This window comes from Streptomyces sp. NPDC100445 (assembly GCF_044759735.1).
Classification (GTDB): Bacteria; Actinomycetota; Actinomycetes; order Streptomycetales; family Streptomycetaceae; genus Streptomyces.
Genome location: NZ_JBIVZV010000008.1, coordinates 245,448 through 357,801 on the forward strand (window position 1 = coordinate 245,448; position 112,354 = coordinate 357,801).

General features: G+C 73.1%; 103 protein-coding genes, 1 tRNA gene and 3 pseudogenes (2 of these 107 only partly in view). 68 read left to right on the forward strand and 39 right to left on the reverse strand.

Features of this window, described 5'->3' with window-relative positions; genetic code table 11:
- Together ACIQVT_RS20785 and ACIQVT_RS20790 are read right to left on the reverse strand one after the other, a co-directional pair.
- Positions 1-346: the 5' portion of a hypothetical protein gene (locus ACIQVT_RS20785; protein WP_403755512.1), read on the reverse strand. 320 nt of this gene lie to the left of the window's left edge; the window shows 346 of its 666 coding nt (coding positions 1-346); its start codon is at positions 344-346; its stop codon lies beyond the left edge, outside the window.
- Positions 347-540: 194 nt separating this feature from the next.
- Positions 541-1,605: a biotin/lipoate A/B protein ligase family protein gene (locus tag ACIQVT_RS20790; RefSeq protein WP_403755515.1), complete on the reverse strand. Its 1,065-nt coding sequence runs from the start codon at positions 1,603-1,605 to the stop codon at positions 541-543.
- A 148-nt stretch (positions 1,606-1,753) separates the two neighbouring features.
- Here ACIQVT_RS20790 and ACIQVT_RS20795 point away from each other — a divergent pair, with 148 nt between their 5' ends.
- From ACIQVT_RS20795 to ACIQVT_RS20845, 11 genes are all read left to right on the forward strand, one after another.
- Positions 1,754-3,613, forward strand: a complete 1,860-nt coding sequence (locus ACIQVT_RS20795; RefSeq protein ID WP_403755518.1) for a gamma-glutamyltransferase family protein — start codon at positions 1,754-1,756, stop codon at positions 3,611-3,613.
- A gap of 104 nt (positions 3,614-3,717) precedes the next feature.
- Complete coding sequence (locus ACIQVT_RS20800; RefSeq protein ID WP_403755521.1) at positions 3,718-4,563, forward strand: inositol monophosphatase family protein; 846 nt, start codon at positions 3,718-3,720, stop codon at positions 4,561-4,563.
- Between the two features lie 95 nt (positions 4,564-4,658).
- Positions 4,659-6,068 carry a phytoene desaturase family protein gene (locus ACIQVT_RS20805; RefSeq protein WP_403755524.1) on the forward strand — a complete coding sequence of 470 codons (1,410 nt, stop codon included), beginning with the start codon at positions 4,659-4,661 and terminating at the stop codon, positions 6,066-6,068.
- Positions 6,065-6,577 carry an O-acetyl-ADP-ribose deacetylase gene (locus ACIQVT_RS20810; RefSeq protein ID WP_403755529.1) on the forward strand — a complete coding sequence of 171 codons (513 nt, stop codon included), beginning with the start codon at positions 6,065-6,067 and terminating at the stop codon, positions 6,575-6,577. Before ACIQVT_RS20805 ends, ACIQVT_RS20810 begins: the two co-directional genes overlap by 4 nt.
- An 80-nt stretch (positions 6,578-6,657) precedes the next feature.
- Positions 6,658-7,104 (forward strand): hypothetical protein, encoded by a 447-nt coding sequence (locus tag ACIQVT_RS20815; protein WP_403755532.1) that lies wholly within the window; start codon positions 6,658-6,660, stop codon positions 7,102-7,104.
- 144 nt (positions 7,105-7,248) lie between these two features.
- Entirely contained in the window at positions 7,249-7,419 is a 171-nt protein-coding gene (locus ACIQVT_RS20820) for a hydrophobic protein (protein WP_366009704.1), read from the forward strand.
- Positions 7,420-7,654: 235 nt separating this feature from the next.
- The gene (locus ACIQVT_RS20825; protein WP_403755536.1) at positions 7,655-8,260 is read left to right on the forward strand and encodes a lytic polysaccharide monooxygenase; all 606 of its coding nucleotides are present in this window, start codon (positions 7,655-7,657) and stop codon (positions 8,258-8,260) included.
- Between the two features lie 142 nt (positions 8,261-8,402).
- A complete protein-coding gene (locus tag ACIQVT_RS20830) occupies positions 8,403-8,858 on the forward strand; it encodes a hypothetical protein (RefSeq protein WP_403755539.1) in 456 nt (151 codons plus the stop codon).
- A 191-nt stretch (positions 8,859-9,049) separates the two neighbouring features.
- Complete coding sequence (locus ACIQVT_RS20835; protein WP_403755874.1) at positions 9,050-9,856, forward strand: methylenetetrahydrofolate reductase; 807 nt, start codon at positions 9,050-9,052, stop codon at positions 9,854-9,856.
- Between the two features lie 161 nt (positions 9,857-10,017).
- The gene (locus ACIQVT_RS20840; protein WP_403755542.1) at positions 10,018-11,496 is read left to right on the forward strand and encodes an AlkA N-terminal domain-containing protein; all 1,479 of its coding nucleotides are present in this window, start codon (positions 10,018-10,020) and stop codon (positions 11,494-11,496) included.
- Between the two features lie 9 nt (positions 11,497-11,505).
- Positions 11,506-11,997 carry a methylated-DNA--[protein]-cysteine S-methyltransferase gene (locus tag ACIQVT_RS20845; RefSeq protein WP_403755545.1) on the forward strand — a complete coding sequence of 164 codons (492 nt, stop codon included), beginning with the start codon at positions 11,506-11,508 and terminating at the stop codon, positions 11,995-11,997.
- A gap of 34 nt (positions 11,998-12,031) precedes the next feature.
- On the opposite strand, the gene ACIQVT_RS20850 is transcribed toward ACIQVT_RS20845, so the two are convergent.
- Positions 12,032-12,526 (reverse strand): NUDIX domain-containing protein, encoded by a 495-nt coding sequence (locus ACIQVT_RS20850; RefSeq protein ID WP_403755548.1) that lies wholly within the window; start codon positions 12,524-12,526, stop codon positions 12,032-12,034.
- A 28-nt stretch (positions 12,527-12,554) separates the two neighbouring features.
- Positions 12,555-12,716, reverse strand: a pseudogene (locus tag ACIQVT_RS20855) (ADP-ribosylglycohydrolase family protein); the annotation flags it as partial.
- Between the two features lie 232 nt (positions 12,717-12,948).
- Here ACIQVT_RS20855 and ACIQVT_RS20860 point away from each other — a divergent pair.
- Positions 12,949-14,067 (forward strand): glycerate kinase, encoded by a 1,119-nt coding sequence (locus ACIQVT_RS20860; protein WP_403755877.1) that lies wholly within the window; start codon positions 12,949-12,951, stop codon positions 14,065-14,067.
- Positions 14,068-14,159: 92 nt separating this feature from the next.
- Here ACIQVT_RS20860 and pssA read toward each other — a convergent pair whose 3' ends face one another.
- The 9 genes from pssA to ACIQVT_RS20905 all read right to left on the reverse strand — a co-directional run bounded on the left by pssA (position 14,160) and on the right by ACIQVT_RS20905 (position 25,148).
- Positions 14,160-14,978: a CDP-diacylglycerol--serine O-phosphatidyltransferase gene (pssA, locus tag ACIQVT_RS20865; RefSeq protein WP_373908241.1), complete on the reverse strand. Its 819-nt coding sequence runs from the start codon at positions 14,976-14,978 to the stop codon at positions 14,160-14,162.
- A gap of 22 nt (positions 14,979-15,000) precedes the next feature.
- Positions 15,001-15,657 (reverse strand): phosphatidylserine decarboxylase, encoded by a 657-nt coding sequence (locus ACIQVT_RS20870; protein WP_403755551.1) that lies wholly within the window; start codon positions 15,655-15,657, stop codon positions 15,001-15,003.
- A 170-nt stretch (positions 15,658-15,827) separates the two neighbouring features.
- Positions 15,828-17,033 carry an acyl-CoA dehydrogenase family protein gene (locus ACIQVT_RS20875; protein WP_403755554.1) on the reverse strand — a complete coding sequence of 402 codons (1,206 nt, stop codon included), beginning with the start codon at positions 17,031-17,033 and terminating at the stop codon, positions 15,828-15,830.
- 3 nt (positions 17,034-17,036) lie between these two features.
- Complete coding sequence (locus ACIQVT_RS20880) at positions 17,037-17,549, reverse strand: MaoC family dehydratase (protein ID WP_403755557.1); 513 nt, start codon at positions 17,547-17,549, stop codon at positions 17,037-17,039.
- Positions 17,550-17,554: 5 nt separating this feature from the next.
- On the reverse strand, positions 17,555-18,514 hold the full coding sequence (locus ACIQVT_RS20885; protein WP_403755560.1) for an HpcH/HpaI aldolase/citrate lyase family protein: 960 nt from the start codon (positions 18,512-18,514) through the stop codon (positions 17,555-17,557).
- A complete protein-coding gene (locus tag ACIQVT_RS20890) occupies positions 18,511-20,538 on the reverse strand; it encodes a protein meaA (RefSeq protein WP_403755563.1) in 2,028 nt (675 codons plus the stop codon). The genes ACIQVT_RS20885 and ACIQVT_RS20890 overlap by 4 nt, the downstream gene beginning before the upstream one ends.
- A gap of 9 nt (positions 20,539-20,547) precedes the next feature.
- Positions 20,548-21,885 (reverse strand): crotonyl-CoA carboxylase/reductase, encoded by a 1,338-nt coding sequence (gene ccrA / locus ACIQVT_RS20895; protein ID WP_403755881.1) that lies wholly within the window; start codon positions 21,883-21,885, stop codon positions 20,548-20,550.
- A gap of 433 nt (positions 21,886-22,318) precedes the next feature.
- Positions 22,319-23,149 (reverse strand): TetR family transcriptional regulator, encoded by an 831-nt coding sequence (locus tag ACIQVT_RS20900; protein WP_403755566.1) that lies wholly within the window; start codon positions 23,147-23,149, stop codon positions 22,319-22,321.
- A gap of 184 nt (positions 23,150-23,333) precedes the next feature.
- Positions 23,334-25,148, reverse strand: coding sequence for a 3-hydroxyacyl-CoA dehydrogenase family protein (locus ACIQVT_RS20905; protein WP_403755569.1), 1,815 nt, complete (start codon positions 25,146-25,148; stop codon positions 23,334-23,336).
- 384 nt (positions 25,149-25,532) lie between these two features.
- On the opposite strand from ACIQVT_RS20905, the gene ACIQVT_RS20910 reads away from it, so the two are divergent.
- Entirely contained in the window at positions 25,533-26,114 is a 582-nt protein-coding gene (locus tag ACIQVT_RS20910; RefSeq protein WP_403755572.1) for an adenylosuccinate lyase, read from the forward strand.
- A 15-nt stretch (positions 26,115-26,129) separates the two neighbouring features.
- Here the strand turns inward: ACIQVT_RS20910 and ACIQVT_RS20915 are convergent, their stop codons facing one another.
- From ACIQVT_RS20915 to ACIQVT_RS20925, 3 genes are all read right to left on the reverse strand, one after another.
- Entirely contained in the window at positions 26,130-26,699 is a 570-nt protein-coding gene (locus tag ACIQVT_RS20915; RefSeq protein ID WP_403755575.1) for a GNAT family N-acetyltransferase, read from the reverse strand.
- Between the two features lie 54 nt (positions 26,700-26,753).
- Positions 26,754-28,316 carry an alpha/beta hydrolase gene (locus ACIQVT_RS20920; protein WP_403755578.1) on the reverse strand — a complete coding sequence of 521 codons (1,563 nt, stop codon included), beginning with the start codon at positions 28,314-28,316 and terminating at the stop codon, positions 26,754-26,756.
- A 147-nt stretch (positions 28,317-28,463) separates the two neighbouring features.
- Positions 28,464-29,522, reverse strand: coding sequence for an Rv2578c family radical SAM protein (locus tag ACIQVT_RS20925; RefSeq protein ID WP_403755581.1), 1,059 nt, complete (start codon positions 29,520-29,522; stop codon positions 28,464-28,466).
- 134 nt (positions 29,523-29,656) lie between these two features.
- On the opposite strand from ACIQVT_RS20925, the gene ACIQVT_RS20930 reads away from it, so the two are divergent.
- The 10 genes from ACIQVT_RS20930 to ACIQVT_RS20975 all read left to right on the forward strand — a co-directional run bounded on the left by ACIQVT_RS20930 (position 29,657) and on the right by ACIQVT_RS20975 (position 42,544).
- Complete coding sequence (locus ACIQVT_RS20930; RefSeq protein WP_403755584.1) at positions 29,657-30,100, forward strand: SRPBCC family protein; 444 nt, start codon at positions 29,657-29,659, stop codon at positions 30,098-30,100.
- Between the two features lie 151 nt (positions 30,101-30,251).
- Positions 30,252-32,729 (forward strand): MFS transporter, encoded by a 2,478-nt coding sequence (locus ACIQVT_RS20935; RefSeq protein WP_403755587.1) that lies wholly within the window; start codon positions 30,252-30,254, stop codon positions 32,727-32,729.
- Between the two features lie 151 nt (positions 32,730-32,880).
- The gene (locus ACIQVT_RS20940) at positions 32,881-35,376 is read left to right on the forward strand and encodes a SpoIIE family protein phosphatase (protein ID WP_403755590.1); all 2,496 of its coding nucleotides are present in this window, start codon (positions 32,881-32,883) and stop codon (positions 35,374-35,376) included.
- Between the two features lie 140 nt (positions 35,377-35,516).
- Positions 35,517-36,236, forward strand: coding sequence for a class I SAM-dependent methyltransferase (locus ACIQVT_RS20945; RefSeq protein WP_403755594.1), 720 nt, complete (start codon positions 35,517-35,519; stop codon positions 36,234-36,236).
- Positions 36,237-36,320: 84 nt separating this feature from the next.
- The gene (locus ACIQVT_RS20950; protein WP_403755597.1) at positions 36,321-37,154 is read left to right on the forward strand and encodes a M55 family metallopeptidase; all 834 of its coding nucleotides are present in this window, start codon (positions 36,321-36,323) and stop codon (positions 37,152-37,154) included.
- Positions 37,147-38,451 carry a M20/M25/M40 family metallo-hydrolase gene (locus ACIQVT_RS20955; RefSeq protein WP_403755600.1) on the forward strand — a complete coding sequence of 435 codons (1,305 nt, stop codon included), beginning with the start codon at positions 37,147-37,149 and terminating at the stop codon, positions 38,449-38,451. The genes ACIQVT_RS20950 and ACIQVT_RS20955 overlap by 8 nt, the downstream gene beginning before the upstream one ends.
- 3 nt (positions 38,452-38,454) lie before the next feature.
- Entirely contained in the window at positions 38,455-40,422 is a 1,968-nt protein-coding gene (locus ACIQVT_RS20960; RefSeq protein ID WP_403755603.1) for a prolyl oligopeptidase family serine peptidase, read from the forward strand.
- Positions 40,419-41,342 carry an LD-carboxypeptidase gene (locus ACIQVT_RS20965; RefSeq protein ID WP_403755606.1) on the forward strand — a complete coding sequence of 308 codons (924 nt, stop codon included), beginning with the start codon at positions 40,419-40,421 and terminating at the stop codon, positions 41,340-41,342. Before ACIQVT_RS20960 ends, ACIQVT_RS20965 begins: the two co-directional genes overlap by 4 nt.
- A 161-nt stretch (positions 41,343-41,503) precedes the next feature.
- On the forward strand, positions 41,504-42,052 hold the full coding sequence (locus tag ACIQVT_RS20970; RefSeq protein WP_403755610.1) for a GNAT family N-acetyltransferase: 549 nt from the start codon (positions 41,504-41,506) through the stop codon (positions 42,050-42,052).
- A 48-nt stretch (positions 42,053-42,100) separates the two neighbouring features.
- The gene (locus tag ACIQVT_RS20975) at positions 42,101-42,544 is read left to right on the forward strand and encodes a phage holin family protein (RefSeq protein ID WP_403755613.1); all 444 of its coding nucleotides are present in this window, start codon (positions 42,101-42,103) and stop codon (positions 42,542-42,544) included.
- Between the two features lie 71 nt (positions 42,545-42,615).
- Here the strand turns inward: ACIQVT_RS20975 and ACIQVT_RS20980 are convergent, their stop codons facing one another.
- Complete coding sequence (locus tag ACIQVT_RS20980) at positions 42,616-43,575, reverse strand: LLM class F420-dependent oxidoreductase (RefSeq protein ID WP_403755616.1); 960 nt, start codon at positions 43,573-43,575, stop codon at positions 42,616-42,618.
- Between the two features lie 353 nt (positions 43,576-43,928).
- Here ACIQVT_RS20980 and ACIQVT_RS20985 point away from each other — a divergent pair, with 353 nt between their 5' ends.
- From ACIQVT_RS20985 to ACIQVT_RS21045, 13 genes are all read left to right on the forward strand, one after another.
- Positions 43,929-44,162, forward strand: a complete 234-nt coding sequence (locus ACIQVT_RS20985) for a hypothetical protein (protein WP_403755619.1) — start codon at positions 43,929-43,931, stop codon at positions 44,160-44,162.
- Complete coding sequence (locus ACIQVT_RS20990; protein ID WP_403755884.1) at positions 44,159-46,072, forward strand: transketolase; 1,914 nt, start codon at positions 44,159-44,161, stop codon at positions 46,070-46,072. Before ACIQVT_RS20985 ends, ACIQVT_RS20990 begins: the two co-directional genes overlap by 4 nt.
- Entirely contained in the window at positions 46,069-47,004 is a 936-nt protein-coding gene (gene ligD / locus ACIQVT_RS20995) for a non-homologous end-joining DNA ligase (RefSeq protein ID WP_403755622.1), read from the forward strand. Before ACIQVT_RS20990 ends, ligD begins: the two co-directional genes overlap by 4 nt.
- A gap of 104 nt (positions 47,005-47,108) precedes the next feature.
- Positions 47,109-47,483 (forward strand): gas vesicle protein, encoded by a 375-nt coding sequence (locus tag ACIQVT_RS21000; protein ID WP_403755625.1) that lies wholly within the window; start codon positions 47,109-47,111, stop codon positions 47,481-47,483.
- A gap of 76 nt (positions 47,484-47,559) precedes the next feature.
- Complete coding sequence (locus tag ACIQVT_RS21005; RefSeq protein WP_356825053.1) at positions 47,560-47,982, forward strand: gas vesicle structural protein GvpA; 423 nt, start codon at positions 47,560-47,562, stop codon at positions 47,980-47,982.
- On the forward strand, positions 47,979-48,749 hold the full coding sequence (locus ACIQVT_RS21010) for a GvpL/GvpF family gas vesicle protein (RefSeq protein WP_403755631.1): 771 nt from the start codon (positions 47,979-47,981) through the stop codon (positions 48,747-48,749). The genes ACIQVT_RS21005 and ACIQVT_RS21010 overlap by 4 nt, the downstream gene beginning before the upstream one ends.
- 31 nt (positions 48,750-48,780) lie before the next feature.
- Positions 48,781-49,038, forward strand: a complete 258-nt coding sequence (locus ACIQVT_RS21015; RefSeq protein ID WP_403755635.1) for a gas vesicle protein GvpG — start codon at positions 48,781-48,783, stop codon at positions 49,036-49,038.
- 1 nt (position 49,039) lies between these two features.
- Complete coding sequence (locus ACIQVT_RS21020) at positions 49,040-50,035, forward strand: DNA primase (RefSeq protein WP_403755640.1); 996 nt, start codon at positions 49,040-49,042, stop codon at positions 50,033-50,035.
- Positions 50,032-51,174, forward strand: a complete 1,143-nt coding sequence (locus tag ACIQVT_RS21025) for an SRPBCC family protein (protein ID WP_403755643.1) — start codon at positions 50,032-50,034, stop codon at positions 51,172-51,174. Before ACIQVT_RS21020 ends, ACIQVT_RS21025 begins: the two co-directional genes overlap by 4 nt.
- Positions 51,171-51,509 carry a gas vesicle protein gene (locus tag ACIQVT_RS21030; RefSeq protein ID WP_403755646.1) on the forward strand — a complete coding sequence of 113 codons (339 nt, stop codon included), beginning with the start codon at positions 51,171-51,173 and terminating at the stop codon, positions 51,507-51,509. Before ACIQVT_RS21025 ends, ACIQVT_RS21030 begins: the two co-directional genes overlap by 4 nt.
- Positions 51,506-52,303, forward strand: a complete 798-nt coding sequence (locus tag ACIQVT_RS21035; RefSeq protein ID WP_403755649.1) for a GvpL/GvpF family gas vesicle protein — start codon at positions 51,506-51,508, stop codon at positions 52,301-52,303. Before ACIQVT_RS21030 ends, ACIQVT_RS21035 begins: the two co-directional genes overlap by 4 nt.
- Entirely contained in the window at positions 52,300-52,488 is a 189-nt protein-coding gene (locus ACIQVT_RS21040) for a gas vesicle protein (RefSeq protein WP_403755652.1), read from the forward strand. Before ACIQVT_RS21035 ends, ACIQVT_RS21040 begins: the two co-directional genes overlap by 4 nt.
- On the forward strand, positions 52,485-52,835 hold the full coding sequence (locus ACIQVT_RS21045; RefSeq protein WP_403755655.1) for a gas vesicle protein K: 351 nt from the start codon (positions 52,485-52,487) through the stop codon (positions 52,833-52,835). Before ACIQVT_RS21040 ends, ACIQVT_RS21045 begins: the two co-directional genes overlap by 4 nt.
- Positions 52,836-52,999: 164 nt before the next feature.
- Here ACIQVT_RS21045 and ACIQVT_RS21050 read toward each other — a convergent pair whose 3' ends face one another.
- Together ACIQVT_RS21050 and ACIQVT_RS21055 are read right to left on the reverse strand one after the other, a co-directional pair.
- Complete coding sequence (locus tag ACIQVT_RS21050) at positions 53,000-53,821, reverse strand: class I SAM-dependent methyltransferase (protein ID WP_403755658.1); 822 nt, start codon at positions 53,819-53,821, stop codon at positions 53,000-53,002.
- Between the two features lie 126 nt (positions 53,822-53,947).
- On the reverse strand, positions 53,948-55,444 hold the full coding sequence (locus ACIQVT_RS21055) for a bifunctional phosphatase PAP2/diacylglycerol kinase family protein (protein ID WP_403755661.1): 1,497 nt from the start codon (positions 55,442-55,444) through the stop codon (positions 53,948-53,950).
- A 106-nt stretch (positions 55,445-55,550) separates the two neighbouring features.
- Here ACIQVT_RS21055 and ACIQVT_RS21060 point away from each other — a divergent pair, with 106 nt between their 5' ends.
- Positions 55,551-57,170, forward strand: a complete 1,620-nt coding sequence (locus ACIQVT_RS21060; RefSeq protein ID WP_403755664.1) for an ATP-binding cassette domain-containing protein — start codon at positions 55,551-55,553, stop codon at positions 57,168-57,170.
- Positions 57,171-57,225: 55 nt separating this feature from the next.
- Complete coding sequence (locus ACIQVT_RS21065; RefSeq protein ID WP_403755666.1) at positions 57,226-57,513, forward strand: DUF6158 family protein; 288 nt, start codon at positions 57,226-57,228, stop codon at positions 57,511-57,513.
- Positions 57,514-57,616: 103 nt separating this feature from the next.
- Here the strand turns inward: ACIQVT_RS21065 and ACIQVT_RS21070 are convergent, their stop codons facing one another.
- Both ACIQVT_RS21070 and ACIQVT_RS21075 read right to left on the reverse strand, forming a co-directional pair.
- Positions 57,617-58,162 carry a type 1 glutamine amidotransferase domain-containing protein gene (locus ACIQVT_RS21070; protein ID WP_403755670.1) on the reverse strand — a complete coding sequence of 182 codons (546 nt, stop codon included), beginning with the start codon at positions 58,160-58,162 and terminating at the stop codon, positions 57,617-57,619.
- Between the two features lie 79 nt (positions 58,163-58,241).
- Complete coding sequence (locus ACIQVT_RS21075; RefSeq protein WP_403755673.1) at positions 58,242-58,619, reverse strand: DUF2795 domain-containing protein; 378 nt, start codon at positions 58,617-58,619, stop codon at positions 58,242-58,244.
- A 215-nt stretch (positions 58,620-58,834) separates the two neighbouring features.
- Between ACIQVT_RS21075 and ACIQVT_RS21080 the strand changes: the two genes are divergently transcribed.
- The 4 genes from ACIQVT_RS21080 (at position 58,835) to ACIQVT_RS21095 (ending at position 62,979) form a co-directional block, all read left to right on the forward strand.
- Positions 58,835-59,353 carry a DUF3761 domain-containing protein gene (locus tag ACIQVT_RS21080; protein ID WP_403755676.1) on the forward strand — a complete coding sequence of 173 codons (519 nt, stop codon included), beginning with the start codon at positions 58,835-58,837 and terminating at the stop codon, positions 59,351-59,353.
- 274 nt (positions 59,354-59,627) lie between these two features.
- Positions 59,628-60,419, forward strand: coding sequence for a hypothetical protein (locus ACIQVT_RS21085; protein WP_403755679.1), 792 nt, complete (start codon positions 59,628-59,630; stop codon positions 60,417-60,419).
- A 215-nt stretch (positions 60,420-60,634) separates the two neighbouring features.
- A complete protein-coding gene (locus ACIQVT_RS21090; protein WP_403755682.1) occupies positions 60,635-61,894 on the forward strand; it encodes an aminotransferase class I/II-fold pyridoxal phosphate-dependent enzyme in 1,260 nt (419 codons plus the stop codon).
- Positions 61,891-62,979 (forward strand): MBL fold metallo-hydrolase, encoded by a 1,089-nt coding sequence (locus tag ACIQVT_RS21095; RefSeq protein WP_403755686.1) that lies wholly within the window; start codon positions 61,891-61,893, stop codon positions 62,977-62,979. Before ACIQVT_RS21090 ends, ACIQVT_RS21095 begins: the two co-directional genes overlap by 4 nt.
- A 50-nt stretch (positions 62,980-63,029) precedes the next feature.
- Here the strand turns inward: ACIQVT_RS21095 and ACIQVT_RS21100 are convergent, their stop codons facing one another.
- Positions 63,030-63,656, reverse strand: a complete 627-nt coding sequence (locus tag ACIQVT_RS21100) for a DedA family protein (RefSeq protein ID WP_403755887.1) — start codon at positions 63,654-63,656, stop codon at positions 63,030-63,032.
- Positions 63,656-64,429 carry an MBL fold metallo-hydrolase gene (locus ACIQVT_RS21105; RefSeq protein WP_403755890.1) on the reverse strand — a complete coding sequence of 258 codons (774 nt, stop codon included), beginning with the start codon at positions 64,427-64,429 and terminating at the stop codon, positions 63,656-63,658. The genes ACIQVT_RS21100 and ACIQVT_RS21105 overlap by 1 nt, the downstream gene beginning before the upstream one ends.
- A gap of 84 nt (positions 64,430-64,513) precedes the next feature.
- Here ACIQVT_RS21105 and ACIQVT_RS21110 point away from each other — a divergent pair, with 84 nt between their 5' ends.
- The 4 genes from ACIQVT_RS21110 to ACIQVT_RS21125 all read left to right on the forward strand — a co-directional run bounded on the left by ACIQVT_RS21110 (position 64,514) and on the right by ACIQVT_RS21125 (position 68,663).
- The gene (locus ACIQVT_RS21110; protein WP_403755689.1) at positions 64,514-64,945 is read left to right on the forward strand and encodes a hypothetical protein; all 432 of its coding nucleotides are present in this window, start codon (positions 64,514-64,516) and stop codon (positions 64,943-64,945) included.
- Between the two features lie 37 nt (positions 64,946-64,982).
- A protein-coding gene (locus ACIQVT_RS21115) for an IS5 family transposase (protein WP_403755692.1) occupies positions 64,983-65,842 on the forward strand; the annotation gives its coding sequence in 2 pieces (ribosomal slippage) (positions 64,983-65,325 and positions 65,325-65,842; 861 coding nt in all).
- A 136-nt stretch (positions 65,843-65,978) separates the two neighbouring features.
- Positions 65,979-68,105 carry a phage holin family protein gene (locus tag ACIQVT_RS21120; RefSeq protein ID WP_403755697.1) on the forward strand — a complete coding sequence of 709 codons (2,127 nt, stop codon included), beginning with the start codon at positions 65,979-65,981 and terminating at the stop codon, positions 68,103-68,105.
- Between the two features lie 132 nt (positions 68,106-68,237).
- Positions 68,238-68,663, forward strand: a complete 426-nt coding sequence (locus ACIQVT_RS21125; protein WP_121786023.1) for an OsmC family protein — start codon at positions 68,238-68,240, stop codon at positions 68,661-68,663.
- A gap of 66 nt (positions 68,664-68,729) precedes the next feature.
- Here the strand turns inward: ACIQVT_RS21125 and ACIQVT_RS21130 are convergent, their stop codons facing one another.
- From ACIQVT_RS21130 to ACIQVT_RS21140, 3 genes are all read right to left on the reverse strand, one after another.
- Positions 68,730-69,206, reverse strand: a complete 477-nt coding sequence (locus ACIQVT_RS21130) for a nitrate reductase molybdenum cofactor assembly chaperone (protein WP_403755701.1) — start codon at positions 69,204-69,206, stop codon at positions 68,730-68,732.
- 190 nt (positions 69,207-69,396) lie between these two features.
- The gene (locus ACIQVT_RS21135; RefSeq protein WP_403755705.1) at positions 69,397-70,260 is read right to left on the reverse strand and encodes a helix-turn-helix domain-containing protein; all 864 of its coding nucleotides are present in this window, start codon (positions 70,258-70,260) and stop codon (positions 69,397-69,399) included.
- A 99-nt stretch (positions 70,261-70,359) separates the two neighbouring features.
- The gene (locus tag ACIQVT_RS21140) at positions 70,360-71,184 is read right to left on the reverse strand and encodes a helix-turn-helix domain-containing protein (RefSeq protein WP_403755708.1); all 825 of its coding nucleotides are present in this window, start codon (positions 71,182-71,184) and stop codon (positions 70,360-70,362) included.
- A gap of 181 nt (positions 71,185-71,365) precedes the next feature.
- Between ACIQVT_RS21140 and ACIQVT_RS21145 the strand changes: the two genes are divergently transcribed.
- Together ACIQVT_RS21145 and ACIQVT_RS21150 are read left to right on the forward strand one after the other, a co-directional pair.
- Positions 71,366-71,671, forward strand: a complete 306-nt coding sequence (locus ACIQVT_RS21145) for a 4a-hydroxytetrahydrobiopterin dehydratase (protein WP_403755711.1) — start codon at positions 71,366-71,368, stop codon at positions 71,669-71,671.
- A gap of 5 nt (positions 71,672-71,676) precedes the next feature.
- Positions 71,677-72,453: a class I SAM-dependent methyltransferase gene (locus ACIQVT_RS21150; protein WP_403755714.1), complete on the forward strand. Its 777-nt coding sequence runs from the start codon at positions 71,677-71,679 to the stop codon at positions 72,451-72,453.
- 146 nt (positions 72,454-72,599) lie between these two features.
- Here ACIQVT_RS21150 and ACIQVT_RS21155 read toward each other — a convergent pair whose 3' ends face one another.
- Positions 72,600-75,515 carry a glycoside hydrolase family 48 protein gene (locus ACIQVT_RS21155; protein ID WP_403755717.1) on the reverse strand — a complete coding sequence of 972 codons (2,916 nt, stop codon included), beginning with the start codon at positions 75,513-75,515 and terminating at the stop codon, positions 72,600-72,602.
- Between the two features lie 260 nt (positions 75,516-75,775).
- On the opposite strand from ACIQVT_RS21155, the gene ACIQVT_RS21160 reads away from it, so the two are divergent.
- The 3 genes from ACIQVT_RS21160 (at position 75,776) to ACIQVT_RS21170 (ending at position 80,218) form a co-directional block, all read left to right on the forward strand.
- Positions 75,776-77,266, forward strand: a complete 1,491-nt coding sequence (locus ACIQVT_RS21160) for a cellulose binding domain-containing protein (RefSeq protein ID WP_403755721.1) — start codon at positions 75,776-75,778, stop codon at positions 77,264-77,266.
- 45 nt (positions 77,267-77,311) lie between these two features.
- Positions 77,312-79,153 (forward strand): glycoside hydrolase family 6 protein, encoded by a 1,842-nt coding sequence (locus ACIQVT_RS21165; protein WP_403755724.1) that lies wholly within the window; start codon positions 77,312-77,314, stop codon positions 79,151-79,153.
- A 159-nt stretch (positions 79,154-79,312) separates the two neighbouring features.
- A complete protein-coding gene (locus ACIQVT_RS21170) occupies positions 79,313-80,218 on the forward strand; it encodes a class I SAM-dependent methyltransferase (RefSeq protein ID WP_403755727.1) in 906 nt (301 codons plus the stop codon).
- 22 nt (positions 80,219-80,240) lie between these two features.
- Here the strand turns inward: ACIQVT_RS21170 and ACIQVT_RS21175 are convergent, their stop codons facing one another.
- Positions 80,241-80,936, reverse strand: coding sequence for a glycoside hydrolase family 75 protein (locus tag ACIQVT_RS21175; protein WP_403755730.1), 696 nt, complete (start codon positions 80,934-80,936; stop codon positions 80,241-80,243).
- A gap of 203 nt (positions 80,937-81,139) precedes the next feature.
- On the opposite strand from ACIQVT_RS21175, the gene ACIQVT_RS21180 reads away from it, so the two are divergent.
- The gene (locus ACIQVT_RS21180) at positions 81,140-81,751 is read left to right on the forward strand and encodes a hypothetical protein (protein WP_403755733.1); all 612 of its coding nucleotides are present in this window, start codon (positions 81,140-81,142) and stop codon (positions 81,749-81,751) included.
- A 91-nt stretch (positions 81,752-81,842) separates the two neighbouring features.
- Here the strand turns inward: ACIQVT_RS21180 and ACIQVT_RS21185 are convergent, their stop codons facing one another.
- The 3 genes from ACIQVT_RS21185 to ACIQVT_RS21195 all read right to left on the reverse strand — a co-directional run bounded on the left by ACIQVT_RS21185 (position 81,843) and on the right by ACIQVT_RS21195 (position 85,803).
- Positions 81,843-82,679: an aldo/keto reductase gene (locus ACIQVT_RS21185; protein ID WP_403755737.1), complete on the reverse strand. Its 837-nt coding sequence runs from the start codon at positions 82,677-82,679 to the stop codon at positions 81,843-81,845.
- A 126-nt stretch (positions 82,680-82,805) separates the two neighbouring features.
- Positions 82,806-84,632 carry an AMP-dependent synthetase/ligase gene (locus ACIQVT_RS21190; protein WP_403755741.1) on the reverse strand — a complete coding sequence of 609 codons (1,827 nt, stop codon included), beginning with the start codon at positions 84,630-84,632 and terminating at the stop codon, positions 82,806-82,808.
- 301 nt (positions 84,633-84,933) lie between these two features.
- Positions 84,934-85,803 (reverse strand): LysR substrate-binding domain-containing protein, encoded by an 870-nt coding sequence (locus tag ACIQVT_RS21195; RefSeq protein ID WP_403755744.1) that lies wholly within the window; start codon positions 85,801-85,803, stop codon positions 84,934-84,936.
- Positions 85,804-85,949: 146 nt separating this feature from the next.
- On the opposite strand from ACIQVT_RS21195, the gene ACIQVT_RS21200 reads away from it, so the two are divergent.
- The gene (locus ACIQVT_RS21200) at positions 85,950-86,990 is read left to right on the forward strand and encodes a bile acid:sodium symporter family protein (protein WP_403755749.1); all 1,041 of its coding nucleotides are present in this window, start codon (positions 85,950-85,952) and stop codon (positions 86,988-86,990) included.
- On the opposite strand, the gene ACIQVT_RS21205 is transcribed toward ACIQVT_RS21200, so the two are convergent.
- Positions 86,940-88,832, reverse strand: coding sequence for an exo-alpha-sialidase (locus tag ACIQVT_RS21205; RefSeq protein WP_403755894.1), 1,893 nt, complete (start codon positions 88,830-88,832; stop codon positions 86,940-86,942). The genes ACIQVT_RS21200 and ACIQVT_RS21205 overlap by 51 nt on opposite strands.
- Before the next feature lie 274 nt (positions 88,833-89,106).
- Positions 89,107-90,024: a zinc-binding alcohol dehydrogenase family protein gene (locus tag ACIQVT_RS21210; protein WP_403755752.1), complete on the reverse strand. Its 918-nt coding sequence runs from the start codon at positions 90,022-90,024 to the stop codon at positions 89,107-89,109.
- 121 nt (positions 90,025-90,145) lie between these two features.
- Here ACIQVT_RS21210 and ACIQVT_RS21215 point away from each other — a divergent pair, with 121 nt between their 5' ends.
- On the forward strand, positions 90,146-90,583 hold the full coding sequence (locus ACIQVT_RS21215) for a MarR family winged helix-turn-helix transcriptional regulator (protein WP_403755755.1): 438 nt from the start codon (positions 90,146-90,148) through the stop codon (positions 90,581-90,583).
- A 67-nt stretch (positions 90,584-90,650) separates the two neighbouring features.
- Here ACIQVT_RS21215 and fdhD read toward each other — a convergent pair whose 3' ends face one another.
- A complete protein-coding gene (gene fdhD / locus ACIQVT_RS21220) occupies positions 90,651-91,508 on the reverse strand; it encodes a formate dehydrogenase accessory sulfurtransferase FdhD (protein ID WP_403755757.1) in 858 nt (285 codons plus the stop codon).
- Positions 91,509-91,842: 334 nt separating this feature from the next.
- On the opposite strand from fdhD, the gene ACIQVT_RS21225 reads away from it, so the two are divergent.
- On the forward strand, positions 91,843-92,790 hold the full coding sequence (locus tag ACIQVT_RS21225; protein WP_403755760.1) for a beta-ketoacyl-ACP synthase III: 948 nt from the start codon (positions 91,843-91,845) through the stop codon (positions 92,788-92,790).
- Between the two features lie 203 nt (positions 92,791-92,993).
- Positions 92,994-93,081 (forward strand) — tRNA-Leu (locus ACIQVT_RS21230).
- A 488-nt stretch (positions 93,082-93,569) separates the two neighbouring features.
- On the opposite strand, the gene ACIQVT_RS21235 is transcribed toward ACIQVT_RS21230, so the two are convergent.
- Positions 93,570-94,031: a pyridoxamine 5'-phosphate oxidase family protein gene (locus ACIQVT_RS21235; protein ID WP_403755763.1), complete on the reverse strand. Its 462-nt coding sequence runs from the start codon at positions 94,029-94,031 to the stop codon at positions 93,570-93,572.
- Between the two features lie 185 nt (positions 94,032-94,216).
- Entirely contained in the window at positions 94,217-94,642 is a 426-nt protein-coding gene (locus ACIQVT_RS21240) for a hypothetical protein (protein WP_403755766.1), read from the reverse strand.
- A 116-nt stretch (positions 94,643-94,758) separates the two neighbouring features.
- Between ACIQVT_RS21240 and ACIQVT_RS21245 the strand changes: the two genes are divergently transcribed.
- Both ACIQVT_RS21245 and ACIQVT_RS21250 read left to right on the forward strand, forming a co-directional pair.
- A complete protein-coding gene (locus tag ACIQVT_RS21245) occupies positions 94,759-95,634 on the forward strand; it encodes a class I SAM-dependent methyltransferase (RefSeq protein ID WP_403755768.1) in 876 nt (291 codons plus the stop codon).
- A gap of 158 nt (positions 95,635-95,792) precedes the next feature.
- Entirely contained in the window at positions 95,793-97,106 is a 1,314-nt protein-coding gene (locus tag ACIQVT_RS21250; RefSeq protein ID WP_403755771.1) for an MFS transporter, read from the forward strand.
- A gap of 22 nt (positions 97,107-97,128) precedes the next feature.
- Here ACIQVT_RS21250 and ACIQVT_RS21255 read toward each other — a convergent pair whose 3' ends face one another.
- The gene (locus ACIQVT_RS21255) at positions 97,129-98,418 is read right to left on the reverse strand and encodes an ROK family protein (protein WP_403755774.1); all 1,290 of its coding nucleotides are present in this window, start codon (positions 98,416-98,418) and stop codon (positions 97,129-97,131) included.
- 191 nt (positions 98,419-98,609) lie between these two features.
- Here ACIQVT_RS21255 and ACIQVT_RS21260 point away from each other — a divergent pair, with 191 nt between their 5' ends.
- The 7 genes from ACIQVT_RS21260 to ACIQVT_RS21290 all read left to right on the forward strand — a co-directional run bounded on the left by ACIQVT_RS21260 (position 98,610) and on the right by ACIQVT_RS21290 (position 109,654).
- On the forward strand, positions 98,610-99,926 hold the full coding sequence (locus tag ACIQVT_RS21260; protein ID WP_403755777.1) for an ABC transporter substrate-binding protein: 1,317 nt from the start codon (positions 98,610-98,612) through the stop codon (positions 99,924-99,926).
- A 5-nt stretch (positions 99,927-99,931) separates the two neighbouring features.
- Positions 99,932-100,924 carry a carbohydrate ABC transporter permease gene (locus ACIQVT_RS21265; RefSeq protein ID WP_403755780.1) on the forward strand — a complete coding sequence of 331 codons (993 nt, stop codon included), beginning with the start codon at positions 99,932-99,934 and terminating at the stop codon, positions 100,922-100,924.
- A gap of 13 nt (positions 100,925-100,937) precedes the next feature.
- Positions 100,938-101,777 (forward strand): carbohydrate ABC transporter permease, encoded by an 840-nt coding sequence (locus ACIQVT_RS21270; RefSeq protein ID WP_403755897.1) that lies wholly within the window; start codon positions 100,938-100,940, stop codon positions 101,775-101,777.
- A gap of 29 nt (positions 101,778-101,806) precedes the next feature.
- Positions 101,807-103,171, forward strand: coding sequence for a GH1 family beta-glucosidase (locus tag ACIQVT_RS21275; RefSeq protein ID WP_403755783.1), 1,365 nt, complete (start codon positions 101,807-101,809; stop codon positions 103,169-103,171).
- 114 nt (positions 103,172-103,285) lie between these two features.
- Complete coding sequence (locus ACIQVT_RS21280; protein WP_403755785.1) at positions 103,286-105,154, forward strand: discoidin domain-containing protein; 1,869 nt, start codon at positions 103,286-103,288, stop codon at positions 105,152-105,154.
- A 297-nt stretch (positions 105,155-105,451) separates the two neighbouring features.
- Positions 105,452-107,341, forward strand: coding sequence for a DNA/RNA helicase domain-containing protein (locus ACIQVT_RS21285; protein WP_403755788.1), 1,890 nt, complete (start codon positions 105,452-105,454; stop codon positions 107,339-107,341).
- Between the two features lie 198 nt (positions 107,342-107,539).
- Positions 107,540-109,654 (forward strand): DUF2075 domain-containing protein, encoded by a 2,115-nt coding sequence (locus ACIQVT_RS21290; RefSeq protein WP_403755900.1) that lies wholly within the window; start codon positions 107,540-107,542, stop codon positions 109,652-109,654.
- A gap of 56 nt (positions 109,655-109,710) precedes the next feature.
- On the opposite strand, the gene ACIQVT_RS21295 is transcribed toward ACIQVT_RS21290, so the two are convergent.
- Positions 109,711-109,839, reverse strand: a complete 129-nt coding sequence (locus tag ACIQVT_RS21295) for a DUF6408 family protein (RefSeq protein ID WP_403755791.1) — start codon at positions 109,837-109,839, stop codon at positions 109,711-109,713.
- A gap of 320 nt (positions 109,840-110,159) precedes the next feature.
- Here ACIQVT_RS21295 and ACIQVT_RS21300 point away from each other — a divergent pair.
- Both ACIQVT_RS21300 and ACIQVT_RS21305 read left to right on the forward strand, forming a co-directional pair.
- Positions 110,160-110,575, forward strand: a pseudogene (locus tag ACIQVT_RS21300) (BREX system ATP-binding domain-containing protein); the annotation flags it as partial.
- Positions 110,576-110,742: 167 nt separating this feature from the next.
- A pseudogene (locus ACIQVT_RS21305) lies at positions 110,743-111,081 on the forward strand (ATP-dependent helicase); the annotation flags it as partial.
- A gap of 104 nt (positions 111,082-111,185) precedes the next feature.
- Here ACIQVT_RS21305 and ACIQVT_RS21310 read toward each other — a convergent pair.
- Positions 111,186-112,118, reverse strand: coding sequence for a DUF3320 domain-containing protein (locus ACIQVT_RS21310; protein ID WP_403755794.1), 933 nt, complete (start codon positions 112,116-112,118; stop codon positions 111,186-111,188).
- Here ACIQVT_RS21310 and ACIQVT_RS21315 point away from each other — a divergent pair.
- On the forward strand, positions 112,117-112,354 hold the 5' portion of the coding sequence (locus ACIQVT_RS21315; RefSeq protein ID WP_403755796.1) for a hypothetical protein. 11 nt of this gene lie beyond the right edge of the window; only the first 238 of its 249 coding nucleotides appear in the window; its start codon is at positions 112,117-112,119; its stop codon lies beyond the right edge, outside the window. The two genes, ACIQVT_RS21310 and ACIQVT_RS21315, sit on opposite strands and share 2 nt — an antisense overlap.

A 112,354-nucleotide genomic window follows, 5' to 3' on the forward strand; every position in this document is an offset into this window, starting at 1 on the left:
GCCAGCGGTAGTCGTAGCCCTTGAGCGCGTTCCACGAACAGGTGCGGCGCAGGTCGGCGTCGGTCGACGGGATCTCCCGGCCGGCCGGCTTCGCCCCCGGCACCAGGGACGCGACGGTGGCCGCGGGCACGCCGGCGCAGGGGGCGGGCGCGGCGGTGTACTTCTTCGGCGCCGCCGTGGCGGAGGGCGCCGCGGAGGAGGCGCCGACGGGCACCTTCTGGGCCGCCGGGTGCCCGGCCGCGGGCGGCGTGACCGGACCGGACGTCAGTGCCCAGCCGGCGCAGGCGAGTACCGCGACCGGCGACAGGCGCGCGGTGAGGGCGAGCGGCAGAGGAAGGGAACGCACGGCGCACTTCTCGTGGGGGAGGCGGTACGGGAAGGTCCACGGGTGGACGGGGGACGACAGTGTCACATGACTGCCTGTGACGCGGAAGTGCCGAAGCACTCCGTACCCACCCGCTCACGCCACCCGCCCCCCGGAATACCCCTATGTCCCCTTTCCGGCGCTCCTCCACGTCCCGTCCCGTGCGGCTCCCGGGCTCACGGCACCCTCGCCGTCCACCCCGATGACAGGAACTTGGTGCGGGCGAGCTCCTCGGCGCGGGCCAGTTCCCCGGCGGTGGCCGCGCCCGGCGCCAGGCCGTAGCGTCCGCGGAACGACTCGATCATCCGGTCGATGACCGCCTCGCGCGCCAGCCCCGTCTGGCGTCGCAGCGGATCGACTCTCTTGCGGGCGCTGCGCGTCCCCTTGTCGGACAGCTTCTCCCGCCCGATCCGCAGGACCTCCACCATCTTGTCCGCGTCGATGTCGTAGGACATCGTCACGTGGTGCAGCACGGCCCCCGGTCCGCCGCAGGGGCCGACGATCCGCTTCTGCGCCGCGCCCGCGATCTTGCCCTGGTCGGTCGCGATGTCGTTCAGCGGCTGGTACCAGGCGCGGATGCCCATGTCGCCGAGGGCGCCCAGCACCCAGTCGTCCAGATAGGCGTAGCTGTCCTGGAAGGACAGGCCCTGGACGAGGGACTCGGGGACCGAGAGGGAGTAGGTGATGGTGTTGCCGGGTTCCACGAACATCGCGCCGCCGCCGGAGATCCGCCGCACCACCTCGACGCCGTGGCGGGCGGCGCCCTCCGCGTCGACCTCGTTGCGCAGCGACTGGAAGCTGCCGATGATCACCGCCGGGGCGCCCCACTCCCACACGCGCAGGGTCGGCGGGCGCCGGCCCGCGGCCACCTCGGCGGTCAGCACCTCGTCCAGCGCCATGTGCAGGGCCGGCGGCTGCGGGCCCTCGTGGATCAGCTGCCAGTCGTAGTCCGTCCAGTCCGTGGCGTGCGCGAGCGCCCGGCGCACCGCGACCGCCACGCCCTCCGCCGTCAGGCCGTACATCACCGTCCCGGCGGGCAGGGCCGCCTCGATCCGGGCCGCGAGCCCCGCCGCGTCGGTGTCCGCCGACGCGCCCTCCAGCGCGCCGTTCACCGCGTCCAGCGCCTCGTCCGGCTCCAGGAAGAAGTCCCCGGCCACGCGCACGTCCCGCAGCATGCCGTCCCGGGCCTCCACGTCCACGACGACGAGCTTGCCGCCGGGCACCTTGTACTCACCATGCACGTGCCACACCTTCCGTTCCGCACGGGACCAACGTCCGGGCGGGCCGGGGTGTTCCCCGGCGGTGGCGTGGTCCGTAGCATCGCGGGCGGAGCCGTGGGCGGTCAGCCGCGCCGGCGGCCGTGCGGCGCCCGAGCGAAGGAGCACGTCCGTGTTCACCACCCGGCCCACCCTCCAAGGCACGTTCGGCATGGTGTCGTCCACCCACTGGCTGGCCTCGCAGTCGGCGATGTCGGTGCTGGAGGCCGGCGGCAACGCCTTCGACGCGGCCGTGGCCGGCGCGTTCGTGCTGCACGTCGTGGAACCACACCTGAACGGACCGGCCGGCGAGGTGCCGGCCCTGTTCGCGCCGGCGGGCGGCACGGTGCGGGTGCTGTGCGGGCAGGGCGTGGCCCCGGCGGGTGCCACCGTCGCCCACTACCGCGGCCTGGGGCTGGACCTGGTCCCGGGCACCGGCCCGCTCGCCGCCGCGGTGCCCGGCGCCTTCGACGCCTGGCTGCTGCTCCTGCGCGACCACGGCACCCGGTCCCTCGAGGACGTGCTGACGTACGCCATCGGGTACGCCGAGCACGGGCACCCTCCCGTGGAGAACGTCGGCGCCACCGTCGAGAGCGTACGGCGGCTGTTCGAGACCGAGTGGACCTCGTCCGCTGCCGTCTACCTGCCGGGCGGACGGGCGCCGCGCCCCGGCACGCTGCTGCGCAACCCCGCGCTCGCCGCCACCTGGAAGCGGCTGCTGGCCGAGACCGCCCGCGCGGGCGGCCGGGAGGCGCGGATCGACGCCGCGCGCGAGGTGTGGCGCTCGGGGTTCGTCGCCCAGGCTCTGGTACGGCAGGCGGGGCGGCCCACGCTGGACACCAGCGGCGAGCGTCGCACCGGCACCCTCACCGAGGCCGACCTCGCCGGCTGGTCGGCGTCGTACGAGGCACCGGTGACGTACGACTGGAACGGCTGGACCGTGTGCAAGGCCGGCCCCTGGAGCCAGGGTCCGGTCCTGCTCCAGCAACTGGCCCTGCTGCCTTTGCAACTGCCCGCCCACGGCTCCGCCGACCACGTCCACCTGCTGGTCGAGGGCTGCAAGCTCGCCATGGCCGACCGGGAGGCCTGGTACGGGGACGCCGCCGCGGTGCCCGTGGCCGACCTGCTGTCGCGGGAGTACAACGCGGCCCGGCGCGCGCTGGTCGGCGAGCGGGCCAACCACGACCTGCGGCCCGGCAGCCCCGGGGGACGCCTCCCGCGGCTGCCCGTGTTCGTGGCGACGGGCGCGGACGCGCGCCGGCCCGCGCGCGTGCCGGACACCGACGGCCCCGGCCTCGCCGCGCCGGGCGCGGGCGAGCCGACGGTCGCGCGGTTCCCCGCCGGGGGACGGCCGTCCGGTGAACCGTGGGTCGGCGCGGACGGCGCGACCCGTGGCGACACCTGCCACATCGATGTCGTCGACCGCTGGGGCAACATGATCGCGGCCACGCCCAGCGGGGGCTGGCTCCAGTCCAACCCGGTCGTCCCCGAACTGGGCTTCCCGCTCGGCACCCGCCTCCAGATGGCCTGGCTGGAGGAGGGCCTGCCCAACTCGCTCACCCCGGGCCGGCGTCCACGCACCACGCTCACCCCGTCGCTGGCGCTGCGCGACGGCGTGCCGGTCCTCGCGTTCGGCACCCCCGGCGGCGACCAGCAGGACCAGTGGCAGCTGCATTTCCTCCTCGCCGCCGCCCTGCGCGCCCCCGTCCGCGGCGGCCTCGACCTCCAGGGCGCCGTCGACGCCCCGAACTGGCACACCGACAGCTTCCCCAGCTCCTTCCACCCGCGGGGCCGGCACCCCGGCGGTGTGACCGTCGAGTCCCGCACCGATCCCGGGGTCGTCGAGGAGCTGCGGCGGCGCGGCCACGACGTCACCGTGGGCCCCGCCTGGTCCGAGGGGCGGCTGTGCGCGGTGGCCCGGGACCCGGCGACCGGCATCCTGTCGGCGGCGGCGAACCCGCGCGGCATGCAGGGGTACGCCGTGGGCCGCTGACGCCGTCCCGTCCCCGCGCGCCCCGACCGTGTCCTTCATCCCGATTCCACCCGGAGTGCACCCGGGGGGCGGGGGCTGTCAGTGGGACGTGCTCTCATGGAGGCATGATCGAAGAGACGGAAACCATCGAGGAGTTTCTCGCCCGCTGTTCGGCCGACGTGGAGGAGGCGGTCCGCAAGGCCGCCGCGGCCGAGATCCTGCCCCGCTTCCGGCGGCTGGCCGAGCACGAGGTGGACCGCAAAACCGGCCCGCACGACCTGGTGACCGACGCCGACCGGCTCGCCGAGCTGCGGCTCACCGACGACCTCGGCGCGCTGCTGCCCGGCTCGCTGGTGGTCGGCGAGGAGGCGGTGCACGCCGACCCCGCGGTGTACGAGGCGCTCCAGGGCGACGCGCCGGTCTGGATCGTCGACCCGGTCGACGGCACCCGTCAGTTCGTGCACGGCGACGACGGCTTCTGCACGCTGGTCGCCCTCGCCCACCGCGGCACGGTGCTCGCCTCGTGGACGTACGCGGCGGCGCGTGACCAGTTCGCCACCGCCGTCCGGGGCCGGGGCGCCTTCCTCGACGGGGAGCGGCTGTTCGCGGGGCCGCCGGCGCCCGGCCGGGACCTCGCCGTGGCCGTCTCCCACCCGGACTTCACCACCGACGACCAGAAGCGGGCCCTGAAGGCCCTGTGGACCGACGGTCTCGCGCCGCGCCCCTGCGGATCCGCGGGCCTCGAGTACCTGGCGGTCGCCCGGGGCGAGCTGGACGCGGTGGTGTTCTCCTGGGAGGCCGCCTGGGACCACGCGGCGGGGCTGCTGCTGGTCGAGGAGGCGGGGGGCACGCACGTCACGCCGACCGGCGAGCCGTTCCGGATCACCGGCGGGAACGTCCTGCCGTTCACCGCGGCCCGCGACGCCGCCACCGCCCGCCGACTGGCCGGTCTGCTGGGCGCGGCGTCCTGAGGTCAGGGGCCACCCGGCCCGGGGGAGGGCCGGCTCCCGGCTTATCCTGCTCGCGAATGGCCGTCGGCTGACGAAGGGGTCCGAAGGTGTCGTCGATGCTCGATGCGGTCGTGGTGGGTGCGGGGCCGAACGGACTGACCGCAGCCGTGGAGCTGGCCCGTCGGGGTTTCTCCGTGGCCCTGTTCGAGGCGCGGCCCACGGTGGGCGGCGGCGCCCGCACCGAGGAGCTGACGCTGCCCGGCTTCCGGCACGACCCGTGCTCGGCGGCCCACCCCCTCGGCATCAACTCCCCGGCGTTCCGCGCCCTGCCGCTCGACCGGTACGGCCTGGAGTGGCTGCACGCCCCGCTGCCCATGGCCCATCCCTTCCCGGACGGTGGCGCGGCCGTGCTGTCCCGGTCGGTGGCCGAGACCGCCGCCTCCTTCGGGCCGCGCGACGCGGGGCCGTACCGCAGGCTGATCGAGCCGCTGCTCGCCCATTGGGACACGCTGGTGCGGGACTTCATGTCCCTGCCGTCGACCGCGCTCCCGCGTGACCCGGTCACGCTGGCCCGGTTCGGCCTGGTCGGACTGGCGCCCTCCACCTGGCTGATGCGCCGCTTCCGGGACGAACGGGTCAAGGCCCTCTTCTCCGGGCTGGTCGCCCATGTGATGGCCCCGCTCGGCGGACCGGCCACCAGCGCCATCGGGCTGGTGTTCGCCCTCGCCGCCCACGCGCGCGGCTGGCCGGTGCCCCGCGGCGGCTCCCAGGCCATCTCGGACGCGCTCGCCGCCTATCTGACCGACCTCGGCGGCGAGGTGCACACCGACTACGAGGTCAAGCGCCTGGACGACCTGCCGCCGGCGAGGGCGTACGTCTTCGACACCTCGCCCACCGCCCTGGCCCGCATCGCCGGCTTCGGCGACCACTACGCGAAGTACCGCTACGGCCCCGGCGTCTTCAAGATCGACTACGCCCTGGACGGCCCGGTGCCCTGGACCGCGCCCGAGGCCCGCGTCGCCGGCACGGTCCAGATCGGCGCCAGCCAGGCCGAGATCGGCACCGCCCTGCGCGCCGTGTCCCGCGAGGGCCGGGCCCCCGACAGACCCTTCATGATCACCGTGCAGCCCAGTGTCGTCGACCCGACCCGCGCCCCCGAGGGCAAGCACGTCTTCTGGGCGTACGGCCACGTGCCCAACGGCTGGTCCGGCGACCTCACCGACGCCCTGGAACGCCAGCTGGAGCGCTACGCGCCCGGGTTCCGGGACCGTGTGCTCGCCCGCGCCACCGCCGGCCCCGCCGAGATGGCCGCCCACAACGCCAACTACGTCGGCGGCGACATCGCCTGCGGCGCGGCCTCCGGGCTCCAGTTGCTGCTGCGTCCCCGGCCCTCCCTGTTCCCGTACCACACGCCCCACCCGGCGGTCTTCATCTGCTCCTCGGCGACCCCGCCGGGACCCGGCGTCCACGGCATGTCGGGGCACAACGCGGCCAAGGCCGTCTGGCGCAGGCTGAGGCAGACATGACCGCCCTCACCCTGGCCCTGGGCGACCTCACCCTCCAGCACGCCGACGCTCTGGTCAACGCGGCGAACTCCTCGCTGCTCGGCGGCGGGGGAGTGGACGGCGCCATCCACCGCCGCGGCGGCCCGGCGATCCTCGCGGAGTGCCGCGCGCTGCGCGCCTCCCGGTACGGCCGGGGTCTGCGCACGGGCCGGGCCGTCGCCACCACGGCCGGCGAACTCCACGCCCGCTGGGTCATCCACACCGTCGGCCCGGTGTACGGGTCCTCTCCGGACGGCCCCGCGCTGCTCGCTTCCTGCTACCGGGAGTCCCTCCGCGTCGCCGACGAACTGGGCGCCCGGACGGTCGCGTTCCCGGCGATCTCCACGGGCGTGTACGGGTGGCCGATGGACGACGCGGCCCGCATCGCCACGGAGACGGTGTCGAACACGCCGACGGCGGTCGAGGAGGTGCGGTTCGTCCTCTTCGACGACCGCGCGTACGAGGCGTTCGCCCGACAACTGCCCGACTGAGTCACTCCCTGGCCGCCCCCGCCGCCCCCGGCCGAGTATTCTGAACGCGTTCAACTACGTGTGGGGGGCGGGTGGTGAGCGTGGTGCGGCGAAGCGTGTTCCTCGCGGTGGTGCTGGCGGGCACGTGCGTCGCGTGCGCCGACGCGGGCGGCGCGGCGGCGTCGATGCGCGAGGCGGAGGCCGTGGGCACCTGGTCGAACGCGGCCGGAGCGCGCCTCACCCTCGGGTCCGACCGCCGCATGGCGGGGACCGGGCTGCACAGCGCCCTGCTGGGCGGCACCTCCTGCCCCGACGCGGTCACGGGGCACTGGGCCTTCTTCGGTCCGCTGGACGCCACGAACAGCAGCTATGCCGACGACTCCTTCGCCAGCGGTGACACCCTCGCGCTCGACGTCAGGTCCCCGCAGGACGCGTGCCTGCTGTCGGCCCAGGTGCGCCGCGACGGGCGGGGGCTCGACCTGTGCCTGGTCGAGGACCCCGACTCCGGCTGCTCGGCCGGGGAACTGCTCCGGCCGTCCCGTCCCTGAGCCCCGTTCGTGACGCGTGGGGCGGCCGGGAGCGGGAACTACGCACAGCGCGCGAGTATGCCCCCTGATCCGCAGAAGTAACTCACGATCTGTGTGGTTGTAGGACTGAAGTAAGGGCATGCGGTGGCCAGGAGGTTGATAACAATGGTTCCCCTGCTTCTCGTTCTTCTGCTCGCCCTGGTCCTCTTCGGTGCCGGCTTCGCGCTCAAGGCGCTCTGGTGGATCGCGGTGATCGTCCTGATCGTCTGGCTGCTGGGCTTCGTGGTCCGGTCCGCCGACGGTGGCGGCCGCAAGGGCCGGTGGTACCGCTGGTAGACGCGGGCGCCGCCTTACGGGCACGCCACCCCCAGACACGTGGGCCCGGCCGGTGACGGCCGGGCCCACGTGCGTCCGGCCCCGGCGGGGTCCTCGCCGGCGACGGCCGGAAGCCGTCCTCTGATTGGTATGGACATGTTCAAGTAACCGCAATAGCCTGAGGCTTGGTCTAGACCAACGCACGCAGCACGGTTCAGCTCACCGAACACCCCCACACGTTCAGAGGAGCGGCTACATGCGCACCAAGGCCAAGTCGTACGCGTCCTTACTGGGACTCACCACCGCCGCGGCCCTCGTCCTGTCGACCGGCGGGGCCAGCGGCCACGGCTACACCGACCTCCCCATCAGCAGGCAACTGCTCTGCGCCAACGGCACCGTGAAGGGCTGCGGCGAGATCCAGTGGGAGCCGCAGAGCGTCGAGGGCCCCAAGGGCTTCCCGGCCGCCGGACCGGCGGACGGCCGGCTCTGCTCGGGCGACGAGAGCCGGTTCGGCCAGCTCGACGGCGCCCGCACCCCCAAGGGCGCGCAGTGGCCCACCACCCCGGTCACCGGCGGCCAGAGCTACACCTTCCGCTGGCAGTTCGAGGCCCGGCACGCGACGACCGACTTCCGGTACTACGTCACCAAGCAGGGCTGGAACCAGGACCACGCCCTGACCCGCGCCGACCTGAACACCACCCCGTTCCTGACGGTCCCCTACGGCGGCAAGCAGCCGCCGGCCACCCTCAGCCACAGCGGCACCCTGCCGACCGGGCTGAGCGGCCACCACGTCATCCTCGGCGTGTGGACCATCGCCGACACGGGCAACGCGTTCTACGCCTGCTCCGACGTCACGTTCTGACCCCGGCACGCGCCGCCCGCTCACCCGGACGGCGCCGCCCCTGATGCGTCCGAACGCCGCCCGGCCGACGCTCGGAAGTGCCCGCGTGCTCCCCGCGAGCGCGCGGGCACCGGACGTGCGGGGAGGCGGAAAGGACACGCTCATGAGCCAGGCAGCGCAGCCCGCCGGGCCGGGTCCCACCAGCGGCGCACGGCCGCCGCGCCGGACCGGGGACCGCGGCGGCGACTGGGTCACCGGCGGCGTCACGTTCGCGGGGGTCCTCATGGTGTGCAGCGGCATCCTCGCCCTGCTCCAGGGCATCGCCGCGGTCGCCGGGGACCACGTCTACGTCCGCATCGGCAGCTACGTCTACAAGATGACGCTCACCGGGTGGGGCACCGTCCACATCATCCTCGGCGCCCTCGTCCTCGGCACCGGCGTCGGCCTGCTCAAGGACATGACCTGGGCCCGCTTCGCGGGCCTCTTCCTGGCCGCGCTCAGCCTCATCGCCCAGTTCCTGTTCCTGCCGTACGCGCCCCTGTGGTCGGTGATCGTGATGGCGCTCGACGTCTTCGTGATCTGGGCCCTGGCCTCCCGGCAGGAGGCGGCCGCGGCCTGACCCGGGCCCCTGCACGGCGGGCACCGCGAACCGCGTGGCATCATCGGCCCGGGTCACGACCACGCCGTACGAGGAGCACGATGAACCGCGCCGTCACCGCGCCGCCCGACGACGGTGCCCCCTGCCCGCGCGGCACCGGGAGCCCGGCGCGGGACACCGGCACCTCCCTGCTGGACGACTTCTCCCTGGAGATGACCGGCAAGGACACGGCCGCGCTGGAGGAGGCGCGCGACAGCGTCCCGCCCGGCACCCGGATCAACATCACCTTCCTCGCCGGCGAGGACACCGCGACCCGGCTGGCCGCAGCCCGCGCGGCCGGACGGCTCGGCTTCGTGCCCGTACCGCACATCTCCGCGCGGCGCCTGCCCTCCCGGCCCGCGCTGGAGGAGTTCCTCGCCGGACTGGCGGCCGACGGCACCGCCGGGAACGTGTTCGTCGTCGGCGGCGACCCCGCCCGGCCCGAGGGCCCCTACGAGGACGCCCTCGCCGTCCTGCGCACCGGACCGCTCCGGGACCACGGCGTCCGGCACGTCGGCATCGCCGGTTACCCGGAGGGCCACCCCGGTATCCCCGGGCCGGCCCTGTGGACGGCCCTCACCGAGAAGGCGGCGGCCATCGCGGAGCACCGCTTCACCGGCGACGTCATCACCCAGTTCGGGTTCGACGTCGACCCGGTCCTCCACTGGCTGGCGGACCTGCGCGCACGCGGCGTGCACCTGCCCGTCCGCATCGGCGTCCCCGGCCCGGCGGGCGTGCGCCGGCTGCTCGGCTACGCCACCCGGTTCGGCGTCGGCACCAGCGCCTCCGTGGCCCGCAAGTACGGCTTCTCGCTGACCAACCTGATGGGCACGGCCGGCCCGGACCGTTTCCTGCGCGTCCTGGCCGACCGCTACGACCCCGAGCGGCACGGCGTGGTGAAGCTGCACTTCTACACCTTCGGCGGGCTGCGCACCACCGCCGAGTGGATCACCCGGTTCCGTCAGGAGCGAGTCGTCTGACACCGCCGCCGCCCCGGCCGGTCCGTGGCGGCGTCGCCCCCCGAACACGGGGCCGGTCCGGGCCCATCCGCTCGATCCGCACGGCCGGGTCCCTGACCAGGCCGATGTACGTGTCGGATTTCCGCCAGCGACCCAGGTGGGCGGTGGCCCATGCTGGACCCATGCAGACAGGGATGCACCTCGACCGGGAGCAGTGCGTGCGGGCCGTGCGGTCCAAGGACGCGCGGTTCGACGGCTGGTTCTTCACCGCCGTCCTCACCACCGGGATCTACTGCCGGCCCAGCTGCCCGGCCGTGCCGCCCAAGCCGGAGAACATGACCTTCCACCCGAGCGCCGCGGCCTGCCAGCAGGCCGGGTTCCGGGCGTGCAGGCGCTGCCGCCCCGACACCAGCCCCGGCTCCCCGGAGTGGAACCAGCGCGCCGACCTCGTGGCCCGCGCCATGCGGCTGATCGCCGACGGCGTCGTCGACCGCGACGGCGTGCCCGGTCTCGCCGCCCGGCTCGGCTACAGCGCCCGACAGGTGGAGCGGCAACTCCTGGCCGAGCTGGGCGCCGGCCCCCTCGCCCTCGCCCGCGCCCAGCGCGCCCGGACCGCGCGGTTGCTCGTCGAGACCACCGCGCTGCCCATGACGGAGATCGCCTTCGCGGCCGGCTTCTCCTCCGTCCGCGCCTTCAACGACACCGTCCGCGAGGTCTTCGCGCTGTCCCCGAGCGAGCTGCGGACCAAGGCGCCGCACAGCGGCACGGGCACCCCGGGCGTACTCACGCTGCGGCTGCCCTTCCGCGCCCCCCTCAACCCGTCCAACCTCTTCGGCCACCTCGCCGCCACCGCCGTACCCGGGGTCGAGGAGTGGCGCGACGGCGCCTACCGGCGCGCGCTGCGGCTGCCGTACGGGCACGGCATCGTCGCGCTCGCCCCGCGCCCCGACCACATCGCCTGCCGCCTCAGCCTCAGCGACCTCCGCGACCTGACCGTGGCCATCAGCCGCTGCCGCCGCATGCTCGACCTGGACGCCGACCCGGTCGCCGTCGACGACCGGCTGCGCGCCGATCCGCTGCTCGCGCCCCTGGTCGACCGGGGCCCCGGCCGCCGGGTGCCGCGCACCGCGGACGAGGCCGAGTTCGCCGTCCGCGCCGTGCTCGGGCAGCAGGTGTCCACCGCCGCCGCCCGCACCCACGCGGCCCGCCTGGTCATCGCGCACGGCAAACCCCTGGACGACCCCGAGGGCGGGCTCACCCACCTCTTCCCGTCCCCGGAGGCGCTGGCCGCCGTCGACCCCGACACCCTGGCGATGCCCCGTACCCGGCGCACCACCTTTACCACCCTGGTCGGCCAACTCGCGGACGGTAAGCTCCACTTGGGAGTGGAGACCGACTGGGCCGAGGCGCGCGCCCGGCTCCTGGCGCTGCCCGGCTTCGGGCCGTGGACGGCCGACATCATCGCCATGCGCGCCCTCGGCGACCCCGACGCCTTCCTCCCCACCGACCTCGGCATCCGCCGCGCCGCGAAGGAGCTGGGCCTGCCGTCCACCCCGGCCGCGCTCACCGCCCGCGCGGCGGGCTGGCGGCCCTGGCGGGCGTACGCCGTGCAGTACCTGTGGGCCACCGACACCCACCCGATCAACTTCCTCCCCGCCTGAAGGAACCCGATGAACCAGCACACCGTGACCGACAGCCCCTACGGGCCGCTCACCCTGGTCGCCGACGCCGACGGCGCCCTGTGCGGGCTGTACATGGCCGGCCAGCGGCACCGCCCCGGCGAGGAGTCCTTCGGGCCGCGCGACGACACCCTGCCCGTCTTCGCCGAGGCCCGCGAGCAGCTGACGGCGTACTTCGCGGGCGAGTCGACCGGGTTCACCGTCCGGCTCGGGCTGCACGGGACGCCGTTCCAGCGCGGCGTCTGGGAGCAACTGGCCCGCATCCCGTACGGGGAGACCCGCACATACGGCGAACTCGCCGACCTGCTCGGCAATCCCCGCGCCTCGCGCGCCGTCGGCCTCGCCAACGGCCGCAATCCGGTGGGCATCATCGTCCCCTGCCACCGGGTGGTCGGCTCCGACGGCAGCCTCACCGGCTACGGCGGCGGCCTGGACCGCAAGCGGCGCCTGCTGGACTTCGAGCGCGGCAGCGCCCTCTTCTAGACGACCACCCGCGCACGCCGAGGCCCGGGAGCGGTCACGACACGCGGTGGCCGTTCTCCAGTTCCGCCGTGCCGGAGCCCTCCGCGAGGACGTCCAGGGCGGCCAGCACCCGGCGCCCGAGCGCGCCGGGCAGGTACGCGGTGAGGTCGTCCCGCGCGACGAGCTGCCACGACAGCAGCTCCTCCTCCTGGAGGCGGATGGCCTTCAGATCGGTGTCGCTGAGCAGGCCGCCGTCGTACAGGTACGCCACCAGCGGCGGCCGGCCCACACCGCGCACCCAGTCCACCGCCAGCAGCCGGCCGAGCTCCCGGTCGAGCCCGATCTCCTCCAGCGTCTCCCGGCGCGCGCCCCGCCGCGGGGTCTCCCCGTCGTCGGACTCGATGGTCCCGCCCGGCAGCGCCCAGCCCTCACGGTAGTTGGGCTCGACGAGCAGCACCCGGCCCTCGGCGTCCCGGAAGAGCGCGGCGGCACCGGCGATGATGCGGGGCAGGCCCGCGATGTACGTGGCGAAGTCAGGAGTGGTGGTCATCCACGAAGGGTAACCAGCCACCGGCCGGTCATGTCGCGCCCACCGCCAGGCGGAGCGTGCGCTCGGCCAGCGCGCTGATCCGCACCCCGTCGAAGCCGAACACCGCGCTGCGGACCGTGTCCTCCAGCGGATCGCGCCACTGCGCCGGGACGGCGTCCGCGCCGGTGAACACGCCGGCCACCGAGCCGGCCGCCGTGGATGCGGTCGGCGAGGCCGGGTCCGGTGCGCTGGGTGCTCATGGCAGGGGGGTACCCACTCCGGCGGCCCCCGCGCGCGCCGGCTTCCCACGGTTCGGGCGGGGCATGACGGCGGAGCTGTCCTGCGGTTATGGTCACAGCGGCGCGACTGGCCCCGACACGCGCGGGGCCCGGAGAGCAAGGGGAAGACAAGTGACGGACGCTGTGGGGAACGAGACCCGTCGGGTGCTCATCGCCGCGGACAAGTTCAAGGGCTCGCTGACGGCCGTGCAGGTCGCCGAGCGGGTCACGGCCGGGCTGCGCCGGGTCGTGCCGGGCGTCCGGGCGGAGGCGCTGCCCGTGGCGGACGGCGGTGACGGCACCGTGGACGCGGCCGTCGCGGCCGGTTTCGCGCGGCGCGAGGTGCGGGTCGCCGGGCCGCTCGGCGAGCCGGTGACGGCCGCGTTCGCGCTGCGCGACGGCACCGCGGTGGTGGAGATGGCCGAGGCGAGCGGGCTCCAGCGCCTGCCGGCCGGCGTGTTCGCGCCGCTGACCGCCTCCACGTACGGCTCCGGGGAGCTGCTGCGGGCCGCGCTGGACGCGGGCGCGCACACGATCGTGTTCGGGGTCGGCGGCAGCGCCACCACGGACGGCGGCGCGGGCATGCTGTCCGCGCTGGGCGCCCGGTTCCTGACCGGGGACGGGGACCCCGTGCCGCCGGGCGGTGGCGGTCTGGCCGCCTTGGCCCGCGCCGACCTCTCCGGGCTCGACCCCCGGCTGGCCTCGGTCGAACTGGTCCTGGCCAGCGATGTCGACAACCCGCTGACCGGCCCGAAGGGCGCGCCGGCGGTGTACGGCCCGCAGAAGGGGGCCACGCCGGACGACGTGGCCGTCCTGGACGCGGCCCTGGACCGGTTCGCCGGGGTGCTGGAGGCGGAGGCCGCGCCGCGGGCGGCGGAGTACGCCGCGGCACCGGGCGCGGGCGCGGCGGGCGGCATCGGCTTCGGCGCGCTTCTCCTGGGCGCCCGTTTCCGGCCCGGCATCGAGGTCATGCTGGACGTGCTGGGCTTCGCGCCCGCCCTGGAGCGCGCCTCGCTGGTGATCACCGGGGAGGGTTCGCTCGACGAGCAGACCCTGCACGGGAAGGCACCGGCGGGTGTCGCGGCGGCGGCGCGGGCCGCGGGCCGGACCGTGGTGGCGGTGTGCGGACGGCTCGCCCTGCCGCAGGAGGCCCTGCTGCGGGCCGGCATCGAACGGGCGTACCCCCTGACCTCCGTCGAGCCCGACGTCGCCCGCTGCATCGCGGACGCCGGCCCGATCCTGGAGCGGGTCGCCGGCCGCATCGCCGAGGACTACCTCGGCTGACCCCCGCGGCCCGCCCGCACGACAGCGGCGCGGACATGGAAGAAGGGCCCCGGATCCTCGTCGGATCCGGGGCCCTCACCTTGGACGGGGCGTCACGGCAGTTGCGTCGCCCGCGCCTCGCGCCGGTTGTCGCGGAAGTTGTTCACCCGCCGGGCCGTGGCGAACAGCGGGATCACCGCGCCCATGACCAGCTGGAGCGCGCAGCCCGTCTGGAGCAGCAGCTGACCGCTCGGGGCGTCGAACGCCCACGCGGCCAGCAGGCCCATCGACAGCACGATCCAGCCGAGCACCGCGCCGGCGAGCCGGCCGCGCGGCTTGGGGTACTCCACGCGGCTCACCATCAGCCACGCCGTCCCCAGGATGGCCAGCAGCGTCGCCACGAACGGCAGCTCCAGCAGCACGATCGAGACGACCGTCAGCGCACCGAACGGCGAGGGCATGCCCTGGAACGTGCCGTCCTTCACCGTCACGCAGCTGAACCGGGCCAGTCTCAGCACCACCGCCAGCAGCACCACGATCGCGCCCACCGCCGCCACCCGCTGGTGCGCGTCGTCGGCGACCATGCCGTAGACGAGCACGAAGTAGGCGGGGGCGAGGCCGAAGCTGATCAGGTCGGACAGGTTGTCCAGCTCGGCGCCCATGGGGGAGGAGCGCAGCTTGCGCGCCACCAGGCCGTCGAACAGGTCGAACACCGCCGCGCAGAGCATCAGGATGACCGCCGTGGCCGCGCTGTGGCGGGCCATGCCGGACTCCTGGCTGCCGGTCAGGTGCGGGATCAGGATGCCGGTGGTGGTGAAGTACACCGCCATGAAGCCGCAGGTGGCGTTGCCCAGCGTCAGGGTGTCCGCTATCGACAGGCGGAGAGAGAGCGGCATCTCCTCGTCGTCGTCCACGTCGTCGGCCTCGGGCACCCAGCCCGCCTGGGTCTCCGGATCAATCACGGTCAATGCGAGTCACCCCAGCCACGGTCTTCTGTCCGACCTCGACCGCGACCTCCACACCCTCGGGCAGGTAGAGGTCGACACGCGAGCCGAAGCGGATCAGACCGATACGGTCGCCCTGCTCGACCTTCGTGCCCTCGGGGAGGTAGGGCACGATGCGGCGGGCCACCGCGCCGGCGATCTGGATCATCTCGATGTCGCCGAGTTCGGTGTCGAAATGCCAGACTACGCGCTCGTTGTTCTCGCTCTCCTTGTTGAAAGCGGGAACGAAGCCGCCGGGGATGTGCTCGACCGACGTCACGGTGCCCGCGAGGGGCGCGCGGTTGACGTGGACGTTGAGCGGGCTCATGAAGATCGCGACGCGGGTGCGCCCGTCCTTCCACGGCATGATGCTCTGCACCACACCGTCGGCCGGCGAGATGACCCGGCCCTGGGTGATCTCGCGCTCGGGGTCGCGGAAGAACCACAGCATGCCCGCCGCGAGCGCGGTGACGGGCACGGCGACGGCCTTGGCCGCGCCCGAGCGGCGGGCGCGGACCAGGCTGAGGGCTGCGGTGGCGACGGTCGGGAGAAGCCACGGCGATGCTCCGCGCGCGAGGCGTGCGCCTACCAGGCTGTCGCGGTGTGCAGAGGTTTGGCTGTGGGGCATGGATGACCTTCGTAGCGGATGATGCCGCGCTTCGACGGGGGACGGCGGCTTTCCCGGGATCGTACCGGTCGCGGGCCACAACTGGGCAAGCCAGGCAGCCGAGTCGGCGGCTGAAGACCGTCTACGGGGTGTGATCTTCTTCTCGGAGAAAACACCCCGTATCCGGACAATCAGCCCTGGAAACGATACTCTTCGAGCAGTCGGCGGCCGATGATCATTTTCTGGATCTCGGCGGTGCCTTCACCGATGAGCAGCATCGGGGCCTCGCGGTAGAGGCGCTCGATCTCGTACTCCTTGGAGAAGCCGTAGCCGCCGTGGATCCGGAAGGCGTCCTCCACGACCTCCTTGCAGTACTCGGAGGCCAGGTACTTCGCCATGCCGGCCTCCAGGTCGTTTCGCTGCCCGGAGTCCTTTTTGCGTGCCGCGTTGACCATCATCGCATGCGCGGCCTCGACCTTGGTGGCCATCTCGGCCAGCTTGAACTGGATGGCCTGGTGCTGGGCGATCTGCTTGCCGAAGGTGTGGCGCTGCTGGGCGTAGCGGACGCCCAGCTCGAAGGCGCGCTGGGCGACGCCGCAGCCGCGAGCCGCCACGTTGACCCGGCCGACCTCCACGCCGTCCATCATTTGGTAAAAACCTCGGCCGGTGGCCCCGCCGAGCACCCGGTCGGCCGGAACCCGCAGGCCGTCCATGATCAGCTCGGTGGTGTCGACGCCCTTGTAGCCCATCTTGTCGATCTTGCCCGGGATGGTCAGGCCGGGACGGACCTCACCGAAGCCGGGCTCCTTCTCGACGAGGAACGTGGTCATCGACCGGTGCGGGGCCGTGCCCTCGGGGTGTCCTTCGTCACTGCGGACGAGGACGGCCACGAGCGAGGACGTGCCGCCGTTCGTCAGCCACATCTTCTGGCCGTTCAGGACGTACTCGTCGCCGTCCCGGACCGCCTTCGACGTGATGGCCGACACGTCGGAGCCCAGCCCCGGCTCCGACATCGAGAACGCGCCACGGACGTCGCCGGCCGCCATGCGCGGCAGGAAGTGCTCCTTCTGCTCCTGCGTGCCGTGCTGCTTGAGCATGTACGCGACGATGAAGTGGGTGTTGATGATGCCGGACACCGACATCCAGCCGCGGGCGATCTCCTCCACGCACAGCGCGTAGGTGAGCAGCGACTCGCCCAGGCCCCCGTACTCCTCGGGGATCATCAGACCGAAGAGGCCGAGTTCCTTCAGGCCGTCCACGATCGCTTGCGGGTACTCGTCGCGGTGCTCCAGTTCGGTGGCGACCGGGATGATCTCCTTGTCGACGAAGTCGCGGACGGTGGAGAGGATCTCCTGCTGGACGTCGGTCAGACCGGCGGTCTGGGCGAGACGGGCCATGGCCTACTTCTCCTGCTGCTTCGGTTCCGGGCGGCCCGGCTGCTCGCCGCCGCGCTCCTTGATGTACGTCTCGGTCGGCACCATGACCTTGCGGCGGAACACGCACACCAGGGTGCCGTCCTGCTTGTAGCCCTTGGTCTCGACGTGGACGATCCCGCGGTCGTTCTTCGACTTCGAGGGCCACTTGTCGAGCACGGTCGTCTCGCCGTAGATCGTGTCGCCGTGGAAGGTCGGCGCCACGTGCTTCAGCGACTCGATCTCCAGGTTGGCGATCGCCTTGCCGGAGACGTCCGGGACGGACATGCCGAGCAGCAGGGAGTAGACGTAGTTGCCCACGACGACGTTCCTGCCGAAGTCCGTCGTGCTCTCCGCGTAGTTCGCGTCCATGTGGAGCGGGTGGTGGTTCATGGTGAGGAGACAGAACAGGTGGTCGTCGTACTCGGTGACCGTCTTGCCCGGCCAGTGCTTGTACGTCGCCCCGACCTCGAACTCCTCGTAGGTGCGTCCGAACTGCATCGCGCTCAGGCCTCCGGGATCTCGAACTTCGACGTGCGCCGCATGCCGGCGGCCCGGCCCTTGCCGGAGACGACCAGGGCCATCTTGCGGCTGGCCTCGTCGATCATCTCGTCGCCCAGCATCGCCGAGCCCTTCTTGCCGCCCGCCTCGGACGTGTAGTAGTCGTACGCGTCCAGGATCAGCTCGGCGTGGTCGTAGTCCTCCTGGGAGGGCGAGAAGATCTCGTTGGACGCCTCCACCTGGCCCGGGTGCAGCACCCACTTGCCGTCGAACCCGAGGGCGGCGGCACGCCGGGCGACCTCGCGGTAGCCGTCGACGTTGCGGATCTGGAGGTAGGGGCCGTCGATCGCCTGGAGGTCGTTGGCGCGGGCGGCCATCAGGATCTTCATCAGGATGTAGTGGTAGGCGTCCGCCGGGTAGCCGGGCGGCTGCTCGCCCACCACGAGGGTCTTCATGTTGATGGAGGCCATGAAGTCGGCCGGGCCGAAGATGATCGTCTCGATGCGCGGCGAGGCCTGCGCGATCTCGTTGACGTTGTTCAGGCCCTGCGCGTTCTCGATCTGCGCCTCGATGCCGATCCGCCCGACCTCGAAGCCCATGGTCTTCTCGATCTGCGTCAGCAGCAGGTCCAGCGCGACGATCTGCTGGGCGTTCTGCACCTTCGGCAGCATGATGCAGTCGAGGTTCGGGCCCGCGCCCTCGACCACCGTCACCACGTCGCGGTACGTCCACTCGGTCGTCCAGTCGTTGACGCGGACCACCCGGGTCTTGCCCGTCCAGTCGCCCTCGTTGAGGAACTTGACGATGGTGTGCCGGGCCTCGGGCTTGGCCAGCGGCGCGCACGCGTCCTCCAGGTCCAGGAAGACCTGGTCCGCCGGGAGGCCCTGCGCCTTCTCCAGGAAGCGCGGATTGCTTCCCGGGACCGCCAGGCAGGAGCGGCGGGGACGCAGACGGTTGACGGTCATGCGGGGACCTCCAGGGGGTCGAGCTTGTTCGCTTTGCGGATCTCGTCGACGATGCGGCCGATGATCCCGGTGATGTCGAAGTCCTTCGGGGTGAACACCGCGGCCACACCGGCGGCCCTCAGCTGTTCGGCGTCACCGTTCGGGATGATGCCACCCGCGATCACCGGTATATCTGTGGCACCGGCCACACGCAGCCGCTGGAGCACGTCCGGGACGAGCTGGGCGTGGGAGCCGGAGAGGATCGACAGCCCCACGGCGTGGACGTCCTCCGCCAGGGCCGCGTCGACGATCTGCTCGGGAGTGAGCCGGATGCCCTGGTAGACGACCTCGAACCCGGCGTCACGGGCGCGCACGGCGATCTGCTCGGCGCCGTTGGAGTGCCCGTCCAGGCCCGGCTTGCCGACCAGGAAGCGCAGCTTGCCGGCGCCCATCTCGCGGGCGGTGGCGTCCACCTTGGCGCGGACCCCGGCGAGCGCCGAGCCGGCCTCGGCGGTGACGGCCACCGGCGCGGAGGAGACCCCGGTGGGCGCCCGGTACTCGCCGAACACCTCGCGCAGGGCGCCCGCCCACTCGCCGGTGGTGACCCCGGCGCGGGCGCACTCGAGGGTCGCCTCCATCAGGTTGCCGGTGCCCTTGGCAGCCTCCTTCAGCCGCTCCAGCGCCTTGCACGGGCGCGGGTGGTTGAAGGGCGGCTGGTAGCGGGTGTCGCGCCAGTGCCGCAGCGACTTGACGACGCTTGCCTCGACCGCCGGGTCGACCGTCTGGATGGCGGTGTCCAGGTCGGCGGTGAGCGGGTTCGGCTCGGTGCCCTCGAAGATGTTGACGCCGATGATCTTCTCCTGGCCGGACTCGATCCGGGCCCGGCGTTCGGCGTGCGAGGCGACCAGCTGCGACTTCAGGTAGCCGGACTCCACGGCGGCCAGCGCGCCGCCCATCTCCTCGATGCGGTCGATCTCCGCGAGGGTGTCGCCGACCAGCTGGTCCACCTTCGCCTCGATCACCTTCGAGCCCTCGAAGATGTCCTCGTACTCCAGCAGGTCGCTCTCGTAGGCGAGCACCTGCTGGATGCGCAGCGACCACTGCTGGTCCCAGGGCCGGGGCAGGCCGAGGGCCTCGTTCCACGCCGGCAGCTGCACGGCACGCGCGCGGGCGTCCTTCGACAGCGTCACGGCCAGCATCTCCAGCACGATCCGCTGGACGTTGTTCTCCGGCTGCGCCTCGGTCAGGCCGAGCGAGTTGACCTGGACGCCGTACCGGAACCGGCGCTGCTTGGCGTTCTCGATGCCGTACCGCTCACGCGTGATCTTGTCCCAGATGCGGCCGAACGCCCGCATCTTGCACATCTCCTCGACGAAGCGGACGCCCGCGTTCACGAAGAAGGAGATGCGGGCCACCACGTCGCCCATGCGCTCCTGGGGCACCTGCCCGGAGTCGCGGACGGCGTCCAGGACGGCGATCGCGGTGGACATCGCGTACGCGATCTCCTGGACCGGCGTGGCCCCGGCCTCCTGGAGGTGGTAGCTGCATATGTTGATCGGGTTCCACTTGGGCAGGTGGGAGACCGTGTACGCGATCATGTCCGTCGTCAGGCGGAGCGACGGTCCCGGCGGGAACACGTGGGTGCCCCGGGACAGGTACTCCTTGACGATGTCGTTCTGCGTCGTGCCCTGGAGCTCGGTGATGTCCGCGCCCTGCTCCTCGGCGACGACCTGGTAGAGCGCCAGCAGCCACATGGCGGTGGCATTGATCGTCATCGAGGTGTTCATCTGCTCCAGGGGGATGTCCTGGAACAGCCGGCGCATGTCACCGAGGTGCGCGACGGGCACGCCCACCCGGCCGACCTCGCCGCGGGCGAGGATGTGGTCGGAGTCGTAGCCGGTCTGCGTCGGCAGGTCGAACGCCACCGACAGACCGGTCTGGCCCTTGGCGAGGTTGCGCCGGTACAGCTCGTTGGACGCCTCGGCCGTCGAGTGGCCGGCGTACGTCCGCATCAGCCACGGACGGTCCTTCTGACGCTCTGTCATCTAAGGCCCTCAGACGTTCCGGAAGCGGTTGATGGCGTCGATGTGCTTGGCGCGCATCTCCTCGTCGCGCACGCCGAGGCCTTCCTCGGGGGCGAGGCAGAGCACGCCGACCTTGCCCTGGTGCAGGTTGCGGTGGACGTCGTAGGCGGCCTGGCCGGTGTCCTCGAGGGAGTACGTCTTGGACAGGGTGGGGTGGATCTTGCCCTTGGCGATGAGGCGGTTGGCCTCCCAGGCCTCGCGGTAGTTCGCGAAGTGCGAGCCGATGATCCGCTTCAGCGACATCCACAGGTAGCGGTTGTCGTACTCGTGCATGTAGCCCGAGGTCGAGGCGCAGGTGGTGATGGTGCCGCCCTTGCGGGTGACGTAGACGGAGGCGCCGAAGGTCTCGCGGCCGGGGTGCTCGAAGACGATGTCGATGTCCTCGCCGCCGGTCAGCTCGCGGATGCGCTTGCCGAAGCGCTTCCACTCCTTGGGGTCCTGGGTCTGCTCGTCCTTCCAGAACTTGTAGCCCTCGGCGTTGCGGTCGATGATCGCCTCGGCGCCCATCGCCCGGCAGATGTCCGCCTTCTGGTCGCTGGAGACGACGCAGATCGGGTTGGCGCCGCCGGCCAGCGCGAACTGGGTGGCGTAGGAGCCGAGGCCCCCGCTGGCGCCCCAGATCAGGACGTTGTCGCCCTGCTTCATCGCCGCGCCGTTGCGGGAGACGAGCTGGCGGTAGGCGGTGGAGTTGACCAGGCCCGGGGCGGCGGCCTCCTCCCAGCTGAGGTGGTCCGGCTTGGGCATCAGCTGGTTGGACTTCACCAGCGCGACCTCGGCCAGGCCGCCGAAGTTGGTCTCGAAGCCCCAGATGCGCTGCTCGGGGTCGAGCATCGTGTCGTTGTGGCCGTCGGAGGACTCCAGCTCGACCGAGAGGCAGTGCGCGACGACCTCGTCGCCGGGCTTCCAGGCGTTCACGCCGGGGCCGGTGCGCAGGACGACGCCGGCGAGGTCGGAGCCGATGATGTGGTAGGGCAGGTCGTGCCGCTTGGCCAGCTCGTTGGTGCGGCCGTAGCGCTCCAGGAACCCGAACGTCGACAGCGGCTCGAAGATCGAGGTCCACACCGAGTTGTAGTTCACCGAGGAGGCCATGACGGCCACCAGGGCCTCACCGGGGCCCAGTTCGGGCACCGGCACCTCGTCGAGGTGGATCGACTTGCGCGGGTCCTTGTCGCGCGTCTCCAGGCCCGCGAACATCTCCGTCTCGTCCTTGTGCACGGTGATCGCACGGTACGACTCGGGGAGGGGCAGGGCGGCGAAGTCGGCCGATGTGGCGTCCTTCGACTGGATCGCGTCCAGGATGTCCTTCACGGTCACGGTATTGCCTCCGGCGGTGAGCGCCCTGAGGGAGGGGCGCTGGGGATTCGTCGGTGCTGCTCGGGAGCAGTGCTGCTGAGGGTCTGCGGGTGTGCCGTCGGTTCGGCTCGGTGGTGCTTCGGCAGCGCTTTGTGGCGCGGGAGGGTGCCTGTGACGCAGGCGTCCGGGCGCGCGGGCCAGGGGACCCGCGGGGACAGCCGGCGAACATCTGGTCCGTGCTCGCCGGCCGCCCGGACCTCTTCAACGTATGACACCGCGTGTCAGGTGACAAGGCACTGAGTGCCAGAACCTGCTCTCAGATGAAATCTTTACGTAACAAATGAGCGATGATCGATCGAACGGCCCCTGGAATCCCGTCGAAAAGGGGTCCTGACATGACGAAACGGCCACCCCGGAGGGTGGCCGTTCCGCAGAGTCCGTCCGTGCGTCAGCGCTCCTTCAGCGCCTCCTCGATGGTCCGCATGACCTCCTCCAGCGGAGCGTCGGTGCGGGCCACCGTCACCAGGACCTCGCCGTGCGCGGACGCCGTCGCCGGGGCCGTCGCCCCGGCCGCGGACGCCGCCTGGCCGGCCGGGCCGCGGCCGGCCCCGATACCGCTGCCGAAGGTCTTGCGGACGATCGCGAAGGCGTGGTCCAGCTGGGCCTCCACATCGCCCTGGCCGCCCGCCCGCAGCCAGCGCCGCAGCACGTGGTTGTGGGCGGTGACCACGGCGGAGGCGGCGACCTCGGCCAGCAGCGGGTCGTCGTTGGCGTCGTCGGCGTGCGCGTGCTCGTCGAAGTGGCCGAGCAGGTAGCGGGTGAAGAGCCGCTCGTAACGGGCCACGGAGGCGATCTCGGCCTCCCGCAGGGTGGGCACCTCACGGGTGAGCTTGTAACGGGCGACCGAGATCTCCGGCCGCGCCGCGTACATCTTCATGACTTCCTTGATGCCGCGGCACACGGTGTCGAGCGGGTGCTCGTGCGCGGGTGCGGCGTTCAGCACCGCCTCCGCGCGGACCAGGGTGTCGTCGTGGTCCGGGAAGATCGCCTCTTCCTTGGAGCGGAAGTGGCGGAAGAAGGTGCGGCGGGCGACCCCGGCGGCGGCCGCGATCTCGTCGACGGTGGTCGCCTCGTACCCCTTGGTCGCGAACAGCTCCATGGCCGCCGCCGCCAGTTCGCGGCGCATCTTGAGCCGCTGCGCGGCGGCGCGACCGCCCGCGGCGCTCTCCGGCGCGTCGGGCGTGGCGGGGGTACGGGAGGACCTGGCGGACTGCGACATGACCCGAACGTACTGCATGGGCGCGGTCCTCCGCGCAGGTGCGGGCGTTCCCGCGCCCCCGGGCGGCGGGGGAACGCCGGTCCGGGAGGGCGGGGGGACCCGGCGCGGAGCGGACGGGGCGAACGCGCCGGGATCCAGCAGCCCGCCCCAGTCCGTGTCCGCGCGGGACCGGTCGCCGGCGCCGTCAGCGGCGGGCATACTCGCGGAAGCCGCGGCCCGTCTTGCGGCCGAGGCAGCCCGCGGCCACCAGGTGCTCCAGCAGCGGCGCCGGGGCGAGGCCGGGGTCGCGGAACTCGCGGTGCAGCACCTTCTCGATGGCCAGCGAGACGTCCAGGCCGACCACGTCCAGCAGCTCGAACGGGCCCATCGGATAGCCGCCGCCGAGCTTCATCGCCGCGTCGATGTCGTCGAGCGACGCGTAGTGCTCCTCCACCATCTTGATCGCGTTGTTGAGGTAGGGGAACAGCAGCGCGTTCACGATGAAGCCCGCTCGGTCCGTGCAGTCGACCGCGTGCTTCCTGATCCGGCCGCACACCTCGCGCACCGTCGCGTGCACGTCGTCCGCGGTCAGCACCGTCCGGACGACCTCGACCAGCTTCATGGCCGGCGCCGGGTTGAAGAAGTGCATGCCGATCACGTCCTCGGAGCGCGAGGTGGCGCGGGCGCAGGCGACGACGGGCAGCGAGGAGGTGGTGGTGGCCAGGACCGCGCCCGGCTTGCACACCTTGTCCAGCGTCCCGAACAGCTGCCGCTTGACCTCCAGGTCCTCCGCGACGGCCTCGACGGCGAGATCGACGTCGGCGAAGGCGTCGTAGGAGCCCGCCGGGGTGATCCGGTCCAGCACCTGCGCGGCGGCCTCCGCCGTCAGCCGGCCCCGGTCGACCGAGCGGGCCAGCGACTTGCCGATCCGGGCCTTGGCGGTCTGCGCCTTCTCCTCGCTGCGGGCGGCCAGCACGACCTCGTAGCCCGCCTTGGCGAACACCTCGGCGATGCCGGAGGCCATGGTGCCGGAACCCGCGACGCCGACGGAGCGGACCGTACGGCCCGCTCCGGCCGCGCCGTCCGTCGCCGGGCTCGCCGCGTCCGGCACCACCGTCGCGCTGCCCGGCGCCTCGTAGGTGTAGAAGCCGCGCCCGGCCTTGCGGCCGGTCAGGCCGGCCTCGCTGAGCTGCTTGAGGATCGGGGCGGGGGCGTGCAGCCGGTCCCGGGACTCGGCGTACATGGCCTCCAGGACCGTCCGCGCGGTGTCGACGCCGATCAGGTCCAGCAGGGCGAGGGGGCCCATCGGCAGCCCGCAGCCCAGCCGCATGGCCGCGTCGATGTCCTCGCGGGAGGCGTACTTCGCCTCGTACATCGCGGCGGCCTGGTTGAGGTAGCCGAAGAGCAGCCCGTCCGCGACGAAACCGGGGCGGTCGCCGACCGCGACCGGTTCCTTGCCCAGCTCGACGGCGAAGTCGGTGACGGCGGCGACGGCCTGCGGGGCGGTCAGCACCGAGGAGACGACCTCGACCAGCTTCATGGCCGGCGCCGGGTTGAAGAAGTGCAGGCCGAGCACCCGCTCGGGGCGGGCGGAGCCGGCGGCGAGCCGGGTCACGGACAGCGCGTTCGTGCCGGTCGCGATGATGGTCTCCGGGCGGACGACGCCGTCCAGTTCACCGAAGATCTGCTGCTTGATCTCGTACGACTCCGGGGCCACCTCGATGACGAGGTCGGCGTCGGCCGCCGCGCCGAGGTCGGTGGAGGTGCGGATGCGGGCCAGGGCGTCGGCGCGCTCGGGGCCGGTGAGCCGGCCGCGGGCCACGGCCCGGTCGGTGGCGGCCTCGAGGGCGGCCACGGCCCGGGCGGTGCGGGCCTCGCTGATGTCGATGCCGATCACCTCGCGGCCGGCCTTGGCGAGGACCTCGGCGATGCCGGTGCCCATGGTGCCGAGGCCGACGACGGCGACCGTCCGGAACGGTGACACGGGGGTGCCGGGCTGGGGGGACAGGGGAGTGGCCATCGCGGGACTCCAGGAATGAGGGGTGACGACGAGGAGCGCGCCGGGTGCGCCCGAGGGCGCACCGCGGTGCGGAAAGGAGTGCGGGTGTTTCCGGGCTACGAGCGCACACGCCCGGTGCTGCCGGTGCCGCGGGCGTGCACACGCCCGGGAGCGGCGGAACGTCGACCGGCCCTGTCCCGGAGCCGGGTCGTACTGCGGTACCTGGCGTACCGAACCGACCGAACACCTGCGGCGGCCGCGTCACCAGACCGTCCGCAGGAAGGAGCGAGGGTTACTCGCTCGTATGAGCTTAACCGGCGGGTAACGAGCGCGCCAGCCCCCGCGGGGAAACCGGCTGTGTGATGTACCTCCCCCCGCCGCCACGACCCGCCTACGCTGGACGTCGTGGACGAAGAGTTGCGGGCGCTCACGGAGCGCTTACGGCAGGAGTCGGGCGGCACGGCGGCGTTCGACCGCCTGCGCGCCACCGGCGACCACGGCGAACTCGCCGAGGTGCTCATCGCGCCCGGACAGCCCCTGTGGGCAAGGGAACTGGCCGCGTTCCGCCTCGGCCTCGCCGGCGACCGGCGCGCCTTCGAGTCCCTGGTGCTGCTCCTCAACCACCGTGACCCGCCGCGCTGCGCCTCCGCCGCCCACGCCCTCGCCCGGCTCGGCGACCCCCGCACCGCCCGGGCCGCCGCCGCCCTCGCCACCAACGAACTGCGCGTCGCCTACGCCCTGCACCCGGTGCGGCTGCTGGCCGCCCTGCGCGCCCCGGAGTCCGTGCCCGCGCTGATCACCACCCTGGAGCGGCGGCTGCGCCCGCACGACCCCTACCGGGGGGTCGCCCTGGCCTGCGTCGAGGGTCTCGGCACGCTCGGTGACGGCCGCGCCCGGCGGGTGCTGAGCGAGGCGCTGGCCCACCCGGCGCTCGCGGAGGCGGCGGTGCGCGCGCTGGCCCGCATCCCGGAGCAGCAGCGCAGATGAGCGGGTGACGGCGGGTCAGCCGCCCAGCGCGATGGCGTACCGCGCCTCGGGCACGGTCGTGCCGTCCACCTCGAACGGCTCCTCGGCCCCGTCCGGCCGGAACCCGGCGCGCTCGTAGAAGCGGCGTGCGGAGGTGTTGTGCCGGAGCACCCACAGGAGCATCCGCCGGTACCCCGCGCACCGCTGGACCGACGCGGCCAGCAGGGTCCGGCCGATCCCGCCGCCCAGGTGCGCCGGATCGACGTAGAGCGCGTACAGCTCGGCGTCCCGGGCGGGCGCGTCGTCGTCCCGGTACGGCCCGTGCGCCGCCCACCCCAGGACCCGGCCGTCCCGTTCGGCGACCAGGTTCACCACGGTGCCGTCGCCCGCGGCGAGCCGGGCCCGCCGGCGCCCGGCGTCGGCCGCGACGTCCAGCGCGTCGAGGTACGCGTCCGGCATGAGCCCCCGGTAGGCGTGCTGCCAGCCCCGGACGCGGATCTCGGCGACGCGGTCGCAGTCGGCCGGGGTCATCTCCCGGACCGTGAGGGCGGTGACGGGCGCGTCGGGGGCCCCGTCGGGGGCGGTGTCACGGCGAGGTGGGCTCATGCCCTCATGGTGGCCCCGTCCGGGGGGACGGCGCCCCCGGTTTTCCGGCGGCCGCTAACGCCGGAAGCCCAGCAGGCCGTGCAGGACCGAGCCGCGCGACGACGTCGACGCCGCCTTCGTGGTGAGCGGCTCGGGGTCCGGCGACTTGGCGCAGACCGCGTCGGCCGGGCCGTTCCCGCGCGGCACCGTGCCGTCGGCGAGGTAGGCGGCGAGGTACCCGTCCAGGCAGGCGTTGCCGCTCAGCGTGACACCGTGGTTGCCGCCGCCCGCCTCGACGACCAGGCCGGAACGGGCCAGCAGCCGGTGCACCGTGACACCGCCGGAGTACGGGGTCGCCGCGTCGTCGGTCGCCTGGAAGAGCAGCGCGGGCGGCGCTTCGGCGCCGGCGACGTCCACCGGCCGGCGCGCGGCGACCGGCCAGAACGCGCAGGGCGCGTTGTACCAGGCGTTGTTCCAGGCCATGAAGGGTGCCTTCGCGTACACCTTCCAGGTGTCGGCGCGCCACCGGTTCCAGGACCGCGGCCAGGGGGAGTCCCGGCACTGCACGGAGGTGTAGACGCTGTAGCCGTTGTCGCCCGAGGCGTCGACGGCGCCGAGGTTCTCGTACGCCCGGACCAGCGGCCCGGTGTCCCCGCGGCGCGCGTAGGCCGCGAACGCCTCGGCGAGGTGGGGCCAGTAGCCGTTGTAGTAGCCGCCGGGGAGGAAGGTGTCGTCCAGTTCGGCGGGGCCGACCCGGCCGCCGGCCGGCTTCCGTGCCAGCGCCCCCCGCATCGCGTACCACTCGGCCTCGACCCGCGCGGGGTCCGTGCCGAGCCCGTACGTGTCGTCGTACCGGGCGATCCAGGCCATCAGCGCCCGGTGGCGTGCGTCGAACGCGTAGTCCTGGGCGAGGTTGTCCTCGTACCAGACGCCGGTCGGGTCGACGACCGAGTCCAGCACCAGCCGGTGGACCCGCCGCGGGTACAGCTTCGCGTAGACCGCGCCGAGGTAGGTGCCGTACGAGTAGCCGAAGTAGCTGATGCGCGGGGCGCCCAGCGCCTGCCGGACCGAGTCCAGGTCCCGGACGGTGTTGACGGTGTCGACGTACGGCAGCACACCGGCGTACGCCCGGCCGCAGGCGGCGGCGAAGGACCGCGCCCGCTCCAGGTTCGCCCGTTCCAGCGCGGGTGTGGCCGGCACGGTGTCCGGGCGCACCGGGCCGAAGTGGCCGGGCGCGCAGGACAGGGCGGGATCGCCGGCCCCGACCCCGCGCGGGTCGAACCCGATGACGTCGTACCGGGACGCCACGCCGCGGGGCAGGGTCGAGGCGACGAAACCGGCGAGCGCCAGCCCGCTGCCGCCCGGCCCCCCGGGGTTGACCAGCAGCGGACCCTCGGAGGTCTTCGCGGTGTGCGGGACGCGGGACAGGGCGAGGGTGATCTGCCGGCCCGACGGGTCCGCGTGGTCCAGCGGCACCTTCAGGGAGGCGCACTGGAGCGCCGGGTGGTCGGCGGTGCCGCAGCCGCGCCAGGTGAGCTTCGGCGCGGGGGCGGGGGTGGCCGCCCGGACGGGCCCGGCGGTGACCGAGCCCGCCACCATGGCGGCGGCTGCGCACAGCACGGCTGCGCGGTGTCTCATACGGGTCCTTACGGGACGGAGGTTGCGGCGACCGCGAGGCTCACGGTTCTGGCCGCATCGTCCCGGCGCGAGGCCTCGGGGGAACGCGTTCCGGCGATACTTGACCCGATTGGTCCGGGGGATCCCCCAAATGCCCCCGGACCCCGCTCACATGAGGGTCAGCTGGGTGGGTTCCGGGCCGGGCGGGGCGGGCGCGGGCACCGGGCCGATCCGGCGGGCCTGCCCGGCGCGGGTGGGCCCGATGCCGTACTCCTCGGCCAGCTCGTGCACCTGACGGGTGATCCGGCGCTGGTACCAGCGCGGCGCGTAGGCCCCCTCGGCGTACAGCCGGGCGTAGCGTCCCACCAGGTGCGGGTGGTGTCGGCCGAGCCAGGCCGAGAACCACTCCCGGGCCCCGGGGCGCAGGTGCAGCACCAGCGGCGTGACCGAGGTGGCCCCGGCCGCCGCGATCGCCCGCACGGTCTCCCGCAGCTGGGCCGGGGAGTCGCTCAGGAAGGGGATCACCGGGGCCATCAGCACCCCGCAGCCGATGCCGTGCTCCCCGAGGGTCCGCACGACGTCCAGCCGGCGCTCGGGCGCGGGCGTGCCCGGCTCCACCGTGCGCCACAGCTCGGTGTCCAGGAAGCCGACGGAGACCGAGATGCCCACGTCCGTCACCTGGGCCGCCCGGACCAGCAGGTCCAGGTCGCGCAGGATCAGGGTGCCCTTGGTGAGGACGGAGAAGGGGTTGGCGTGGTCGGTGAGGGCGGAGATGATGCCCGGCATCAGCCGGTAGCGGCCCTCGGCGCGCTGGTAGCAGTCGACGTTGGTGCCCATCGCGACGTGGTCGCCCCGCCAGCGCCGGGAGGCGAGCTGGCGGCGCAGCACCTCCGGCGCGTTGACCTTGACCACGATCTGGGTGTCGAAACCGATGCCGGTGTCCAGGTCCAGGTAGCCGTGCGTGCGGCGGGCGAAGCAGTAGACGCACGCGTGCGTGCAGCCGCGGTAGGGGTTCACCGTCCACTCGAACGGCATCCGCGAGGCGCCCGGCACCCGGTTCAGCACCGAGCGCGCCCGCACCTCGTGGAAGGTGATCCCGCGGAACTCGGGCGCGTCGAACCGCCTGGTGACGGTGTCCGCGCCGAACAGCGCGGCGTCGGCGGCCCGGCCGTGCTCGGCGGACTCCTCGGGCGGGCCGGACTCCACGGTGAGGTTCTCCCAGCGCATGACGCCTCCTCGATGGCACTGGCCCCAGAATAGAACATACGTTCCCATGATCGTGCGCCCCCCGATTTGGGCGGCCGGGCGCCGGGGTGGTTGGCTGGCCCCCCACCCCGAGCAACCAGGTCCTGGAGGAAGCAATGGCGCAGGTCGAGGCCACTACGGAGCGGGTCGTCGCGGCGGACGCGGAGAAGGTGTTCGACGCCCTCGCCGACTACCGCGGCACGCGGCGCGAGGTGCTGCCCGAGCAGTTCGGCGAGTACGAGGTGCGCGAGGGCGGCGACGGCGCGGGCACCCTCGTCCACTGGAAGCTCCAGGCCACCAGCAAGCGCGTGCGCGACTGCCTGCTGGACGTGACCGAGCCCACCGACGGCGAGCTGGTCGAGACGGACCGCAACTCCTCCATGGTCACCACCTGGCGCGTCACCCCGGCCGGCGAGGGCGGCTCCCGCGTCGTCGTCACCACCACCTGGCAGGGCGCCGGCGGCGTCGGCGGCTTCTTCGAGCGCACCTTCGCGCCCAAGGGCCTCGGCCGGATCTACGACGCCCTGCTCGCCAACCTCGCCGCCAAGGTCGAGAAGTAGCCCCAAGAGCCGGACGGTGAAGGGGTGTTGACCCCTTCACCGGTTCGAGTGGATCTCCGCCCCGTCCCGGGCGGTGCCGTAACTCGCCGCAGTTGCTCGCAGTTGTCGCCTTACGCGGGAAATGCGACAGGCGTGACGAGGGGAGCGGTACGTGGGCGGGACGACACTGGTGCAGCACGAGCCGGCCGTGGCACCGGCCGCCGGCGCGGAAGGCACCTCCGCCGGCGACGAGGGCCCCACCGCCGGCGCGCCGGACACCGCCGCGCGGCCCCCCGCGCCCCCCGCCGCACTCGCCCCCCGCCGGGTCCGCCTGGTCTTCCTCGGCCTGATGCTGGCGCTGCTGCTGGCCGCCCTCGACCAGATGATCGTCGCCACCGCGTTGCCGAAGATCGTCGGCGAACTGCACGGCCTGGACCGCATGTCCTGGGCGATCACCGCCTACCTGCTCACCTCCACCATCGGCCTGCCCCTCTACGGCAAACTCGGCGACCTGGTCGGCCGCAAGGGCGTCTTCCAGTTCGCCATCGCCGTCTTCGTCCTCGGCTCCGCCCTCGCCGGCCGGGCCGGGACCATGGACCAGCTGATCGCCTACCGCGCCCTCCAGGGCGTCGGCGCCGGCGGCCTCATGATCGGCGTGCAGGCGATCATCGCCGACATCGTGCCGCCCCGGGAACGCGGCCGGTACATGGGCCTCATCGGCGCCGTCTTCGGCCTCGCCTCCGTCGCCGGCCCCCTGCTCGGCGGCTACTTCACCGACCACCTCTCCTGGCGCTGGTGCTTCTACGTCAACGTCCCCTTCGGACTGGTCACCCTCGCCGTCGTCACCGCCGTCCTCCGGCTCCCGCGGCCACGGGTCCGCGCCCGCCTCGACCTCCCCGGCGCCCTGCTCCTCGCCACCGCCTCCACCTGCCTGGTCCTGCTGACCAGTTGGGGCGGCACCGAGTATGCCTGGGACTCGCGGCAGATCCTCGGCCTCGGCGCCGGCGCCCTCGCCGCCACCGCCCTCTTCCTCGTCGCCGAGCACTTCGCCGCCGAACCCCTCATCCCGCTGCGGCTGTTCCGCGACTCCGTCTTCGTCACCAGCGGCCTGGTCGGCCTGGTCATCGGCGTCGCCCTGTTCGGCGCCGCCAGCTACCTGCCGACCTTCCTCCAGATGGTCGACGGCGCCAGCGCCACGGAGTCCGGGCTGCTGATGCTGCCCATGATGGCCGGCATCGTCGGCGCCTCGGTCATCGGCGGACAGCTCATCAGCCACACCGGCCGGTACCGGGTCTTCCCCGTGCTCGGCAGCGCCGTCTCCGCCGTCGGCATGTGGCTGCTGTCCCGGCTGGAGACCGACACCCCCCGGCTGCACTACAGCATCTGGATGGCCGTCCTCGGCACCGGCATCGGCCTGGTGATGCCCGTCCTCGTCCTCGCCGTGCAGAACTCCGTGCGCCCCGCCGACCTCGGCACCGCCACCAGCGCCAACAACTACTTCCGGCAGATCGGCGGCAGCGTCGGCGCCGCCGTCTTCGGCACCCTCTTCGCCGGCCGGCTCTCCGACGCCCTGCGCGCGCAACTGCCCCCGCACACGGGCACCGCGCTCCCCGACGCCGACTCCCTCACCCCGCAGCTCGTCCACGCGCTGCCCCCGGCGCTGCGCGACGCCTACATCCGCGCCTACGCCGACGCGATGCCCCGGATCTTCCTCTACCTCGTGCCGGTGCTCGTCCTCGGCCTGCTGATCGCCTTCTTCCTCAAGGAGAAACCACTGGTGTCCCACCACGCCGCCGGAACGGACCCCGCGCCCGTCACCGCTCCCGTCCCGCAGGCCCGCCACCGGACCCCGGCCGCGGAGACCTCCGGCCCGCCCCGCTCGCCGTACACCGCCGGAGTCCCCGTCTGCGGCACCGTGCAGCACCCCGACGGCACCGTGGTGCCCCGCGCCGCCCTCACCCTCATCGACATCGCCGGCCAGCAGATCGGGCGGGGCGCCAGCGGCGAGGACGGGCGGTACGCGCTAGGCACGCCCGGCTCCGGGTCGTACGTGCTGATCGCCGCGGCCGGCGGCCACCAGCCGCAGGCCGTCTCCGTCACCGTGGGCGAACGCCCCGTCGAGCTCGACGTCGTCCTCGGCGGCGCCGGACGCCTCGCCGGCAGCGTCCTCACCGCCGACGGCACCCCTGTCCGCGACGCCACCGTCACCCTGACCAACGTGCACGGCGAGGTCGTCGCCGCGACCCGCAGCGGACGCGAGGGCGGCTACGTCATCACCGAGCTGGTCGCCGGCGAGTACACCCTCGCCGCCAGCGCCCCCGTCTTCCGGCCCGCCGCGCTCCCGGTCACCGTGCAGGCCTCCCGCGAGACCCGGCAGGACATCGAGCTCGCCGGCGGCGCCGTGCTGCGGGGCACCGTGCGGGCGAGCGGTGGACGGGCCGTGGAGGACGCGCGGGTGACCCTGCTCGACGCCGCCGGGAACGTCGTCGACACCCTCACCACCGGAGCCGACGGGACCTTCCGGTTCGTGGACCTCTCCTCCGGCGAGTACACCGTCATCGCCGCGGGTTACCCGCCGGTCGCCACCGTGCTGCGGGTCGCGGGCGGCGGACGCACCGAACGGGACCTCCAGCTCGGGCACGAGGACTGAGGGGCGCGCGTACGGCGGCGGCCGCGCGCCGGTGCGATCCGGTGACAGCAATTCCGGGATTGGCACACATCGCGCCCGGCCGTCGCCTTACCGTAGTGGCGGGCGGCACAGATCGTTTTGCGTACAGCCGTGGGGAGAGAGGGCCTGGGCCATGGACCGTGGCAGCGAGCGGGAGACTGTCCCCGGGCGCGGCGCCGGCGACGCCGCGGCGGGCCGCATCCCGCTGGCCGTGGTCGTCGTCGACCGCGCCGGACTGGTGTCCCACTGGAGCAGCGGCGCCCGGCGTCTGTTCGGCGTGGGCCGGGAGGAGGCGGTCGGGCACCCCGTGACCGACCTGCTGCCCGTCTCCGGAGCCCTGCCCGAGGACCTGCGCGCCGCCACGACGCCGGACGCGTACGAGGCGGGCGACCCGCACGCCCACGCCCTGCCGGACGCCTACGACGCGTACGAGGAGCCGGGCCCCGACCTGGAGACCTCGCTCGGCGGCCACACCGGCTACCCCACCGCGGGCCGGGCCCGGCTGGTCCCGCCCCGCCAGGACCCCGACGCCGAGCGGCTGGACGTGCTCTGGTGGGCCTACCCGCTGATCGGGCCGGGCACCTCCCGGCTCCTCGTGCTCGCCGCCGACGCCACCCGGCTGCGCGACGAACGCGGCTACGACGACGAGACCGCCGAACGCATCGCGCCCGGCTTCGCCCGCCACACCGAGCTGCCCGCCTTCGAGGAACTCGAACGCCGCCTGCCCGAGATCCTGCCCAGCATGGGCCCGGGACTCAGCGCCCGCATCGTCTCCCAGATCCTCGAACTGGGTTATCCGGTGCTGGAGTTCAGCCAGTTCGAGCGGGTTCCCGTCACCCCGTACTGGGGCGTGCCCCGTCGTGCCGGACGCACCCGCGCCGAGGCCCTCGCACCGCGGGAGAGGACCCTCGTGGTCCGCGTCCCGGCCGGCGCCGAGCAGGACCTGGAGTACGCCGCCGTCCGCGAGCGGCTGGAATTCCTCAACGAGGTCAGCTCCCGCATCGGCTCCTCCCTCGACCTCGGCGAGACGATCCGCGAGGTCACCAGCGCCGCCGTCCCCCGGTTCGCGGACTTCGCCGGCACCCACCTGCGCGCCGCCGTGCTGGCCGGCGAGGGCTTCCCGGACGGACCGCCGGACGCCAGCACCGTGATGTTCCGCGTCTGGGTCGAGCACAACGACGAACCGGGCCGCTGGGACGACACCGTGCCGGTCGGCGAGGCGTTCGCCTTCCCCGAGCACACCCCGTTCTACCGCTGCATGGTCAGCGGCGAGCCGGTGGTCGTCCCCCGGGTCACCGAGGAGCTGTCCGAGCGCATCGCCGGCGAGTTCGAGAAGCGCGACCTCAGGCCGCTCATCGGCGGCCGGTCCCTGCTGATCGTCCCGCTCAAGGCGCGCAACGTCGTGCTCGGCTTCATGGTGCTGATGCGCCGCCCCGACCGGCCCCAGTTCGACGACATGGACCGCACCACCGGCGCCGAACTCGCCGCCCGGGCCGGGCTGGTGCTCGACAACGCGCGCATGTACACCTACCAGGAGAACGTCGCCGACACCCTCCAGGACAGCATGCTGCCGCAGGTCTCCCCACGGATGGCCGGCTGCGACGTCGCCACCCGCTACCTGCCCGGCGCACGGCTCGGCCGGATCGGCGGTGACTGGTTCGACAGCGTCAAACTGCCCGGCTCCCGCACCGCCCTCGTCGTCGGCGACGTCATGGGCCACGGCCTGAACTCGGCAGCGATGATGGGCCAGTTGCGCACCGCCGTCCAGACCATGGCCGCCATGGAGACCCCGCCCGCCCAGCTCCTGCGCAACCTCGACGACCTGGCCCGCCGGCTCGGCGACACCTACCTCGCCACCTGCCTGTACGCCGTGTACGACCCGATCCGCGGTGAGCTGACCCTCGCCAACGCCGGACACATCCCGCCCGTCCTGGTCCGCGCCGAGGACGGCGGCAGCCAGCTCCTCGACCTGCCCACCGGGGCGCCGATCGGCGTCGGCGGCGTGCCCTTCGAGGTGTCCCGGGTCAAGGTCGCGCCCGGCGACCGGCTGGTGCTGTGCACCGACGGCCTGGTCGAGGTGCGCGGCTCCGACATCGGCGAGGGCCTGGCCGCGCTCTGCGAGTCCGCCGCCCACCCCGCCGCCTCCATGGACGACGCCTGCGACACGATCATCCGCGCCCTCAACACGCGCGGCGGCCGCAAGGACGACGTCGCCCTGCTCATGGCCCGCCTCAACGGCATCCCCGCCGACGACGTCGCCGAGTGGCGGCTCGACGCCGACCCGCGCGAGGTGGGCCGGGCGCGCCGCCTGGTCCGGGAACGGCTCCGGCACTGGGGCCTGCCGCGCGCCGTGGAGACGGCGGAACTCCTGGTCAGCGAGGTCGTCACCAACGCCGTCCGGCACGCCGCGAGCACGTCGGTCGGGCTGCGGGTCGTCCGCACCGACGCCCTGCTGTTCGAGGTGACGGACGACGAGCCCGCCCTGCCGGGACTCATCCCCGCCGGCCCCTACGACGAGTCGGGCCGCGGGCTGCGCGTGGTCAGCCGGCTGGCCCGGGAATGGGGCGCCAGCGCCAGCGGGCACCGCAAGACCGTCTGGTTCGAGCAGGCCCTCACCGGCGCCCCCTGACGGGGGAGCGCGGGGGCCGCACCGCGCGCCGCCCAGGGTGGCCGGATCCCGTACATCTCGTAAAGGTGGCCTCCCGGCCCTTGCCCCGCTCCGCGCCGCCGCGATATCCCGATCACGGAACCGAACCGTGGGGAGATCGCATGAACGTCTCGGACAACTACCGCAACGCCTGGGAAAGTTACTGGCGCGAGACCTCCGACACCCGGGGCGAGGCGATATGGGACGCCGACCCCTCCCTGACCGCCGCGCCGCACAGTGAACTGCTCCTGCCGTACGCCGACGCCAAACGCACGATCGTCGACCTCGGCTGCGGCAACGGCACCCAGACCCACTACCTGGCCACCCGGTTCACGCACGCCGTGGGCGTGGACCTCTCGCACGCCGCCGTGGAACACGCGCGCCGTGCCGCCCACACCGAGAACGTCGAGTTCCAGCAGCTCGACCTCACCGACGGCGACGCCGTGGCCGCCCTGCACGAGCGGCTCGGCGACAGCAACGTCTACATGCGGGCCGTCATCCACCAGAGCGAGCCGGCCGCCCGCCCCGTGGTGGCCGCCGCCGTCGCCCGGCTGATCGGCACCGAGGGACGCGCGTTCGTGGTGGAGCTGACCTCCGCCTCCCGGGACGTCCTGGTGCACGCGGCGGCCGGGCCGGCCGGGCCGCCGCCCAAGCTCCAGCGCGTCTTCCAGTACGGGCTCAAACCCGCCTCCGCCGACGACGACGAGATACCGCGCCTGCTCGCCGAGGCCGGCCTCACCGTCCTCGCCGACGGCGAGACGACACTGCCGCAGACCGAGTACCTCCCGGACGGCACCCGCATCGACCTGCCGGCCCGCTGGTTCGTGCTCGCGGGCGCCTGACCGGGACCCGGTGGCCCTCCGGCGGGCGCGGGCGGGCGCCGGGGTCGTAGCCTGTCCGCCGTGCGGCGCGTAACGTGACGGAGCATGAAGATCCTCATCAGTGCCGACATGGAGGGGGCCACCGGGGTCACCTGGCCCGCCGACGTGCTGCCGGGGACGCCGCAGTGGGAGCGGTGCCGGACGATGTTCACCTCGGACGTGAACGCCGCCGTGGAGGGCTTCTTCGACGGCGGCGCCGACCAGGTGCTCGTCAACGAGGCCCACTGGACCATGCGCAACCTCCTGCTGGAGCGGCTGGACGAGCGGGCGGAGCTGCTCACCGGCCGGCACAAGGCGCTGTCCATGGTGGAGGGCGTCCAGCACGGTGACGTGGACGGCATCGCGTTCGTCGGCTACCACGCGGGCGCCGGCGCGGAGGGCGTCCTCGCCCACACCTACCTCGCCAACCAGATCACCGGCGTCTGGCTGAACGGGGTCCGCGCGAGCGAGGGCCTGCTCAACGCGCACGTCGTCGCCGAGTACGGCGTCCCCGTCGTCCTCGTCACCGGGGACGACGTGGCCTGCGAGGACGCGCTCGGGTACGCGCCGGAGGCACTGAAGGTCGCCGTCAAGGACCACGTGTCGCGGTACGCGGCCGTCTGCCGCACACCGGCCCGGACCGCCGCCGCCATCCGCGCCGCGGCCAAGGAGGCCGCCGCACTGGCGGTCCGGCACGAACCCGCCGAGGCAGGCCCGTTCACGGTCGCCGTCGAGTTCGACGCCGAGCACCTGGCGTCGGCCGCCACCGTCGTCCCCGGCGTGGCGCGGACCGGTGAGCGGAAGGTGGCGTACACCGGCGCCACCATGTACGAGGGGATCAGGACGTTCAAGGCGGTCACGACGATCGTCTCCGCCGCCGTGGAGGAGCAGTATGGCTGACTGGCAGGCCCTGGACGAGGTCGTGGAGTTCACCTCCGGCCTGATCCGCATCGACACCACCAACCGCGGCGGCGGCGACTGCCGGGAACGGCCCGCCGCCGAGTACGCCGCCGAACGGCTGGCCGGGGCCGGCCTGGAGCCACTGCTGCTGGAGCGCACGCCGGGCCGTACCAACGTCGTCGCCCGGATCGCGGGCACCGACCCGTCCGCCGACGCCCTCCTCGTCCACGGTCACCTCGACGTGGTGCCCGCGGAGGCCGCCGACTGGAGCGTGCACCCGTTCTCCGGCGAGGTCCGCGACGGGGTCGTGTGGGGGCGCGGCGCCGTCGACATGAAGAACATGGACGCGATGATCCTCGCCGTGGTCCGGTCCTGGGCCCGGCAGGGCGTACGGCCGCGCCGGGACCTCGTCGTCGCGTTCACCGCGGACGAGGAGGCCAGCGCCGAGGACGGCTCCGGGTTCCTCGCCGACCGGCACCCCGAACTCTTCGAGGGCTGCACGGAGGGCGTCGGCGAGTCCGGCGCGTTCACCTTCCACGACGGGGCCGGCCGGGAGATCTACCCGGTCGCCGTGGGGGAGCGCGGCACCGGCTGGCTCCGGCTGACCGCGCGCGGCCGGGCCGGGCACGGCTCCAGGGTGAACGCGGAGAACGCGGTGACCCGGCTCGCCGCAGCCGTCACCCGCATCGGCGGGCACCAGTGGCCGGTCCGCCTCACCCCGACCGTGCGGGCCACCCTGTCCGGGCTCGCCGACCTGTACGGCATCGAGCCCGGCCTGGCCGACGTGGACCGGCTGCTGGAGAAGCTCGGGCCGGCCGCCCGGCTCCTCGAGGCGACCGTCCGCAACAGCGCCAACCCGACCATGCTGGACGCCGGTTACAAGGTGAACGTGATCCCCGGTGAGGCGGTCGCCCACGTCGACGGGCGTTTCCTGGCGGGGTACGAGGAGGAGTTCGCCGCCACCATCGACGAGCTGACCGGCCCGGACGTGCGGTGGGAGTACGTCCACCGGGAGGTGGCCCTGGAGGCGCCGGTGGACGTACCGATCTACGCCGCGATGCGGGCGGCGGTCGAGGAGTTCGCACCCGGCGGACACGTGGTGCCGTACTGCATGCCGGGCGGCACGGACGCCAAGCAGTTCTCCCGGCTCGGCGTCACCGGCTACGGCTTCACCCCGCTGAAGCTGCCCCCGGACCTCGACTACCAGGCGCTGTTCCACGGCGTGGACGAGCGGGTGCCCGTGGAGGCGCTGCACTTCGGCGTCCGGGTCCTGGACCGATTCCTGCGGACGGCCTGACCGATGGGGGACGCGATGCGCGAGGCACCGTACGGATCGTGGCCGTCGCCCGTCGACGCGGCGCTCGCCGCCGCGCACGACGGTCGGCCGGACTGGGTGGGCGTGGTCGGTGACGAGACCTGGTGGACCGAGCCCCGGCCCGCCGAGGGCGGCCGGCGGACCCTGGTCCGGCGCCGTGCCGACGGCGTGGAGGAGTCCGTGCTGCCCGCGCCGTGGAACGTGCGCAGCCGGGTCATCGAGTACGGCGGCCGGCCCTGGGCCGGGGCGGCACCGGACGGGCGGCCGCTGGTCGTCTTCGTGCACCTCGCCGACCAGCGGCTGTACCGGTACGAGCCCGGCGGCGAGCCCCGCCCGCTCACGCCGGTCTCCCCGGTGGCCGGCGGACTGCGCTGGGCCGAGCCCCGGCTGGACCTCGCGCGCGGTGAGGTGTGGTGCGTGCTGGAGGAGTTCACCGGCGACGGCCCCGACGACGTACGGCGGGTCCTGGCCGCCGTACCGCTGGACGGCTCGGCCGCCGGCGACCGCGGGGCCGTCCGCGAACTCACGCCCGCCCAGCACCGGTTCGTGACCGGCGCCCGGCTCTCGCCGGACGGCCGGCGGGCCGCCTGGCTGGGCTGGGACCATCCCCGGATGCCGTGGGACGGGACGGAACTGCGGGTCGCCGACGTGACGGAGGACGGCCGGCTGGAGAACGCCCGGACGGTCGCCGGCGGACCCGAGGAGTCCGTCGCCCAGGTCGAGTGGGCCCCGGACGGCAGGCTGCTGTACACGAGCGACCGCGGCGGCTGGTGGAACCTCTACCGCGACGGCACCCCGCTGTGCCCGCGCGAGGAGGAGTTCGGCGGGCCGCTGTGGCAGCTCGGGTTGCGGTGGTTCGCGCCGCTCGACAGCGGCCTGCTGGCGGTGGTGCGCGGCCGGGGGCCGGCCGTCCTCGGCATACTGGACCCCGAGTCCGGTGAGATCGTCGACGCCGTCGGACCCTGGACGGAGTACGCGGCGACCCTAGCCACCCACGGCGGGTGCGTCCTCGCGGTCGGCGCCGGCCCGCGCACCGCCTACGAGGTGATCGAGCTGGACACCGTCACCGGCCGCGCCCGCGTCGTCGGCGCCCGGCACCGGGACCCCGTCGACCCGGCCTACTACCCCCGCCCACGGCAGCGCACCTTCCCCGGGCCGGACGGCCGCGAGGTGCACGCCCACATCCACGCGCCGCACCACCCCCGGCGGACCGCGCCCGACGGTGAACTGCCGCCGTACGTCGTCTGGGCGCACGGCGGACCCACCGGCCGCACCCCGCTCGTGCTCGACCTCTCGATCGCCTACTTCACCTCCCGGGGCATCGGCGTGGCCGAGGTGAACTACGGCGGCTCCACCGGCTACGGCCGCGCCTACCGGGAGCGGTTGCGCGAGCAGTGGGGCGTGGTCGACGTCGAGGACTGCGCGGCCGTGGCCCGCGCCCTCGCCGACGAGGGCACCGCCGACCCCGCCCGGCTCGCGATCCGGGGCGGCAGCGCCGGCGGCTGGACCGCCGCGGCCTCCCTGGCCACCACCGACGTCTACGCCTGCGGAACCGTCCTGTACCCCGTCCTCGACCTCACCGCCTGGGGCCCGGGGGAGACCCACGACTTCGAGTCCCGCTACCTGGAGTCCCTGATCGGCCCGCTCGCCGAGGTGCCGCAGCGGTACACCGACCGCTCCCCGACCACGCACGCCGACCGGCTCACCGCGCCGTTCCTGCTGCTCCAGGGCCTGGACGACGTCATCTGCCCGCCCGCCCAGTGCGAACGCCTCCTCGCCCGGATCGCCGGCCGGGGCGTGCCGCACGCCTACCTGACCTTCGAGGGCGAGGGGCACGGGTTCCGGCGGTCCGCGACGATGGTCCGCGCCCTGGAAGCCGAACTGTCCCTGTACTCCCAGGTGTTCAAGTTCCAGCCGACACCCGCGGTGCCAGGGGTGGAGCTGACCCCGTGACGGAACTGCGGCGGCCCCGCCGGCTGGCACCGGGCGCCCGGGTGGCCGTCGTCGCCACCAGCGGGCCGGTGCCCGAGGAGCGGCTCCGGGCGGGGCTCGACGTGCTGCGTGGCTGGGGCCTCGATCCGGTGGCCGGTCGCCACGTCCTCGACCGGCACCCCCGGCTCGGCTACCTCGCGGGCACGGACGCCGACCGTGCCGCCGACCTCCAGAACGCCTGGTGCGACCCGTCCGTGGACGCGGTGCTGTGCGCCCGCGGCGGGTACGGCGCCCAGCGCGTGGTCGACCTGCTCGACTGGGAGGCGATGCGGGCGGCCGGCCCGAAGGTGCTCGTCGGGTTCAGCGACGTCACCGCGGTGCACGAGGCGTTCGCCGCCCGCCTCGGGCTGGTCACCCTGCACGGACCGATGGCGGCCGGCGTCGACTTCATCGGGAACGCGCGGGCGCGGGAGCACCTGCGGGCCACGCTCCTCGCGCCCGAGTCGGTCCGGGTGATCGCCTCGGGCGGCAGCGCCCTCGTGCCCGGCCGGGCCCGGGGCGTCACCCTCGGAGGCTGTCTGTCCCTGCTCGCCGCCGAACTCGGCGGTCCGCACGCCCGGCCCTCCGCGCGGGGCGGGCTGCTCTGCCTGGAGGACGTGGGCGAGGAGACGTACCGGCTGGACCGTTACCTGACCCAACTCCTGCGCGCAGGCTGGCTGGACGGGGTGCGCGGAGTGCTGCTCGGCTCCTGGGAGGGCTGCTCCGACGAGGACCGGCTGCGGCCCCTGCTGGCCGACCGGCTCGGCGGACTCGGCGTCCCGGTCGCGGAGAACGTCGGATTCGGGCACTGCGCGGGCGCGTTGACGATCCCGTTCGGTGTCGCCGCCGCACTGGACGCGGACACCGGCACGTTGACCCTGGACGAACCCGCGCTGCGCTGACCGCGCTCCCGCCCGCCCGCACCACCGTCCCGGCGCCGGCCGTCCTCGCCCCGGTCCTCCCCGCCGCTGCGGACGGCCCTGCTCGCCGCCGGGCTCGCCGGCGGGCTGTGCGGGGCCCGTCCCGTGCGACGCCGCGGCCGGCGACACCCTAGGCTGACGGCATGCCGCACACCTCGCCCCGCCTGCCCGAAGGCCCCCGCGTCGCCCTGCGCCGGTTCACCCTCGCGGACGGCCCCGAGTTCACCGCACGGGCCCGTGAGAGCAAGGACCTGCACCGGCCGTGGCTGTTCCCGCCGGACAGCGACGAGGCCTACGCCGCCTACGCCGGCGCGCTGATCGCGGACCCGGCCCGGGAGGGCTTCCTGCTGTGCGAGCGGGACGGCGGCGGCATCGCCGGGTTCATCAACATCAACAACATCGTCCGGGGCGGCTTCCAGTGCGGCGCCCTCGGTTACGGCGCCTTCGCGCACGCGGCCGGGCGTGGCCTGATGCGCGAGGGCCTGGAGCTGGTGCTCGGGTACGCGTTCGGGCCGCTGGGCCTGCATCGGCTGGAGATCAACGCGCAGCCCGGGAACGCCGCCTCCATCGCCCTCGCCCGAGGCGCCGGCTTCCGCCTGGAGGGCTTCTCCCCGCGCATGATCCAGGTCGCCGGGGCCTGGCGCGACCACGAACGCTGGGCGCTCACCGCGGAGATGCGCGCCTCCGGCTGACCTGGCGCCGCGGCGTTACCGGCTGTGCGCACCGGGTACCCGCGGGGTATGGACCGTATGGATCACCTGGAACATCTGGACAAGCACCTTGTCGAAGAGCTGGCACAGGTGGCGCGCGAGACGGTGCGGGACGAACTGCGCGAGCAGGGCCGCAAGCAGCGTCGCACGGCCATGCTGTACGCCGCGTCGGGTGCCGCCGCCCTGTACGCGGGCGCTGCCGTGGCCCTCGCCGTCGGACTGGCCCTGGCGGCCGGGCTGCCCGGCTGGGCCGCCGCGCTGATCACCGCCGCACTGCTGGGCGTGGTGGCGTACGTGCTGCGCGGCGCCGCCCGGCCCGGTCACCGGCACGAGGACCACACCCCGCACGCCCCGCACCGCGTGATCGGCGGCACCGCGCCGGGCGTCCCGCCCGGTGGCCTGGGCGGTATGCCGTACCCGCCGGCTCCGACCGAGCCCCCCACCGACCCCGACGCCCCGCACCACCGGGCGTGACCCGCTTCCCGGCCCCGCCCCGGCGCTCCGCCCGTCGGACGCCGGGGCGGGGCCGGAGGCGTGGCGGGTGCTCAGTCCCGGTCCAGCCGGGGCAGCACCTTGGTCCGGTAGAAGTCGAAGAAGCCGCGCTGGTCCGGCCCGATCTGGTTCACGTACACCCGGTCGAACCCGGTGTCGGCGAAGGCCCGCAGCGCCGCGGCGTGCTGGTCGGGGTCGTCCCCGCACACCACCTTGTCCCGCACCATGTCCTCGGTGACCAGCTCGTGCAGCTGCTCGAAGTGCCGCGGGGAGGGCAGCACCTGGCCCATCTCGCCGGGCAGCAGCTCGTTGTACCAGAGCTCGCGCACCGTACGGACGCACGCGTCGCGGTCGGTGCCGTAACACACCTTGGTGCCGCCGCTGACGAGACCGGTCCCGCCGCCGCCCTTGCGGTACCGGGTGACCATCTCCTCCTCCGGCATCATCGTGATGTAGCCGTCGCCGACCCGGGCGGCCAGCGCCGTCGCCTTCGGGCCGAACCCGGAGATGTCGATCGGGACGGGCTCGTCGGGGACGGTGTACAGGCGCGCGTTCTCCACCGTGTAGTGGGTGCCGTGGTGGTTGACCTCCTCGCCGGTGAACAGCCGGCGCATCACCTGGATCGACTCCTCCAGCATCTCCAGGCGGACGTGTTGCGGTGGCCAGGCGTCGCCGAGGATGTGCTCGTTCAGCGCCTCGCCGGTGCCGACGCCGAGCCGGAAGCGGCCCTCGGTCATCACCGCGCTCGTCGCCGCGGCCTGGGCCACCACCGCCGGGTGCATGCGTACCGTCGGGCAGGTCACCGCCGTCTCGATGGGCAGCGACACCGCCTGGGAGAGCGCGCCGATCACCGACCACACGAACGGGCTCTGTCCCTGCGCGTCGTTCCACGGGTGGTAGTGGTCGGAGATCCACAGGGCTTGGAATCCGGCCTGCTCGGCCATCCGGGCCTGTTCGACGAGGGCGGCGGGATCGTGTTCCTCGCACGCCAGGAAATAGCCGTACTCGGGCATGTGGGCACCTCCGCGGGGGCGGCCGGGTATGTGGGGGGAGCGGGTCGCGGCCCGGGTAACCGGGACCGGCCCGGACGAAACTCCGCCGCCGCCCGCGTACGGGTGACCCGCCCGGCGTTTGGGTGCCCCGGCCCCGGTTACGCGGAAGTCCTCGGAAATGAGCCGCACCCCCGGGGCGCCCCGCGCGCGCACGCGTCCGGGGCCGCCGCCGGCCGGGTGGAGGACGCCGTACCGCCGCGGCGTCCGTCCGGGCTCGCCCGGACCGGGACGGTTCCCCGGACCCGGTCCTCAGCCTCGGCGGCGCGGCCGCCGGACGGCCCGGAGCGGCCGTCCGCACACTCGGGAGACCCACCATGACACGCGAGACCGGCCCGACCCACCGCACGGACGACAAGGACCGTCGGGACACCGAACCCGCCCGCAACCAGCCCGGCGGGGAACCCGCCCGGAACCAGCCGGGTGGTGAGGCCGCCCGCAACCAGCCCGGCGGTGAGCCCGCCGGGACCGGCGGGGAGCACCCGGCCCCCGGCCCGGTCCGGCGCACCGACACCCCCGACCCCGCGGACCGCCCCGCCACGTCCGACTGAACACCGCGCACCCGACGCGCAACGCCGTACGCAGAACGCAGAAGCCGAGAACGAGGAGACTCATGAAGACCGCCGAACTGGCCGAACTGGGACAGCAGCTGCGGGTGGACAGCGTGCGCGCGTCCGCCGCCGTGGGGTCCGGGCACCCCACGTCCTCCATGTCCGCCGCCGATCTGGTGGCCGTCCTGCTCGCGAACCATCTGCGCTACGACTTCGAACGCCCCGAGCACCCCGCGAACGACCGTTTCGTGCTCTCCAAGGGACACGCCTCGCCCCTGCTGTACTCCGCGTTCAAGGCGGCCGGCGCCATCGAGGACGGCGAACTCGTGACCTTCCGCAAGCTCGGCAGCCGGCTGGAGGGCCACCCGACGCCGCGGCGGCTGCCCTGGGTCGAGACGGCCACCGGCTCCCTCGGCCAGGGGCTGCCGGTCGGTGTCGGCATCGCCCTCGCCGGCAAGCGGCTGGACCACGCCGACTACCGGGTCTGGGTGCTGTGCGGCGACAGCGAGCTGGCGGAGGGCTCGGTGTGGGAGGCCGCCGAGCACGCCGGCTTCGAGAACCTGGACAACCTGATCGCGATCGTGGACGTCAACCGGCTCGGGCAGCGCGGCCCCACCCGGCACGGCCACGACCTGGACGCCTACGCCCGCCGCTTCCAGGCGTTCGGCTGGCACACCGTGGAGATCGACGGGCACGACGTCGACAAGATCGATCGGGCGTACGGGGAGGCGCTCTCCACGACCGGGCAGCCCACCGTGATCCTCGCCCGCACCCTCAAGGGCAAGGGCGTCGCCGCCGTCGAGGACCGTGAGGGCCTGCACGGCAAGCCGCTGGCCGAGGCGGAGGACGCCATCGCCGAACTCGGCGGCCCCCGGCAGCTGCACGTCCGGGTCAGCGAGCCGCCGACCGCCGCCGCGCACCACCCGGCCGCCACCGGGGAGCTCCGGCTGCCCACCTTCGACCTCGGGGAGGAGGTCGCCACCCGGGACGCCTTCGGCAAGGCCCTCGCCGCGCTCGGTGCCGCCCGCGACGACGTGGTCGCCCTGGACGGCGAGGTCGGCGACTCCGTGCGCACCGAGGAGTTCGGCAAGGCCCACCCCGACCGGTACTTCGAGTGCTACATCGCCGAGCAGCAGCTCGTCGCCACGGCCGTCGGCATGGCCGCGCGGGGCCGGGTGCCGTACGCCTCGACGTTCGCCGCCTTCCTCACCCGGGCCCACGACTTCGTGCGCATGGCGGCCATCAGCGGCTCCGGTATCAACCTGGTCGGCTCGCACGCCGGTGTCTCGATCGGGCAGGACGGGCCCTCGCAGATGGGCCTGGAGGACCTGGCGATGTTCCGGAGCGTGTACGGCTCGACCGTGCTCTACCCCTGCGACGGCAACCAGACCGCGAAGCTGGTCGCGGCCATGGCCGACCTCGACGGCATCCGCTACCTTCGCACCTCCCGCGGCGGGTCCCCGGTGATCTACGGGCCCGACGAGGAGTTCCCGGTGGGCGGCAGCAAGACGCTGCGCTCCGGGGAGGACGACCGGCTGACCGTCGTCGCCGCCGGGGTCACCGTGCCCGAGGCGCTGGCCGCCGCCGACCGGCTCGCCGAGGACGGCATCCGGGTGCGGGTCATCGACCTGTACTCGGTCAAGCCGGTCGACGCCGAGACGCTGCGCCGGGCCGCCGAGGAGACCGGCTGCCTGCTGACCGTCGAGGACCACCACCCGGAGGGCGGCCTCGGCGACGCCGTCGCGGAGGCGTTCGGCGACGGCCGGCCCGTGCCCCGCCTGGTCCGGCTGGCGGTGCGCACCATGCCGGGTTCCGCCGCGCCCGACGAGCAGCTGCACGCGGCCGGCATCGACTCCGTGAGCATCGCGGCCGCCGCCCGGATGCTGGTCGAGGAGGCGGTCGTGCGATGAGCGACGGCGGCGCGCTGACCCTGCGGGCGGGCCGCCGCACGGTGGAGATCCGGCGGCCGGGGAAGGTGCTCTTCCCCGGCGGCGGGCGCACCGCTCAGTACACCAAGGGCGACCTCGCCGAGTACTACCGGGCCGTCGCGCCGTACATGCTGCCGCACCTGCGGGGCCGTCCGCTGATGCTGGACCGCCGTCCGGACGGCCTCGACGGTCCCCGGTTCATGCAGAAGAACACCCCCGAGCACTACCCGGAGTGGATCACCCGGGTCGAGGTGGCCAAGGAGGGCGGCACCGTCACCCACCTCGTCTGCGACGACACCGCGACCCTGCTCCACCTGGCCGGCCAGGCCTGCGTCACCCTGCACCGCTGGCTCTCGCGCACCGACCGGGCCGGCGGCCTCGACCACCCCGATCGACTCGTCCTCGACCTGGACCCCGCCGGGGACGACTTCCCGGCGGTCCGCGAGGCCGCCGGCCGGCTGCGCGAGCTGCTGGACGAGCTGGGCCTGCCCGCGGCACCAATGACCACCGGCTCGCGGGGGCTCCACCTCGTCGTCCCGCTGGACGGCCGCCACGACTTCGACGAGGTACGCCGATTCGCCCACGAGGTGGCCGAGTTCGCCGCGTCCCGGGACCCCGACCGGCTCACCACCGCCGCCCGGGTCCGCGACCGCGGCGGCCGCCTCTACCTCGACGTGCAGCGCAACGCCTACGCCCAGACCGCCGTCGCCCCCTACAGCGTGCGCGCCCTGCCGGGCGCCCCCGTCGCGGTCCCGCTGACCTGGGAACAGGTGGCCGACCCCGGCACCGACGCCCGCCGGTGGACCCTCGCCGACGCGGTGGAGCAGGCACGTACCCGCCCATGGGCCGGCGCGCCGGCCCGCGGACGGTCCCTGACACCCGCGATGCGCCGCCTCGCGGCATTGCGTGGGTGACACACGTACCCCGTCTGACCAGGCGCGACGGTAGGGGAGTGGCATGCGTGTGCTCCCGAAGGTTTGGCCAGTGGTGTGGCGGCCACACGCAGGGAGAGGTGGCCATGTCGAACACAGAGAACACATCACAGTCACAAAGACCGCGGAAAAGGCACGACTCCGAGGAAACACAGGTGTCACACGAGGACACGGGAAAGTCCGCGTCGGGTGGCCGCCGCCCGCCCCTCATGCAGGTGCTGCGCGAAGCGCGTGCCCAGCTCGCCGAACTCACCGGCCTCGAACCCGAGTCGGTGTCCTCGTTCGAGCAGACGGAGGACGGGTGGTCCCTGGAGGTCGAGGTCCTCGAACTGTCGAGGGTCCCCGACACGATGAGCCTGATGGGCAGCTACCAGGTCGAACTGGACCCGCAGGGCCAGCTCACCGGGTACCGGCGCGTCCGCCGTTACGAACGCGGCAGGGCCGACGCGCGCGGCCGGTGAGTCACCGACGCGCCCGCCCCTACCCGCCGCGACCTACTAGACAACGACCGACTACACACGAGGAGGAATCGCCGGCATGACAGTTGTTCCGGCTCAGCAGAGCGGAGGTGGAGGCGGCAGCAGCGGCCTCTACGACGTACTTGAACTGGTCCTGGACCGGGGCCTCGTGATCGACGCGTTCGTCCGCGTCTCTCTGGTCGGCATCGAGATCCTGAAGATCGACGTCCGGGTCGTCGTGGCCAGCGTCGACACCTACCTGCGGTTCGCCGAGGCGTGCAACCGGCTCGACCTGGAGTCCGGTCCGAACAAGAGCCCGGGCCTGCCCGAGATCGTCGGCGAGGTCACCGAGTCCGGCGCCCGCGGCAAGTCCAAGGGGGCGCTGTCCGGCGCCGCGGAGACGATATCCGACGCCTTCAAGCAGGCGCGTTCGGAAGGGGAGACCCAGTCCCGGCCGCGTGCCCGTAAGGCCCCGGCACGCCGTAAGGAGGAGCAGGAGTGAGCACCTACGTCTACGGGATCACCGCGAGGTCCCACCCCGCGCTTCCCGAGGGCATGACCGGCGTGGGCCAGCCCCCCCGCCCGGTGCGCCTCCTCACGGCCGGTGAGCTGACCGCTGTGGTCAGCGACGCCCCGGAGGACCTGCGACCCAAGCGCAGGGACCTGCTCGCCCACCAGAACGTGCTGGCCGAGACCGGCGCGGGCGGCTGCATCCTGCCCATGCGGTTCGGCAGCGTCGCGGACGACGACGCCTCCGTCACCGAGGTGCTCACCGCGCGGGCCGAGCACTACCAGGAGCGGCTGCGGGAGCTGGACGGCAAGGTCGAGTACAACGTCAAGGCCACCCACGTCGAGGAGGCCGTCCTGCACCTGGTGATGGCCGAGAACGCGGAGCTGCGCTCCCTCGCGGAGGCCAACCGCCGCTCCGGCGGCGGCAGCTACGACGACAAGATCCGCCTCGGCGAGATGGTCGCGTCCGCGGTCAAGGCCAAGGAGAGCGTGGACGCCGGCGAGGTGCGGAGCCTGCTGGCACCGACCGCCGCCGCGGTCAGCGTGGGCCCCGAGTCCACCGGCTGGCTGCTGAACATCTCGTTCCTGGTCGCGCGGGACTCCGCCGACCGCTTCCTGGCCGCCGTCGAGGAGGTCCGGAACAACCACGCCCATCTGGAACTGCGCGTCAACGGGCCGTTGCCGCCGTACAGCTTCGTGGAACCCGGCCCGGCGGAGTCGGCCGGCAGTACGGCCGGCGCGGGCGCCGGAGCGCAGTAGCGCTCCCGGCCCGGACGGAGAGGAGAACACCGTGGGACTGATCGGCGAGGTGCTGATGCTGCCGTTCGCGCCCGTACGCGGCAGCGCGTGGGCCATCAGGCAGGTGCTCCAGGAGGCGGAACGGATCTACTACGACCCCTCCACCGTGCGGGCCGAGCTCGCCCGTCTCGAGGAACAGCTGGAGGCGGGCGAGATCAGCGAGGAGGAGTTCGACCGGCGCGAGGACGAACTTCTCGACCGGCTGGAGACCACTGTGCGCTCCGGCGACACCACAGGCAACGGGACGTGAGATGAACCGAACGGCACTGGGCCTCGCCGTAGGGGCCGGATACATGCTCGGCCGCACGAAGAAACTGAAGATGGCGCTCGCCGTCGGATCGTTCGTGGCCGGCAAGAAGCTCAACCTCAGCCCCAAGATGCTGGCGGACATGGTGAGCGAGCAGCTCCAGAAGAATCCCCAGTTCAAGGAGATAGGGGACCAGCTGCGCAAGGACATGCGGGGCGTCGGCAAGGCCGCGACCGGGGCGATGGCCGAGCGGCAGATCAACGCGCTCGCCGACCGGCTGCACGGCCGCACCGCCCAGGTCCGCGACCAGCTGGCCGGGGTCGTTCCGGGCGGCTCCGGCGACGAGACGGACGACGAGGACGACGAGGAGTCCGCCGAGCCGCAGGACGAGCAGGACGAGCAGGACGAGGAGCCGGACGAGGAGGAAGAGCCGGACGAGGAGGGCGAGCCGCGGGACGAGGAGGAAGAGCCCGAGGAGGAGGAGCCCGAGGAGGAGGAGCCGGACGAGGACGAGGAGCCGGACGACGAGGGCGAGCCGCGGGACGAGGAGGAGGAAGAGGAGGAGCCCGAGGAGGAAGAGGAAGAGGAAGAGCCGGAGGAGGAGGAAGAGGAGGAGCCCGAGGAAGAGGAGGAAGAGGAGGAAGAGGAGGAGGAAGAGCCGGAGGAGAAGCCGGCGAAGAAGGCTCCCGCGCGGAAGGCTCCCGCGAAGAAGGCCCCTGCCAAGAAGGCTCCGGCGAGGAAGGCCCCTGCCGGGAAGGCTCCCGCGAAGAAGGCCCCGGCCAAGAAGGCTCCTGCGAAGAAGGCCCCCGCCGGGAAGGCTCCCGCCAAGAAGGCCGCGGCCAAGAAGACCGCCCCGGCCAAGAAGACGGCTCCCGCGAAGAAGACCGCGGCGAAGAAGACGGGCACGGCCGGCAGGACGGCGGCGAAGAAGACGGGTTCGGCCGGCCGTAGCACTCGGCGCGCGACGTCCCGGCGTTCGAAGGGTGGCGATGACCGATGACGGAGAACACCGGATCGGCCGCCTCCGCGGCCAAGGACAACCCGCTGAGCGCTCTCGCCCACAGCGAGGCCGCCGACCGGCTGAAGGAAGAGGCCCAGGAGTACCTGTCCGCACAGGCCACCCGGCTGCTGAGCGGCCTCGGCCGCAAGCTCGGTGAGACCACCGGCAAGCTCAACGACATCGCCGAGGGCAACAGCCCGGGCTTCGGCAAGCTGGCCCTCGACGGCGGGCGCAAGCTCGCCGAGGGCAAGGGTCCCCTGCGCTCGGCGCTGGAGCTGGGCGCCTCCCGCGCCAAGGAGAACGTGATGGGCGCCGTCAAGAACCTGGGGGGCGGCAAGGGCAAGAAGGGCGGCGCGGGCAAGAAGCCGGTCGTCATCATGGAGTCCGTCGACGTCGGCGTGTCGCTGCGCACCGCGTACGACCAGTGGACCCAGTTCCAGGACTTCTCCACCTTCGCCAAGGGTGTCAAGAGCGCGAGCCGCTCGGGCGACACCGAGTCCGACTGGCAGGCCAAGGTCTTCTGGTCCAGCCGAAGCTGGAAGGCGAAGACGACCGAGCAGGTGCCGGACTACCGCATCCAGTGGACGTCCGAGGGCGCCAAGGGCACCACCAAGGGCGTGGTCTCCTTCCACCGGCTCGAGGACAACCTCACCCGGGTGCTGCTGGTCATGGAGTACTACCCGGTCGGCCTCTTCGAGAAGACCGGCAACATCTGGCGCGCCCAGGGTCGTCGGGCCAGGCTGGACCTGAAGAACTTCGCCCGCTTCATCACCCTCAAGGGCGAGGCGGAGGACGGCTGGCGCGGCGAGATACGCGACGGCGAGGTGGTCAAGAGCCACGAGGACGCCGTCGCCGAGGAGGAGTCCGAGAACGACGAGGACACCGAGGACACCGAGGACGACGAGGACTCCGGCGAGCCCGAGGCCGAGGAGGACGACGAGGCCGAGGACGACGAGGAGGGCTACGAGGACGAGGACGAGCCCGAGGCCTACGAGGACGAGGAAGAGGGCCCGTACGAGGACGAGGAGGAAGAGGAGGGCGACGAGGAGGAGCCCGCGGAGGACGCGTACGAGGACGAGGAAGAAGAGGACGAAGAGGAAGAGGAACCTGAGTACGCCGAGAGCCGGGGCCGTCGATGACGATGCCCGGCCGCTTCCCCGAGCCCTATGGCAGCCAGGGCTCGGGGGCCAACCTCGCCGACATCCTCGAGCGCGTGCTCGACAAGGGGATCGTCATCGCGGGTGACATCAGGATCAACCTGCTCGACATAGAGCTGCTCACCATCAAGCTGCGGCTCATCGTCGCTTCGGTGGACAAGGCCAAGGAAATGGGCATCGACTGGTGGGAGACGGATCCGGCCCTGTCCTCCCGTGCCCGCCGGGACGAGCTGGCCCGGGAGAACGCCGAGCTGAGAGAACGCCTTGCCCGGCTGGAGGAGCTGGAACAGGGCCACGCGCCGAAGGAGGCACCATGACCGGACTGCGGTACGTCTACGCCGTCTGCCGCCCCTTCGGGACGCCCCTACAGGCCCAGCTGACGGGCATCGGGGGCGCCCCGCCGGCCCTGGTGCGCCACCACGGGCTGGTCGCGGTCGTCAGTACGGTCCCGGAGGCCGACTTCTCCGAGGAGGCGCTGAAGGGCCGCTTGGAGGACCTGGACTGGCTGGCCGCGACCGCCCGGGCCCACCAGGGTGTGATCGACGCGCTCACCACGGTCACCACCCCGCTGCCGCTGCGGCTCGCGACCGTCTTCCGGGACGACAGCGCCCTGCGCATGATGATCGAGACCCAGGAGGACAGCTTCCGGCGGTTGCTCGACCGCCTGGACGGCCGGGTCGAGTGGGGGGTCAAGGTGTACCTGGAAGACGAGCCGGCGGCCGAACCGGCCCCCGCCGCCGCGGCGAAGCCCGCCAGCGGACGGGACTACCTGCGCCGCCGGCGTGAGCACAGCCACGCCAAGGAGGAGAAGTGGCAGCGGGCCGAGGCGTTCGCGCGGTCCCTGCACGAGCGCCTCTCCGGCCCCGCCGAGGACCACCGGCTCCACCCGCCGCAGAACGCGGCGCTCTCCGGAGCCGCTGGGCGCAACGTGCTCAATGCGGCCTATCTGGTGCCGCGCGCGCATTCCGAGGAATTCGTGGAACTGGTCGATCGCACGAAGGACGAGGAGCCCGGGATCCGGGTGGAGCTCACCGGTCCCTGGGCCGCGTACTCGTTCTCCTCGGAGGACGTGGCGAGCCAGGACGTGTCGGCGGCGGAGGAGGTGCGGTGACCGTAGTCGAACGCCGCGAGATCGCCCTCGTCGACCTCCTGGACCGGCTGCTGGCCGGCGGGGTCGTCCTCACCGGTGACATCACGCTGCGCATCGCGGACGTCGACCTCGTCCGCATCGACCTCAACGCCCTGATCAGCTCCGTCAACGAGCAGGTCCCGTCGCCCTTCGAGGACCTCGCATGACCGCAAGCCCGGCCGGGACCCCGGCCGACGAGCCGGCCGAGACCCCGGCCGACGGACCGGCCGGGACCCCGCGGCGCAAGCGGCTCGACCTGGAGCCCGACACCGTCGAGCGCGACCTGGTGAAACTGGTGCTCACCGTGGTGGAGCTGCTGCGGCAGCTCATGGAGCGCCAGGCCGTGCGGCGCTTCGACACCGGCGACCTGACCGAGGAGCAGGAGGAGCGGATCGGGCTCACGCTGATGCTGCTGGAGGACCGGATGGCCGAGCTGCGGGACCGGTACGGACTGCGGCCCGAGGACCTCAACCTGGACCTCGGGCCGCTGGGACCGCTGCTGCCCCGGGACTAGGGCCTCTCGTTCGGATGATGCCGGGCTCGGGGGCCCTGGCACCGCGCCTCGCCGCGTTGTCGTCGGTTGCCATGGCTCCGCCACGACGCCCTCCTCCGCCCTGCGATCCACGGCACCGGACCCCGCTCCCTGATCCGGCCCGATCCGAACGAAAGACCCTAGGCTCAGGCCGCCTTCCGGCACAGGATCTCCCCGTGCAGGACGGCGAACCAGCCGTCCTCCCGCCGGCCCCAGTCCCGCCAGGCCTCCGAGACCGCCCGCAGCCCGTCCGCGGTGGCGTGACCGCCCCGCGTCACCTGTTCGGCGTAGACGGAGGCGAGCGTGCGGTCCGCCCACAGACCGCTCCACCAGGCCCGGTCCTCCGGGGTGGAGAACGTCCAGGTGCTGGAGGTGGCCGTGACGTCCCGCAGCCCCGCGGCCCGCGCCCACGCGGTCAGCCGGCGTCCGGCGTCGGGTTCGCCGCCGTTGGCGCGCGCGACCCGCTCGTACAGCTCCAGCCAGTCTTCGAGGCCCGGCACCGCCGGGTACCAGGTCATCGCCGCGTAGTCCGCGTCGCGGACGGCGATGAACCCACCCGGCTTCGTCACCCGGTGCATCTCGCGCAGCGCCTGCACCGGGTCGCCCACGTGCTGGAGCACCTGGTGGGCGTGGACGACGCAGAAGGTGTCGTCCGGGTGGTCCAGGGCGTGCACGTCGGCCACCGCGAAGTCCACGTTGGCCAGCCCGCGGGCGGCGGCGGTCTCCCGGGCCCGCTCCAGGACGCCGGGGGCGTGGTCGACCCCGGTGACATGGCCGTCCGGGACCAGTTCCGCCAGGTCGGCGGTGATGGTGCCGGGACCGCAGCCGATGTCCAGGACACGCATGTGGGGCTTGATCACGCCGAGCAGGTAGGCGGCGGAGTTGGCGGCGGTCCGCCAGGTGTGCGAACGCAGCACCGACTCGTGGTGCCCGTGCGTGTAGACGGCGGTCTCCTCGGTCTTCGACATGGCTGTACCCCTTCACCCCTCGTCGGCGGACCGGCCCACCCGTCCACCGGTCCGCTCACGCTACGCCCACCAGCCGTATGGTGAGATCACCGTTTCGCGATACGGACTGACGAACCGTCAGAACCGTCAGGCGCCGGAGTTCAGCGGGCGGTACACCGTCAGGGCCTCGGGCAGCTTCTCCAGCCGCACCTCGCCCGACACCGTCGTCACCTCGCCGTCGTAGGCCAGCGGGGTGCCGGGGGCGACGCCGGTCAGCCGCAGCCGGCTGACCTGCACCGCCGCGTGCGCGGGCGACCGGGTCAGCGGGCCCGCGGCCGCCGCCGCGAGCAACCGCAGCGCGGGCCTGCGGCTGCCGTGCACCGCCCGCACGTCCAGCAGGCCGTCCGCCAGATCGGTACGGCGGCCCGGCGCGAGCCCCATCCGGTGGTAGATGCCGTTGCCGACGAAGAGCAGCCACAGCGGCCGCCGCTCACCGCCCGCCACCACCTCCAGCGGATGCCGGCCGGCGCGCAGCACCCGCAGTACCCCGACCATCCCGGCCGGCCAGCTGCCGATCCGGTGCGACCAGCGGTCCCGCGCCCGCACCAGCTCCGGGTACACGCCGAGGCTCAGCGTGTTCAGGAACACGCCCTCCGTGTCCTCGGCGGCGAACCGGCCCACGTCCACCCGGACCGCCTCGCCGTGGCGCACCGCCCGGGCCAGTTGCCGTTCGTCCTCCACGCCGAGGTCGTAGGCGAAGTGGTTGAGGGTGCCGCCGGGCAGCACCGCGAGCGGCAGCCCGTGCCGCAGGGCGGCCCCGGCCGCCGCGTTCACCGTGCCGTCGCCGCCGCACACCCCGAGGACCCGCGCCCGGGCCGCCGCCTTCTCCAGCTCCTCGGCCACGTCCTCCGGCGCGCACTCCACGACCTCCGCCTTGGGCAGCGCGTCGCGCAGGGCGCGCACCCGGTCCGCGGTGCCCGACGCCTGGTTGGCGACCACCACCAGGCCGTCGCCCTCGGGCAGCGCCGGGGCGGCGGCCCGCGGCCGGGCGGAGCCGTTGACCTGGGCGCGGGTCGGCACCAGGCGCCGTACCAGGAAGGCCGCGCCCGCGCCGAGCGCGGCCCCGGCCAGCACGTCGCTCGGGAAGTGCACCCCCGTGTACACGCGGGACGCGGCCACCGACAACGCCACCGGCGCCACCGCCGCGCCCCACGCCGGCGACTCCAGGGCCACCCCGGTCGCGAAGGCCGCGGCGGAGGCGGCGTGCCCGGACGGGAAGGACGTGGTGATCGGCTGCTGCTTGAGCCGCCGCACCAGCGGCACCGGGTCGAGCACCGGGCGGGCCCGGCGCACCGACCGCTTGCCGACGGTGTTGATGGTCAGCGACGCCACACCGAGCGACGCCAGCCCCCGGACCGCCGCCCGGCGGGCTCGCGGTGTGCGGCTCGCGGCCATCGCGGCGGCCACCCCGAACCACAGCACCCCGTGGTTGGCGCCACGGCTCAGCCGGGGCAGCACCCCCTCGGCCCCCGGCCAGTTCCAGGCGGCGGCGGCCTCGAAGAGCCGGCCGTCGAGAGTGAGGGCCGTGCGCAGCGGGGTCCGGGCCGCGGAGGCGGGGACAGTCAGGTCCAAGTCTCGGCTCATGGGGTGCGCCTACCCGCGCAGGCCCGTTTCTTGTGCCGCGCCCGCCCGGCGTCACCCTTGATAACGGTTTGCCCCCGGTCCCGGCCGACCCGGAGAATGCCTGCCCATGGGACATCTGGAAGCCGCGCACCTCGAGTACCACCTCCCCGACGGCAGGACGCTGCTCGGTGACGTGTCCTTCCGGGTGGGCGAAGGTGCCGTCGTGGCCCTGGTCGGCCCGAACGGCGCCGGCAAGACCACCTTGCTGCGGCTGGTCTCCGGCGAGCTGAAACCGCACGGCGGCACGGTCACCGTCGGCGGCGGCCTCGGCGTGATGCGCCAGTTCGTGGGCTCCGTACGCGACGAGACGACCGTACGGGACCTGCTCGTCTCCGTCGCGCCGCCCCGCGTCCGCCAGGCCGCGAAGGCCGTCGACGAGGCCGAGCACGCCCTGATGACCGTCGACGACGAGGCCGCCCAGATGGGGTACGCGCAGGCCCTGTCCGACTGGGCGGAGGCCCGCGGCTACGAGGCCGAGACGCTGTGGGACATGTGCACCACCGCCGCGCTCGGCATGCCGTACGAACGCGCCCAGTGGCGGCAGGTGCGCACCCTCTCCGGGGGCGAGCAGAAACGGCTCGTGCTGGAGGCGCTGCTGCGCGGCACCGACGAGGTGCTGCTGCTGGACGAACCGGACAACTACCTCGACGTGCCCGGCAAGCGCTGGCTGGAGGAACAGCTGAGGGAGACCCGCAAGACGGTCCTGTTCGTCTCCCACGACCGGGAGCTCCTCGCCCGCGCCGCCGAGAAGATCGTCTCCGTGGAGCCGGGTCCGGCCGGCGCCGACGCCTGGGTGCACGGCGGCGGCTTCGCCACCTACCACGAGGCCCGCCGGGAACGCTTCGCCCGCTTCGAGGAACTGCGCCGCCGCTGGGACGAGAAGCACGCCCAGCTGAAGAAGCTCGTCCTCAACCTGCGGCAGGCCGCCGCCGTCAGCCACGAGATGGCGTCCCGCTACCAGGCCGCGCAGACCCGCCTGCGCAAGTTCGAGGAGGCGGGCCCGCCGCCGGAGCCGCCCCGCGAGCAGGACATCACCATGCGGCTCAAAGGCGGCCGGACCGGCGTCAGGGCCGTCACCTGCGAGGAGCTGGAGCTGACCGGCCTGATGCGGCCGTTCGACCTGGAGGTCTTCTACGGCGAGCGGGTCGCCGTCCTCGGCTCCAACGGCTCCGGCAAGTCGCACTTCCTGCGCCTGCTCGCCGGCGAGGACGTGGCGCACACGGGGCGGTGGAAGCTCGGCGCGCGCGTCGTGCCCGGCCACTTCGCGCAGACCCACGCCCACCCCGAGCTCCAGGGCCGCACCCTCCTCGACATCCTGTGGAAGGAGCACGCCCAGGACCGCGGGGCCGCCATGTCCCGGCTGCGCCGCTACGAGCTGACCCAGCAGGCCGAACAGGGCTTCGACCGGCTCTCCGGCGGCCAGCAGGCCCGGTTCCAGATCCTGCTGCTGGAACTCGCCGGCGCCACCGCGCTCCTCCTGGACGAGCCGACCGACAACCTGGACCTGGAGTCCGCCGAGGCGCTCCAGGAGGGCCTGGAGGCGTTCGAGGGGACGGTCCTCGCCGTCACCCACGACCGCTGGTTCGCCCGCTCCTTCGACCGCTTCCTGGTCTTCGGCAGCGACGGCCGGGTCCGCGAGACCGCCGAACCGGTCTGGGACGAACGCCGGGTCGAGCGCGCCCGGTGACCGGCCGGGAAAATTCGTCCCGAGGCACTGCCCGCCGGGCGGGTACCCGGACCGCATGAACGAACACGAAGAGCGGGGCACCACCACGACCGGAGTCGACCCCAGCCGGCTGGACGACCAGCAGCTCATGAAGGAGCTGGAGACGATCCACCGCACGCGCCACGACACCCTCCTGTACGGCTCGAACGACGCGCTGCGGGCCCACAACGAGCGCATGGCGCAACTGGAGGGCGAGTACCTGCGCCGCAATCCGCGCCGCCTGGTCAGCGCGGCCCGCACCCGGGAGGGCGCCCGGGAACGCGGCAGCGGGGAGACGGCGGCGCCGGGCACGTCCGGCACCTGAACCGGCGCCGGCCGCGGCCACCGGGCGCGGGCCGCACCCTGCACCCCCGGCAGCGGCAGGGGCCGGCCCCCACGGGCCGGCCCCTGCTCATGTCCCGGTACGGTCAGCCGGCGACCTCGCCGGCGAACACGTGCAGGTACGCCTCGCAGAACGCCTTCAGGTCGTCCGGCTTGCGGCTGGTCACCAGCTTGTTGGAACCGTGGTCGCAGATCTTCACCTGCTCGTCCACCCAGGTGCCACCGGCGTTGACGATGTCCGTGCGCAGGCTGGGCCAGGACGTCAGCACCCGGCCCCGGACGACGTCCGCCTCCACCAGCGTCCACGGCGCGTGACAGATCGCGGCGACCGGACGGCCCTGCTCGAAGAAGTCCTTCACGAACGCGACGGCCTTCTCGTCCATCCGCAGGAAGTCCGGGTTCGCGACCCCGCCCGGCAGCACCAGCCCGCCGAACGACCCGGGCGACGCCTCGCCCACCACCTCGTCCACGGGGAACGTGTCCGCCTTGTCGAGATGGTTGAACGCCTGGATCTTCCCGGACTCGGTCGACACCAGCACCGGCTCGTGCCCGGCATCGGAGGCCGCCTGCCACGGCTCCGTCAGCTCCACCTGCTCGACACCCTCGGGGGCGACCAGAAAAGCGATACGCATAGTTTTCAGCTTCCTCTCAGCTTGCGGCGGCCGCGCCGGTGCGGGTTGCCACACGCGGCCCGGACCGCCTGACTTCCCCTCACGCGCCGCCCGCCAGCGCCTCCGCCAGCTGCTGCACGTGGTCGTAACGTTCGCCGTGCGGCAGGGCGGCCACGGCGTCGATCAGCCCGCCGGGCGCGTTGTTCCGCCGCAGTGCCCGCGCCACCTCCCCCGGCTTCGCCGGGAACGCGTGCCGGCCCAGGTGCCGGGCCAGCTCCAGCCTCGTCCGCTCCAGCGACGCCGGCGATCCCAGACCGCCCACGGGGCCGCTCCAGACCTCCGGATCGTCGTCCGCGGCCGGTTCCGGGTCGTGCCACTCCTCGACCCGGGTCGGATGCCCGGACCTCAGCAACCCCCTCAGCTCATGCTTCATCTCGTCGTCGCGGTGGACGCTCAGCCGGTCACTGCCTCGCTGCATGTCTCCCTCCAGAGGCTCGACGGTCCGCACCGCGTACCCGGCTGGGCCCGCGCGTAACAGGGTCGAGCGCGTGATGGCCGGCGGCTTTTGGGGGCCGCGCCGGGGGCCGGCCCGCGGTCCGAGGTCACGAATAGATGACTACTACACCGAAGCTGCACGCGATCTTCACGGCGGGCGTTACGGTCATGCCTCCTACGTGCCCTGGGGGGACACCTGTGACAGACCCGTACACCCTGCCGCCGCAGCCGCCGACCGCGCCGACGCGGAGGTGGGGGCGCAAGCGGTACGTGCTGCCCGCCATCGGACTCGCCTTCTTCCTCGGCCTCGGCGCCGGCGGGCAGAACGACGGGAACGACGCGAAGGCGGCGGCCGCCAAGGTACGTCCGACGGTGACCGCGACCGTCACGGTGACGGCGACCGCCACGGCCACGCGGACCGCGACGCCCGAGCCCGCGCCGACGGTGACGGCGACGGCGACGAAGACCGTCAAGGTGAAGGTCACCGTCACCGCGCACGCGGCCGCCGTGGGCGCGGGGGGCGGGAGCGGCTCGTCCGGTGGGTCGAGCGGCGGTTCGTCCGGGGGCGGGGGGTCGAGTTCCTCCGGTGGCTCTTCCGGTGGAGGTGACGCCGGGGGCGGCGCCACCGCCCGCTGCAACGACGGCACCTACTCGTACGCCGCCCACCATCAGGGCGCGTGCTCGCACCACGGGGGCGTGGCCGTCTTCTACCGGTAGGCCACCGGCCCGTCGGCGGCGAGGGCCGCCCGTCGGCACGTCGGGCAGCGACCGCGACGGCAGGAACGACGGGGCGCTCTCCGTCGCGCGCATCTCACCCGCCCGGCCCCGTGTGTCGCGCGAATGGGGTCCGGCCGCGCGCGGTTCGGCGCCGGGCGGGCTGTGATGGCAGCGAGGGCACGCCACGTGCCCCGTACCCGGCGCCGCACGGCATCGCCGTCGTACCGGTGCGCCGGCGTACCGCCGTCCGACCGCCCGCCGAGGAGCCTGTCCCATGCGCCGCACCGTCCGCGCCCTGCCCGTCGCCTTCGTCGCCGGTGCCGCGCTCGCCCTCACCGGGCCCACCGCCGTCGCCGTACCCGCCGACGCCCCGCCCGCCGCCTGCGACGCCCTCACCGGGGTGGTGCCGGACCCCTTCCAGCCCGGTGCGCCGGACGGCGCCTGCCCGTCCGCCTCCGTGGACACCTCCCTGGCGTGCGAACCGGACGTCCCCTGCGCCGGCGAGGCGGACCCGCTGTGCGAGGAAGGAGGCTCCTGCCGGCAGGGCGCCACCGAGGGCGGCGGCAAGGAGGGCGCGGGCAAGGACGTCCCCGGCGGCCGGAACGACGGCGGTACGAAGGAGCCCGGTAAGCAGGACGGCGGCGGTAAGCAGGACGCGGGGGGCAGACAGGACGCGGGTGGCAAGCAGGACGGCGGAGGCAAGCAGGACACCGGGGGCCGGCAGGACGGCACCGGCAAGCAGGACAACGGAGGCCGGCAGGACACCGGGGGCAAGCAGGACACCGGAGGCAGACAGGACGGCACCGGCAAGCAGGACGGGCATCGGCAGGACGGGGGCGGGCAGGACCCGGCGGGCCGTCCCGACTGCCGCGCGTCCCACGACGGCGCCGGCTGCCCCCCGGCCACCGTCGAGCACGGGGTGGAGGCGGGCGAGGGCGGCACGTTCGGCGACTCGGTGCCCGCCCTCGTCACCGGCGGTGTGTTCATCGCGGCGGCCTGCGCGGGAGCCGGCTACCGGCTGTACGGTCGCAGGCGCTCGGCGGGGGACCGGCCCCCGCGGGCGTGAGCCGGGCGACCCCGCCGCCGCCCATGGAGAGCCGCCGGGCGGGTACAAACCTTCCCGAGGGCAGGGCGCCGGCAGCGGGGCCCGCCCCACGGCGGCCCCGGTCCGGCCGCACGGCCCGGCACGGCGGCGGCCGCCGGGAGCGGCGCCGGGACGGGACGGACGGGGCGCCCCGGACCGGGCGGCACGACGGCACGACGGACTGCGCGGAGGCGGACATGCGGCGGACGGACCCCGGCCAGGACCACGGCCCCGTCCGCTACGGCCCGCCCCTGCCCCCCGACGGCCTGCCCGTGCTCCCCGAACTGTCCGCCGTCCTCGCCGCCGCCGCGGGCCGCTCCGACGCCCAGCCCGTCGGCGGCGCCCCCGCCCTGCTGGAGGCGGCCTGCGGCTACTGGACCCGGCGCGGCCTGCCCACCGTCCCCGACCAGGTGGCCGCCGGACCCGGCGCCCCCGCCCTGCTGCTGGCCCTGACCGCCGCGCTCGCCGGCGACGGCGCCGACGTGCTCGCGCCGCGCCCCTGCGCCGCATGGTGGACGCCGTACGCCCGCGTCCTCGGCCGGCCCGTCTACCACGTGCCGACCACCGCCGAGAGCGGCGGTGTCCCCGACCCGTACGCCCTGCTGGAGACCGTCCGCCGGGTCCGCGCGGAGGGTGGCGACCCCCGGCTGCTGGTGCTGTCCGTCGCCGACGACCCGACGGCCACCGTCGCCCCGCCCGAACTGCTGCACGAGACCGTGGAGGCCGCCGGCGCCGAGGGCCTGCACCTGGTGAGCGACGAGACGTGGCGCGACACCCTGCACGCCCCGCACGGGACGGTCCTGCTCAGCCCCGCCGAGATGCGGCCCGACCGGGTCACCGTCGTCACCGACCTGGCCGGCGCCCTGCTGCCCGCCGGGTGGCCCGCCGCCGTCGCCCGGTTCCCGGCCACCGGCACCGGACGGCGCCTGCACGCGCGCGTGCTCGACATCCTCACCGCGCTCGGCGCCCGCGTCGCCGCCCCGGTCGCCGCGGCCGCCGGCTACGCCCTGGACGAACCCCCGCCCGTCACCGAGCGCCGCGAAGCCACCGTACGGCTGCACGCGCGGGTGGCCGTCGCCGCGCACACGGCGGTCGTCTCCGCCGGCGCGCTGGCCCGGCCGCCACAGGCCGGCCGGCACCTGTACGCCGATCTCGGGCCGCTGCGCGAGCCGCTCGCCGCCCGGGGCGTCGGTGACGCCCAGGAACTGGAGGACGTCCTCACCGCCCGGCTCGGCATGCCCGCCCCCGGCGGCCACCGCTTCGGCGACGACCTCGGCGCGCTGCGGGTACGGCTCTCCACCGGTGCCCTGCTGGGCGGCTCGGCGGAGGAGCGCCTGGAATGCCTCAGCTCCCCGGCGCCGCTGGAACTGCCCCACCTTCACCGCGCGTTGACCTCCTTGAGGTCGGCCTTCGGTGATCTCCGCGACGACGCTCAGCGATGGGAGTCTCCTCGATGACGCAGACGCACGAGTCCGGTCCGCCCGCGACGGCCACGGGGGCCGACGCGCCCGGCACGCCGGCTCCGCCCGCGCCCCCTTCGCCGCCGCTCGCCGAGCCCCGCCCGCTGGGCGAGCGCCGGGTGTGGCCCCGCGCCTTCCACGACCGGCTCACCGCCCCGCTGCCGGGCCTGCGGGCCATGGCCCGCTTCGCCCGCGAGGGCGCGGTCCGCCCCGGGCGGGACGGCCTCGCCGACCTCTCCCGGCTGCCGTACGAGCCGGGCCCGCTGCCCCGTGTCTCCACCGGTGCTCTCGCCGTCACCTGGGCGGGGCACGCCAGTTGGGTCGTGCGCGTCGGCGGGCTCACCGTCCTGACGGACCCCGTCTGGTCCCACCGCATCCTGGGCACCCCGGCCCGCATCACCCCCGTCGGGGTGCCCTGGGAGGCGCTGCCCCGCGTCGACGCCGTCGTCATCAGTCACAACCACTACGACCACCTGGACGCCCCCACCCTGCGCCGACTCCCGCGGCACACCCCGGTGTTCGTGCCCGCAGGCCTCGGCCGTTGGTTCCGCAGGCGCCGCTTCACCCATGTCACCGAGCTGGACTGGTGGGAGGGGACCGAACTGTCCGGCGTCCGCTTCGACTTCGTCCCGGCCCACCACTGGTCCAAACGGTCACTGACCGACACCTGCCAGAGTCTCTGGGGCGGCTGGGTCCTCACCGCCGCCGGGGGACAGCGCCTGTACTTCGCCGGGGACACCGGCTACGGCCACTGGTTCTCCCGCATCGGCGCCCGCTACCCGGGCATCGACCTCGCCCTGATGCCCGTCGGCGCCTACGACCCCCGCTGGTGGCTCCGCGACGTCCACTGCGACCCCGAGGAGGCGGTCCGCGCCACCCTCGACCTGGGTGCCCGCCGCATGGCCCCCATGCACTGGGGCACGTTCGTCCTGTCCGCCGAACCGGTCCTGGAACCCCTCACCCGCACCCGGGCCGCCTGGCGGCGGGCCGGCCTGGACCGGGAGGACCTGTGGGACCTGCCGGTCGGGGGCTCCCGGGTGCTGGACCGGCGCGCCGCCGTCCCGGGCACCGCCGACGGCTAGGGTCTTTCGTTCGGATCGAGCCCGGCATGATCCGAACGAGAGGCCCTAGGTCACCGCACCCGCCGCACCACCCCCGGCACCGCGCCGACCAGGACCGTCAGCGCGATCGCCGCGACGACGCCCTCCCACGGCTCGCTGAACAGCGAGCCGCCCAGTATGCCGATCACCTGGTAGGTCACCGCCCAGGCCAGGCACGCGGGCAGGTTGCCCCGGCTGAACCTGCGCAGCGGCCACTCGGCCAGCAGACAGGCCAGCATCACCGGTATCCGTCCCGCCGGGACGAGCCGCGACAGCACCAGGACCGCCACGCCGTGCCCGGCGAGCTTCTCCTGGGCCTGTTCGAGCCGCTCCTCAGGTGCCCGCGACCGGATCGCCTTCAGCCACCGCGACCCGTTCCTCGACCGCAGTCCGCGCCGGCCCAGCCAGTACAGCGCCGCGTCCCCGAGGAAAGCGGCCAGCGACGCCGTCACGAACACCAGCAGCAGCGAGAAGGGTTCCGTCCGGTGGAACGCCACCACCGCCGCCGCGCTGACCAGCGCCCCGGTCGGCACCACCGGCAGCAGCGCCCCGACCAGCACCAGCAGGAACAGCGACGGATAGCCGAGGGCCTGCCGCGTCGGGTCCGCCGGCAGGGTCGACGTCAGCGCGGCGGCGAGCACCGCGGTGGCCGGCCGTATCACCGGGAGACCTCCAGCCGCAGGCTCTCCCCGTGCCCGAGCCGGTGCACCGCCACCTGCGGTGCGGCCAGCGCCGCCAGCCGCACGAACTCGTCACCCGGCGCGTGGAACTCGTGCGGGCGCACCGCGTCCATGCCGATCGGCCAGTACGTGCCGTAGTGCACCGGGACCGCGGCCCGCGGCGCCAGCCGGGCCAGCGCCCGCGCCGCCCGTCCCGCGTCCAGGTGTCCCTCCCCGAGGTACGGGCCCCAGCCGCCCACCGGCAGCAGGGCCACGTCCACCGGCCCGACCCGCTCGGCCATCGCGTCGAACAGCCCGGTGTCCCCGGCGAAGTAGGTCCGCGCACCGCCCTCCACCACGTAGCCCAGCGCGGGGGAGCGGTGCGGTCCCACCGGCAGCCGCCGCCCGTCGTGCAGCGCCGGCACCACCCGCACCAGCAGCCCGCCGGCGCGCACCTCGTCGCCGGGCGCCACCTCCGTGATGCGCAGGTGGCGCAGCCGGCGCAGACCCGGCACCGCCCGGGGCGCGCCCCGGGGCACGAGCAGGCGCGTGCCCGGCTCCAGGCAGGCCAGCGAGGGCACATGGAGGTGGTCGGCGTGCAGGTGGGAGACGAGCACCAGGTCCGCGCGGCGGGCCGCGGCGGGCGGCACGGCACCCCGGCGGCGGCGCAGGTGCGCCAGCCGCCGGGCGAACAGGGGATCGGTGAGCACCCGGGTGTTCGAGTCCTCCACCGTGCAGGTGGCGTGACCCCACCAGGTGATCTCCACCGGCACCTTCCCCGCCTCCTTCACGCGACTCCCCGAAGCCTACGGGCAGGAGTATGGTCGGCGGCGAAACCCGGAGGTGAGGGGTAGGCGATGGGACAGCTGCGGGGTGTCTTCGGCGCGTTCACGACGGTGAGGGTGACCGCGATCGCCAGCCTGACACCTCTGGAGGAGCTGGAGGCCGACCCCTTCCTGGTGGACTCGCGCAGCCAGCACGCGATGTGCGCCCACTGGGCCGCCGAGCACGGCTACGTCATCGCCCGCGAACTCCTCGTCGGCGGGCTGCGGTTCGACCACGGCGCGCTGTGGGACGGGGTCCGGCCCGGCGTGGACCTGTTCGTCGCCCCCAGCCTGCGGGTGCTGCGGCGGGCCCTGTCGTCGGTGGACGAGTTCACCGCCGAGTGCGCCCGCCGGGGGGTGCGCGTGGAGACGGTCGGGCGGGCCGAACCGTCGTACGACGCGCAGATGAAGGCACGCGTGCACCGGCGGCTGTCCATGCCCACGGCCGGCTACGACGGCCGCTAGCGCGTGTCTCTTTGGTGGGTTGATCAGTTGATCGGGTATGCCTGTCCGATTAGTGATCACTGATGCGATGTGGGGCCGGATCGAGCCGCTGATGCCGGCCGATCCGGTCCGCGGGCGGCGATGGGCCGACCACCGCCGCACCCTTGAGGTCATCGCGTGGAAGTACCGCACCAACTCGCCCTGGCGGGACCTCCCCGACGAGCTGGGCTCGTTCCAGACGGCCCATAAACGGCTGATCAGGTGGGCCGTCGACGGCACCTGGGAGAAGATCCTCGCCGCCGTCCTGGCAGCGTCGGACGCCGCCGACGACATCGACTGGACGGTATCGGTGGACTCCACGGTCGTCCGGGCCCACCAGCACGCAGCCGGAGCACGTAAAAAGGGGCGACCTGCTCCGGCGAGCCCGCCGATCACGCACTCGGACGCTCCCGTGGCGGGCTGAGCACGAAGGTCCACCTGGCCGCCGACGGCGGTGCACGACCTCTGGCCTTCACCGTCACCGCGGGCCAAGCCGGTGACGCCCCCGCCTTCGAGACGGTGATGTCCCGCATCCGCGTGCCTCGAAGCGGTCCGGGCAGGCCGCGAACCCGACCCTTCGTAGTGCTGGCCGACCGGGCCTACTCATCCCGGGCCATCCGCAGTCACCTGCGACGCCGGGGAATCCGCGCGGTCATCCCGCAGCCCTCCGACCAGATCGGCCACCGTCTGCGGCGAGGCCGCCAAGGTGGCCGCCCGCCCGGCTTCGACCGCGAGGCATACAAGCAGCGGAACACCGTCGAGCGGTGCATCAACCGCCTCAAGCAGTGGCGCGGCCTGGCCACACGGACCGACAAACTCGCCATCGCCTACCAGGCCGCACTCCACCTCGCCGGCATCCTCATCTGGACCCGACGCTGACCAAATAGACAGAACCTAGGCCCCTTTCTCCCGACCGTGCCGGCCGCGCGGAGGCCCGTCCCCGGCCCGGCCGGCCCGTGTGACAAGGTGGAACCGCCCGGTAGTGGAGCGGGCCGGGACGTGAGGGGTACGGGGCGTGCGGGGCGTAGCAGACGTGCGGTGGTGGCGGACCGCCGGTCACATCGGTCGGAGCATCGCCGTGTGGGCGGTCTCCACGGCCACCATGCTGGTCCTCGCCGGCCTCCTGCCCGACTTCCGGCTCCAGTCGCCCGACGGTGACAGCGCCACCCGCACGGCCGTGACCGCCGCCTGCGGCGCCGGTGCCTTCGGGCTGCTGTCCGCGGTGGTCTGGCCGCTCCTCGTCCGGCTGCTGCTGCTCGTCCCCGCCCTGGTCCTCGGCCTGCTGGTCTTCTTCCTCAACGGATCCCTGCTGCTGCTCGCCCTGTACATCAACCCCTCCGGCCAGGCAGAGGCCGCGCCGGAGACCGCCGTCATCGTGGCCGCCGTGATGTCCGCCGTGGCCTCCGCCACCGGCGCGGCCCTCACCGTCCGCGACGACGAGCCCTACCGGCGCCGCCTGCACCGCCTCGCCGCCCGCGGCCGGCGGTCCGGGCCGCCCTGCCCGACCGCTCCCGGGCTGGTCTGCGTGCAGCTCGACGGCGTCGGACACGACGTCCTCGCCGACGCCGTCCGCAGGGGTCTCATGCCGACGGTCGCCCGCTGGCTGTCCCCGGCGGACGGCACGCTCCCGGCCGCCGCCGCCGGACGGCCGGCGGACGGCGCGCCGCCCACGCACGTCCTCACGCCCTGGCGCACCGACTGGTCCAGCCAGACCGGCGCCAGCCAGCTCGGCATCCTGCACGGCAGCACCTTCGACGTGCCGGCCTTCCGCTGGTACGAGAAGGACCGGGGCGAGGTGATGGTGTGCAACCGCCCCACGAGCGCCGCCGAGCTCCAGCGCCGCGCCGTCGCGCACACCGGCGACGACGGGCTGCTCGCCGTGGACGGCGCCAGCCGCGGCAACCTCTTCAGCGGCGGCGCCGGCGAACAGGCCCTCGTGCTGTCCATAGCGATCCGCCGCCGCGGCCGGGAGAACCGTTCCCGCGCCGGGTACTTCGCCTACTTCTGCGACCCGGCCAACGCCGTGCGCACCGCGCTCGGCTTCGTCGCCGAGGTGGGCCGCGAGATCGGCGAGTCGACCCGGGCCCGCCTCCGCAGACAGCGGCCACGGGTCGGCCGGGGCGGCCTCTACCCGTTCATCCGCGCCTTCGCCACCGTCGTCGAACGGGACGTGGTGGTCGCCGCCGTCCTCGGCGACCTGCTCGCCGGCCGCACCGCCGTCTACGCCGACCTGGTCGCCTACGACGAGGTCGCCCACCACTCCGGCCCGAACAGCCGCGACGCCGACAAGGTCCTCCAGCGCCTCGACCGGGCCCTCGCGCTCATCGCGCGCGTCGCCGAACACGCCCCGCGGCCCTACCGGATCGTCGTCCTCTCCGACCACGGACAGAGCCCCGGCGAGACCTTCCGCGCCCGCTACGGCCTCGGCCTCGGCGACCTCGTCCGGGCCGGCTGCGGACTGCCCGTGCCCCGCCGCGCCGAACGCACGCGCAGCGGCGCCGAGGCCCGCGCCACCGTCCGCGCCGCGCTGCGCCGGCCCGAGCGGCAGAAGGACGAGCAGCACGGCCCCGGCCGCGCGTCCGAGCCCGTCGTCCTCGCCTCCGGCAACCTCGGCCTGGTCTCCTTCCCGGACGTGCCGCACCGCATGACCAAGGAGGAGATCGACGCCCGCCACCCGGCGCTGCTCACCACCCTGGCCAACCACCCCGGGATCGGCTTCCTCCTGGTGCGCAGCGCCGCGCACGACGGCGTGGTGCTCGGCGCCGACGGCGCCGAGATCCCGCTCGCCCGGCTCGACGACGAACCCGGCCCGCTGGCCGCGTTCGGCCCCGGGGCCGCCGACGCCGTCCGCCGCACCCACTCCTTCCCGCACACCGCGGACATCATGGTGAACTCCGCCTACGACCCCGCCGACGGCGAGGTCCTCGCCTTCGAGGAGCAGATCGGCTCCCACGGCGGCCTCGGCGGCGCCCAGTCCCGCCCGTTCCTGCTCTTCCCGCGGGAGCTGTCCGCCCCGGCCGAGGACGGCGCGGAACCGGTCGGTGCCGAGCACGTCCACCGCGTCCTGCGCCGTTGGCTGCGTGAACTGGACGGCCCGCAGGTGCCGCTCACCGCCGCCGCCGAGGAGGAGCGGGCCGCCTGAATCGGCCGTTCCGCCGTGCCGCGGGACGGCCCGCCGGGGCCGCGTGGGCCGTCCGCAGCGTGCGACGGGCCCGGATGTGATCGGATAGGGCCACGGGGAACCCCGTACGCGACACTCGCGAAAGGAACCATCGTGGCAACCACGCGCACCGCGCACACCGTCTGGGAAGGCAACCTGCTCGAGGGCAACGGCGTCGTCACCTTCGACTCCTCCGGCATCGGCCAGCAGCCGGTGTCGTGGCCCTCGCGCGCCGAGCAGGCGAACGGCAGGACCAGCCCCGAGGAGCTGATCGCCGCCGCCCACTCCAGCTGCTTCTCCATGGCCCTCTCGCACGGCCTGGCCGGCGCCGGCACCCCGCCCACCCGGCTGGAGACCAAGGCCGACGTCACCTTCCAGCCGGGCGAGGGCATCACCGGCATCCACCTCACCGTGCGCGGCGAGGTGCCCGGCCTGGACGCGGAGGGCTTCGCCTCCGCCGCCGAGGACGCCAAGAAGAACTGCCCGGTCAGCCAGGCCCTGACCGGCACGACCATCACGCTGACGGCCGAGCTGGCCTGACGCCCGTCCGGCCCGGTGCCGCGCCCCGCCGGGGGCGCGGCACCGCCGCGTCCGGAGCCGGCCGGCTCAGCCGGAGGCGGCCGGCAGGGTGGCGCACACCGCGTCCAGGACGCCGGCGTACGGGGTGCCGTCCTCGGCCAGCCGCGCGCGCAGCCGCTCCAGGCCGTCGCGGTACCCGGTCAGCACGCCCGTGTCGCCGGTCCGCGCGGTGTACTCCAGCACGGCGGGCAGGAAGTCGGGCGGCTGCCCGTCGCACTCCAGGCCGTGCCGGCGGTAGAGATCCGCGAGGCCGTCCGGGGCCGGCCGGCGCGGGGCGCCGCCGGCGGGCCACCGGCTCAGGTACAGGCCGTGCCGGTGCCCGGCGCCGAAGACCCGCTCGTAGTGGGCGGCCAGTTCCCGCCGCGGGGTGACGGCCGCGTGGTCGGTGAACCCGCGCAGCTGCGGGGCGGCCTCGCGCAGCAGCGGCAGACGGGCGACGAGGTCCTCGTCCGGGTAGGTCAGACAGAGGGCCGCCGCCTGGTGGAGCACCGCGTCCGAGGGCATCAGCGGGCCCGCGCCGGACCGGTCCGGTCCGGGCGGCCGGCGGTGGGCGGGACCGCGCCGGGACCACCGGGCGGTGTCTGCGGGTCGGTCACGTGCGCGCTCCCTCGGTCCGTCCCCGTACCCAGAACCTAGGGCCGCGCGCCGGAACCCACCCGTTCCCGGACCCGTACGGGTCACGCGGGGCGCGGGCTCAGAGCCGGTCGCGGTACTCCCGCAGCAGCTCCCGCGTGCGGTGCGCCGACCCGGCCCGGGCCGTCATGTGGTCCAGCACCTCCAGGTGCGTGGCGACCTCACGGCGCGAGTCCAGGTAGAGCGCGCCGGTCAGGTACTCGGTGAACACCATGTCCGGCAGCTCCGGCTCGGCGAACCGGAACAGCGTGAACGGCGCGTACGTCCCCGGGTGCGGGCCCGCGGCGAACTCGGCGATCTGGAGCGTGACCCGGTCCCGTTCGCCGTACTCCAGCAACCGGTCCAGCTGCTCCCGCATCACCTCGGGCCGCGCCCCCACCGGGCGCCTGAGCACCGTCTCGTCCATGATGACCCACAGGTGGGGCGGGTCGTCCCGCTCCAGCAGCCGCTGCCGTTCCATGCGCAGCGACACGTGCCGCTCGATCGTCGCCGGGGAGGTCTGCCCGATCGTCCCGGCCTCCATCACGGCGCGCGCGTACCCCTCGGTCTGGAGCAGACCGGGCACGAAGTGCGGCTCGTAGGAGCGGATGATCCGGGCGGCGCCCTCCAGGCTGACGTACAGGCTGAACCAGTCGGGCAGCACGTCGTGGAAGCGCTGCCACCAGCCGGGCTGGTTCGCCTCCTCCGCCAGCCGCACGAACGCGTCGCTCTCCTCGCCGCCCACCCCGTAGGCGGACAGCAGCACCTGCACGTAGGGGATCTTCAGCGCGACCTCGGCCATCTCCATCCGGCGTACGGTCGCCGACGCCACCCTCAGGACACGGGCGGCCTCCTCCCGGCTGAGCCCCGCCGCCTCGCGCAGCTCCTGGAGCCGTTTGCCGAGCACCACCTGACCCACCGTGGGCGCAGCCCGCCGCTCACTCACGCCACGCCCCTCCCCGGCCCACCGACGTAACCGGGCGTCAGTCTGTCATGTGCCGCCGTCCCGTACCCGCGTCCGGGACCGCCGGATTCCCGCAGGGTGTCAACCGACCAGGGTGTGCAGGTACTTGGCGGTCGCCGCGTCCGCCGGCAGGAACGTCTCGATGGCGAGTTCGGCGACCGTGACGTCCATCGGCGTGTTGAACGTGGAGATGGAGGACACGAACGACAGGGTGCGGCCGTCGTGCTCGATGAGTAGGGGCAGCGCGAAGTACGGCACCGGCACGGCCGGCGCGGCGCCCGGCCGCTCCTCGGGCACCGGGTAGGCCGCCACCTCCTCGTACAGGGCGCGGAGCCGGTCCGAGCGGTGCAGGGCGATGTCCCGCTCCATCTGCGCCAGCAGGTGCCCGCGCCACTCGCGCAGGTTCCGGATGCGCGGCGCGAGCCCCTCGGGGTGCAGGGTCAGCCGCATCGCGTTCGGCTCCGGCGCCATCAGCTCCTCGGTCACGCCCTCCAGCAGCATCGCGATGCCCCGGTTGGCGGCGACGACCGTGTACCCGGCGTCGACCACCAGCGCGGGGTAGGGCTCGTAGCCCCGGATGAGGCGTTCCATGCCGTCGCGCAGCCCGTCCAGCGCCGGGTCGTCCAGCGGGGTCTCCGGATAGTGCGGGGCGTAACCGGCGGCCAGCAGCAGGGAGTTGCGCTCACGCACCGGCACGTCCAGCTGTTCGGCGAGCCGCAGCACCATCTCCTCGCTCGGCCGGGACCGCCCGGTCTCGATGAAGCTGATGTGCCGGGCGGAGGAGTCGGCGCGCAGCGCCAGTTCCAGCTGGGAGATCCGGCGCCGCTCCCGCCAGGCGCGCAGCAGCGGTCCGGCTCCCTTGCCGGGGAGGGCGGTGGCGGCCGGGCTCGACGCGACGATCGTCATACCGTCGACCCTAGTCCAGGACGGGGGAGCCCATCGAGCGCCGGGTGCCGGGCGCCGGCCACGTCGCGTCGCCGTGCCGCGCCCGCCGCCCCCGTGGCAGGCTGGACCGCCGGACGCGACCCGTGTCCGGCGCGCCTCCTCGGGGGGACCCGCACCGCACCGTCACGAAGGGAGCCCGGCCATGGCCGTGGAACCGCTGTCGCCGCAGGAGATCGAGGGCCGGCTCGCCGAACTGCCCGGCTGGTCGGTGGCGGACGGCCGGCTGACCCGCTCCTACCGGCTCCCCTCGCACGTCGCGGCGGCGGCCTTCGTCGTGCACGTCGCCGCCGTCCAGGAGGAGCTGGACCACCACTCCGACCTCACCCTCGGCTACGACACCGTCTCCCTCGGCGTGCACACCCACAGCGCGGGCGGTGCGCTGACCGCCAAGGACTTCGCTCTCGCCCGCAGGGTGGAGGACATCGCGCCGGGCCACGGAGCACACTGAGCGGTGTGCTCGACTACGAGAAGGAAGCCGGCCGTTACGACGCCCTGCGCGGCGGCGAGGCCCGCGCCGAGGCCGCCGCTCGGGCCGTCCTCGGACTGGTGCCGGACGGCCCGGGCCGTCTCCTCGACATCGCCTGCGGCACCGGGATCGTGACCCGGCGGCTGGCCGCCGCCCGCCCCGGGCTGCGGGCGACCGGCCTGGACGCCACCGCGGCCATGGTCCGCAGGGCCGCGGACCGGCTGCCCGGCGCGATCCTCCGGGCCGACGCCCACCGGCTGCCCTTCCGCGGCGGCGCCTTCGACGCGGTCACCACCGTCTGGCTCCTGCACCTGCTGGACGACCCGGCGGGAGTGCGGGCGGTCGTCGCCGAGTGCGCGCGCGTGCTGCGGCCGGGCGGGGTGTACGTCACCACCGTCGACAAGGCCGCCGCGCACGACGTCGGCAGCGACATCGACGCCGTCCTCGCCGCCCGCCCGCGCCGCCCCGCCGCGGACGCCGCCGCCGCGGTGACCGCGCACGCCCGCCGGCACGGGTTCGTCCCGGCGGGCCGCGCCGCGTTCCGCGGCACCGGACAGGGCCGCAGTCCCCGCGACACCATCGCCGACCTGCGCCGCGGCTGGTTCACCCTGCTGCCGCCGGGTGAGCCGCGCACCGAGCGGTTCGCCGCGCGCCTGGCGGCGCTCCCGGACCAGGACCGGCCCCGCGCCGACCCGTGTTTCACCGTCCTGGCCTTCCGGAGGCCGGAGGCGGTGCCCGGCCCCCGCGCGGGCGGGGGCGGCTGACGCCCGGGCCGCCCTCCCGGGTGCCGGGCTTTCGCCGCCCGGGGGGGCGCACACGAGGACCGGGCGGCCACCTGTGCGGGTGGCCGCCCGGCCGGGTGGCCCCGTCGTCCGGTGACGGGGCCGTGCACGCGGAGCGTCAGCGGGGACTATTCGAGCAGCTCCGCGTACGAGCCCATGGCCAGGGCGATGTCCGCCTCGGCCCAGAACCGGTGGTACGTGAACACGGGCGCGGCGCCGCCCTTGAGGTAGGCCTCGACCTTCGACCAGTTCGGGTCGCTCTTGTAGAAGGACCTGAGCGAGGCGAAGGTGGACGAGGAGTTGATCGCGTCGCCGTTGGGCATGGTGCCGGTCCAGCCGCTCGGCACGTACACGCTGTCGTTGAACCGGCTGTAGTCGCTGCGGGTCTCGGGGACGGCGATGCCCAGGCTGTCCTGGTGGTTGTCCCACATGCCGTCCAGCAGCGCCTTCGCCGTGGATCTGGCGGTCGCGTCACCGGACCTGGCCGCGTAGTACGTCAGGGTCTTGGCGTACGCGGCGGCCACGCCGACGTCCTCGGTGTAGTCGGCGACCGTCACGTGCAGCCCGCTGTTGGAGCCGGGGCTCGACGCGTTCCAGGTGTCGGGCTGACCCGACCAGTGGAGGGTGGAGGGGATCTTGAAGGTGCCGTCCGGGTTGACCGTGGTCTTGGACAGCGCCCACTTCACCCACTTGTCCAGGACCGCCTTCGCCTGGGCGTTCCCGGTCTGCTGGTAGTACTCGGCGACCCGCTCCATCGACCACGCCTGGAAGCCGAACCACTGGTTGGACGGCGGGTCGTGGTAGACGGGTGCCTCGTCGTAGTACATGCCGTAGAAGGTGGACGTGCCGGCCGGCGGGGTGGCGTACCGGCCCTGCCAGCTGTTGGTCGCGCCGCCCGCGATCGCGCCCTCGGACGACTGGAGCCACTGGTAGAACTCGAGCTGCCGCTGGAGCGACTTGTTCCAGTCGGTGGCGCCCGTCGCCGACTTGGGCTTCAGGTCGGCGTAGGAGCTGAGCGCGTACGCGGCGAGGGGGTTCTGGTAGCCGCCGTGGACGTGGCTGGAGCCGATGCGCCAGGCCCAGCCGGCGCTGGTGTCGTTGGCGCCGCCCCAGGCGTAGTACCAGGACAGCAGGTAGTGCGAGGCGTCCTTGCCGGTCCCGGCGGCGCAGGACGAGGGGCCGACGCAGTTGCCGATCTTCTTGAAGTACTTGTCGTACATCGCGTACCGCAGGTAGTCGCCCATCTTCGCGGCCTTGGACACGGTCGTGGAGACGTCGGCGCCCTTGCCCTGGGCCTTCGCCCACACGTCGGCCCAGTACGCGGCCTGCACGGCGCGCGCGTCGGCGTCCGGGGCGTCGGTGTACTTCCACTGCTTGGCGTAGGAGGAGTCGCCGGTGAACAGGTCCAGGTAGCCGTTCTTGCCGCCGTACTTGAAGGCGTCGCAGGTCGGCTGGGGCACCGTCTCCCAGACGGACTCCTGCGGCCCGCGCTGGAAGGTGTTGAGGTACGACGGTCCGGTGGCCGTCGGTCCGGCCTCGCATTTGCCGGGTTCGTCACCGTAGCCGTAGACGTTGTCGACGTCCTGGATCCAGTGCATCCCGTAGACGTCGTCCGTGCCGTAGGCGCTCTTCAGCTCGCCGGCGATCGGGTCCGTGCCCACCGGCACGGACGTGTCCAGCTTCGCCGGGTACTCGTTCGGCGTGTCCGCCTCGGGCGCGTACGTCGCGGGCTTGGAGGCGTTGTAGAAGGAGTTGGTGGGCTGGTCGGCGTGGGTGGGGATCATGTACTTCTCCATGGTGTCCCAGGCGCCGTTGAACTTGGACCAGTCACCGGTGACCTTGCCGTACATCGCCTGGAGCCACAGCAGGTAGCTGTACGCCTCCGAGGTGCTCTCGTGGCCCTGGTCCGGGGCCTCGACGATCAGCGTCTCCACCGAGTGGTACGGGATGCCCTCGGGGGAGAAGTAGCCGTTCGCCGGGTTGGTGATCTTGCCGTACAGGTCCAGGAAGCGGGCGTCGTACGCCTTGGACGCGGGCAGCTCCGTGACGGTGACGGTCGCCTTGGCGTGACCGGCGGCCGACGCGGTGAAGGTGGCGCCGCCGGTGCCGGAGGAGTCCGCCGTGACGGTCACCGGCTGTGCGGTGTTCCAGTTAGACGGGGTGAAGGTCAGCGACGAACCACCGGTCACGGACAGGCCCGTGTTGCCCCCCGTACGGGCGGTGCTCACCGTCACGTTCGTGCTCGGCTGTGTCGACAGCTTCACCGCGAACGTGCCCGACTTGCCTTGCTGTACGCCCAGTTGGGCGGGTGAGGCGACGACGGCGGGTCCGGAGGCGACCGTGATGCCGACGGGCGTGGAAGCGGCGGACGCGCCCAGGCTGTCGTACGCCTTCGCCACCAGCGAGTGGCTGCCGGCCGCCAGGGTGGAGACCGCGAGCGAGTAGGGGGCGCTCGTGTCCGTGCCCAGCAGCGTGGTGTCGTCGTAGAACTCGACCTTGCCGATCGTCGCGTTGTCGGCCGCCGCGGCGGTCGCCGCGAGCGGTACCGCCTCGCCCTGGGTGTAGACCGCGCCCGCGCTCGGGCTGGTCAGCACGGTCACCGGCGGCTGGTGGGCGCCGGTGCAGGGGGTGCCGTCGACCGCGAAGGAGGTGGGAGCGGTGTTGGTGCCGGAGTAGGTGAACTGGGCGCCGGTGGAGACGGCGGCACCCGCGGCGACGGTGCCGTTGTACGAGGCGTTCTTCACGGTGACCGTCCGGCCGGACTGGGACCAGGTGCCGTTCCAGCCGTTGGAGAGCTTCTGGTCGCCCGTGTAGCCGTAGGTCAGCGTCCAGCCGTCGAGCGCGGCGCTGCCCCGGTTGGTGAGGGTCAGTTCGGCGGTGAAGCCGGAACCCCAGTCGTTGGTCTTGTAGTCGACGCTGCACTGCACGGCGGCCGCGTGCGCGGTCTGTGTGCCGGTGGCGAGCATCGTCAGCGGCAGGGCGAACGCGGCGGCGACCGCGGTCCACCACCGCCGCCCGGCTCTGCGCTTGCGTCCAGGATCCATGTGCTGGTTCCTCCTTGCGGCGTGCGGCTCGGGGAGAAGTCAAGGCTTGAACCAGTGGGAGCGCTCCCATAGTGGGGACGGGGGCGGGAGCGGTCAAGATGCTTGAAGAGTCGAAAAGATTCGACAGTCCACGTCGGAGAAAAGTCGAGCAACTCCCTGGGCACGGAGCCGAGTTGGCGCTACCTTCCAACGCACCAGTGGGAGCGATTCCATTCAGTCGACGCGTCCGTCACGGCGCGCCAAACTGCAAGGAGTCGCTCATGCGACACCCCCCGCGTTCAGTACTTCTAGCCGCCTCCGGTGCGATCGCGCTCGTCACGAGCGCGGTCGTGCCGGTGGTGTCGGCCCAGGGAGCCACGCCCGCGTGCTCGGTGGAGTACTCCGTCACCAGCCAGTGGGACAACGGCTTCCAGGGGTCGGTGAAGATCACCAACAACCGGGCCGCGCTGAGCGGCTGGAAGCTCACCTTCGACCTCGCCGGCGGGCAGAAGGTCACCCAGGGCTGGAACGCCTCGTGGTCCCAGTCCGGCACCACCGTGACCGCGGCCGGCGAGAGCTGGAACAGCGAGCTCGGCACCGGCGCGAGCGTCAGCGCCGGGTTCCTCGGCTCCTGGTCGGGGAGCAACGCCGCGCCCACCGCGTTCCAGCTCAACGGCACGTCCTGCAACGTGGACGGCGAACCGACCACCCCACCACCCACCACCCCGCCACCGACGACACCACCCCCGTCCGGCGGCACCGCGCCCGCACTGCACGTCTCCGGCGACAGACTCGTCGACGCCGACGGCCGCACCCGCCGCCTGCTCGGCGTCAACCGGTCCGGCGGCGAGTTCATGTGCGTGCAGGGCCACGGCATCTGGGACGGCCCCGTGGACGACGCGGCCGTCCAGGCGATCGCCGACTGGAAGGCCGACGCGGTCCGCATCCCGCTGAACGAGGAGTGCTGGCTGGGCCTGGCGAACGTCAAGCCCGAGTACGCCGGTGCCCACTACATCGCCGCCGTGAAGGAGCTGGCGGCCCGGATCGAGGCCCACGGCATGACGCCGATCCTCGATCTCCACTGGACCTACGGCCAGTACACCGGGAACTCGGCCGGCTGCTCCGACGTGCACGCCACCTGCCAGAAGCCGATGCCCGACATGCAGTACAGCCCGTCCTTCTGGGCGTCGGTGGCGAACACCTTCAAGGACGACCGGGCCGCCGTGTTCGACCTGTTCAACGAGCCCTACCCGGACCGGGCGACCGGCAGCGCCACGGACGCCTGGAAGTGCTGGCGGGACGGCGGCACCTGCCCCGGCATCTCCTACGAGGTCGCCGGCATGCAGGACCTGATCGACAGCGTCCGCGGCACCGGCGCCCAGAACGTCGTCATGGCCGGCGGCCTGGCGTACTCCAACGACCTGAGCCAGTGGACGGCGTACCGGCCCACCGACCCGGCCGGCGAACTCGCCGCCGCCTTCCACGTCTACAACTTCAACACCTGTGCGAGCGAGTCCTGCTGGAACTCCACCCTCCTCCCGGTGGCGGCCCACGTGCCGCTGGTCGCCGGGGAGATCGGTGAGAACACCTGCGCGCACGGGTTCGTCGACCGGGTCATGAAGTGGTTCGACGATCACGACCTGTCCTACCTGGGCTGGACCTGGAACACCTGGGACTGCTCCTCGGGGCCGTCCCTGATCTCCGCCTACGACGGCACACCCACCGCGTACGGCGCCGGGCTGCGCGACCACCTGCGCGCCCTCAACCCGTAAGCACCGCCCAGCACCCGCACCCACGGAAGAAGGAAGCCCGCACCCATGAGTCACACCCGAACCACACTGCTGGTGGCCCTCGGCCTGCTCGCCGGAGCCTCCGGGACGGCGTTCGCAGCCCTGCCGGCCGGTTCCGCCGGCGCCGCCGCCGCACCCTGCACGGTCGACTACAAGATCCAGAGCCAGTGGGACACCGGCTTCACCGCCGCCGTCACCGTCACCAACAACGCGGCCGCCAAGTCCAGTTGGGCGGTGAAGTGGTCGTACGGCGGCAGCCAGAAGGTCACCAGCGGCTGGAACGCCAAGCTCACCCAGAGCGGTACCGCGGTCACCGCCGCCAACGAGAGCTACAACGGCTCGCTCGCCACCGGCGGTTCGGTCAGCTTCGGCTTCAACGGCACTTACAGCGGCACCAACGCCGTCCCCGCCACGTTCACCCTCGACGGCGTCACGTGCAACGTCGACGGCGGCACGGGCGGCACGGGCGGCACCGGTGGAGGCACCGGTGGAGGCACCGGCGGGGACACCGGCGGCGGCACCGGCGGAGGGACGGGCGGCGGGACCGGTGGGGACACCGGTGGTGGCACCGGTGGTGGCGGCACGGGCGGTGGAGGTGGCGGCGGGGACACCGGCAGCCGCGTCGACAACCCCTACACCGGCGCCAAGGTCTACGTGAACCCGGAGTGGTCCGCCAAGGCCGCGGCGGAGCCGGGCGGCAGCCGCGTCGCCAACCAGCCCACCGCGGTCTGGCTCGACCGGATCGCCACGATCAACGGGGTCAGCGGCAGCATGGGCCTGCGCGCGCACCTGGACGAGGCCCTGAAGCAGAAGGGCTCCGGCAACCTCGTGGTCCAACTGGTCATCTACGACCTGCCCGGCCGTGACTGCGCCGCCCTCGCCTCCAACGGCGAACTCGGCCCGGACGACATCGACAAGTACAAGTCCCAGTACATCGACCCGATCGCGTCCATCCTGGCCGACGCCAAGTACGCGGGCCTGCGCATCGCCACCGTCATCGAACCCGACTCACTGCCCAACCTCACCACCAACGCCGGCGGCACCGCCGGCAGCACCGACGCCTGCGCGACCATGAAGGCCAACGGCAACTACGAGAAGGGCGTCAGCTACGCCCTGGGCAAGCTGGGCGCCATCCCGAACGTCTACAACTACATCGACGCCGGCCACCACGGCTGGCTCGGCTGGGACACCAACCTCGGCCCCGCCGCCCAGGAGTTCTACAAGGTCGCCACGACCAACGGCGCCAGCGTGAACGACGTCACCGGCTTCATCGTCAACACCGCCAACTACAGCCCGACCAAGGAGCCGTACTTCAAGGTCACCGACAGCGTGAACGGGCAGACCGTGCGCCAGTCGAAGTGGGTGGACTGGAACCAGTACGTGGACGAGCAGTCCTTCGCCCAGGGGCTCCGGGACAAACTCGTCTCGGTGGGCTTCAACTCCGGTCTCGGCATGCTGATCGACACCTCCCGCAACGGCTGGGGCGGCTCCGCCCGGCCGACCAAGTCCGGCCCGCTGACCTCCGTCGACGACTACGTCAACGGCAGCCGCGTCGACCGGCGCATCCACGTCGGCAACTGGTGCAACCAGAGCGGCGCGGGCCTCGGCGAGCGGCCGACCGCGGCTCCGGCGGCCGGGATCGACGCCTACGTGTGGGTCAAGCCCCCGGGGGAGTCGGACGGCGCCAGCTCCGCCATCAACAACGACGAGGGCAAGGGTTTCGACCGGATGTGCGACCCCACCTACGGCGGCAACGGCCGCAACGGCAACAGCCCCTCGGGCGCGCTGGCCAACGCGCCGCTGGCCGGGCACTGGTTCTCCGCCCAGTTCCAGCAGCTGATGCAGAACGCCTACCCGGCGCTTCCCTAGCCGGGTGAGGTACCGCCGGGGCCGGGCCTCTCCGGCCGGCCCCCGGCGGGCCGCACCACCCCGGGGGGGCACCCGCTTTTTGCCGTACCGGCAAGGCGGGTGGCCCTCGTCCGGTGTGCCGTCGCACGCTGACGGCACCCGGAAGAGAGGCCGACCACCATGGCGCACGACCAGCACGACCACCACGGCCAGCCCACCAAGCACGCACACCACGCCCACGGCACGGACATCGACTGGAGCGAGCTGGGGCCCCTGCTGGAGACACAGGCGGAGCTGTTCGCCCCGGTTTACGAGCAGGCCATGGCGTGGCTCGCGGGGGAGGTGGGCGAGCCAGGCCTGATCGTGGACGCGGGCAGCGGCCCCGGAGTCGTCTCCTGCCTGTTCGCCGAGGCGTTCCCCGGCGCCCGGGTCGTCGCCGTCGACGGCGCCGAGCCGCTGCTGGAGCGCGCCCGGGCCCGGGCCGCCCGCCAGGGCGTCGCCGACCGCTTCGCCACTCTCGCGGGTGAACTGCCCGGTGTGCTCGACGAGCTGGACGGGCCGGCCGGCCTGGTGTGGGCCAGCCGCAGCCTGCACCACCTGGGCGACCAGCGCGCCGGGATCGAGGCGTTCGCCGGCCGACTCGCCCCGGGCGGCACCCTGGCCCTGCTCGAAGGCGGCCTGCCCTCCCGGTTCCTGCCCCGTGACTTCGGCATCGGGCGCCCCGGACTCCAGGCCCGGCTGGACGCGCTGGAGGAGGAGTGGTTCGCGCGGATGCGGGCCGACCTGCCGGGTTCGGCCGCCGTGACCGAGGACTGGCCCGCCCTGCTGGCCGCCGCCGGACTGGGCCGCACCCGTACCCGCACCTTCCTGCTCGACCTGCCCGCCCCGGCCGCCGGCCGGACCCGCGCCTACGTCGCCGCGCACCTGTCCCGGCTGCGCGAGGGTCTCGGCGACGCCCTCGACGCGGAGGACCGGGCCACCCTCGACCGGCTGCTGGACCCCGCCGACCCGGCGGGCGTGCACCTGCGTCCGGACCTGTTCGTCCTGGGCGCCTACACGGTGCACGCCGCGGTACGGCCCGCCTGACACGCCATCGGCCGCGCCGGTGTCAGTTGTTCGCCAGGAACTGCTGGGCCAGCTGGTTGCCGAGGCTGACCGCGGCGCTGTGGCTCTCGATGGGGGAGGCCTTGGAGTTCTTGAAGAGGATGTAGGTCACGCCCGAGTCGGCGCCGCCGGTGGCCGGGTCGGGGTCGATGCCGAGCGCCTTGGCGGTGGCGTAGGACGCCTCGCCGATGATCTTCGTCGGGCCGGTGTCGCCGACGACGGCGTACTCCACCTTGTTGTTGTAGACGACAGCGACCACACCGCCGCCCTTGACGCCCGCGGAGGAGTAGTTCCAGATGCCGCTGGTGCTCGGCACGACGACGTACGGCAGCGTCTCCGCCTTCAGCGGCTTGCCGTCGGACTGGTGGAAGGCGGTGTCGTCCTGGTACCAGGGGTCGCGGTCCTCGTTGCAGTTGGTGGTGCGCTGGCCGTCGCAGTCGACGTCCAGGTCGGCCTTCCAGAAGACCGCGCCGTTCTTGCCGCACACGGGGACCGTGGCCGACGTCTCCTCGTCGGTCTGGTACTTGCCGTTGGAGAGCTGCGAACAGGACGTCACCTTGGCGAGCAGGTCGGCGGCGCTGACCGTGCCCTCCTGTGCCGACCTCGGGGTGGGGGCGGCGGAGGCGTGGGCGGGCAGGAGCCCGGCGGCGAGCAGGGCCGAGCCGGAGGCCGCGGCGAGGGACAGGGTGCGGAGTCGCATGGGAGGACCTTTCTGTTAGGAAAGTTTCCTTACGAGATGTCCTCCACCGTGCCCAACCGCCATGCCCTCGTCAAGCGCCGGGGGCCGAACGGCTGAATCGCGCGCGTATTGCGGGGCTTCGCACCGCCCCGAGACTGGAGGGGGCGGAGGTGCCGTACCCGTCCGGCGGGACCGGGCGGCGCAGTCCCCGGGAGGCGAGGCCCATGTTCGTGCGCACCGTGTACGCGACCGGCGATCCGGCACTGCTCGGCACCGCCGTGCGGTCCCTGAACAGCGAGGGGCGGGACCTGCTGGAGGAACGCCCCGGGTACCGCGGCGCGGACGTGTTCGCGGACCGCAGGCTCGGCACGATCCTCACGGCGAGCTGGTGGGGGACCGAGGAGGCGTGCCGCAACAGCGACGAGGTGATGCGCGAGCGGCGCGCCCGACTCCTGGGGCCGTTCGCGGGGACGGTCGCGGTCGCCACCTACGAGGCGGCGGTGGTCCACCACCTCGCCCACCCGCTCCAGGGCGGCGGACTGCGCGTCACCCGGCTGGAGTTCGAGCCCCGGGACGGGGACCTGGTCCTCGACACCTACCGGGCCACCGTGGTCCCGCGGGCCGAGTCCCTCCCCGGGCTGGCCAGGATGTCCCTGCTGATCGACCGCGTCGGCGGCCGGGGCCTCGCCGGCGCCCTGTTCACCGACCGCGCCGGCCTGGCGGCCTCGCGGGCCGCCATGGCGGGCGCACGGCACGCCGCGACGGCGAAGGCGCACGTGGACGTGGTCGGCCTGGAGGAGTTCGAGGTGCTGTACGCGGACGTACGCCTCGACTGACGAGCCGGCCACCCCCTTGACACGGCAACGGCCGTGCGCCCCGCCGTGGAGCGGGCCGCACGGCCGCCGGGTGTCCGGGCCGGTCCGCCGGTCAGACGACGTCGAAGTCGGCCGGGTCGGGACCCAGGCGCCGGTTCTCCTCCAGGGCGCTGATCGCCGCGAGGTCCTCGTCGTCCAGGCTGAAGTCGAACACCTCGATGTTCTCCTTGATCCGGGACGGCGTGACCGACTTCGGGATGACGACGTTGCCGAGCTGCACGTGCCAGCGCAGCACCACCTGGGCCGGGGTGCGGTCGTGCTTGCGCGCGATCGCCACCACCGCCGGCACCTCCAGCAGGCCCTTGCCCTGGCCGAGCGGCGACCACGCCTCGGTGGCGATGCCCCGCTCCGCGTGGAAGTCGCGCGCGGCCTGCTGCTGGAGGTGCGGGTGCAGCTCGATCTGGTTGACCGCCGGGACGACGGAGGTCTCGGAGGCCAGCCGGCGCAGGTGCTCGGGCAGGAAGTTGGAGACGCCGATGGCGCGCGCCCGGCCGTCCGCGTGCAGCTTCTCGAACGCCTTGTACGTGTCGGTGTACTTGTCCCGGGCGGGCAGCGGCCAGTGGATCAGGTACAGGTCGACGTAGTCCAGACCCAGCTTCTCCAGCGACGCGTCGAAGGCGCGCAGCGTGGAGTCGTACCCCTGGTCGCTGTTCCAGAGCTTGGTGGTGACGAAGACGTCCTCGCGGGGCAGGCCGGAGGCGGCGATGGCCTTGCCGGTGCCCACTTCGTTGCCGTAGATCGCCGCGGTGTCGATGCTGCGGTACCCGGCCTCGAGCGCCGTGGCGACGGCCCGCTCGGCCTCGTCGTCCGGCACCTGCCAGACGCCGAAGCCCAGCTGGGGCATCTCGACGCCGTTGTTGAGGATGATCGGGGGGACCTTGCTGCTCACGAGCCTCTTGATCCTTCGGTTGTCGACAGGTGGTACTCCCATGCTCAACGATCACGGGCCCCTGTGCATTCCTGACCACGCGATTCGCCCCCCGGCATGGCACGTGTCACATCCGCGGCCGGCTCCTCAGGCCTGGTACAGCGCCTCGACCTCGAGGGCGTACGCCTTCTCGATCGCCTTGCGCTTCAGCTTCAGCGACGGCGTCAGCAGGCCGTGCTCCTCGGTGAACGGCTGGGCCAGGATGCGGAAGGTGCGGATCGACTCGGCCTGGGAGACGAGGGTGTTCGCGGCGACCACCGCCCGCCGCACCTCGGACTCCAGGTCCGGGTCGCGCACCAGCTCGGCCGGGGCCGGCCGCGGCTTGTTGCGCATCTGGAGCCAGTGGGCGACCGCCTCCTGGTCGAGCGTGACCAGGGCGGCGATGTACGGGCGGTCGTTGCCGACGACGATGCACTGACTGACCAGCGGGTGGTCGCGGACCCGTTCCTCCAGCGCGCCCGGGGAGACGCTCTTGCCGCCGGAGGTCACCAGGATCTCCTTCTTGCGGCCGGTGATGGTCAGGTAGCCGTCCGCGTCCAGGGACCCGAGGTCCCCGGTGGCCAGCCAGCCGTCGTGCAGGCTCTCGTCGGTGGCCTTCTGGTTGTTGAGGTAGCCCTGGAAGACGTTGCCGCCGCGCAGCCAGATCTCCCCGTCGTCCGCGATGTGCACGCCGACCCCCGGCACGGCCTGGCCGACGGTGCCGTAGCGGGTGCGCCCGGGCGGGTTGGCGGTCGCCGCCGCCGTCGACTCGGTCAGGCCGTAGCCCTCGTAGATCTGCACGCCCGCGCCCGCGAAGAACAGGCCCAGCCGGCGGTCCATCGCCGAGCCGCCGGACATCGCGTTGCGCAGCCGGCCGCCCATCGCGGCCCGGACCCGCGCGTACACCAGCTTGTCGTACAGCTGGTGCTGCATCCGCAGCCCCGCCGACGGGCCGGGGCCGGTGCCCCAGGCCTTGGCCTCGACGGCCTCCGCGTAGGCGACGGCGATGTCGACGGCCTTCTCGAACGCCCCGGCCCGGCCGTCCTTCTCGGCCTTGCGGCGGGCGGCGGCGAAGACCTTCTCGAAGATGTAGGGGACGGCGAGGACGAACGTCGGGCGGAACGCGGCCAGGTCCGGCAGCAGGGCGGCGGCGTTCAGCTGCGGCTGGTGCCCGAAGCGGACCCGGCCGCGGACCGCGGCGACCTCCACCATCCGACCGAAGACGTGCGCCAGCGGCAGGAACAGCAGGGTGGACGCCTCGTCGCCCTTCTTCGAGTGGAACACCGGCTCCCACCGCCGGATCACGGTGTCCGCCTCGAACATGAAGTTGCCGTGCGACAGCACGCAGCCCTTGGGTCGGCCGGTGGTGCCCGAGGTGTAGATGACCGTGGCGACCGAGTCCGGGGTCACGGCCCGCCGGTGCCGGTGCACGACCTCGTCCTCCAGGTGCGCCCCGGCGTCGTACAGCTCCTGCACGCAGCCGGCGTCCAGCTGCCACAGCTCGCGCAGCCCGGGCAGCCGGCCGATGACCGTGGCGATGGTCATGGCGTGGTCCTCGTGCTCGACGACCGCCGCGGAGACCTCCGCGTCGTGCAGCATCCAGAAGCACTGCTCCGCCGACGACGTCGGGTAGACGGGCACCACCTGGGCGCCGATCGTCCACAGGGCGAAGTCGAAGAGGGTCCACTCGTAGCGGGTGCGGGACATGATCGCGACGCGGTCGCCGAACCGGACGCCACGGGCGAGGAGGCCCTTGGCGAGCGCCATCACCTCGTCGCGGAACCCGGCGGCGGTCACGTCCCGCCACTGCCCGGAGGCGTCCTTGCGGCCGAGGGCGACGCGCAGCGGGTCGGTCGTCGCGTGCTGGAAGACGACGTCCGCCAGACCGCCGGCCGGCGCCGACGACTCCAGCGGCGGGTTGGTGAACTCGCGCAACCTCGCTCCCTGTGTCTCGCGCCTCAGTGACGTTGGCCGGCACACCGCCGTCAGGCCGTGAAAGCTACCCCACCCGGTCGGTGTGCGGGAGGGGTGCGGAAAGGTAGCAAAGCTCACGTTCTCCCCGGCCGAGGACCGGGAAATGCCCGCACATGGGTAGGGGCCGGACACAATACTGACGGGTCAGTAAGTTTCGGTACCGTAATCTCCACGGAATCTGTACCGGCCGATTACCGCCCCCCGCGCCCCGCGCGGTCCATCGGCTGGGCGCGCCGGCGTCCGCCGCGGCCGGACCGCGCCGTCACCCGTCCCGCCGCCCCAGCCGTTCGCCGCCCGCCAGCACCGCCGCCGCCAGGGCGTTCGCCGCGCCCTCGGTCGCCCCCCGGTGACTGCCGTGGGCCAGGACGAAGTCCACCTTCCCCAGCTCGGGCAGGCCCGAGCGTTCGGGCAGCCGCAACAGGCCGGGCGGGATCAGCCGCCGGGAGTGGGCCATCACCCCCAGGCCGGCCCGGGCCGCGGCGACGAGCCCGTTGAGGCTGCCGCTCGTGCACACGATCCGCCACGGCCGGCCGTGACGCTCCAGCACCTCCAGCGCACGGGCCCGGGTGAGGCCCGGCGGCGGGTACACGATCAGCGGGACCGGCCGGTCGGCGTCCAGGCGCAGCCGCTCGGCGCCGATCCACACCAGGTCGTCGCGCCACACCAGCGTGCCGCGGGTGTCCTCCGGCCGCCGCTTGGCCAGCACCAGGTCCAGCTTCCCGGCGGCCAGCCGCTCGTGCAGGGTGCCGGACAGTTCCACCGTCAGCTCCAGGTCGACCTCCGGGTGGTCCTCGCGGAAGGACTCCAGGATCTCCGGCAGCCGGGTCAGCACGAAGTCCTCCGAGGCACCGAACCGCAGCCGGCCCCCGAGGCGCGTGCCGGTGAAGAACGCCGTCGCCTGTTCGTGCACGGCCAGGATGCGGCGGGCGAAGCCGAGCATCGCTTCACCGTCCCCGGTCAGCTCCACCGCGTGCGTGTCCCGCGAGAACAGCTGCCGGCCGGCCGCGTCCTCCAATCGGCGGACGTGCTGGCTCACCGTGGACTGACGCAGCCCCAGCCGCCGGGCCGCCTGGGTGAAGCTGAGCGTCTGGGCGACCGCCAGGAAACTGCGCAACTGCGTCGGTTCGTACACCACCCGAGCCTACCGCCATCATCACGGATCGTGATGACTGTCAGAGTGGTGTGCGCCTTTCCCGATCGGCGGCCCCGGGGGCACGATGGAGGAGGGGTCCCGCGCGCCCGGGACCCGACGACACCCGCACAGCACACCGGAGCACCGTGAATCGCCTGCGCTGGCCGACCTGGATGCCGATCGACCCGTACATCGTGCTGCTGCTCGGGACGGTCGGCCTCGCCGCGCTGCTCCCGGCCCGCGGCACCGGCGCGGACGTCGCCTCCGGCGCCTCCACGGCCGCGATCGCCTTCCTGTTCTTCCTGTACGGCGCCCGGCTCTCCACCCGGGAGGCGCTGACCGGACTCACCCACTGGCGGTTCCACCTCACCGTCCTTACCTGCACCTTCGTCGTCTTCCCGGTGTTCGGGCTGGCCGCGCGGGGGCTCGTGCCGGCCGTACTGAGCCAGCCGCTCTACCAGGGCCTGCTGTTCCTGACGCTGGTGCCGTCCACCATCCAGTCATCGATCGCGTTCACCTCCATGGCCCGTGGCAACGTGCCCGCGGCGATCTGCGCAGGCTCCTTCTCCTCCCTCGCCGGCATCGTCCTCACCCCGCTGCTCGTGGCGGGGCTGCTCGGCGGCGACGCCGGGTTCTCCGCCGACTCGCTGGTGAAGATCGTGGGCCAGCTCCTGGTGCCGTTCCTCGCCGGACAGCTGCTGCGGCGCTGGGTCGGGGACTTCGTCACCCGGCACAGAAGGGTCCTCGGGCTCGTCGACCGGGGCTCCATCCTGCTGGTCGTCTACACCGCGTTCAGCGAGGGCGTCACCCAGGGCGTCTGGCACCAGGTCAGCGCCGTGCGGCTGGCCGCGCTGCTCGCCGTCGAGGCCGTCCTGCTGGCGGTGATGCTGGCCCTGACCTGGTACGGCGGCCGGCTGCTCGGTTTCGGCCGCGCGGACCGGATCGCCCTCCAGTTCGCCGGGTCGAAGAAGTCCCTGGCCTCCGGGCTGCCCATGGCGAGCGTCCTGTTCGGCGCGCACGCCTCCCTGGCCGTCCTGCCGCTGATGCTCTTCCACCAGATGCAGCTGATGGTGTGCGCCGTCATCGCCAAGCGCCGGGCCCGCGACCCCGAGGCGGGCGCGGACCCGGCCGGGGAGTCACCCGTTCACGGTGTCCAGCGGCAGCCACAGGACCGTGTCCCGCGCTGAGCGCAGCACCCGCGGGTCCGCCAGCTCCGCGTCGGTCAGCGCCCGGTCCCAGACGCGGACCTCGTCCAGCGCACCGGCGAAGAAGGCGCGGCCGTCCATGCGCTGACCGAGGTGGATGCCGAAGGGCGAGTAGCGGCTGACGGAACCCGGCGGATCGGCGGTGTCCGGCCCGGCGCCGTCGACCGCCAGCGACAGCCGGCCGGCGCCCCGCCGGAGCACGGCGTGGTGCCACCGGCCGTCGTTGTACGCGCTGTCCGTGCGCACGTACGCGGTCCGCGGCGGCCCCGCCCCGTCCCGCGCGGTGACCAGCCCCTGGAGCCGGTGGTTCGCCGGTTCGCCGCGCAGCCACACCTGCGGCTGACTGGTGCCGATGCCGCCCATCCACAGCATCGGCTGCTCCCCGGCCGTCGCCGAGTACCGGAACCACAGCGACGCCGTGAAGTCCTCCTCGCCCAGGGGCAGCGACGGGCGGTACGGCAGGCGTACGGCGTCGTCGGTGCCGTCGAACTCCAGCGCGCCCCCGTCCACCCCGTCCGTCTCCTCCGCGCCGCCGAGCACCGCGGCCGGGCGGGCGTGCCGGGCACGGTCGGCGGTCACCGGGTCGGGGCCCCGGCGCGGCGCGAGCCAGTCCTCGGTGAAGCGGGCGAAACGGATCTCGTCCCGGGCGTCCACCGCACCGCCCTCGTAGAGCAGGCCGACCGTCCCGGAATCGACGCGCACCAGGTCGGAGTAGCCCGACCAGTCGGTCGTGACCACCGTGCCGCGGTCCACGGCCTCCCAGGTCCGCCCGCCGTCGTAGGAGGAGCGGATCATCATCGTGCGGCGCCGGTCGGGGTCGCCGGGGCAGGCCAGCAGCAGGCGGTCGCCCAGGCGCAGCAGCGAGCCCTGCACCTGCGGGGCGTACAGGCCGGGCAGGGCACGGAAGGGCGCGGTGAAGCTGCCGCCGCCGTCGCGGCTGACGGCCTGCGTGCGGTGACCGAGGTCGGTGCCGTCCTGTTCGCGGCCGCTGACCAGGACCGAACCGTCCTCGCGCTCCGCCAGGGTCAGTTCGGAGGGCTTCTGCCGGAAGGTGCCGTCGGCGGCGACCGGCCAGGTGTCGGTGGCGCCGATCCGCCAGTGCTCCCCGTGGTCGTCGCTGACGACCAGCGCCGCGTGGTTGGCGCTCACCCGGCTGCCGTCCCACGTCTCGGTGTTGACTCCGAACACCAGGCGGCCCGCGTACCGGCCGCGGGTCAGCTGGATGCCGTGCACCGGCCCGGTGGCGTACCAGGAGTTCCAGTCGGCGGGCAGGATCTCCGGGCTCAGGTCCCGCGCCGGCGACCAGGTCCGGCCCGTGTCGTCGCTGTACCGCAGATGGGGGGTGCGGTCGCACGGCACCGAGCAGCCGGCGCCGTCCGTACGGCCCGTGTTGTAGGTCTCCGCCAGCCAGATGCGGCCGGTGGAGCGGTCCACGACGGGCGCGGGGTTGCCGTGGGTGTCACCGGCCCCCTCGTCGACCACCAGCAGCGGGCCCCAGGTGCGCCCGCCGTCGGTGGACCGCTTGAGCACGATGTCGATGTCGGCCGCGTCCCCGCAGGTGAGCACCCGGCCCTCGGCGAACGCCAACAGCGTGCCGTCGACCGCCCGCACGACCGCCGGGATACGGAAGCAGGCGTACCCAGGGTCCTGCGAGGCCCGGAACAGCGTCTGCTGCTCGAACAGGGGCCCACCGCCGCCGGGTCGCGCCTGCGCAGGGGGGAGCGGGACCAGTAGCGCGCCGGTGGTGAGGAGGGCGGTGGCCAGGAGGGATGTGAGCCGGGGGGCGGATCTCGGGCGGCGGGTTACGGAACTCGGGCGGGTCAGGAATCTGAGGCGGGTGGCGAATCCAAGACGGGGGGCGGATCTGAGCCGGGTGACGGATCTCAGGCGGGTGACGGATCCGAGGCCGGTGACGGATCCGAGACGGGTAGCGGCTCTGAGACGCGTGACGGATCTCAGGCGGGTGCGGAGTCCTGACGGCACGGAGCGACCTGCCCTTCGTCGGCCGGACAACTGGACGTCCGGACATCCCACGTCCAACGTGCGTCCCCTAGAAGGTAGTTGGGGGCACGGCGCCCCACAAGGAGTGAGCGGGCACTCACGGACGCAGGACGACCTTGCCGAGGTTGGCCCGGGTGGTGATCGCCTCGTGCGCCCGTGCCGCGTCCGCCAGGGCGAACTCCCCGTGCACGGCGGGCCGTACGGCGCCCTCCACGTACAGCCGCCACAATTCGCGCCGCCACCGCTCGTACAGCTCGGGCCGGCCGCGGGCGATCAACGCCATCTGGAAGCCGATCACCGACTTCGCTCCCACCAGCAGGTCGTACGCCCGGATCGTGCCACCGCCCGAGCTGTAGGCGACCAGGCGGCCGTGCGGAGCGAGCGCGGCCAGCGCCGGGGCGAGCAGGTCGCCGCCCACGGCGTCCAGCACGCAGTCGACGGGGTCGGCCCAGCCGTCGTCGCCGTACCGGACGCAGTCGTCCGCGCCCAGCGACCGGACGAACTCCGTCTTGTCCGGCGCGGACACGGCCCCGACCACGCGGCCCGCGCCCCGGGCCCGCGCCAGCTGGACCGCGAGGTGCCCGACCCCGCTGGCCGCCGCCGTCACCAGGACCGACTCCCCGGGCGTGAGCCGTGCGGCGTCCAGTGCCCCGAGCGCCACCAGGCCGGCGCGCACCAGCGCGACCGCGGTCACCTCGTCCGCGCCCTCCGGTACCGGGGACGCCATCTCCTCGCGCAGGACCGCGAAGTCGGCGTACCCGTGGCCGAAACACAGTCCGGTCACCCGGTCGCCGGGCCGGAACCGGGTCACGCCGGCGCCGGCCGCCACCACCTCGCCGGCGATCTCACCGCCCAGCGGCACCGGCTCCGCGGCCTCGGTGACCTTCCGGACCGTCGGCAGGGTGACACCGACGGCCGCGCAGTGAACCAGCACCTCTCCGGGTGCGGGTTCCGGCACGGGCACCTCCTCCAGGAACAGGGGGCCGCCGGTGGCTTCGTACCGGACGCGACGCATCGCACCTCCATCGCCGGGCACACCCGGCCGACCGTTGGGAACACCCACGAAATCGTGGGGAGTCCCAACGATAAGGAAGGTTCATGGGTATGTCCAACGATTCTTCGGCTAGGCTCCCGACATGGCCGAAGCATCCCTGCCCGCGATCCGCTCCCTCCCCAGCTGGCTGCTCGGCCGGGCCGCCGCGCGGGGCCGTGCCCTGGTCGCCGACGCCCTGGCCGCCGAGGGCCTGCGGATGTGGCACCACGTCGTCCTCTCCGCCGTACGCGACCTCGCCCCCGTCGCCCAGGCCGACCTCGGCCGCGCCGTGAGCCTCGACCCCAAGGACGTCGTCGGCATCCTGAACGACCTCCAGTCCGGCGGCCTGGTCGACCGCGCCCCCGACCCCCGCGACCGGCGCAAGAACGCCGTCTCCCTCACCGAGGACGGCGCCCGTCTCCTCGTACGCTGCGAGAAGGCCGCCCGCGAGGCCAACGACGCCCTGCTCGCCCCGCTGACGCCCGCCGAACGCGAGCGGTTCATGGCCCTGCTGACCAGGATCTCCGGCACGGACGGCTGACGGCCGACGGTTGCATCGGGGTGGCGGGGACGGGTCGGCCGCGGCCGGCCCGTCCCCGGTGACACGGTCAGCCGCGGGCGGCGGCCTCGCTCTCCCGCAGGACGAGGCGGTGCTCGCCCGCGTACACGTTCATCGAAGTGCCCCGCAGGAAGCCGACCAGCGTCAGACCGGTCTCCGTCGCCAGGTCCACCGCCAGCGAGGACGGCGCGGACACCGCCGCCAGCACCGGTATGCCCGCCATCACCGCCTTCTGCGCCAGCTCGAACGAGGCCCGGCCCGACACCATGAGGATCGTCCGGGACAGCGGCAGACCGTCCTGCTGGAGCGCCCGGCCGACCAGCTTGTCGACCGCGTTGTGCCGGCCCACGTCCTCCCGGGTGTCCAGCAGCTCCCCGTCCTCGTCGAACAGGGCGGCCGCGTGCAGGCCGCCGGTGCGGTCGAACACCCGCTGGGCCGCGCGCAGCCGGTCGGGAAGCTCCGCCAGCAGCGCGGGCGTGACCCGCAGCGGGGGAGTGTCCGCGATCGGCCACCGCGTGGTCGTGCGGACGGCGTCCAGGCTGGCCTTGCCGCACAGGCCGCACGAGGACGACGTGTAGACGTTCCGCTCCAGGGAGAAGTCCGGCAGGGTGACGCCCGGCGCGGTGCGCACGTCCACCACGTTGTAGGTGTTCGCGCCCCCCTCCCCGGTGGCCCCCGCGCAGTAGACGATGTTCTGGAGGTCGGCCGCCGAGGCCAGGACGCCCTCGCTCACCAGGAACCCCGCCGCCAGCGCGAAGTCGTCGCCCGGGGTGCGCATGGTGATGGCGAGCGGCTTGCCGTTCAGCCGGATCTCCAGGGGCTCCTCCGCGACCAGCGTGTCCGGCCGGGCGGACACCGCCCCGTCCCGGATGCGGAGGACCCTGCGTCGTTCCGTGACTCGTCCCATGTTCTGATCAGCCCCGGGTTCGGTACATGGCGGCCGGATCGGCCCTGGCGCAACCGTGGGTCACCGGGCCGTCGTACGGCGGGGCGACCTTCACCGTCTCATTGTCCTGCACACGAAGGGCGGACGTGCGGCCCCGCCCCCGTACACCCGGTACCCCTGATGGCCGGAGTCCTCCCCTCCCCCCGCCCGCCCGGAACGGCGCTCGCGCGTCCGACGGTCTGACCGGAGCCGACAATCCCGGCGCCCGATTCCTGTGACTTCACCTGCCGTCGTACCCGTGAGTCACTGTTCAGACTGAAGGATCCCGCTACCCGGCAACGAGGGGATCCCCTGCATGAACGGCTCGCGCATCGCCGCCATCGGTCACTACCAGCCCGCCAAGGTGCTCACCAACGACGACCTGGCGGGCATGGTCGACACCGGTGACGAGTGGATCCGCAGCCGGGTGGGCATCCGCACCCGGCACATCGCCGGCCCCGACGAGCCCGTCGACGAACTCGCCGCGCACGCCGCCGCCAAGGCGCTCGCCGCGGCGGGCCTGGCCCCCCACGACATCGACCTCGTCCTCGTCGCCACCTCCACCGCGATCGACCGCTCCCCGAACACCGCCGCCCGCGTCGCGGCCCGGCTCGGCATCCCGCGGCCCGCCGCGATGGACGTGAACGTGGTGTGCGCCGGGTTCACCCACGCGCTCGCCACCGCCGACCACACCGTCCGGGCCGGCGCGGCCACCCGTGCCCTGGTCGTCGGCGCCGACAAGATGTCCGACGTCACCGACTGGACCGACCGCAGCACCTGCGTCCTCGTCGGCGACGGCGCCGGGGCCGCCGTGGTCGAGGCCGCCCGGCCGGGGGAGGAGCCCGGGATCGGGCCCGTGCTGTGGGGGTCGGTGCCCGAGATGGGGCACGCCGTGCGGATCGAGGGCACGCCGCCGCGGTTCGCCCAAGAGGGGCAGAGCGTCTACCGGTGGGCCACCACCCGCCTCCCGGCCATCGCCCGCCAGGCCTGCGAGAAGGCCGGGATGGCACCCCGGGACCTCGCCGGGGTCGTCCTGCACCAGGCCAACCTGCGGATCATCGAGCCGCTCGCCGAGAAGATCGGCGCCGTCAACGCGGTGGTCGCCCGCGATGTCACCGAGTCCGGCAACACCTCCGCCGCCAGCATCCCGCTCGCCTTCTCCAAGCTCGTCGAGCAGGGGGCGCTGCGCACGGGCGACCCGGTACTGCTGTTCGGCTTCGGCGGCAACCTGTCGTACGCCGGTCAGGTCGTCCGCTGCCCCTGAGGCCCCCGGAGCCCCGGCCCACGCGGCCACCAACACCTGCCGTGCACGGGATCTCGCACACCGTGCACCCCCGCGATCCACCGCCGGCCGGCCGCCCGGCACCCCGTCCGGCGTGCGGATACGCAGGTGAAACGCACTCCGAAACCTTGGTATTGTTGTCCATGTCGCCGCGGGGAACACACCGGCGTGGCGGCAGACACCTGGTCCGGGTGGCGGAATGGCAGACGCGCTAGCTTGAGGTGCTAGTGCCCTTTATCGGGCGTGGGGGTTCAAGTCCCCCCTCGGACACCAGCGAAGACCCCACTTCATGTGGGGTTTTTGGCTTTTCCAGGTCAGACCAGGGATGACAGGCCGAGTCGGCTTGTACCGGGGGCGGGGCGCGCTCCGTCCTCGAACAAGCCGGAAAAGCAGAAGGCCCCCCACAGGTTCACTGTGGGGGTCGTCTGGCTTCTGGGACATGGCGGGCTCCCATGGCGGGTGCTATTTCATGACGCCGTGACGCCACGGTGGCCGGTCCACGCCTCGCACGCGGCGACCGTGGACTTCAGCCAGTCCTCATCCGGCTTCCGCTCGGCGAACCCGCTGTACAGACGCAGGTTGGCGGCAGCGAAGGCATTGATCGCCCCCGGATCCGCCCTGTGTCACGCGGGCAACTGACCGGCGAGCACTCGCTTTCGTCGCCGCCACCGCTGTCTTTGTCCGGGCCGCAGGGGCTGTCGGGGCCGCAGCTGTACGAGACGCTGGTCGATGTGGAGCGGGGCGTCGGCCGGGGACGGCCACTATTCCAGCCACGTCCCGTCGCGCATGATGACTCTGCCGCGTAGTTCCGGTACGCCGCGCCAAGCGCGCACACTTTTCGGCACCACGCGCACATACAGGTAGGAACTCTCCTCCGCACGCGGGTCCCACCCGAACTTGGCGGTGAACGCCTCCGCAGCGGCTTCGGGCACATCCTGGTCCAGGAAGCTCTCCGCCTCACCCTGGAGAAGCACCACATTGAAAGTGTCGGGCAGCGCCAGGCGCACACGCGGCTCCTCGCGGACGTTCCGCGCAGTCGCGGAGGTGGCACTGGTGCAAATCCACACTGCTCGCCCATCCCACAAGAACCACAGCGGCACCTGGTGCGGCCCGTGATCAGGATGTGCTGTCGACACCCATACATCCCGCTCGGTGACAAGCCGTTCCAGAGTGTCGCGTCTACGCTCCGCCGTTCGGCGGCGAACAATCGCCGTGGTCCGCATGAGTCCCGACCCTAGCCAGCAGGCTCAGAGCGCGCATGGGGCGAGGGACCTACTCCCGGCGACCGATGAACCCCTCGGCCTCTGACGCGGAGACGGCCAACCGGGGAGCTCAGCGTGGCCACCTGGAGTGATCAGTGGCCGGAGGCCGGTCCCGGCGAGCTGGTCGGCAGATCCAGAACGCGGTCTCAGCGGGCCGCGCGTGGACCGGTGCGGGTCCAGCCCGCCAGCGCGCCGCCGAGGAGCGGGGCGCTGACGAACAGCACGGCGAGGGCGGTCGCGAGGACGACGGTCGTCACGTCCGGCGCATGGACGTCGGGAGCGGCCAGGGCCGTGAAGTCGGTGATCCAGAGGAGCGGTCCCAGGGCGCCGCACACCGCCAGCAGCCGGCAGGCACCGGCGCGTCCGAGGGTGGCCCCCAGCAACGCGGACGGGACGGGGCCGCACACCAGCATGCTCAGCATGAGGGCGGCGCCCGTCAGATCCAGGATGTGCGCCGCGCTCGGCAGCCAGGGGGCGGACGCGGTCACCGCCGCCCACATCAGGCAGGCCGGGACGAGCCCCGCGGACAGCTTCGGGGCCGGCGTCTCCGGACGCGTCGTTTCGTGCCTCATCCTTACCTCCGGTGAAGTCAGGACGATGCTCCCACTGTTTTTGAACATGTTCAACTCCTCTGGGGGTGGCCGAGATGTCGCGCGACCGCCGACAACGGTGGTATTAACTGCCGTTCATGAGTGGTGGTGAACGCACGGCGAGCCGTACGGCGGTCCTGGTCTGCCAAGGGCGTGCCGCAGCGGACGGCCGGCTCGGGGCGGGCCGGTTCGCGGACGCGGTGGCGGTGCGGCTGCTGCGGCCCCCGGAGCGGATCCCCGTGGACGAGGTGCGCGCGGGCACCCCACCCCGGGGCTGGGCGGCGCGTACGGCGTATGAAGGCGTGCGGGCCTGCGCGGAGGTCCTGGTGCCCCGCACGGTCGCGATCGACGACGCCGTGCGCGGCCACCGGGCGCCTCAACTGGTCGTGCTCGGCGCCGGACTGGACTCCCGCGCGTGGCGGTTGCCGGAACTCGCGGAGACCGACGTGTGGGAGGTCGACCACCCGGCCTCCCAGCGGGACAAACAGCAACGACTGGCCGAGGCGGGCACCCCGGCCGTCCTGGCCCGTTCGGTGACCTTCACCCCCGTCGACTTCGCCGCGGACGACCTGGGCGGCGCGCTCCGGGCCGCCGGCCACGACGCGTCCGTCCCGACGACCTGGCTGTGGGAGGGCGTCATCCCGTATCTGGCACCCGCCGAGGTGCGCGCCGCGGTGCGCGCGATCACCGGCCGTTCCGCGCCCGGGAGCACGCTGGTCCTCAACTACCAGAGCCCCTCGGCGAAGGCGGCCGCGGGCCGCCTGATCGCGCGGGTCCTGAACAGTTCCCTCACGGCGGCCGAGCCGTGGCGGTCCCTGTGGAAGCCGCGGGCGATGGCGGCCCTCCTCGCCGAACACGGGCTGCGGGTCGTCTCGGACGAAGACCTCCTGACCGTCGCCGAGCGCCTGGAGGTCGGCGCGCGGGGCGTCATGTCGCTGCGCTCGGGCCGCGTCGCCGTCGCCCGGCAGGACTGAGGCGTGGAGAGGCCGGGGCGCCCCGACCGGGGGCCGGTCCCGCTCGTGGAACCCGCCGAGCCGGTCCGGTGCGCGCGGGCCGCGCGCAGCCGCCGGGCCGCCGCCGTACGTGCCTCGGGCCGGGTGCGGACCGTCGTCGGCCGTCCGGCGGACCTCCCGTGAGGTTCGGGCACGCGCTGATCGACCTGACCCCGCTCAGGACCTCCCCGCCGTTCCGGCGGTTGTGGGCCGGGCAGTCGCTGTCCGCCCTCGGCAGTCAGATGACGCTCGTCGCCGTGCTGGTCCAGGTCTGGCGGATGACGGAGTCCACCACCTGGACGGGCGCCGTCGGGCTGGCGCAGGCGATCCCGCTCGTCGCGCTCGGACTGTTCGCCGGATCGCTCGTCGACCGAGTGGACCGCCGCAGGTTCTACCTGCTCACCACCGGCGGAGAAGCCCTGTGCTCACTGCTCCTGGCGCTCCAGGCGTTCCTCGGGCACCTGCCCGCCGCCGGCGTGCTCGGGCTGCTGGCCCTCCAGTCCTTCTTCGTCGCGGGCGCCGGCCCGGCCTCGCGCACCTTCGTCCCGCACCTGCTGCCCCGGCATCAGCTGGCCGCGGGACTGGCGCTGCGCCGGATCGCCTTCCAGGGCGCCATGCTGCTCGGTCCCGCCCTCGCCGGACTGATCGTCAGCGGTTTCGGAGCCGGCGCCTGCTACCTGATCGACGCCCTGACGTTCGTCGCCGCCCTCCACGGTGCCGCCGGCCTGCCCCGGACGAGCCCGGGGGACGAGCCCGCGCGGCCCGGCCTACGTGGAGTGCTGGACGGCCTGGCCTTCCTGGCCCGTACCCCCGCCGTCCGCGGCGCCCTGCTCACCGACCTGGCCACCACCGTGCTGTCGATGCCCGTCAGCCTCTTCCCCCTGATCGTCGCCGAACGGTTCGGTGGCGATCCGCGCGCCCTCGGACTGTTCCTCACGGCCATCGCCGTCGGCGGGGTCGCCGCCTCGCTCTTCTCCGGCACGTTCACCCGCAGCCCCCGCCCCGGGCTGGTCATGCTCGCCGGATCCGCCACCTGGGGCGCGGCGCTGACGCTGCTCGGCGTGGCACCCGGCCCGTGCGCCGCCCTGGCCCTCCTCGTCCTGGCCGGTGCCGCCGACACCGTCTCCGTCGTCTCCCGCGGCACCGTCGTGCAGACGCACACCCCGGACGCGCTGCTCGGCCGTGTCGGCGCGGCCGAACAGATCGTCGGGCAGGCCGGACCCGACCTCGGCAACATGCGCGGCGGCCTCGTCGCGGACGCCACCTCGGGAACGGCGGCCCTCGTCAGCGGTGGCCTGCTCTGCCTCGGCGCCGTGGCCGTGGTGGGCCTCACCACGGCGGACCTGCGCGGCCGTCGCGCCGCCCGCACGGTCCGCACGGCCCGCGCCGTCCCGCCGCCCCCGCTCCCCGATCCGGAGAACGGCGGGCGCGTGCCCGGGGACTCCCCGTCGTGAGGTTGCGTCCCCGTACCCGTTGTCAGACCAACCGGCTCTCCAGGCCCGCTCGCCACGTCGGTGGGGTCGTTCGGGAGGGCGTGGGGCCGGGGCGGTGGCCGCCTCGGGTGAGGAACGCGGCCAGGGGGAGGACCGCCGCGCCCACGGTGACCGCGTCCGGGCCCAGCCGGCCCAGTTCGATGCGGGTACGGCCCGCGGGGAAGCGCAGGGCCTGCGCGAGGGCGTGCGCGCGGACCTGTTCCAGGAAGGCGGTGCCGAGCTGGAGGCCCGCCCAGCCGCCGACGAGGACCCGTTCGGGCTGGAAGAGGTTGATGAGGTCGGACAGGCCCGCACCGAGGTAGCGGGCCGTCTCGTCGAGCACCGCCACCGCCAGGGGGTCGGGGTCCGCCCCGCCGGCCGGGCGGGCCGCGGCCAGCAGTTCGGTCAGCGCCCGCTCCTCGCCGGCGCCGGTGGAGGCCCGTCCGCCCGCCTCCCGCCAGCGTGCCACCAGCGCCTCCGCGCCGGCGTACGCCTCCAGACAGCCCCGCGCCCCGCACCGGCACCGGCGCCCGCCGACCCGCAGGGTGAGGTGCCCCCATTCCACCGCCCTGCCCTGGTCCGCGTCCTCGGTGACCACGCAGGCGCCGACCCCGGAGCCGAAGAGCACCACCACGGCGTTGCGGGCGCCGCGCCCCGCGCCGAACCACATCTCGGCCTGGCCGAGGGTCTTGGCGCCGTTGTCGATGAAGTACGGCACCTGCGGCGGCAGTTGGCCGGTGAGCCGGAGCAGCCGCTCCAGTGGCACCGCGTCCCAGCCGATGGTCTGGCCGTGGACGACCGTGCCACCCTCCCCGGTGTCCTCGATGATGCCGGGGACGCCGATGCCGACGCCGAGCAGTTCACCGGGGGCGCCCTCGGAGGCCCGCAGCACCTCGGTGATGCCCTGGTGGACGTGGCCGACGACGGCGTTCACGTCGTACCCGCGCGTCCCCAACAAGCTTTCGGCGCGCGCCAGTTCGGTGAGGCCCAGGTCGAACAGCTCGACCCGGACCCGGGTTTCGCCGACGTCGACCCCGATCAGCCGTCCGCTGTCCGGTCGTACGCGCAGCAGCCGACGGGGTCGCCCGGCGTCCGCGCCGACGATCCCCGCCTCCTCCAGCAGGCCGTCGGTGAGCAGCTCGGCCACGACGTTGCTGATGGAACCCGAACTCAGCCCGGTCGCCGGACCCAGCGCGTGGCGGCTCATCGGCCCGTCGAAATACAACCGTTGCAGAACGGAGCTGCGGCTCTCCCGCCGCAGGTCACGCACCGTACGGCCAGCCCGTCCCGCCACTTGGCCTCCCTGTTTCGCGTGTTTTCGGGGCCCGCCGGGCCGGCCGTCGCTGCCGCATCCCTTGACGAGCGTTTCTCTTGAGGTTTAACTCACGTCCTAAATTAAGCCATGAGGGGCTCGGGGTGCCGGACGGGGTGCCGACCGCCGCGAGCAGCCTCTGGGTTCGACCCCGGAAAGGGACACCAGGAGCCATGCGCAGCATCCGAGCCGCGGCCGTAGGCGCCGTCACCATGTCTCTCGCCCTCGCGGCCACGGCCTGCGGCGGCGGTTCGTCCAGCGGCGGGGGATCCGGCGACTCGCCGAAGACGTTGACCTACTGGGCCACCAACCAGGGCGCCAGCATCGCGGTGGACAAGAAGGTCCTCCAGCCCGAACTCGACAAATTCCAGAAGCAGACCGGGATCAAGGTCAAGCTGGAGGTCGTGCCCTGGTCCGACCTGCTCAACCGGATTCTCACCGCGACCACGTCGGGCCAGGGCCCGGACGTGCTGAACATCGGCAACACCTGGAGCGCCTCCCTCCAGGCGACGGGCGCGCTGCTGCCGTGGGACGCGAAGAACTTCGACAAGATCGGCGGGCGGGACCGCTTCGTCGACTCCGCCCTCGGTTCGACCGGCGCGACCGGCAAGGACCCGGCGGCCGTACCGCTGTACTCGATGGCGTACGCGCTCTACTACAACAAGAAGATCTTCGCCGACGCCGGCATCTCCAAGCCCCCGGCCACCTGGGACGAACTGGTCGCCGACGGCAAGAAGATCAAGGCCAGGGGCAAGTCCGTGCTCGGCGCCGAGGGCGCCAACGTCTCGGAGAACATCCACCACGTCTTCGTCTTCGCCAAGCAGCACGGCGCCGACTTCTTCACCCCCGAGGGCAAGCCGGCCTTCACCGACGCCAAGGTCGTCGACGCGGTCAAGGAGTACGTCGACCTGATGGCCAAGGACAAGGTCGTCCCCACCGGCGACGCGGAGTACGCGCAGAACCAGTCCGTCAGCGACTTCGCCAAGGGCAAGCAGGCCATGCTGCTGTGGCAGACCGCCGCCGCCAACCTCAAGAGCCAGGGCATGAGCGAGGACGCCTACGGCGTCGCCCCCGTGCCCGTCCGCTCCGGCACCCCCGGCACGGGCGCGCAGACCAACTCGATGGTCGCCGGCATCAACATCGCCGTGTTCCGGAACAGCCACAACCTCGACGGCGCCACGAAGTTCGTGAAGTTCATGACCGGCGACGCCGAGCAGAAGATTCTCAACGAGGCCTACACCACCATCCCGCCGGTCAAGGGCGCCCAGGGCGACCCGGCGTTCAACGCCCCGGCCACCGCCGTGCTCAAGCAGACCCTCGCCACCAGCGCCGCCCCGCTGCCGCAGGTCGCCTCCGAGTCGCAGTTCGAGACGGCGGTCGGTACGGCCGTGAAGGACCTGTTCGCCGACGCGGCCGCCGGACGCGCGGTCACCACCGACTCGGTCCGGGCCAAGCTGGAGAAGGCCCAGCAGCAGATGCCGGCGGCCTGAACGCGATGACCACCACGACCACCACCGCCCGCGAGGAACCGGTGCGGCAGGCCTCCCCCGGTGCGGCGCGCGTCCCGCGCCGCACCGGGCGGCTGCGCCGCGTCTCGCTGCCGTACCTGCTCCTCCTGCCCGCGCTGATCCTCGAACTCCTCGTCCACCTGGTGCCGATGGTCATCGGCATCGTGATGAGCTTCAAGGAGCTCACCCAGTTCTACATCCGTGACTGGGGCGGCGCCCCCTGGTCCGGCCTCGGCAACTACCGCATGTCGGTGGACTTCGACGCCCCCGTCGGCGAGGCCCTGCTCCACTCGTTCCTCGTCACGGTCGGCTTCACCCTGCTGTCGGTCGCGCTGTGCTGGCTGATCGGCACCGCCGCCGCGATCTTCATGCAGGGCACCTTCCGGGGCCGCGGCCTGCTGCGCGCCCTGTTCCTGGTGCCGTACGCGCTGCCCGTCTACGCGGCCGTCATCACCTGGGTGTTCATGTTCCAGCACGACAACGGCCTGGTGAACCACGTCCTGCACGACCAACTGCACCTCACCGGCAAGCCGTCGTTCTGGCTCATCGGCGACAACAGCTTCTACGCCCTGCTCACCGTGTCCGTGTGGAAGGGCTGGCCGTTCGCCTTCCTCATCGTGACGGCCGGCCTCCAGAACATCCCCGGCGAGCTGTACGAGGCCGCCGCCCTCGACGGCGCGGGCGTCTGGCAGCAGATCCGCCGCATCACCCTGCCGTCGCTGCGCCCGGTCAACCAGGTGCTGGTGCTGGTGCTGTTCCTGTGGACGTTCAACGACTTCAACACGCCGTACGTGCTGTTCGGCAAGTCCGCCCCGGAGGCCGCCGACCTGATCTCGGTCCACATCTACCAGGCCTCCTTCGTCACCTGGAACTTCGGCACCGGCTCGGCCATGTCCGTCCTGCTGCTGCTGTTCCTGCTCGTCGTGACGGGCGGATACCTGCTGCTCACCTCGCGCGGACGGAGGACCACCGATGTCTAGCCCGACCTCGCCGATGGCGGCGCCGCGTTCCTTCGTGTGGCTGCGGCGGATCTTCCTCACCCTGCTCACCGCCTTCGTGCTGGTGCCGGTGTACGTGATGGTCTCCAGCTCGCTGAAGCCCCTGGCGGACGTCACCGGGAAGTTCCGCTGGCTGCCCAGCGGGCTGACCGTCCGCCCGTACATCGACATCTGGTCGACGGTCCCGCTCGCCCGGTACTTCGTGAACTCGCTGATCGTGGCGGGCGCGGCGACGCTGTGCTCGGTCGTCGTCGCGGTGTTCGCGGCCTACGCCGTCAGCCGCTACGACTTCCGCGGCAAGCGGGTCTTCACGGTCACCGTGCTGTCGACCCAGATGTTCCCCGGCATCCTCTTCCTCCTGCCGCTGTTCCTGCTCTACGTCAACATCGGCAACGCCACCGGCATCGCCCTGTTCGGCTCCCGCGGCGGGCTGATCCTGACGTACCTCACCTTCTCGCTGCCGTTCTCCATCTGGATGCTGATCGGCTACCTGGACTCGGTGCCGCGCGACCTGGACGAGGCGGCGCTCGTGGACGGCTGCGGCCCGCTCGGCGCCCTGTTCAGGGTGGTCGTGCCGGCCGCGGTGCCCGGCATCGTCGCGGTCGCCGTGTACGCCTTCATGACCGCGTGGGGAGAGGTCCTCTTCGCGTCCGTCATGACCAACGACACCACCCGCACCCTCGCCGTCGGCCTCCAGGGCTACTCCACCCTCAACGACGTCTACTGGAACCAGATCATGGCGGCCTCGCTGGTCGTCAGCGTGCCCGTGGTCGCCGGGTTCCTGCTCTTGCAGCGCTATCTCGTCGCCGGGCTGACGGCGGGCGCCGTCAAGTGACCCACACCCCGTTTCCCGAAGGGACTTCCGTGTCCGAACGCATCGACCTCGCCGCCCTCCCGCACGACTTCCTGTGGGGCACCGCCACGGCGGCGTACCAGATCGAGGGGGCCGTCGCCGAGGACGGCAGATCCCCGTCGATCTGGGACACCTTCTCGCACACCCCGGGGAGGACCGCGGGCGGCGACACCGGTGACGTCGCCTGCGACCACTACCACCGCTGGCGCGAGGACATCGGCCTGATGCGCCGGCTCGGCGTCAACGCCTACCGGATGTCCGTGGCCTGGCCGCGGGTGGTCCCCGGCGGCACCGGCGAGGTGAACGCCAAGGGCCTCGCCTTCTACGACCGGCTGGTGGACGCCCTGCTGGAGGCCGGCATCACCCCCTCGGTCACGCTCTACCACTGGGACCTGCCGCAGGCGCTCCAGGACCGCGGCGGCTGGCCGGAGCGCGACACCGCCCTCGCGTTCGCCGAGTACTCCTCCACCGTCGCCGCCCGCCTCGGTGACCGCGTCAAGCTGTGGGCCACCCTCAACGAGCCGTCCTGCTCGGCCTGGATCGGCCACCTGGAGGGCACGATGGCCCCGGGCTGGACCGATCTCACCGCCGCCGTGCGGGCCTCGTACCACCTGCTGCTCGGCCACGGCCTCGCCACCGAGGCGGTCCGTGCCGCCGTGCCCGGCGCCGAGGTGGGCATCGTCAACAACCTGTCCACGGTGCACCCGGCCGGCGACCGCCCGGAGGACCACGAGGCGGCGCGCCGCCACGACGGCCACGTCAACCGCTGGTGGCTGGACCCGGTGCACGGCCGCGGCTTCCCGGCCGACATGGTCGAGACCTACGGCGTCGAACTCCCGACCCGCCCGGGCGACCTGGAGACCATCGCGGCACCGCTGGACTGGCTGGGCCTGAACTACTACTTCCCCGCCCACATCGTCGACGACCCCGACGGCCCCGCCCCCCGGGCCCGTTCCGTGCGCCGCCCGGGCGTGCCGCGCACCGGCATGGACTGGGAGATCGACGCCGGCGGCATCGAGACGCTGCTGCTGCGGCTCACCGAGGAGTACGGCGCCCGGAAGATCTACGTGACCGAGAACGGCTCGGCCTACCCGGACGTGGTCCGCCCCGACGGCACCGTGGACGACCCCGAGCGCCAGGAGTACCTGGAGCGGCACCTCGCCGCGTGCGCGTCCGCGGCGCGCAAGGGGGCCCCGCTGGCGGGTTACTTCGCCTGGTCGCTGCTGGACAACTTCGAGTGGGCGTACGGCTACGCCAAGCGGTTCGGCCTGGTCCACGTGGACTACCGCACGCAGGTGCGCACGATCAAGGGCAGCGGACACCGGTACGCGGACATCGTCCGCGTGCACCGCGGCCGGGCACGCCGGGCCGCCTGAGCCCGGCCCGGACGGCCGGTGGGCGCGGGTACGGGAACCCGCGTCCACCGGTCCACACCAGCAGCATCCCTGGACTGTCATGTACGCGACAATCACGCCCCCGAGGAGAGCCGCATGCCATCCCGTATCCCGCGCCCCCTGCTCGCCACGCTGACCACCGCGGCCCTGCTGGCCACCGGCCCCCTGCTGGCCACCCCCGCCCACGCCGCCGCCGTCACCTGGGACACCGACCGCGCGGCCGCCGCCTACGCCCTGAACCCGGCCGCCGTCACCGCATCCGGCAGCGAGAACGCCGGCACCGCGCCCGGCCTCGCCTTCGACGGCAACGGCGCCACCCGCTGGTCCAGCGACTTCACCGACAACGCCTGGATCCGCCTCGACCTCGGCGCCACCCTCCGCGTCGACCGGGTGACCCTCGACTGGGAGGCCGCCTACGGCAAGCGCTACGTCCTGGAGGTGTCCAGGAACGGCACCGACTGGACCCCCTTCTACACCGAGAACGCCGGCACCGGCGGCTCCGTCACCACCCACACCCACCCGCAGGAGGTCACCGGCCGCTACGTCCGCCTGCGCGGCCTGGAGCGCGCCACGCCGTACGGCTACTCGCTGTGGAGCTTCAAGGTCTACGGCGGCGAACCGGCACCGGCGTCGGCCACCCGCACCAACCTCGCGCTGAACCACCCCGCCTACGCGAACCACTACCAGGACGCGGGCCACTCACCGGCGTTCCTCACCGACGGCGGCTGGCCCGCCGACCTCAAGGGCGACACCAGCCGCTGGTCGAGCGACTGGAACCAGGACCGGTGGGTCTCGGTGGACCTCGGCGCACAGTCCACCATCGACACGGTCGACCTGTACTGGGAGTCGGCCTACGCCGTCGACTACCTCGTGCAGGTGTCCGACGACAACCGCTCCTGGCGCACGGTGTACGAACCCTCCCCGGCCGACATCGCCGCCCGCCGCGCCGACGTCAAGGCACCCGGCGACGCGGCCGGCCTGCACGACACGGTACGACTGCCCACCCCGGCCACCGGCCGCTACGTCCGCATGCTCGGCAAGGAACGCCGCTCCTTCTACAACCCGGCACCCGCCACCGCCCAGTTCGGCTACTCGCTCTACGAGTTCCAGGTCTGGGGCACCGGCGGCAGCGCCACGGCGGCCTACCCGGCCCTGCCCGCCGACCAGTCGGGCACCTACCGCACCACGTTCTTCGACGACTTCACCGGCGCGAGCCTGGACCGCTCCAAGTGGCGGGTCGTGCGCACCGGCACGGAGATGGGCCCGGTCAACGGCGAGTCCCAGGCGTACGTCGACTCCACCGACAACGTCCGCACCCAGAACGGCAGCCTGATCCTGAAGGCCGGTCACTGCAAGGGCTGCACCCGCGCGGGCGGCGGCACCTACGACTTCACGTCCGGCCGGATCGACACCCACACCCACGCCGACTTCACCTACGGCAAGGTCAGCGCCCGCATGAAACTCCCCGTCGGCGACGGCTTCTGGCCCGCCTTCTGGCTGCTGGGCAGCAACGTCGACGACCCGTCCGTCTCCTGGCCGGCCTCCGGCGAGACCGACATCATGGAGAACATCGGCTACCCCGACTGGACCAGCACCGCCCTGCACGGCCCCGGTTACTCCGCCGACGGCAACATCGGCGCCCGCCAGACCTACCCGAACGGCGGCACCGCCGACCAGTGGCACACCTACGCCGTCGAATGGACCCCGACGGCACTGCGCTTCTCCGTCGACGACCGGCTGGTCCAGGAGACGACCCGCAACAAGCTGGAGTCCACCCGCGGCCAGTGGGTCTACGACCACGACCAGTACGTCATCCTCAACCTCGCCCTCGGCGGCGCCTACCCGGCCGGCTGGAACAAGGCCACCACCCCCTACTGGGGCCTGCCCCAGTCCAGCGTCGACAAGATCGCGGCCGGGGGAGTCCAGGCGGAGGTGGACTGGGTGAAGGTGGAACAGAAGGGGTGAGGGGCCCCGAAGCCGAGACCCATGACACAGATCACCTGCGCTGCGCCGCCCGAGGGGCCTGATAGGCCCGACACCCAGTGACACGCCGCGCGCGGCGTGACCGCGGGCGGCTGAGAGAGGCGGGGCGGCACCGAAGCCGGTGGGAGACCGGCAGGCACCGGCACCAGTGTCGACCTCGCCGGGTAACCTCTGTTCCATCGTCATTGCGGCCCGACGGGCTTCCGCTCCACCTCGGTGGGGTTCCGAAGGACATGCCCCCACCCGCACGAGTCTCTTCGTGCTGCCTGGGGGAAGTCCTTGCTGTTCCGCGCGTCCGCGAAAACGGTCGCCGTCATGGCACTCGACGGTTCGCTGTTCCTGCACCTCACCGACCAGTTCGCCCACATGCACGGCTATCGTCCCGGCGCCTCGGAAGCACGCTCCTGGGAGCGCAGCATCCCCGTCCTGGCCGCCGCGCTCAACGACGCGGGCCTGGGCGATGTGGAGATCATGCTGGAGTACGCGCTCCCGCTGAACAGCAAGCGTGCCGACGCGGTGCTCGCCGGTGTGCACCCCGTGACGGGGGAGCCGTCATACGTCGTGGTGGAACTGAAGCAGTGGAGCCAGGCACTGCCGCACGAGGACGACCCCTCCCTGTGCCACGTCGACGCCTACGCCCACCCGGTCCTCAACCCTGTCGAGCAGGTACGCCGCTACTGCGACTACCTCGTCAACTTCAACGGGGCGGTGGCCGGCCATGGGCACCGGATCAACGGCGTGGCGTTCCTGCACAACGCGACGGAGTTCGGCGTGACCGGCCTGCGCGAGATCGAACGTGATGGCCGCGGACTACTGTTCACCGGGGAGCGCCGCGGCGCCTTCATCTCACACCTCCGTTCCAGGCTGAGCGACAAGCACCTCGGGGCCCCGGCCGCGGACGAACTGCTCGCGGGCGCCACCGTGCCGTCGAGGCAGCTGATGTCCGTGGCGGCCGAAGAAGTTCGCGAACGCCAGCAGTTCGTGTTGCTGGACGAACAACAGGTGGCCTACCGGCTGGTGCTCAACGCGGTGGAGAAGGCGAAGCACGCCGACCGCAAGGAAGTCGTGATCGTCACCGGTGGTCCCGGCACCGGCAAGAGCGTGATCGCTCTCCAACTGCTCGGTGAGCTGTACCGGCGGGGAATTCCGGCACTGCACGCCACCGGCTCGCAGTCGTTCACCAAGACCATGCGGAAGGTCGCGGGTTCCCGGAAGCGGGAGGTACAGGACCTGTTCAAGTACTTCAACAGCTTCATGACCGCCGAGAAGAACAGCCTGGGTGCTCTGATATGCGACGAGGCACATCGCATCCGGGAGACCTCGGCCAACCGCTACACGCGTGCCGAGCACCGGACCGGCAGGGCCCAGATCGACGAACTCATCGACGTAGCCTCCGTGCCCGTCTTCTTCCTCGACGAGCATCAGGTGGTGCGCCCCGGAGAGATGGGCACCGTGGCCGACATCAGGGCGGCAGCGTCGAAGCGCGGCATCCCCTATCAGGTCGTTCCGTTGGACAGCCAGTTCCGTTGCGGCGGCAGCGACGCCTACCTGCGCTGGGTGGTCCGTCTCCTCGGCCTCGAGCCCGGCGGGCCGGTTGTCTGGGAACCCGACGACCGCATGCACTTGCTGATCGCCGACAGTCCGCAGGACATGGAAGCGTTGCTCGAGGCCCGCCGCACGCAGGGTTACCGCGCGCGCATGTCCGCCGGCTACTGCTGGCGCTGGTCACCGGAGCCCAAGCCCGGCGATCCGCTCCCGCCCGATGTCGTCATCGGTGACTGGGCCCGCCCCTGGAACCTCCGCGGCGACCGCTCCGTTTCCGGCGCACCCCCCGCCGCTCTGTGGGCCACCGACCCGGCCGGCTTCGGTCAGGTCGGTTGCGTCTACACCGCCCAGGGCTTCGAGTACGACTGGTCCGGTGTCATCATCGGCCCCGACCTGCTCTGGCGCGGCGACCGCTGGATCACGGATCGCACCGCCTCCAAGGACCCGGTGTTCAAGAAGTCCACCCCGGACACCGACGTGGACCGCCTGATCCGCAACACGTACAAGGTGCTGCTGACCCGGGGCATGGTCGGCACGATCGTGTACTCGACGGACCCGGAGACGCGGGAGAAGCTGAGGGAGCTGACGGGCGGTCGGGTGAAACGGCGAGCTGCCGCGGTGTGACGGGGGTGATCCCCGCCATGGAGCACGGATTCCGGCCATGATGGCCGTGCATCGGGCCGATCACGGCGTCTTCGTCGTCCGTCGCGCAGCCGTCTCCCTAAGATCACGAGTACGGATCGCGGCCCGACGGGCTTCCCTGCGAGGACATGCCCCCACCCGCACGAGACACTCGTGCCCTGGGGGACCCACCTCGTGTCCATGCTCCTGCTGCGGCTGGCAGCGCAGGATCTGCTGAGCCTGAATTCACGGCGCCGTATGGTGCCCCACCTGGCTGCCAGATGGCGGCACTTCCGAGGCGCCGACGCCTCACTGTCGGAGCGCTCGGCATGGGCCGAGAGCCTCGTGCATCTCGCCGAGGATCTCGTCGCCGCGGACCGGGGTAACGTGGAGATGATCGTCGAGTGTGCTGCCACCCTCGACGAGGCCGACCGCGCAGGAGACCCGAGACTCATCGATGTCGTCCTCGTGGGCCATCACCCCGCGGACAGGAGGCTGTCCGTCCAACTGGTGGAACTGAAGCGGTGGTCGATGGTGACCAGGGTGGAGCGGGCCACCGCGGAACTGGTTCACGTACCGGGAATGGGCCGGAAGAAGCATCCCGCCCTGCAGCTGCGCGAGTACTACGAGGCGTTCACGGGCGGCAGGGGACCGTTGTCCGGTCTGGCATTCGAATGCGGCGGTTTCGCCTACTTGCACAACGCCACCGACGCCTCCGCGGGCCCCTTGATCGGGTTGGACGCTCCGACCGGTTCCTACGCCCGGATCTACACGAACGACCGGCGCGAACAGCTGATGGCCGACCTGCGCGAGCACTTCGCGGATGAAGGGGGCGCTTCAGCGGCCGAGCTGCTGCTGCAGAACATGGGCCTGCGCAACACACCCCTGCTCGACGCAATGATCCGCTCCCGTGGAGAGGACACGGTCTTCACCCTGCGCGGCCGGCAGAAGAGGGTCGCCGACCAGATCTTGGACACCGCCTGCAAGGTGCTCCCGGATCCGCGACGCCCTGCCCTGGTACCGGACGAGCGACGTGCGGTCTTCCTCGTGACCGGTGGCGCCGGTACGGGAAAGAGCGCCATCGGCCTCCAGATCAAGGCGGAGCTGGAGGCCGACGGCCACACGGTCAAGTACGCCAGCGGCAGCAGAGCCTTCAACGGGGCGATCCAGGAACACGTCGGCTACGGGGACCGCGAGTTCAAGGAGACCTTCACCTACTTCAGTAACTTCGTCACCCCGCCGGACCCGCCGCTGGACGTGCTGATCTGCGACGAGGCGCATCGTCTGCGGGAACGCTCGACCAACCGGTTCTGGAAGCCCGAGCAGCAGGGCACCAAGCCCCAGGTCGACGAGCTCCTCGACGCATCCCGTCTGACCGTGTTCTTCCTCGACGAGGGTCAGTGCGTGCGACCGAACGAGGTCGGCACCGTCGATCTCGTCGAGGACGCGGCACAACGGTACGGCGCCACTCTCCTCCGGTACGAACTCCGGGAACAGTTCCGCTGCGGAGGCAGCGACGCCTACATCCGCTGGGTGCGCGCCGTTCTCGGGGTGACCGGCGGGGAGCCGGAACAGTGGACGCCGGACGGACTGATGCACGTCGAGGTGGCGGACAGCCCGGAGGAACTCGAACGGATCATCCGCACCGAGGCGCTTGCCGGGGCATCCGCCCGGCTCGTCGCGGGCTACTGCTGGCCGTGGACGAAGCCGCTCGGAAAGGAGCGACGTCTGGAGAACGACGTACGGATCGAAGACTGGCACAGACCCTGGAACGCGGACAGCGATGCCTTCTGCGAGAACGGAGCACCACCGTGCAAGATCTGGTCCGTACACGAGAAGGGTCTTGATCAGATCGGCTGTGTGTACACGGCGCAGGGTCTCGAATGGGACTGGTGCGGCGTGATCATGGGCGAGGACATGGTGCGCCGGGACGGCCAGTGGGTGTTCCGGCGCGGCAAGGAACGGAAGGACTCGCAGACCGGCGTCAAACGCGTCGCCGTCCCCGGCTCGTTCGATCCCAAGGTGAGAGCCGGCAGCGTCGACGACCAGGAGTTCGCCCGGCTGGTCCGTCATGCCTACCACGTGCTGATGACCCGGGCGTCCCGCGCGACGGTGCTGTACTCCACGGACGAGGAGACCCGGAGCTACCTGAAGGATCTGGTCGGCGAGGTCCAGGTGCACGGCCTGCGCCCCACATGGGAGAACCTGCCTGAGGAAGCGCGCGTACCGCATCTGCCCCGGCCACGCCGCGGGCGGCGTCCCCGCAGAAGGGGCCAGACCTCGAGCCCGCAGTCGCGCGAGCCGCGTCTGTTCTGAGGGACACAATCAGTCGTGTGGAGTGGCGGGCTCTCCGGGCCCGCCACCGGCCTGCGTCAGAAGAGCAGGCGTGCTGCCGCCGTCAGGGCCGCCACCACGAGCTGAGTGGCGACTCCCGTGGCGACGTCGACCAGAATCTCGCGAAGCCGGTCACGACGTGCAGGCTCGTACTCAACGGGGTTCATAGGTGTCCACTCCTTGGCGTGAGCTGGGAATGGCGGGACCGCCCTTCCGGGCATCCGCAGTCACGCCGCGTGCAACACGCGGCGGAAACCACTCGTCAGTCACGGCCGAGAACCGGCACATGAACACCGCCGACGTACCCTCCGGGAAGGTGCGCAGCGGTGCACCACATTAGGGCAGTGGCCCCCTGTCATGGTCCATTTTCGGCCGTCGGCGGGCCGCGCGGTCACTGCCCTCGCGGCAGCCACCGTGCCGCCTGTTCACGGCTCACCTTGTGGCAGCGACGTACTACTTCTTCCGTTGCGGGTTCCAGCGTGCGCCCAGCACCGACTTCACCACCGACCTGCGCTTCGACAACCCCCACGCCGTGCAGATCCGGCTTCCCGGCTTCACCCAGGAGTCCCTGGTCGGCCTCGGCACCACCATCCGGGACTGTACGCGGACGCCGTCACCTCACCCGAGCGCGTACGGACGGTCGTCGACGACGCCTATGTCGCGGACCTCGCGCGGGCCGTCGGCGGAGCACTGGGCGGGAAGGTCGGGGTGGCACCGCGGCTGTTCCTGAAGAAGCTCGTCGGGGAAGTCCTCGACCGGGTGGACCAGTTCGACGGCTTCGACCCCCGGCAGCACTACCGGCTGACCGTCGCGAGCAGCGGACTCACCAAGGTGGAGCGGAACCTGGTCGCCACGGTCACCGGCAGTGTCACGTCCGCCGACGACATCGACCTGGAGCTGTGATGGCGGACGCCGGCAGACCGGCCGGGGCGGACCCGGCCGGGGGAGCGGCCGACGTGCTGGACCGGCCCGACCCCGTCGTCCTGCACCACATCGTCACCACCCGCGGCTGGACCGACCTGCGCCCCCACCAGCGGGCAGCGATCACCTGCTCAGGCGATGCCTCCGTCGTCGGCGGCCAGGTGCGCTGGTGGACCTGGGCCGGCTACCGTGGCAACGCCACCCTCGCGACCACCCTCCAGCCGGTCACCGACCCCCTGCAACGTCCCACCGACCGCTGGCTGCGCCTGCGCGACACCCTGACCCCGGCCGACTGGCGCGCGGCACGCGAGAGCGTCGGCGAATGCCTCGTCCTGCCCGACGTGGACCGTCGGGCCGTACGCGGCCTGAAGTGCTCCGCCGCCGTCCCGGAACGTTTGGCAGTCGCCACCGTCGCGGTCCGCCTGGCGGACTTCGACAGTGCCCGTGCAGTACTGCGTGAACAGGTGCGATTCCAGCACGGCCATTGACTCGGCTCCTGGGTGCCGAGCGCTTCTCCGCCGAGGGCGTCGGGCCACCGCCGGACGTCAGCGGGGGCGTCCGGCCGGGCGTTCCGGCCGGACGCCCGAGCCGATCAGTGACCTCGGTCGAGCCCCTCCACCGGTACCAGCCCCGAAGGGCCTTCCTCGACCGCTTTCCTGCCGAGCAGCATCGCGATGTCCTTGCCGAAGGCAGCCCGGATGTCAGTGCCCAGACGCAGCCATCCGAAGAACCGGGCGGTCTCCCTGGCGAGTTCCTCGCGGCGCAGCCCGGGAGACTCGGACAGCACACCCAGCAGGGCCACCTGCCGCTCGGCCGGGGGAACGTGTGAGACCTTCTTGCGGTCGAAGTCAGCGCTCGGCGTACGGGCCGTCGTCACCTCACGGTCCGGCAGGTCCCATGCCGTTCCCACTCTCCTTGCCAGCTTCTTGTTACTCAGCCGCGTCAGCGCCTTCCGTACACTGGCCTGCACGATCTGCCCTGCGCGGTCCAGATCCCAGGCTTCCCGCACTCTGCCGATCAGCACTTCTTCCTCGACGGGCCCCTCGACCGAGATGATGTGACGAGCGACCTCCGCCACCAGTCCGAGCGCCTCGGGCTCACGGAGATCGATGCTGCCGAGCCCCGTCTGCATGCCGAGGACGCGCCGTACTTCGTACAACTCCTCACGACGCATGGCACGGTACGGCCGGCTCCACCCTGAACGGTCCGACTCCTCGACGGGAACGATCGCGACGCCCGTCGACACCGGCTCGGGCACCACGGCCGGAGCCGGCTCCGGAACCGGTGCGTGAGGATCGACGGCGCAGGCGGCCTCGACCGCCTCACGCAACCGCCGCTGCGCGTCCCTGCGGTTGCGGTACCAGTCGGTTCCCCAGATCCGGTGCAGGTTCCAGCCGAGGCCACGCAGGATCTCCTCCCGCAGCCGGTCGCGGTCGCGGGCCGCACGCGAGGAGTGGTACATCGCGCCGTCGCACTCGATGCCGAGCGCGTAGGAGCCGGGAGCCTGCGGGTGCCGGACCGCCATGTCGATCCGGAAGCCGGCGCTACTGGACGCGGTCACGAGTACGGTAGCGGAGATCAAGCGTGAGTACGGGCTGGTGATGCACAGCCTGGGTATCGAGAAACCACAGGAGTGGCTCGGTACGGACACGAACGGGTACGGTGCGCGGATCGTGGCGCATCTGCTGCTGACGGCGGCTCACCGCGCGGTGCTCCTTGGATACGGACGGAAGGACCTGGTCCGGTTGCTGGATGCGACAG

Excerpts from the sequence above, each read along its gene's own strand:
- ACIQVT_RS20945 (WP_403755594.1), top strand. The coding sequence starts at position 35,517 with ATGAACGTCTCGGACAACTACCGCAACGCCTGGGAAAGTTACTGGCGC.
- ACIQVT_RS20840 (WP_403755542.1), top strand. The coding sequence starts at position 10,018 with ATGCAGACAGGGATGCACCTCGACCGGGAGCAGTGCGTGCGGGCCGTG.
- ACIQVT_RS20830 (WP_403755539.1), top strand. The coding sequence starts at position 8,403 with ATGAGCCAGGCAGCGCAGCCCGCCGGGCCGGGTCCCACCAGCGGCGCA.
- ACIQVT_RS20880 (WP_403755557.1), bottom strand. The coding sequence starts at position 17,549 with ATGCAGTTCGGACGCACCTACGAGGAGTTCGAGGTCGGGGCGACGTAC.
- ACIQVT_RS20970 (WP_403755610.1), top strand. The coding sequence starts at position 41,504 with ATGCCGCACACCTCGCCCCGCCTGCCCGAAGGCCCCCGCGTCGCCCTG.
- ACIQVT_RS21025 (WP_403755643.1), top strand. The coding sequence starts at position 50,032 with ATGACGGAGAACACCGGATCGGCCGCCTCCGCGGCCAAGGACAACCCG.
- ACIQVT_RS20845 (WP_403755545.1), top strand. The coding sequence starts at position 11,506 with ATGAACCAGCACACCGTGACCGACAGCCCCTACGGGCCGCTCACCCTG.
- ACIQVT_RS21225 (WP_403755760.1), top strand. The coding sequence starts at position 91,843 with ATGAACGGCTCGCGCATCGCCGCCATCGGTCACTACCAGCCCGCCAAG.
- ACIQVT_RS21240 (WP_403755766.1), bottom strand. The coding sequence starts at position 94,642 with ATGAGGCACGAAACGACGCGTCCGGAGACGCCGGCCCCGAAGCTGTCC.
- ACIQVT_RS21045 (WP_403755655.1), top strand. The coding sequence starts at position 52,485 with ATGACCGCAAGCCCGGCCGGGACCCCGGCCGACGAGCCGGCCGAGACC.
- ACIQVT_RS20925 (WP_403755581.1), bottom strand. The coding sequence starts at position 29,522 with ATGCGCTGGGAGAACCTCACCGTGGAGTCCGGCCCGCCCGAGGAGTCC.
- ACIQVT_RS20940 (WP_403755590.1), top strand. The coding sequence starts at position 32,881 with ATGGACCGTGGCAGCGAGCGGGAGACTGTCCCCGGGCGCGGCGCCGGC.
- ACIQVT_RS21270 (WP_403755897.1), top strand. The coding sequence starts at position 100,938 with ATGGCGGCGCCGCGTTCCTTCGTGTGGCTGCGGCGGATCTTCCTCACC.
- ACIQVT_RS21265 (WP_403755780.1), top strand. The coding sequence starts at position 99,932 with ATGACCACCACGACCACCACCGCCCGCGAGGAACCGGTGCGGCAGGCC.
- ACIQVT_RS20820 (WP_366009704.1), top strand. The coding sequence starts at position 7,249 with ATGGTTCCCCTGCTTCTCGTTCTTCTGCTCGCCCTGGTCCTCTTCGGT.
- ACIQVT_RS21235 (WP_403755763.1), bottom strand. The coding sequence starts at position 94,031 with ATGCGGACCACGGCGATTGTTCGCCGCCGAACGGCGGAGCGTAGACGC.
- ACIQVT_RS21070 (WP_403755670.1), bottom strand. The coding sequence starts at position 58,162 with ATGCGTATCGCTTTTCTGGTCGCCCCCGAGGGTGTCGAGCAGGTGGAG.
- ACIQVT_RS20920 (WP_403755578.1), bottom strand. The coding sequence starts at position 28,316 with ATGAGACACCGCGCAGCCGTGCTGTGCGCAGCCGCCGCCATGGTGGCG.
- ACIQVT_RS21055 (WP_403755661.1), bottom strand. The coding sequence starts at position 55,444 with ATGAGCCGAGACTTGGACCTGACTGTCCCCGCCTCCGCGGCCCGGACC.
- ACIQVT_RS20805 (WP_403755524.1), top strand. The coding sequence starts at position 4,659 with ATGCTCGATGCGGTCGTGGTGGGTGCGGGGCCGAACGGACTGACCGCA.
- ACIQVT_RS20960 (WP_403755603.1), top strand. The coding sequence starts at position 38,455 with ATGGGGGACGCGATGCGCGAGGCACCGTACGGATCGTGGCCGTCGCCC.
- ACIQVT_RS21145 (WP_403755711.1), top strand. The coding sequence starts at position 71,366 with ATGGCCGTGGAACCGCTGTCGCCGCAGGAGATCGAGGGCCGGCTCGCC.
- ACIQVT_RS20915 (WP_403755575.1), bottom strand. The coding sequence starts at position 26,699 with ATGAGCCCACCTCGCCGTGACACCGCCCCCGACGGGGCCCCCGACGCG.
- ACIQVT_RS21260 (WP_403755777.1), top strand. The coding sequence starts at position 98,610 with ATGCGCAGCATCCGAGCCGCGGCCGTAGGCGCCGTCACCATGTCTCTC.
- ACIQVT_RS21165 (WP_403755724.1), top strand. The coding sequence starts at position 77,312 with ATGAGTCACACCCGAACCACACTGCTGGTGGCCCTCGGCCTGCTCGCC.
- ACIQVT_RS21170 (WP_403755727.1), top strand. The coding sequence starts at position 79,313 with ATGGCGCACGACCAGCACGACCACCACGGCCAGCCCACCAAGCACGCA.
- ACIQVT_RS21110 (WP_403755689.1), top strand. The coding sequence starts at position 64,514 with ATGGGACAGCTGCGGGGTGTCTTCGGCGCGTTCACGACGGTGAGGGTG.
- ACIQVT_RS20930 (WP_403755584.1), top strand. The coding sequence starts at position 29,657 with ATGGCGCAGGTCGAGGCCACTACGGAGCGGGTCGTCGCGGCGGACGCG.
- ACIQVT_RS21215 (WP_403755755.1), top strand. The coding sequence starts at position 90,146 with ATGGCCGAAGCATCCCTGCCCGCGATCCGCTCCCTCCCCAGCTGGCTG.
- ACIQVT_RS20890 (WP_403755563.1), bottom strand. The coding sequence starts at position 20,538 with ATGACAGAGCGTCAGAAGGACCGTCCGTGGCTGATGCGGACGTACGCC.
- ACIQVT_RS21180 (WP_403755733.1), top strand. The coding sequence starts at position 81,140 with ATGTTCGTGCGCACCGTGTACGCGACCGGCGATCCGGCACTGCTCGGC.
- ACIQVT_RS21085 (WP_403755679.1), top strand. The coding sequence starts at position 59,628 with ATGCGCCGCACCGTCCGCGCCCTGCCCGTCGCCTTCGTCGCCGGTGCC.
- ACIQVT_RS21095 (WP_403755686.1), top strand. The coding sequence starts at position 61,891 with ATGACGCAGACGCACGAGTCCGGTCCGCCCGCGACGGCCACGGGGGCC.
- ACIQVT_RS20875 (WP_403755554.1), bottom strand. The coding sequence starts at position 17,033 with ATGGCCCGTCTCGCCCAGACCGCCGGTCTGACCGACGTCCAGCAGGAG.
- ACIQVT_RS20950 (WP_403755597.1), top strand. The coding sequence starts at position 36,321 with ATGAAGATCCTCATCAGTGCCGACATGGAGGGGGCCACCGGGGTCACC.
- ACIQVT_RS21000 (WP_403755625.1), top strand. The coding sequence starts at position 47,109 with ATGTCGAACACAGAGAACACATCACAGTCACAAAGACCGCGGAAAAGG.
- ACIQVT_RS21280 (WP_403755785.1), top strand. The coding sequence starts at position 103,286 with ATGCCATCCCGTATCCCGCGCCCCCTGCTCGCCACGCTGACCACCGCG.
- ACIQVT_RS21065 (WP_403755666.1), top strand. The coding sequence starts at position 57,226 with ATGAACGAACACGAAGAGCGGGGCACCACCACGACCGGAGTCGACCCC.
- ACIQVT_RS20885 (WP_403755560.1), bottom strand. The coding sequence starts at position 18,514 with ATGACCGTCAACCGTCTGCGTCCCCGCCGCTCCTGCCTGGCGGTCCCG.
- ACIQVT_RS21075 (WP_403755673.1), bottom strand. The coding sequence starts at position 58,619 with ATGCAGCGAGGCAGTGACCGGCTGAGCGTCCACCGCGACGACGAGATG.
- ACIQVT_RS20835 (WP_403755874.1), top strand. The coding sequence starts at position 9,050 with ATGACCGGCAAGGACACGGCCGCGCTGGAGGAGGCGCGCGACAGCGTC.
- ACIQVT_RS21035 (WP_403755649.1), top strand. The coding sequence starts at position 51,506 with ATGACCGGACTGCGGTACGTCTACGCCGTCTGCCGCCCCTTCGGGACG.
- ACIQVT_RS21140 (WP_403755708.1), bottom strand. The coding sequence starts at position 71,184 with ATGACGATCGTCGCGTCGAGCCCGGCCGCCACCGCCCTCCCCGGCAAG.
- ACIQVT_RS20985 (WP_403755619.1), top strand. The coding sequence starts at position 43,929 with ATGACACGCGAGACCGGCCCGACCCACCGCACGGACGACAAGGACCGT.
- ACIQVT_RS20905 (WP_403755569.1), bottom strand. The coding sequence starts at position 25,148 with ATGGCCACTCCCCTGTCCCCCCAGCCCGGCACCCCCGTGTCACCGTTC.
- ACIQVT_RS21160 (WP_403755721.1), top strand. The coding sequence starts at position 75,776 with ATGCGACACCCCCCGCGTTCAGTACTTCTAGCCGCCTCCGGTGCGATC.
- ACIQVT_RS20955 (WP_403755600.1), top strand. The coding sequence starts at position 37,147 with ATGGCTGACTGGCAGGCCCTGGACGAGGTCGTGGAGTTCACCTCCGGC.
- ACIQVT_RS21295 (WP_403755791.1), bottom strand. The coding sequence starts at position 109,839 with ATGAACCCCGTTGAGTACGAGCCTGCACGTCGTGACCGGCTTCGCGAG.
- ACIQVT_RS21175 (WP_403755730.1), bottom strand. The coding sequence starts at position 80,936 with ATGCGACTCCGCACCCTGTCCCTCGCCGCGGCCTCCGGCTCGGCCCTG.
- ACIQVT_RS20825 (WP_403755536.1), top strand. The coding sequence starts at position 7,655 with ATGCGCACCAAGGCCAAGTCGTACGCGTCCTTACTGGGACTCACCACC.
- ACIQVT_RS20800 (WP_403755521.1), top strand. The coding sequence starts at position 3,718 with ATGATCGAAGAGACGGAAACCATCGAGGAGTTTCTCGCCCGCTGTTCG.
- ACIQVT_RS20870 (WP_403755551.1), bottom strand. The coding sequence starts at position 15,657 with ATGCCCCACAGCCAAACCTCTGCACACCGCGACAGCCTGGTAGGCGCA.
- ACIQVT_RS20975 (WP_403755613.1), top strand. The coding sequence starts at position 42,101 with ATGGACCGTATGGATCACCTGGAACATCTGGACAAGCACCTTGTCGAA.
- ACIQVT_RS21090 (WP_403755682.1), top strand. The coding sequence starts at position 60,635 with ATGCGGCGGACGGACCCCGGCCAGGACCACGGCCCCGTCCGCTACGGC.
- ligD (WP_403755622.1), top strand. The coding sequence starts at position 46,069 with ATGAGCGACGGCGGCGCGCTGACCCTGCGGGCGGGCCGCCGCACGGTG.
- ACIQVT_RS20980 (WP_403755616.1), bottom strand. The coding sequence starts at position 43,575 with ATGCCCGAGTACGGCTATTTCCTGGCGTGCGAGGAACACGATCCCGCC.
- ACIQVT_RS21290 (WP_403755900.1), top strand. The coding sequence starts at position 107,540 with ATGCTCCTGCTGCGGCTGGCAGCGCAGGATCTGCTGAGCCTGAATTCA.
- ACIQVT_RS20850 (WP_403755548.1), bottom strand. The coding sequence starts at position 12,526 with ATGACCACCACTCCTGACTTCGCCACGTACATCGCGGGCCTGCCCCGC.
- ACIQVT_RS21245 (WP_403755768.1), top strand. The coding sequence starts at position 94,759 with ATGAGTGGTGGTGAACGCACGGCGAGCCGTACGGCGGTCCTGGTCTGC.
- ACIQVT_RS20900 (WP_403755566.1), bottom strand. The coding sequence starts at position 23,149 with ATGTCGCAGTCCGCCAGGTCCTCCCGTACCCCCGCCACGCCCGACGCG.
- ACIQVT_RS21210 (WP_403755752.1), bottom strand. The coding sequence starts at position 90,024 with ATGCGTCGCGTCCGGTACGAAGCCACCGGCGGCCCCCTGTTCCTGGAG.
- ACIQVT_RS21030 (WP_403755646.1), top strand. The coding sequence starts at position 51,171 with ATGACGATGCCCGGCCGCTTCCCCGAGCCCTATGGCAGCCAGGGCTCG.
- ACIQVT_RS21050 (WP_403755658.1), bottom strand. The coding sequence starts at position 53,821 with ATGTCGAAGACCGAGGAGACCGCCGTCTACACGCACGGGCACCACGAG.
- ACIQVT_RS21310 (WP_403755794.1), bottom strand. The coding sequence starts at position 112,118 with ATGGCGGTCCGGCACCCGCAGGCTCCCGGCTCCTACGCGCTCGGCATC.
- ACIQVT_RS21060 (WP_403755664.1), top strand. The coding sequence starts at position 55,551 with ATGGGACATCTGGAAGCCGCGCACCTCGAGTACCACCTCCCCGACGGC.
- ACIQVT_RS21155 (WP_403755717.1), bottom strand. The coding sequence starts at position 75,515 with ATGGATCCTGGACGCAAGCGCAGAGCCGGGCGGCGGTGGTGGACCGCG.
- ACIQVT_RS20810 (WP_403755529.1), top strand. The coding sequence starts at position 6,065 with ATGACCGCCCTCACCCTGGCCCTGGGCGACCTCACCCTCCAGCACGCC.
- fdhD (WP_403755757.1), bottom strand. The coding sequence starts at position 91,508 with ATGGGACGAGTCACGGAACGACGCAGGGTCCTCCGCATCCGGGACGGG.
- ACIQVT_RS21130 (WP_403755701.1), bottom strand. The coding sequence starts at position 69,206 with ATGCCCTCGGACGCGGTGCTCCACCAGGCGGCGGCCCTCTGTCTGACC.
- ACIQVT_RS21005 (WP_356825053.1), top strand. The coding sequence starts at position 47,560 with ATGACAGTTGTTCCGGCTCAGCAGAGCGGAGGTGGAGGCGGCAGCAGC.
- ACIQVT_RS21020 (WP_403755640.1), top strand. The coding sequence starts at position 49,040 with ATGAACCGAACGGCACTGGGCCTCGCCGTAGGGGCCGGATACATGCTC.